Source organism: Rhodococcus jostii RHA1 (assembly GCF_000014565.1).
Lineage (GTDB): Bacteria > Actinomycetota > Actinomycetes > Mycobacteriales > Mycobacteriaceae > Rhodococcus_F > Rhodococcus_F jostii_A.
Window position 1 is genome coordinate 3948155 of sequence record NC_008268.1, and the last position, 112632, is coordinate 4060786.

The following is a 112632-nucleotide window of genomic DNA, read 5'->3' on the forward strand; positions in this document are numbered from 1 at the left end:
CCGGAGGCGGCGCCGCCGTGGGCGCCGCCGCGGGTGCGGGCCTTGGGCTTCTTGCGGACCGCCCCGGGTGCGGCACCGCCGCCGGTGCCGAGGGTGAACTGGCCGGGCAGGGACACCTCGACGCGGCGGCCGCCGACCTCGACGACGACGTTCTGCCGGGGCAGGGTGTCGTCCTCGTCGATCGGCTGGGTGCCGGTGAACGGTTCGATCTGGTTGTCCCATTCGGTTTCGATCCACTTGGTGTAGACGTCGAAGGAGGTGCCGTCGCCGATGAAGGCGGGGTCGGAGACGACGGCCCGGTGGAACGGGATGACGGTGGCCAGGCCTTCGACCTGGAATTCGGCGAGGGCGCGGCGGGCGCGGGCCAGGGCCTCGTCGCGGGTGGCGCCGGTGACGATGAGTTTGGCGAGCATGGAGTCGAACTGGCCGCCGATCACCGAGCCGGTTTCGACGCCGGAGTCCATCCGGACGCCGGGGCCGGTGGGGGGCACGAACTTGGTGACCGGGCCGGGGGCGGGCAGGAAGCCGCGGCCGGCGTCCTCGCCGTTGATGCGGAATTCGAAGGCGTGGCCGCGGGGGGTGGGGTCCTCGGTGAGGTCGAGGCGTTCACCGTTGGCGATCTTGAACTGTTGCAGGACCAGGTCGATGCCGGCGGTTTCCTCGGTGACGGGGTGTTCGACCTGCAGGCGGGTGTTGACCTCGAGGAAGGAGACGGTGTCGCCCTGGACGAGGTATTCGACGGTGCCGGCGCCGTAGTAGCCGGCCTCTTTGCAGATGGCCTTGGCGGAGGTGTGGATGCGGTGGCGTTGGTCGTCGGTGAGGAACGGGGCGGGGGCCTCCTCGACGAGTTTCTGGAAGCGGCGTTGCAGGGAGCAGTCGCGGGTGCCGGCGACGATGACGTTGCCGTGCTGGTCGGCGATGACCTGGGCTTCGACGTGGCGGGCCTTGTCCAGATACTGTTCGACGAAGCATTCGCCGCGGCCGAACGCGGCGACGGCCTCGCGGGTGGCGGAGTCGAACAGTTCGGGGATTTCCTCGATGGTGTGGGCGACCTTCATGCCGCGGCCGCCGCCGCCGAACGCGGCCTTGATGGCGACGGGGACCCCGTATTCCTGGGCGAAGGCGATGACCTCGTCGGCGTTCTTGACGGGGTCCTTGGTGCCGGCGGCCATCGGGGCCTTGGCTTTTTCGGCGATGTGCCGGGCGGTGACCTTGTCGCCGAGGTCGCGGATCGATTGCGGGGAGGGGCCGATCCAGATCAGGCCGGCGTCGATCACGGCCTGCGCGAAGTCGGCGTTCTCGGAGAGGAAACCGTAGCCGGGGTGGATGGCGTCGGCGCCGGACTTGGCGGCAGCGTCCAAGATTTTGTCGAACACCAGGTAGGACTCGGCGGAGGTCTGCCCGCCGAGGGCGAATGCTTCGTCGGCCAGGCGCACGAACGGGGCGTCGGCGTCGGGTTCGGCGTAGACGGCGACGCTGGCCAGGCCGGCATCGGCGGCGGCCCGGATCACCCGCACTGCAATCTCACCGCGGTTCGCGACGAGCACCTTGGAAATACGTGCACTACTCATCGAAATGTCTTCCCTTTTCTACAGTTTCAGTAGCCTGCGTTGACCAGGACGGCAGCGGCGGCTACTTGCCGACGCAGAATGAGGGCGGGAGTGCCCCACGAATCGTTATCGGACGCGGGCGCTTCCGCCGCGGAACCGGACGAGGCGATCGCAGCGAACACTGCGAGCACCGCGGCGATGTCGGTGTCGCTCGGGTTGCCCGTGAACGTCACGGCCGGCGCCGCCGGCGGCTCTTCAGCGATGTCGGCGTCCAGCGCGATCTCGTCGAGCACCTCGTCAACCGCCAATTCTGCGGTCAAGGTGCCAAACGATTCGCCGCCGCTCATAGGGGGATGTTCCCATGCTTCTTGGGCGGGAGGGTGACCATCTTGCGTTCGAGGAGGCGCAGGGCGGCCACGATCTGTCCGCGGGTGTGGGACGGGGGGATGACGGCGTCGACGTAGCCGCGTTCGGCGGCGACGTACGGGTTGACGAGGGTGTCCTCGTATTCCTGTTGCAGTTGCAGGCGCAGGGCGTCGACGTCGTCGCCGTTGCGGGCGGCCTCGAGGAGGCGTTTGCGGTAGACGAAGCCGACGGCGCCGGAGGCGCCCATGACGGCGATCTGGGCGGTGGGCCAGGCGAGGTTGACGTCGGCGCCCATGTGCTTGGAGCCCATCACGTCGTAGGCGCCGCCGTAGGCCTTGCGGGTGATGACGGTGATCTTCCCGACGGTGGCCTCGCCGTAGGCGTAGAGCAGTTTCGCGCCGCGGCGGATGATGCCGTTGTATTCCTGGTCGGTGCCGGGCAGGAAGCCGGGGACGTCGACGAGGGTGATGATGGGGACGTTGAACGCGTCGCAGGTGCGCACGAAGCGGGCGGCTTTTTCGGAGGCGTCGATGTCGAGGCAGCCGGCGAAGACGGTGGGCTGGTTGGCGACGATCCCGACGCTACGGCCGTCGACGCGGCCGAAGCCGACGACGATGTTGCCGGCGCGTTCGGCCTGGACCTCGAGGAATTCGTCGTCGTCGAGGATGCGGCGGATGACCTCGTGCATGTCGTAGGGCTGGTTCGCCGAGTCCGGGATGAGGGTGTCGAGTTCGAGGTCCTCGGCGGTCAGCGAGTCGTCGATGGAGCCGGTGATCGGGTCGGTGGGCAGCATCCGGGGGGCCGCGGCCTGATTGTTGGACGGCAGGTAGGACAGCAGGTCCTTGACGTAGTCGAGGGCGTCTTGTTCGCCGGAGGCGACGTAGTGGGCGACGCCGGACTTGACCATGTGGGTGTGCGCGCCGCCCAGATCTTCCATGGTGACGTCTTCGCCGGTGACGGTTTTGATGACGTCGGGGCCGGTGACGAACATCTGGGAGGTCTGGTCGACCATGACGACGAAGTCGGTCAGGGCGGGGGAGTAGACGTGGCCGCCGGCGGCGGGGCCCATGATCAGGGAGATCTGCGGGATGACCCCGGAGGCCTGGACGTTGCGGTGGAAGATTTCGCCGTAGAGGCCGAGGGAGACGACGCCTTCCTGGATGCGGGCGCCGGCGCCTTCGTTGATGCCGATCAGGGGGCGCCCGGTCTTGAGGGCCAGGTCCATGACCTTGACGATTTTTTCGCCGTAGATTTCGCCGAGGGAGCCGCCGAAGACGGTGGCGTCCTGGGAGAACACGCAGACGTCGCGGCCGTCGACGGTGCCGTAGCCGGTGACGACGCCATCGCCGACGGGGCGGTTGTCGGCGAGGCCGAAGTTCACCGAGCGGTGCCGGGCGAGGGCGTCGAGTTCGACGAAGCTGCCCTCGTCGAGCAGGGCGGTGATGCGTTCGCGGGCGGTGAGCTTGCCCTTGGCGTGGACCTTTTCGACCGCGGCTTCACCGCTCGGGTGCTGCGCCTCGGCCTGACGATTACGCAGGTCGGCGAGCTTTCCCGCCGTCGTGTGAATATCGGGCGTGACCGCCGAATCTGTGACTGTCATCTATGACTGCTCTTCCCGTCGAGGCTGTCGGAACCTGCGCTGCACCCTGTGGGGTACGCGGTTCGTGGGATTACCCACTCGGACGCCGCCACTTTAACGCATTACTTATCGATCGTTCACGTGCGCTGCGTCACTGTCGAGGTGAGAGTGTGATGCATCATGCTGCCGCTACTGGTCCTCGGTGCGGCCGTGGCGGCGCTCGTAGTCCTCGCGCGTGCGGTCGGCGCGGCGCTGCGCCTTCTCGCCCACGAGGTCCGGATCGAGGCCGTGGCTGAGCAGACGGTGGCGACGGTAGATGTTCATCAGCGCGACCGCAAAGTAGAGCAGGGGGAGCAGCAGGAGGGCCATCATCGCCAGCGGGATCCAGATGGGACCGGGGATGAGGAGGAACAACGCCAGCACCGCGGCGACGGGAAGCATGAAGCGGAGGACGTACCGCACCGAGGCTCCCGGCCCGACGAGGTCGTTGCGGACCCAGTCCTGCATCGAATCCGGCAGCGTGCGACCGAACAGATACCCGACGTACTGACGGGGGCTGGGACGCTGCGCATCGGACATGGGTCCCAGGATAGTGCTGAAAAACGGAGCGAACTCGACGACGGTGCGTCATCGAGTCCGCGCTGTTCCCGTTACCGCTGCTCGGCATTCGCGACGATGACGTCCCGGACGTACTGCGCGAGACCGGGGGCGACGTCGTCGTAGTGCCGGCGAAAGCGGTCGTCGGCGAGATACATCTCGGCGAGGTTCACCTGCATTGCGTAATCGCAGTCGTAGAACCGTTCGATGCCGGCGCGGTGTTCCTCGGCGAGTGCGTTGGCCCGATCGGAACCGGGTTCGACGCCGTCGGCCATCGCCTGCGCGAGCGACGCCTCGAATGCGTCTCCCTCGGCCTTGATTCGCTTCCAGTCCTCTTTGCTCATCTTCGCGGACCGCTGCTGGGACTGCTTCCACGCGTCGGTGTCGCCCCAGCGCTCTTCGGCCTCGGCGGCGTACTCCTCGCCCGGCCAGTTGTCGCCGAAGATTTCGTTCTGCTCTTCGGGGGTGAGCTGAATGCCCATGCTTCTCGCCTCCATCATCTTCTCCACGGCTGCAGCCATCTCGTGTAAGCGATCGATCCGTTCGCTCAGCAACGCGTGCTGTCGCCGTAGATGCGCGAGGGCATCGACGTCCGGGTCGTCGAGGAGGGCTGCGATCTCCTCGAGGGGGAAACCCAGTTCGCGGTACGTCAGCACGCGGTGCAGACGTTCCACGTCGGCGTCCGAATAGCTGCGGTACCCACCGGGTGTGCGGTCGGACGGTGTCACCAGACCGATCTCGTCGTAGTGGTGCAGGGTGCGCACACTCACTCCGACCAGCCTGGCGACCACGCCGACCGTGTGTTTCTCGCTCACGTCCTCTACCGTGCAGCCTGACGTCGCGTGAGGGTCAACTCAGTTGTAGAGATCGTGGAGTTCGTCGGAGAAGTTGGTCATCACGACCTTGCGTTTGAGCTTCATGCTCGGTGTGATCTCGCCGTTCTCGACGGTGAGTTCCCGGTCGAGGATGCGGAACTTCTTGATCTGCTCCCACCGGTTCAGTCCGGCGTTGAGTTCCTCGACGTATCCGCCGATCAGGTTCCGGGTCTCCTGGGCGTTGGCGATCTCGGCGAGAGACTTGCCGCCCAGGCCGTGATTCTGTGCCCATTCGCCGATCGATTCGGCGTCGAGGGAGATCAGGGCGACGCAGTACGACTTCCCTTCGCCGTCGACGATGAGTTCGCCGACGTACGGGCAGATGCCCTTGAACGTGGCTGCCACGGCGGACGGTGCGACGTATTTGCCGTTGGACGTCTTGAACATGTCCTTCTTGCGGTCGGTGATCCGCAGGTAGCCGTTGTCGTCCATTTCGCCGATGTCGCCGGTGTGGAACCAGCCGTCGTCGGTGAGCGCTTCGGCGGTGGCGTCGGGGTTCTCGTGGTATCCGCTCATGACGCCGGGGCCCTTGATGAGGATTTCACCGTCGTCGCCGATCCGGGTCTCGGTGCCCGGGATGGGCCAGCCGACGGTACCGAACCGGTACGCGGACGGCCGGTTGACGAATGATGCGGCACTGGTCTCGGACAGCCCGTACCCTTCGAGGACGACGATGCCGACGGCGTCGAACCATTGCGCGACATCACGATTGAGCGCCGCGGAACCGGAGATGAAGAACTTCAGGCGGCCGCCGAACCGTTCGCGAATCTTGCTGTACACCAGCCGATCCGCGACGGCGTGTTGAACCGAGTCGAGCAGCGACGGACTCTTGCCCGCCTGCTTGGCCTTCGACACCCGCAGCCCGACGCCGACGGCCCAGTCGAAGATCTTCTCCTTCAGCCCGCCCTCCTCGCGCACGGTGGAGACGATCCGCGCATACGCCTTCTCGAAGATGCGGGGGGCCGCGCCCATGAACGTGGGTTTGACGACCGCGAGATTCTCCACGATCTTGTCGACGCGACCGTCGACCGCCGTCGCGAAACCGATCTGCAGCGGCAGGGTGAGCAGGACCTTCCCGAACACATGGGACAGGGGGAGCCAGAGGTATTGCAGGTCGTCGGCGTCGAGGATGCCGGTGGCGTCGATCGCGGCCGCCTCGTACGTCCACGCCGAGTGCGACAGCCGCACACCTTTGGGTCTGCCGGTGGTGCCGGACGTGTAGATGAGGGTGGCGAGGTCGTCGGGGGCGATCGCCTCGATCCGGTCGTGCACGGCGTCGGGTGTCTCGGCGAGCAATTCTTCGCCGAGGTCGTTTAGCTGGTCGAACGTGATCACCCAGTCGTCGTCTCCGGGGTCGCCGTCGATCAGAACGACCTTTTCGACGTCGCCGAGTTCGCCGCGGTTCTCGCGCAGCTTGGCCAGCTGCGCGTCGTCCTCGGCGAAGACGACGCGGCTGCCGGAGTTGGCGACGATGTAGGCGACGTCGCCGGCCGTGGTGGTGGGATAGACCGTGGTGGTGGCGGCGCCCGCGCACATGACGGCGAGGTCTGCCAGCACCCACTCGTAGCGGGTGGCGGATGCGAGTGCCACCCGCTGCTCGGCCTGCACACCGAGGACGATGAGACCGGCCGCGAGGTTGCGTACACGGTCGCCCGCCTCGGACCAGGTGACGCTGGACCACTGCTTCGGGTCCGCCGCGTCGACGTATCGGAACGCCTCGCGGTTGGGTGAGTGGGCCACCCGATCCACGAACAATGCGGCTACCGACGGAGCCCGATTCTCGATCTTGGAGCGGTCAATGACCTCGTCCGACGCACGCTGAGCTGCCATGTATCGATCTTAGGAACCGGGGCCGCCCGGGGGAGTGGTTTCGGCGCAGGTCAACTCATCTCGGACGCCATCTTGCGGGGTTTCGCGACGATGGCCAGAGACATGACGGCGGCGATCGCGCACAGTCCGCCCGCGACGTAGAACGCGGAGTCGTAGCCGCCGAACTGGTCGCGCACCAGTCCCGCGAGGAACGCCACGATGCCGGCGCCGATCTGGTGCGACGCCAGCACCCAGCCGAACACGATGGGTGCGTCCCCACCGAAGTGCTTGCGGCACAGTGCAACCGTCGGGGGTACTGTCGCCACCCAGTCGAGTCCGTAGAAGATGACGAACGCGATCATCGGCGGGTGCACGGTGTTCGCGAACAGGATCGGCAGCAGCATCAGCGAGATCCCGCGCAGCAGGTAGTAGATGCCGAGGAGCTTGCGTGAATCGAATCGGTCGGTGAACCACCCCGACGCGATGGTGCCGATCACGTCGAAGATCCCGATCACCGCGAGCAGGCCCGCCGCCGCCGTCACCGGCATGCCGTGGTCGTGCGCGGCCGGGACGAAGTGGGTTCCGACGAGTCCGTTGGTGCTCGCCCCACAGATGGCGAACGTGCCGGCCAGCAGCCAGAACACCCGGGTCCGCGCCGCCGACACCAGCACGGTCACGGCCCGGCCCGCGGCACCGCCGCGACCGGTCGGGGCGGGTGGTTCCGCGACGTAGTCGGGTCCGGCGCCGTACGGCACCGTCCCGACGTCGGACGGCCGGTTGCGCAGGAACACGAGCACCAGCGGTACGACGGCGAGGGCCGCGAACGACACCGTCAGCGCCACGGCCTGCCAGTTGTAGTGCTCGGCGACCATCGCGAGGACCGGCAGGAACACCAGCTGTCCGGCGGCGCTGCCCGCGGTGAGGATGCCGGTGACGAGGCCGCGGCGGGCGACGAACCAGCGGTCGACGACGGTGGCCACGAAGGCGAGCGCCATCGAGCCGGTGCCCAGCCCGACGAGTACGCCCCACAGCAGTACGAGTTGCCAGGTGGCGGTCATGAAGACGGTCAGTCCGCTGCCGGCGGACACCAGGACCAGCGCCGCGGTGACCACCCGCCGCATGCCGAAGCGTTCCATGAGCGCCGCCGCGAACGGCGAGGTCAGCCCGTACAGCACCAGGTTGATCGACACCGCGGAGGAGATGCTCGCCCGCGACCAGCCGAAGTCCTCGTGGAGTGGGTCGATCAGGATGGAAGGCGCCGCCCGGAAGCTGGCGGCCCCCACGAGGGCGAGGAACGCGACGGCGGCGACCAGCCAGGCGTAGTGGAGGCGCGGCGGGGCGGTTCGGGCAGGAGGTGCCGGGGGCGCGATTTCGGACGTCACGACGGTAAGTCTGCGGGACGTCGTCTCGCCGGAACAGTTGCCGGAATGACAACATGTGAAAGAATCTGGCCATGGTCGAACGTCATCGTGTGGTTGTGCTCGCCCTGGACGGTGTGATCCCGTTCGAACTCGGCATTCCGTCGCGAGTTTTCGGACGGGCGCAGGACGCCGACGGGAATCCGCTGTACGAGGTGCAGACCTGCACGGCCGACGGACGGCCCGTGCGTTCGGACGCCGATTTCTCGGTGTCCGTCGATCACGGGCCCGAATTGCTGGCCGAGGCCGACACGGTGGTGATCCCGGCGTCCTACGAACTCGGCCCGGCCTACGACGACGGGCATCTGCCCCCGAACCTCGAGGCGGCTCTCGCCTTCGTCCGGCCCGGCACGCGCTACGTCTCCATCTGCACCGGCTCCTACATCCTCGCCGCGGCCGGGCTGCTCGACGGATTGCGCGCGACCACGCACTGGCGGAACGCCGAACACTTCCAACGCACCTATCCGCGGGTCCGGGTCGATCCCGACGTGCTGTTCGTGGACGAGGGGCACATCCTCACCTCGGCAGGTGTCGCGGCCGGACTCGACCTCTGCCTCCACATCGTGCGCCGCGACCACGGCTCCGACGTCGCCAATCAGGTGGCGCGCCGCTGCGTCGTCCCACCGTGGCGCGACGGCGGGCAGGCGCAGTACATCGAGCGGCCGATTCCGGAGACCACGGCGGAGTCCACCGCGACCACCCGGGACTGGGCGCTGGATCGGCTGGGTGAGTCGCTGACGCTGAGCCGGCTGGCCGCGCACGCGAACATGAGCGTCCGCACGTTCACGCGGCGGTTCGGTGAAGAGGTCGGCACCACCCCGAACCGCTGGCTGATCACCCACCGGGTCGACCGCGCGCGACAACTCCTCGAGACCACCGACCTGTCCGTCGACGTCATCGCCCGCGAGGTCGGTTTCGGGACTGCGGTGTCCCTGCGTCAGCACATGGGCTCCGTGCTCGGCGTCCCCCCGTCGGCGTATCGCAGAACGTTTCGGGGCCGGGCGCTCACGACGAAGGCATCGGCGTAGATCCCGAGTCCTGTTCGGTGGCTGTGCGGGCCGGGCGGATGAGCAGTTCGAGGGCCGCGAGCGCGAGTAGCGCGATGAAGACGATCCACAGCACGACCAGTCCGGTGGGGTAGCGCCAGAACACCAGAAGCAGAGCCGCTATACCGATGATGGTGCAGCGCAGTGGAACTCGAAGCTGGTTGGCCCACCGTTCCACTTCGTTCGGCGGTCGGCCCGCGCCGGATTTGCGGACGAAGTCCAGTGCCTGACCATAGCCGCGACGCACGGCGGTCGCGGACGACGAGCCGCCGGTGAGGAAGGCTCCGATCGCGATCACCAGACCGAGGACCGCGACCGCGCGCAGGCTCGTCCGCAACGGCACCAGGACGGTGTCGATGACCGCCGTCGCCGCGTCGGGCGACAGGATGTCCGGTGGGACACTGTCGAGGTAGATCGCGCGTCCGATGAGTATCCCGATTGCGAGGACGAGCATTCCCAGTGCGATCGCCAGGCCGGCGAGGGAGAGGGCGCGCAGCCGACGGCCTCTGGGGGCGACGGCGACCGCGGCGGCGGCGCACGCGATGCCCAGCCACGGCAGGATCGCCGAGGCCTTGTCGAGGGCGTTGACGGCTCGCTGCGCCTTCACCAGTTCGGGTGATTGGAACAGCACGAATTGTTTGTCCACGGAGGGGATCTTGTCGGCGAACGCGAAACCACGCTCGGTCAGCGCGGCCTTGACCCTGTCGATGACGGTGCCGAGGGAGATGCTGACGGTGCCGCTCTGGTCGACCTCCACCGAGCTGAGGCCGTAGTTGCCCGTCATCACCGCCACGAGTGCGTTGTGCGCCGAACGGTTCGCCTGGATCCACAGGTCCTCGAACTGCTGGGACTGCACGAGTGAGCTGACGGTGTCGTGGACGAAATTCTTTGCCTGGCTGGTGATGACCGGTGCGAGGCCGACGACGGCCGCGTCCAGCCGGGGCGCGTTCGCAGCGAGATTCGAGACGTCGGTCAGTGCCGTCAGTGCTTCCTTGGTGAGCCCTTCGACATCGACTCGGGCGAAGATCTCGTCGGTGATCTGGTTCGTGATGTCTGCCTGGAGGGCCGGATTCGAACCCAGGGGGGCCACCGTGCTCACGTAGCGGTCGGTGTCGAGGATCTGACTTCTCGTGAAGCGCGCGGTGACCGACGCGAGCGCGAGAACGGCGACCAGCACCAGAAGGATCGCCACCGCCGTCCAGCGCAATCCGTTCCGGGGTGGGCGGGAGACCGGTTCTGCCGGAACACCCGCGGCGGCGCCCGCGGCCTGTCCGCGCAGCGTCGCCACCTCGTCGCGCAACCGGAGGAGTTCGGCGCGTTCGTCCTTGTCGAGTGAGCCGGTGCTCGTGCCGTCTTCCATTGCGGATCAGATCACTTCGGGGTTCCAGGTGGCGACCGCCCAGATCACGACGGCGTTCAGCGCGATGATCGTGATCGCCCACAGGGGGTAGTAGGGCAGCCACAGGAAGTTGACGAAGATCGACAGGGCGCACAGCACCATCGCGCCGACACGCGCCCAGGTAGCCCCGGTGAACAGTGCCGCGCCGACGGCCGCGACGATCACGCCGAGCACGAGATGGATCCAACCCCAGGTAGTGACGTCGAATTGGTAGGTGTACTCGATGCCGACGACGATCACGTCGTCCTTGGCTACCGCGGAGATCCCCTGCAGGAATTCGAGCACGCCGACGGTGACGAGAAGAACCGCCCCGCCCATCGACGTTCCCTTTGCCACACCTTGCTTGACCAGCGATTCATCGGACATGACCATTCCTCTTTCGTCAACGTACGAAATGAACTGGCGAAAGTAAGTATCCTCCGCCGGATCACCCCTTGTCAGGAAGATGACCGGACGGGCGCGTATTGACCTTGCTCGACGCGGCGACGGAAAATATTTGCAGGCCAAGGTTTGTCCGGGAAGGGGATCGCCATGTCCGACGAGTCGTTGGTCAAGCAGGGGGTCGCGGCCGCGACGTCCATGGTGGCGGCGATAGTTTTGCTCACTATCGGAATTCTCCATGTGCTGTCGGGAATCTCGGCACTCATGCAGGACGACCTCGTCGTGGCGGGCCCCGAGTACATCTACCAGTTCGACACGACCGCGTGGGGTTGGATTCACCTGGTGCTCGGTGTGATCGTTGCGGCCGTCGGTGTCATGTTGTTCACCGGGGCGACGTGGGCCCGTGTCGGCGCCATGGTGATCTGTGCTCTCTCGCTCCTCGCCAATTTTCTGTGGCTGCCCCACTACCCGTGGTGGTCGGTGGTCATGATCGTGCTGGACGTGTTCGTGATCTGGGCTGTCGCGACATGGAAGCCGGGCTATGAGGAGCGGCTCTAGGTCGCGAACCCGTCGAGTACCGGTTGTCAGGGCGCCGCCGAGTCACGGGCGATCCCGGGCTTTCGCCGCCAGCGAACCGACGCGGTCAGCACCCGGATGCCCAACGAGATCAGGATCAGGTTGCCGATGAGTTGTGCCGACACCACCGCCCTCGCGGTCTCCGTGGAGGCCACGATGTCACCGAATCCGACTGTGGTGAATACCGTCAGGGTGAAATAGAGGGCGTCGAGGCGGGTCAATACTTCGCTGAAGTTGTCCGGCCCCGATTGCGAGAGCAGAAAGTACGTCGTCGCGTAGGCGACGAGGTAGACCCCCACGGTGACGGCCAACGCCTCGACCGCCTGCGCGACCGGGTACTCGGCACGCAGCACCCTGCGGATCTGCCAGACATACACCGCGCAGACCACAGCGAGACCCCCGACCACCAGGGACACGGTGCGCAGGTTGTCGACCGTGGTGAAGGGCAGCAGGAAGTATGCGCTCACCAGCACTGCCGTGGCGCACACCGGGCGCAGGATCGCCGGAACCAGCACACGCGCCCGCGCATGTCGGGAGAGACTTCGCACGCCGTCCTCGTCCATCGACACCGCCCGGATCACCACCTTCTCGGCGATGGTGCGACTTGAAATTGCCACCTCCAGTTTCCGCCGATCGAGGAGCCGACCAGAGCGCTTTGGCCGTCTTTGCGCCTCGGAGCGCACCCACGCGTCGATCGACACGGTTTCGGAGCAACCGGATTCACACCCCGAGTTCGCTACCCGGGTGCAACTCCACCGCAACGACACCCGCCCGCTCGGCGTGGTGGACGAACTCCCCGCCCGGGCCGAAGAACAACCGGGGTCGCACGGCGTCGAGGCCGATCGGCCACAGTGTGCCGTAGTGGATCGGCACCGCCAGGCCCGCCTCCACCAGGCGTGCGACGACCGCGGCGCGAGTCGGGTCGAGGTGACCCTTGCCGAGGGTCGGACCCCAGCCGCCGACGGGTAGCAGCGCGAGGTCGACAGGGCCGACGTGGTCGGCGAGGTCGGGGTACAGGTCGGTGTCGCCGGCAAAGTAGGTCCGCCGGTCACCCTCGACGACGTACCCGACCGCGGGCGCGATCTGCGGGCCGCGCGGCCAGCGCCTGCCGTCGTGTAGGGCGGGCACGGCGCGCACGGCGACGTTGCCGATCCTTGTCTCGTCGCCCGGCCTCAGCAGCACCAGGCGGTCGGCGAACTGGCGCAGCGCGGGCAGGCCGTCGACCGCCCGCCACGGGGCCACGATCGGGACGTCGGGATCGAGCAGCCGCAGCGACGGCAGGTGCGCATGGTCCGCGTGCAGGTGCGAGAGCAGGACGGCGTCCGGGTTGCGCACGTGCGGCCCGATCGGTGCGGGCCCTCGGCGGCGGCGTAGGTGCGCGACGTGGTCGGTCAGCACCGGATCGGTCAGGACGACCGTCCCGCGGTCCACGATCAGCGCGCTGGAATGTCCGAGCCAGCGCACACCGGGTGCGGCGGCAACTGGACCCGGCGTTGCGCTCACACCCTTACGATTCCAGATGACGAAAGGCGGTGCGATGCGCACGGTGGGCGGCGTGGTGCGGGTGCTCGTCGAGTTCTTCGTGCTCTGGGGGTCGTCGGCGCTCGCGCTCATCGTGCTCGACCGCATCCTCGGCGGCATCACCCTGGACCGGTCGAGCTTCACTCCGATCCCGACACTCCCGGCAGCGCTGGTGCTCGCGTTGGTGTTCGGCCTGCTCAACGCCGCGCTGTGGCCGGTGATCATGCGGTTCATGTCGTGGATCGGCCCGGTGCTGCTGTTCGTCGGGGTGTTCCTCGCCGGCGGCGTGATGATGCTGTTGACGCTGTACCTGGTGCCGGTCGCGTCGGTGGACCAGTTGAGCGACGCATTCGTTCTCGCGGCGCTGCTCTCGCTGTTCACCTCCGTGGTTTCGGGAGCGATCGCGTCCCGCTCCGATACCGCGTACCGACTGATGCAGGTGCGCCGACAGCGGTTCCGGTTGCGTCGCAACGCCGCGCTCGTGGACGCGTCACCGGGACTGTTGTGTATCCAGATCGACGGCCTCGGGTACGACGTGCTGCGTCGTGCGATCGCCGACGGCGTGACGCCCGGTCTGGCGAAGTTGGTGCGCGAGACCCACCGGCTGGTGCCGTGGCACACCGACTGGAGCAGTCAGACGGGTGCGACCCAGCTGGGCGTGCTGCACGGTTCCAACCACAACGTGCCGGCGTTTCGCTGGTACGACAAGACGACCGAGCGCATTTCGGTGTTCAGCAACCCGGCCGACAACGAGCAGCGCGAACTCGAGCGAACCGGCATCCCCGGCCTGCTGGCGCACGACGGTGCGAGCCGCGGCAATCTGTTCACCGGCGGCGCGCACGACAACGTGCTCGTCGTCAGCCGCATGCGCGGTGCCCGCCTCGGCGGCGGTGCCGGTTACAGCGACTATTTCGCGGACCCGGCGAGCGCGCTGCGCACGTCCATCCGGATGGTCGCGGAACTGCAACGGGAACTACGCCAGTCACTGCGGCAGAAGCGAAAGGACATCCAGCCGCGGGTGCCGCGGGGCGGGGTCTATCCGTTCGTGCGGGCGTTCGCGACCGTGCTCGCCACCGACGTCGCCGCCGCCGCGGTGGTCGGCGATCTGATCAAGGGGCGCAGCGTCGTCTACGTCGACCTGATCGGTTACGACGAGGTGTCGCACCATTCCGGCATCTCCCGTCCCGAGACCCTCGCGGTGCTGACCAAACTCGACGACGTCATCGAGATGCTGCTCGCCGTGGTGGCGCAGGCCGATCGGCCCTACCGCGTCGTCGTGCTGTCCGACCACGGGCAGAGTCAGGGCGCGACCTTCCTGCAACGCTACGGGGAAACTTTGGGGCAGTTGGTCATCCGGCTTGCCGCACAGCGCGAACCGGCCGCGGTGCAGCGCCACTGGTACGAGCGCGCATCCGAAGCCTCCCGACAGCCCGGGGCGGAGGGGCGCGGCTACGCGGCGGCCAGCGTGCACTCGCCGACGGCCGGCGAGGAGGCGCACGCCTCCACGGGTGAGCCGATCGTGCTCGGCTCGGGCAATCTCGGTCTGATCTACTTCCCGCACCTGCCCGGACGCGCCGATGCCGACGCCATCGAGGCTGCCCATCCCGGGCTGCTCACCGGGCTGCGCGAGCATCCCGGGGTCGGCTTCCTGCTCGTTGCCGCCCCGGGCGGATCCGTGGTGCTCGGGCCCCACGGCCAGGTCGACGTGACAACCGGCGAGGTCACCGGTGAGAACCCGCTCGCGGCGATGGGCCCCGACGCGCTGGCGAAGGTGCGACGCACCGACACCTTCGACAACGTCGCCGACATCATGGTCGGTGGCGCGTACTGGCCCGACACCGACGAGGTCGCGGCGTTCGAGGAGCAGGTCGGCTCGCACGGCGGTATGGGCGGACCGCAGAGCACCCCCTTTCTCATCTACCCCGCCGACCTGCCCGCACCGCCCGACCCGTTGCACGGCGCCGAGGCCGTGCACAGGGTGCTCGCCGGATGGCGCGACCTTTCGACGAAACCGCGCGCGGGCGACCTATCGGGAACTGGCGCTTGACCGCTCGCGGCTGAGTCCCGGACGTCGACGCGCCCGACCGGGCGGACCGCTGCCGCAGTCCGAGGCGTGCAATGTGCTGCGATCGCCTCCGCGTACGGCGGAAGATGGACATACGACGGGAAGTCGCACCGTCGCGAGGAAAATACACGCCGCCGGTGAGGGGCAGTCACGTGAACAGATCAGGCACCGCCGATACCAGCAACCGTGGCCGACGTTGGTGGGCGCGTGTGGCGTTCGTGTTCGCCGTCGGTGCGGCGGCGGTGCCCGTGCTGTTCGCCGGGGTGCTGGGCACCGTGGCGTTGCTCATCGTGGGGACCGGTGGCGTCGTGGTCACGGTGGCGGCGTTGTACTGGTTCCTCACCCGGCGCGGAGTGCTCAGGTGGATCTCCCTGGGAGTGGCGATCGTCGCGCCGATCATCGTGCTGACACTGTTCGTCCGCGCGCAGCTGCTGTGGGTGGTGCTGCTCGCGTACGCGCTGGCGCTGCTGGCCGTCGTCTGCGCCCGCGTCGCACTGCGTGGAAGACGGGCGGAGACGACCATGCCGGATAACCCTGCCCCGCCACCGGAGCACCCGTTCCTGATCATGAATCCGCATTCGGGCGGCGGGAAGGTCGCGAAATTCGACCTGAAGCGCAGAGCCGAAGAGCTCGGCGCCGACGTCGAGCTGCTCGAAGGGCCGACCACCATCGACGTCACCGCACTGGCCCGGCGGGCGGTCGCGCAAGGGGCCGATCTGCTGGGGGTGGCGGGCGGAGACGGGACTCAGGCGCTCGTCGCGGCGGTCGCGGCCGAACACCACCTGCCGTTCCTCGTGATCAGTGCCGGAACCCGCAACCATTTCGCGATGGATCTCGGACTCGACCGCACCGATCCGTCCCGATCGCTGGACGCACTCCGGGACGGTGTCGAGCTGCGTGTCGACCTCGGCACCATCAACGGCCGACCCTTCGTCAACAACGCGTCGTTCGGGGTCTACGCCGAAATCGTGCGCAGTCCCGCCTACCGCGACGACAAGGCCGGAACAGTGCTGACGCTGCTCCCCGATCTGCTCACCGGGCACGCCGGGCCACGATTGGTCGCGCGGATCGGTGACACGGCCGTGGAGGGACCGCAGGCGGTCCTGGTGAGCAACAATCCCTACGGCAACAGTGATCTGGCCGGTCTGAGCCGCCGGGACCGTCTCGATCGCGGCGTCCTCGGCGCGGTCACCGTGTCGGTGGCGAACACCCGGCAGGCGGTCGGTCTGCTGCGCCGCACCAACGTTCACGGCTTGACGCAGGAAACGGCGATCGAGGTGGTCGTGGACGCCGACACCCCGGAAATCCCGGTGGGAGTCGACGGTGAATCCCTCCTGCTCCGCACTCCGGTGCGGTGCACCATCGAACCGGACGCCCTGCGGGTGCGGGTGCCCAGGACGAGGCCAGGGGTGCGTCCGGCTGCGCCTGCGTTCGATTGGGTGCGACTGTGGCGGGCGGCGTACGGCACTCACACTGCGACCGGGGCGGCGCCCCGCAGTTGAGGGTTCAGCCGCCGGAAGGATCTCCGGTGTGGTCGGCTCGACTGTGGAATGCGGTGACAGCGGACTCGATGGTCGGATAGAAGTGCGACGAATCGAACCTGTCGCCCACCCCGAACCGGATGAGCCGATCCTTGATCGGACCCTTCATCTCCGCGAACACCAACCGGATCTCTTTCCCTTCGAGATACGTGTCGAGGTCGACGAGTTCGTCGACGGCGGTGGTGTCGAGACCGGTGATCGGCTCGGAGGCCACGACCACCCACTCGACCGGGGTCGGCGCGGCCGCCACCACCGAGCGCACGTATTCGTCGAAGATCTCGCCGTTGGCGAAGAAGAGGGGAGCGTCGAAGCGCACCAGCACCAGTCCGGGGATGCGGAGGCCGCCGGGGTGGCGTTGGACGTCGTGGAAGCCGGGGCGGTCGGGCGTCCGGACGAGTTCCGTGCGGTACGGCTGCCACGCCTGCGCGACCACCGCGACGAAGGACAACCCGATCGCGACGAGGATTCCCTGCAGCACGCCCACCAGGGCCACCCCGAGGAATGCCGCAACGGCGAGCCCGAACTCCACGGTGCTCATGCGCCACATCCGGACCATTCCACCGACATCGACCAGCGCGGTGGCGGCGACGATCACCACGGCCCCGAGTGTCGCGTCGGGGAGATAGGTGGTGACCCCGGGGGCGACGAGGACGAAGACCAGCACGGCGAGTGCTCCGACGACGCATGCCAGTTGGGTGCGGGCGCCGCTCTGTTCGGCCACCGGGGTCCGCGACCCGCTGGCGGAGACGGGGAACCCGCCGAACAGCCCGCCGGCGATGTTGGCCACGCCGACCGCCTTCATCTCCGTGCTGCCGTTCACGTCTTCGCCGTGCCGGGCGGCGAACGTGCGGGACAGCACCCCTGTGTCGGCGAACGCGATCAGCGCGATGCCGGCCGCGGGGCCGACGAGGTTCCCCACGTCTCCCCAGTCGACACCGCCGAACGACGGCAGCGGCAGGCCGGCGGGCAGGGCGCCGACCATCCCGATGTCGTCGGTGAGTCCGAGTGCGGCGGACAGGATTATCGCGCCGACCACGGCCACGAGTACGCCGGGGATGCGGGGCAACCAGATGCGGAACCCGACGATGACGGCGAGGGAACCGATCCCCATGGCGGCGGCGACGGGGTCGATGTTGCCCTGTATGACGGACTGTCCGATTTCCCCGATCTCTCCGATGAGGCCGGATGCGTCGACGGAGAACCCGAGCAGCTTGGGCAGTTGGCCGACGACGACGATGAGCGCGATCGCATTGAGGTAGCCGAGCCGGATGGGCTTCGACAGCAGTTCGGTCACGAAGCCGAGATGCAGGAATCCGCCGACGAGGAGAATGAGGCCGACGAGGACGCCGAGGACTCCGGCGAGGGCGAGCGCACTCTCCGGGTCGCCGGCCACGGCGAGAGGCAGAACCGCCGCGGCGATGAGCGGTGCCAGCGACGAGTCCGGGCCGAGCACGAGGATTTTCGACGGTCCCACCAGGGCATAGGCGAGGAGCGGGATGATCGTGGCGTAGAGGCCGGCGTAGGCGGGCAACCCGGCGGCCTCGGCGTACCCCATCCCGGCGGGAATGAGCAGGGCGGTGAGGACGAGTCCGGCGGTGATGTCGGGGCGCAGCCATTCGCGGCGGTACGCCCGGGCCGTCGCGATGCCGGGTAACTGCGCGAGGCTACCTGTCCAGGACATGGTCCGGGCCTCAGCGCGCGCGTTGCGGGTCGACCGCGGCGGCGGCGGTCATCGGTGCGGGCGGCGCCGAGCGGAGGTGGCGCCGGCGCCGGAACGCCTTCTCCGCTTCGACGACGATCGGGATGATCAGTGACCACCCGAGGCAGGCGAGCCACTGGCCGCCGGTCAGCGATGTGGTCATGAGGAGGTCTTGGAGGAACCCCGCCTCGACCGCGAACACCGTCACGATGATCGGGATGGACAGGATCTTCAGTGCGCCGAGGATCGGTGGGGTGAGCCCGGACTCCGGGTCGCGCCGCATGACGAGCCCGGCGAGGATGGAACCGAACGACAGCACCACGAACGCCGTCGTCATGGGAACGTTCGCCTCGGTCGTGCTCATCTCGCCCGGCGCGAGGAGCATCGCGGCGAGCGTGACGGCGAACTGCAGGACGCCGTATGCCAGCCACTGCACGAACGCCCTCCGGTTGGCTATCGGCATCTGCGGGTCGCGGGGCGGCTTGTTCATCAGATCCGGTGGCGGAGGGTCGAGCATGATGACGGCGACCGGGAACAGCGTGATGAAGAAGTGCTGGAACAGCACCATCAGCGGGGTGAGCGCGACCCCGTCGTTGATGTCGAAAATGCTCGCGACGAGAAACAGCAGCACCAGCGAGAACAGTTTCGACATCTGGTAGCGGATGTACGACACAATCTTTTCGTAGATGTTGCGGCCCAAGCGGATCGCGGTGATCAGGGTGCCGAAATTGTCGTCGGTGAGCACCATCTTGCCCGCCTGTTTGGTGACTTCGCTGCCCGAGCCCATGGCGACGCCGATGTCGGCCTTCTTCAGCGCGGCCGCGTCGTTGACGGCGTCCCCGGTCATCGCCACGACCGCACCGTTCTTCTGCATGATGTCGGCAAGGCGCAGTTTGTCCTGGGGGGTGACGCGGCCGAACACGTGCAGGTTCGGGAGCGCGGCCGACAGGTCGTCATCGGTCATGGCCTGGAGTTCCGCACCACCGATCGCGCCCGGTCCGAGCCCGAGTTCGGCGCCGATCGCGGATGCCGTGATCGCGTGGTCGCCGGTGATCATGCGGACGTCGATGCCGGCCTCGTGGGCGGTGCGCACCGATTCGATCGCCTCCGGCCGAAGCGGGTCGATGATGCCGACCATGCCGACGAATATGAGGTCCTCGACGAACGACATGGGGTCGGCCACCGCGGCCTCCTCCTGCCCGTCGAGGCGGCGGACCGCGAAGGCCAGCACGCGAAGCCCCTTCTCGGACATGGTCCGATTCGCTGCCGTCAGTTCCTCCCGGACCTCGTCGAGCGGCACCTCCTGCCTGCCCGGCCGGAAGGCGGTCGCGCACCGCGCCAGGACCACGTCGGGGCCGCCCTTGACCAGTTCCACGAATTGGGTTCTGCCATCGACCTGGAGATGGTGGAACGTCGCCATGAACTTGTACGCGGAGTCGAACGGCACGGCGGCGACGCGCGGATATGTTCGCCGGGTCAGTGGGGCGTCGACACCGATCTTCGCCGCGAGCACCACCAGCGCGGCTTCCGTCGGGTCGCCGACGACCTCTCCGGTGCCGGAGACCGTGGCGTCGCTGTCGAGGCACAATCCGTACGCGAGCAGCGTGAAATCCGGGACGGCCTCGCCCGCGACGTGGGTGATCTTCCCCGACTTGGCGTAACCCTCACCATCGACGGTGTACCACCGGCAGTGGAAGTACAGCGACCGCACAGTCATCTGGTTCATCGTCAGCGTGCCGGTCTTGTCCGAGTTGATCACGCTGGTGGCGCCGAGGGTCTCGACGTCCGTAAGGTTTTTCACGATGGCCTTGGCGTCGGCCAGCTGCCGCGCGCCGTAGGCCAGCATCGCCTGGACGAACGTCGGCAGACCGGTCGGGATCGCGGAGACCCCCATGGAAATGCCGAGCAGCAGAAGCGTCGTCACGTCCTGTCCGCGAATCACCCCGATGATGACGATGATCGCCACCGCCGTCCACGCGATGATGCCGAGCACTTTGGTGAGCGAGTCCAGTTCGCGCTGCAGCGGGGACTTGCTCGGTGCGACCGCAGACAGCATCGACGCGATCTGGCCCATCTGGGTGTGCATCCCCGTTTCGGTGACCACCATGGTGGCGGTGCCGCGGGTGACGGAGGTGTTCTGGAAGACCATGTTGCTGCGGTCGCCGAGAGAAATGTCGAGGTTGCCGAGCGTCTGGGGGTCCTTCGCGACGGGTGCACTCTCACCCGTCAGCGCCGCCTCCTGGGTCTCCAAGGTGGCCGTCGCGAGCAGGCGGCCGTCCGCGGGGACGATGTCACCCGCCTCGAGCTGCACGACGTCGCCCGGCACGAGTACGGTGGCGTCGAGCTGGATCAGTGTGCCGTCGCGGACCACCCGCGCCTGCGGTGTCTGCATCTTCGCCAGCGCGTCGACGCTGGCGCGCGCCTTCACTTCCTGCCGTGTGCCCAGCACGATGTTGAGCCCGACGAGAACCGCGACCACGATCGCCGTCGGGATTTCGCCGATGACGATGCTGACCACGGCCACCGCGACCAGCATCAGGTTCATAGGGTCCTTCAACTGCAGCAACGCGATCGACCACGTCGACGGCGCCGGCTCGGAGGCGATCTCGTTCGGACCGTGCCGTCGGCGACGTTCGTCTACTTCGCCGGCCGTCAGCCCCGCCTGCCGATTGGAGGCCAGTGCGGACACGACGGCGTCGGCGTCCTGGGCATGCCAGGCCGTCTGCGTTTGCGCGGGTTCCGTCGAGACCATGACCGCTCGTCCTTTCCGCTCGGATTCTCAGTAGGGGGTGGGAATCCAGTGCAGTGGTTGCCTCGGCGCCTCGTAGCCGTGCGGGCCCCGCCGCTCCGGCAAGGTGATGTCGGGGCGTTCGAGGGGTTCGTAGGGGATCTGGCTCAGCAGGTGGCTGATGATGTTGAGCCGACCGCGTTTCTTGTCGTCGTTGACCGCGACGTACCAGGGCGCCCAGCCGGTGTCGGTGAAGTGGAACATCTCGTCCCGCGCCCGTGAGTAGTCGTACCAATGGGTGTACGACTTCAGGTCCAGGTCCGACAGCTTCCAGACCTTCCGCGGGTCGTCGATCCTGCTCTGCAGTCGCAGCGTCTGTTGTTCCTCGCTCACCTCCAGCCAGTACTTCAGCAGGATGACGCCCGAGTCGACGATCGCGCGTTCGACCGTCGGGACGAGTTGGAGGAACTGCTGCGCTTCCTCCTCGGTGCAGAATCCCATCACCCGTTCGACGCCCGCCCGGTTGTACCAACTACGGTCGAAGATGACGACCTCTCCGCCGGCCGGGAGATGGGGCAGGTACCGCTGCACGTACATCTGCGACTTCTCGCGATCGGTCGGGGCCGGCAAGGCGACGACACGGAACACGCGCGGACTGACCCGCTCGGTGATCGCCTTGATCACGCCCCCTTTCCCGGCGGTGTCGCGGCCCTCGAAGACGATGCAGATCCGCGCATCCGACGATTTCACCCATTCCTGCAATGCGACGAGTTCGCCGTGGAGCGGACGGAGTAGGCGGCGGTACTCCTTGTTCTTCATCGGTGCGGCGGGCTCGGCACCGTCCGGCCGGGGCAGGTCGAGGCCGGATTTCTCGTGCTTCGACTTCTTTCCCACGGCTTCTACCCCGGCCGCCTGCTCAGACCCGATCCGGATTCCAGGTCGACACGGCCCAGATCACCACGACGTCGAGGGCGATGATGAGCACCGACCACCACGGGTAGTACGGAAGCCACAGGAAGTTGGCGAGTATGGAGACGGCCGCGATCACGATCGCGGACACCCGCGCCCATCCCGCGCCGGTGAACAGCGCGAGGCCGACGCCTGCGACGAGCACACCCAGCACGATGTGGATCCAGCCCCAAGTGGTCAGGTCGAACTTGTAGATGTAGTTCAGCCCCGCCACGAATACTTCGTTCTCGGCAACCGCGGCGATTCCTTGGAAGAGGTGGATGATGCCGACGGTCACCATGATGATGGCCGCCCCGATCGAAGTGCCTGCCGCGACGCCCTGCTTGACCGACGTTGTCTCGGACATGACCGTCCCTTTCCTTACCGCGAGCCGGGCGGCCCGGTATCTCCATTGTCCGCCGTTTCACCTGGTGGTAGTCGGGAAACTGTATTTCCGGGCATACTCCGGATATTTGATTCATCCCAGACTCAGGGTTTTTCACGGTCTGACACCGAACCGAGTTGTTCGAGAGGCCGTTTCGTGTCTTGACGGTGGTTCCGCGGCGGGACGACGATGAGTCGATGACCGGCGATGACGAACTGCTTCAGATCGAGCGGGTCATCGAACGCCTGACCACTCGGTATCCGGCCGCCTCACCCGTGGACGTCGAGCACATCGTGCGTACTGTCCACAAGCGCCTCGCGGAGTGCAGGATCCGTGATTTCGTACCCCTCCTCGTCGAGAAGGCGGCACGGCGTGAACTGTCGGACCGCGCAGCGGCCGAAGCGACTGGTGACCTTGTTCTCTAGTCGCCGCGCCCCCCAAGGGTGAATACTGATGAAGAAGCTGTGTGTGGCTGTCGCTGCTGTCTTCGGAAGAGAGGTCTCGCAGTGAACGACACCGATTTCGACGAACTCGGGCCCATCGACTATCTCGTCGTGGAGTTCCCCGCCGACCGGAGACCGGACGGATCGGCGTTGCCCCTTCTGATCGACCTGGTAGAACGAAACATCATCCGCGTGCTCGACCTGATCTTCGTCCGCAAGGAAGCCGACGGATCGCTCGCCGGTGTCGCCATCGAGGACCTCGGGCTCGACGGCGGTGTGGACGTGACGCTGTTCGCCGAGGCGGCAACGGGTCTGATCGACCGAACAGACCTCGAGGATGCGGCTGCCGTCCTGGCCCCCGGGTGCTCCGGAGCGATCCTCGTCTACGAGAACTGCTGGGCCGCACCGTTCGCCTCCGCCCTCCGGCGGGAGGGCGCGCAACTGGTGGCCTCCGGCCGAATCCCCGTCCAGGGCATCCTGGCGGCGCTCGACACGCTCGACACCACCAATTGAGATTCGAGGAGGCCGGAATCCTGGCCTGCTGACCGGAACACCGAGTGGACGGAGCGTCGAAAATGGAAGGTTTCTGGGAGTTCTTCTGGTTCATCTTCGTCTGTTTCGCCTTCGCGGCCTATTTGTCCGTGTTGTTCTCGATCATCACTGACCTGTTCCGGGACCGCGAGACGTCGGGGTGGGTCAAGGCGATCTGGATCATCTTATTGTTCGTCATTCCCTTCCTGTCTGCACTGGTGTACGTGATCGCCCGCGGCGACGGCATGGCGAAGCGGTCGATGGCCGCCGCTCATCAGGTCAAGCAGGCCCAGGACTCCTACATCCGCGACGTCGCCGGGAAGTCCCCGGCTCAGCAGATCACGGAAGCCAAGGCGCTGCTCGATTCCGGCGCGATCTCCGACGCGGAGTTTCAGGCGATCAAAACGAAGACACTGGCGTAGAAAGGATTTCGAGTTCGGCGACTTCTGTCCATGGCCGCGTTCGATGGGTGCTGCGCACCCGGTGGCCGGTGGCTCTCGGCTGACGTAGGACGATATCGATCTCCGGCTGCAGGACGGATCCGAACGACTTATGTAGTCGGACCGTGAATCCTTTTGCGTTTCAGAGTTGTCAGGATTTGAGGTGTCGGCCTCGGGATCTGATGGAGGCGGCGGCGGCACGCCATGCTGTCACTGGGGACGAAATCGAACTCGCACCCGGACCTCTACTCTGCCGGGGCGTATCTCTGTCCCGCAACAGGTTTGCTCGGCTCCGTAATGTTGACGTGGGCTCGGTCTCGGCCTGGCCTCAGCTGTCGGGAGCCGGGTCGTCGGCATTCTTCGCGGCGACGGTGTGCGCATCTGGTGGTGGTGCGCTCTGACGGTGCCATGCCAGTTCGCGGAGCCGGACCCAGTCGACTGCCGCTTTTGCGGGACGCACGCCGGGGCGATCGCGGGGGACCCGCACGCGCAGGGCGCCGGGCTCGATCGTGCAGCGCACCGGGGTGTCGAGGAGCAGCGATTCTCCGTCGACGCCGACGGGGGTCTGGCGTGTGTGGGCGTCGACGACCACCTCGCCCGTTGTGTGTTGGGTCAGGCCGTGGGCGTTGACCCGGCCGAGGAGGCCGACCGCTTGACGGGTGTTGGCCACCGACACGGTCACGGCGCCGAGGACGCCGCGGTCGAGCCGGTCGCGTCGGTTCAGGCCGGCGAGATCGCTGCTGCCGTAGGGGTTGTTGCTCACCAGCACCGCTTGCGGGTTCCGCACGGTGACGTCGCCGATCCGGGTGACGAGTGGGGCGGCGGCGTGCCCGGTGAGCAGGTCCGGGAGCATCTCGAGCACAGTCCCGGTCTTGTCGTTGCGGTAGGCGGGACTGCGGACCACCTCGGCGTAGACCCCGAAGGAGGCGTTGTTGACGAACGGACGGCCGTTGATCCGGCCGAGGTCGACGGCGAGCTCGACCCCGTCGCGCAGGGCGTCGAGACACCGGCTGGGATCGGCGCGGTCGAGTCCGAGGTCCATCGCGAAGTGGTTGCGGGTCCCGGCGCTGATCACCAGGAACGGCAGATCGTTCTCGGCTGCGACCCCGGCGACGAGGGCTTGGGTCCCGTCGCCGCCGGCCACACCGAGCAGGTCGGCGCCGCGGGCGACCGCCCGCCGGGCCAGTTCGGTGACGTCGACGGTGCCCGGGCCTTCGAGCAGGACCACCTCGGCGCCGAGTTCCTCGGCCTTGCGCTGGAGGTCGAATTTCGCGACCTTGCCACCACCGGAGTGCGGGTTCATGATCAGCACCGGATGCCGCGCCGGTGGGGCGGGCACCTCGCGCACGGCGGTGTCCGTGGTTCGTCCGCTCAGGGCGGCGCGGGCGCAGAGCACGGCGAGGATCGCGAGAATGGCGGCGGCGACGACCTCGGCGAGCAGGTGGGCGCGAATGAACAAGACCAGCACGACGATCGGTGACAGTATCGCGATGGTCAGCGAAATCCAGCGCAGGACACCGCGAGTGGCGAGGAACCAGTACAGTGCGGCGACCATGACGACGACGCCACCGACTCCGACGACGAGGACCCCGAGGGAGCTGAGCAGGCCGGCGGACACCAGCGGCACCGCCACTGCGAGGATCGCCAGTGCGAACGCCGCCCGCGCCCACCAGCGCCGGGATCGGGTCGCGGTGTCGGGGGAGCCGGATCGGTTGTCGCTCATCGCCCGGTCCCCGGGTGTGCGGTGATCCGGCCGTCGTCGATGGCCTGGCGCAGCGCGGCGTGGTCGCGGGCGTTCTGGTCGGCGTAGGCCTCGGCGAAGGAGGCCAGCGCTTTATCGAAGTCGTCGTCCGAGCCCAGGTACCCGGCGATGGCGAACCGGTCGCCGGCGCGGGCGTGCGCATACGCGAGCACGCGGGCGCACAGCCGGCCGTAGAGGGTCATCAGGTGGGCGGACATGGTCTCGATGACGGCCGAGCCCTTGCCGTCACGCAGCTGGCGGACGTAGTAGTCCCGGACCGTCCCGTCCGGGTCGGGTCCCTGTTGCCAGCCGAGGAGGATGTCGCTGGCGGCCTGGATGAGGCGTTGCCCGGTGACGACGCGTTCGCCCTGGTTGGTGACCGTGGGGCCGTCGAGGTATTCCGCGAGGACCGACGGCTGTGCCTCCTTGGCCTGTAGGAACAGGGGGTCACCGCCGGTGCCGCGGAGCAGGATGATCCAGGCCCGGGTGCCGACGCTGCCCACGCCGACGACTTTCCGTGCCGTCTGGACGTATTCGAATCGATCGAACAGGACACGTCGGGCGGGTTGCAGGGTGTCGCGGTATTCGCGCAGTCGCTGGATCAGCTCCCGGTTGATCTGTTCGGCTTCGGTGTCGGTGAAGATCTCCTCGATGGGAACGACCAGCGGCGGTGTGCTCACGATCCGCGGGGTGCCGTCCACGAGGGTGGTCAGTTTGGACAGCGCCTGCATGCTGTCGCGGCCCCAGGATTTGCGGATCGTCTTCTTCACGCGTTTGCGTGCCGAGGAGTCCAGGGCGTCGCGGAGCTCGTCCAACTCGGCGGCGGCGTCGATGTGGGAGTACCAGACCGCGAGCTCGCCGCACTCGGCCTGGCGGGTCATCGTTTCGCGGTATTCGGCCGCGCAGGCGCGGGCGATGCGCTTACGTTCTTTGCCACGGAACCCGTTGCCGCGGCCGGCGACGGCGAGGCTCGCGACGAGTCGTTTGACGTCCCATTCGAAGGGGCCGGGATAGGTTTCGTCGAAGTCGTTGACATCGAAGGCGAGGTCGCGTTCCGGTGTGGCGAAGAGCCCGAAGTTGCTCAGGTGGGCGTCCCCGCACAGCTGGGTGTGCAGACCGGTGGTCGGGGCGTGCGCGAGGTCGTCAGCCATCACCAGGGCGGCGCCGCGATAGAACGCGAACGGTGACTCGGCCATCCGCCCGTACCGGATGGGGACGAGGTCGGGGACCCGGGTGGTCGCCTGGGACTCGAGCAGGCCGACGGGGTCACGATCACGGGTTCGATCGTGTTCGGCGATGGCGCCGAACGGGATTCGGTGCCGAACCGTTTCGCCGTGCTCGGTGCGAGCGGCCCGGGTCGGATGGTCGGTGGGTCGCGGTGCGGGGGGAGCGTCTGGTGTTGTCATGGCGTAGTCCCTGGCTTCGCGGCGACGGTGTCGTCCGGTTCGTCTTCTTCCGGTGTGCCGTCATCGGGTGTCACCGTGCTGGCGAGCATGACCTGCACCCATCGCGTCGACGGATCGATGTCCACCAGCATTGCCTCGGCGAACGGTGTCAACGGGATCGCCAGGATCGCCCCGAGAGGTCCGAGCACCCACGACCATAACACGAGCGAGAGGAACGTGAACGTCACCGTCAGGCCGACCGCGTCGCCGACGAACTTGGGTTGAATCACCGACTGGATGAGCACGTTGAGCGCGCTGTATACGACGATCACCCACAGCATCAGCACCGGGCCACCGTCGAGCAGGGCCAGCAGCGCCGGTGGGATGAGGCCGATGATGAAGCCTATGTTCGGAATGTAGTTGGTGATGAACGAGAGCAGCCCCCACAGGATCGGCAGCGGGATGCCCATCAGCCACAGTGCGCGCGCGTCGAGCACCGCGACGATCAGACCGAAGAAGGTCGAGACGAAAAGGTAGATGAGCGTGCCGGCGGCGAAGTTGGTGAACGCCGAAGCGAGGTCGGGGCGCAGCCGATTCAGTGTGTTCAGCCGCCACGTGTAGGTGGCGGCGTCGGCGGACATGAACAACAGCAGGGCGAACACGAACAGCAGGTTCGAGAACACCGCGAGCGTGCCCGCGAGAATATCGCCGACCAGGTCGGTCACCTTGGACATGTCGATGCCCGCGATCATCTGCTGCACCTGGTCCGAGCCGATACCGTGCGATTGCAGCCCGGACTGCACGTTGCCGACCATTTCGTCGAACTTGTCGGAGTATTCCGGGAGCAGGGTGGACAGTTGCGCAATCGAGAACACCAGGGCCAGGACGAGGAACAGCAGAATCCCCCACACGGCCAGGATCGCCACGATCATCACGAGCCACCCCGGCCAACCCCTGCGCCGCAACGCGTTGGGGATCGGTTGCACCGCAACGGTGAGTATCAGCGCGAGAAACACCGGTCCGACGATGTCGGCGAACGCCTTCAACGCCCCGAGGGCGACGACCAGGCTCGCCCCGCCGACCAGGACGATGACTCCGCGGGGCATTGCCCAATTCGGCACGGTCGCCGGTGACGCAGATGCTGGGCGCATCGCTACTTCTCTCGTCGAAGAGTGTCGCGTGTGACGATCGATTCACTGTCGATCTCGGCGATCAGGTGATCCGTGGTCTTGGTCATGCGTGAACGGTCTCGCCCACTCGGTGTTGGCGCGCCGATGTAGGTTGTCGCCGGTAGCGCGATGAGGCCGCGGGGAATCGTCCACGGCGCTGGGGGCACCGCCGGGTGCGGGGCGGATTCGTCGGAGTGCATCTCTTGCGCCTCCTTCCCTCTGGTTGGGATCGCGTGCGGTGGGCTCGGGCCGAGCTGGGGGTTCCGCCGCGAGGAGGGCCACCAGGTCACGAGGTCGGGCACCCTCACATGTGGTCTGGTTCCCAGCTTTCGCAGCCCGGCCGCTGGTCGCATCCCCCGAAACGGGTGACGACCTGGGAAGCATCGGAGTTCAATGGAGGGGTCGAGCGGATCACGCAGAATCGCTTCGGACGGACGCCGGTGCCCCCATGCAGAACCCTGCAGTGCCCGATCCCGCAGTACCCGATCCCGCGGTTCCCGATCGCGCGGGTCCCGGGTCAATCGACCCGCTGCTCGCGGCCCGGTTCGCGGTCCCGGCGGCCCCCAAGATCCTCGTCCGCCGGCCGGGGCTGCTCGACCGGCTGACCGCCGGAACGCGCGGTCCGGCGACCCTCGTCGCCGGACCGGCCGGCGCCGGCAAGACGGTGCTCGCCGCCCAGTGGGCCCGGGAGCACACGGCACTCCCACCCCCGGTATGGCTGACCGTGGAACCCGGCGACGCCCCGGGACTGTTCTGGGCCTATGTGCTCGAGGCGTTGCACCGGGGCGGGGTACTGCCGGTCGGGGTCGGGCGGCCGGAGCGGGCAGAGGAGGTCGACCACCCACTGCTGGTGCGGCTCGCCGACGCGTTGGCCGCCTCCCGGCAGCCGGCGATCCTGGTACTCGACCAGTTCGACGCGGCGTCCGCACCCGAGATCGCCGCCAGCCTGCACTTCGTCGTCACGCACGCCGCCGGCGGGCTGCGGCTCGTGCTCACTACCCGGACCGAGCCTCTGCTGCCGCTGCACCGCTACCGGGCGCACGGCGATATCACCGAGATCCGCAACGCCGACCTGATGTTCACCCCTGCGGAAGGCGAACTGCTGCTGCACTCGCACGGGCTGGAGATCTCGCGGGCGGGTGTTGCACTGCTGGCCGAACGCACCGCCGGCTGGGCTGCCGGGCTGCGACTGTCCGCGTTGGCGATGCAGCGCAGCACCGACCCGGAGGCGTTCATCGGCGCATTCGCCGCCGACCGCACCACGATCGCCGACTACCTCCTCTCGGAGGTGTTCGCCGCACAGCCGCCCGCGGCGCAGGAGCTGCTGCTGTGTGCCTGCATCACCGACCGGATCCATCCCGAACTGGCGGACCTTCTCACCGGCCGCCGCGACGCCGACTGGACCCTGGCCCGCCTCGCCCGCGCCCACGCCTTCCTCGAACGCGTCGAGGGATCGGCCTGGTACCGGCTGCATCCGCTGTTCGCCGAGGTGCTCCGCGCGCACCTCTCGCAGCGATACCCCGGCCTCGAACCCCGGCTGCGAGCCCAAGCGGCGCGCTGGTTCGCCGACACCGGGCGCGTCACCGATGCCGTCGCACAGGCCGCCGCCGCCGATGACTGGCAGTTCGCGGCCGGGCAGCTGGTCGACAACCTTGCCGTCGGCCGGCTCCTCACCGGACTCGACACCGCACGACTCGCTCAGGCGTTCGCCGCCATGCCGGCGGACCTGCCCGGCGCGGCCCCGGCGCTGGTGGACGCCGCTCTCCGACTCGCCGATGGTGACCTGACCGGTTGCACGGCCGCGCTGACCCGGGCCGACGAGTTCCTGCGCGCCGGGCCCGTTGCCCCGGAACCCCAGCTGGTCCGTTCGATGGTCGGGGTGCTCGCGGGACGGGCCGCCGGCGATCTGGCCGCCACCCGGCAGGCGGCGACCACCGCCGACCGGCTGCTCCACACGGTGCCGCAGCCCCTGCGCGGGCAACACCCCGAGATCCCCGCGATGGTGCTGGGTGGGCTCGGCTCGGCCGAACTCGGCGCCGGCCATCTCGACCGCGCCGAACAGATACTCACCGACGCGGTCACCGCGAGCGAGCGACCCGGAACCCAACAGCCGCTGCGGGATTCGCTGGGCTCCCTCGCCCTGGTCGAGCTGCTGCAGGGACGTCTGAGACAAGCCCTGGCACACTCGCGCCGAGCGCTCGCCGTCGCCGAGCGCTCCGCGGTGCCACCGGACGACCTGGTCGGGCTCAGTCACCTCGTCCTGGCCGGAGTCGCGGCCGAACACGACGACCGGGCGGCCGCCCACACCCATCTCGACCTGGCAATCGAGCCCGCCGGACCCCGGCCCGCCCCCATGACGACGGCAACGGCCGCCGTCATCTGCTCCCGGCTCGCCACCGCCGACGGTGATTGGCGCGGCGCCCTCGAGATCCTGCGCACCGCGGAAACAGCCCTGGTTCACCCCCCGCCTCAGTGGGCGGCGGATGAATTGGTCATCGCCGCATCCTGCGCCCACCTCGCGCACGCCGACACCCGGGCGGCCCTCGAAGTCCTCGACGCCGCACCCTCCGGCCGTCCGGAGCACGCCGTGGACCGCAACGCTTCCCCCGCTCCGGCAGCCAGAGCTACCCCACCCCGGCCGCGGAGGCCGATGCCGACGGGTCGACCACAATCCACTTCGCCCCCGAAAAGCCGGACGGGGTTGCTGACGGCAACTGGATCCAGAGCGATCCGGGCAAGGGCTGGTTTGTCATCCTGCGCTTCTTCAGCCCGCTGCAATCGTTCTTCGACAAGACCTGGAGACCCAGCGAGGTCGACCGGGTGCGGTGAGGCGGTGACATCGTGACGTGGGCATTGCCCGCAATCGCCGGAGTGTTGCTCGTCTTCGCCGCGATCTCCGGCCGCATCGAGGGCACACCGATCACCGCCCCGATCGTCTTCACCGGCAGTGGCCTCCTACTCGGGGGCATATCGGTGGGGCTGATCGACATCGAGTCCACTGCCGAGATCATCAAGCTCCTCGCCGAGGTGACGCTGGCGCTGGTGCTGTTCTCCGATGCCTCCCACGTGGACCTGCCCGCGCTGCGCGCCGAGATCTCCTTGCCGGCACGTCTGCTCGGCATCGGGCTGCCGTTGACGATCGCGGTGGGTTTCGGCGCCGCGGTGGTGATGCTCGGTGACTTCGCCTGGCCCGAGGCGCTGCTCCTCGCGGTGATCCTCGCCCCCACCGATGCCGCGCTCGGGCAGGCCGTGGTCACGCTCCCGCTTCTCCCGTCCCGGGTGCGGCAGGGCTTGAACGTCGAAAGCGGTCTCAACGACGGAATCTGCGTGCCACTGTTTCTGATCGTGCTGGCGATTGCCCAGGCCGAGTCGGGGGCGATCGGGCACGGCGCCGCCGTCCGGTTGGTCGCCGAACAGATCGGGTACGGCATCGTGGCCGGCCTCGCCGCCGGGGTGATCGCGGCCGCGATCCTGATCACCGCCCAACGGCGCGGAACGATCGACCCGTTGTGGGCGCAGATCGTTCCCGTCGCCGCTGCTGTCCTCGCCTACACCGTCGCCGTGCCGCTGGGCGGGTCGGGCTTCATCGCCGCGTTCGTCGGTGGACTGACCTACGGGACGATCCGCCGCCGCAAGGCGGCCGGCAGTGACGGTGCGGGCCTCCTCGACGAGTCCGGGGACCTGTTCAATGCCGTGACCTTCATCGTCTTCGGCGCCATCCTGCTCGGCCCCGCCCTCGGCCACCTGTCCTGGGCGGTGCTCGGCTACGCGGTGGTGAGCCTGACCGTCGTCCGCATGATCCCGGTGGCGTTGTCGATGATCGGGATGCACGCTCGCGCCCCTACCGTCGGCTTCATCGGCTGGTTCGGCCCCCGCGGGCTCGCCACCATCGTCTTCGCGATTCTCATCCTCGAAGAGCCCGGCGAACTACCCCACGAGGAACTGCTCCTGACCACCGCGATCATCACGATCGGCCTCTCGGTCCTCGCTCACGGGCTCAGCGCCGCCCCGCTGGCCAACCGCTACGCCACCTGGTTCCGCAACAACCCCCGCGGCGAGGAACAACCCGCCCAGGAAGCGACACCCTCGACCTGACCGCCGGGCACCGAACAATCGAAGTCCGCACCGACGAACCCAGATTGGCGCGCGGTGCGCGCAACCGTGGTCGCGTGTCGCCGGCGTCAAGACTGGAAGGAACCTCTCAGATGACTGTCGACCGAGAAACCCTGGAACTGTTCTCCGCGCCGGACCGGATGGAAATCCGCCTCGGCACTGTGGAGTTCACCGACGGTGCACTGGCCAGGGACACCGTGGAGAAGACGTACGACCATATGGACTTCCGGCACGGAGTGAACGTCTTCCTCAACGCCTTCCAAGGGGCGGTCGTTGATGTTCGACGCATCCTTCGGTTGTACAGCCCGCTGCGATCCTTCTTCGACAAGACTTGGCGACCGAGCGAAATCGAGCGGGTGCAGTAACGCGGGAGGGAAGTCTTCCGCGAGTGTCCCAGGGAGGCGACCTGATGCCCGACCACTCACCGGCGCCGACACGCACGAGTCGGCGTGCACAGCTGCGCGGAGCGATTGCGCGTCCGACACTGACAAAGCGCCGAGAGCCCACGGACCCCGTCTAGAAGAATCGGGCTCGCCCTCGACGTCGTGCGACCGGAGGCGCGAGGCGTCGGACCGTCATGTCGGTGCCGTTCTCAGGATTTGGAGGCCTCGTCGATCTCCTTGCTGACCTGCTCGGTGTCCGCCTCGAGTTGCTTCTTGGTCACCTTGGATGCGCGTTCGAGTGCCTTCTCGACGCGCGCCTCGAGGTCCGTCGCCGCAACGACGATCAGTCCGCTGTCACCGTCGTCGAGCAGCTCGCCCACTTCCTTCAGGTCGGAGCGGCTCATCCCGGCGGCGACGTGCCCGCCGAGGGCCCCGAGACCGGCTCCGCCGGCGCCGCCCAACAACAGCCCGGCCCCGAGCCCGACGGCGGGGAACAGGGCAACGAGCGCACCCCCGACCAGGCCGATGCCGAGTCCGCCCCAGGCGCCCTGCCGGGTCGGCTGCTCATGCTTCTTGACGATCTTGATCTTGCCATTGTCCGTTCTGGTGATGACGGCGGCATCGTAGGTATCGACGAGGCCCGTCTCGACGTAGAGATCGTGCACGGCGTCGTAGTCGGCGATCGCGGCGTCCTGCGAGTCGTAGGTCGCCGCCAGGAGAGCGAATGTATCGAGGGCCATGGTTTCCTCCATGTGATGTGGATTCGGTGGGTCAGTGAAAGCTCGGGCTAGGTCGGCCACCCGGCCGGTAGGGTCGACCGGCTCGGCCGGCAGTTGGCCTTCGTGCGGCATGGCTCCAACCGATCGCGGATATCGATTGACGACACCTCGATCCGGTTGGGCATGCCGTAGCGCCTCGCATTGTGTCCGGCTTCCAGCCTCGACACCCGCAGCGCCGGTCACATCCCCCGAAACGGGTGACTACCCGCGTAGTGGGTGCGTGCGCATGAGGATTACGGGCATAGTGCTGCCACATCGCGCCGGTGGCCTATTGGCCGGCGGGTGCGAGCAGTAACGCCCTCTCCGCGATGTCGGAGGCTGCGGAAATGTCTGGGGGAGAAAGGAAGTCGTCGGCACCGTAGGCAGGATCGGGATAGTTGTAGTATCCGTGTGCTGTCTGCAATCCCAGCAGACCCTGATCGAGGAAGTTCTTCTCGATGTAGTGGGCATTCCGGAGCATCTGCTCGTCGTTGTTCACATGTCCCCAGTGGTCGAGCACATTGAACACGGTGGTCATGCCGATGACGTCCATCAACCCCAATGGGCCCATGGAGCAGCCACGATTGACGATCATGTACGTTCGGTCGACGTCCTCGGCTGTTGCGACATCGTTTGTCACGAGAGTCTGTGCGGCATTCAGCAGGGGAACGAGCCAGGTATTGATGGCGTACCCATTCTGCTGCTTCTGTATCGGGACGGGGACCATGCCGATTTCGATGCCGAACTCGGTGGCCGCGATCAACGTATCTCGCGCGGTTTCCGGGTGCGCCATGATCTCGACGGCATTCAGTTTCCAGATGAGATTGGCGAAGTGCAGCGCGCAGTATTTTTCCGGACGTCCGGTCGCTGCCGCAAAGTCCTGCGGCAACAATGTCGACGAGTTCGTCGCGATCATCGTGTGTTCGGGGAGGTGCGGTGCCATGGTCTCGTAGACGCTGGTCTTCACGTCGGGCCTCTCCGATACCGCTTCGATGACCAAGTCTGCATGCTGAACGGCCTCGGAAATGTCGGTGCTGTAGGTCAACCGTTTCCGGGTCTTCGCGATGTCCTCGTCGCGGCGACGTCCACGCGGTAGATGTCGGCGTACATTTCGTGCGCAGCACGGCAATTGTCGATGGCCTTCTGGTGTAGGTCGTAGACGACAACGTCCTTTCCCTTGAACGCGCTGTGCCATGCAATCTGCCCGCCGAGGACACCTGCGCCCAATACGGTGACCCGATTCAGGTCGGACATAACTTCTCCGTTCGTGTTCGGTGATGCACATTTCTGATGTGCGATAGGTGCCGTCTCACATCGTCAGTGACGGCGTGCTGCGGACGGGGTCGAGGACTTGGTGGAGAAAGGCGAGCTGGTCGGCCAGTGCCTGCTGCTGCCACGGCCCCTGGTAGACGTCGAAGTGATCGACGGGGTACTCGCGTAGTTGCGCGAGCGGACCGGCCTTCGCGGCGGTCCGGCGCGCGGCGTCAGGCGGCGCGATGCGGTCGCGTGAGCCGACTTGCACCAGGATCGGGCAGGTGAGACGACGGGCGAACGTAGTGGGCCGGTTCAACCCGACCTCCAGTGCTGTGCGTGCACACACTTCGTTGCGCCAGGTGGCGCCGGCCATGGAGGTGTAGGCCTCCTCGGCGCCGGGCGTGCTGATGATCGCCGCCGACCCGGGCTGCCCGACCACCGGAACGTGGTGCGGTGCGCGCTTGGTCAGCGCACGGGCGACGTCCCGCAACCCGTGTCCGGTGGCGCGAACCAGCTGGCCGGGTCCGGCATAGCGGGCGATCTGCACCAGGGCGGCCGACCCGTCGGTGGCCGGTGTCATGGAAACGACCGCCGAGATGCGCCGATCCTCCGCCGCGACCGCGATGACGTGACCACCGGAGTACGACGTCCCCCACAGTGCGATCCGGTCCGGGTCGACGCCCGGCAGGCGGCGGGCCGCATCGATCGCGGCACGGTAGTCCTGTCGCTGACGCCGGAACGAAACATCCTGGCGTGGACTGCCGTCCGAGTCACCGAAGCCGCGGTAGTCGAAGACGAACGCATCGATGCCTGCCTCAGCGAATGCCTCGGCGTAGCTCAGCAGGCCGGTGTCCCGGGTGCCGCCGAAGCCGTGTGCCATGACCACGCACGGCCGGCCGGGTTCCCGGTCCGCCGCGTCGGTGGTGGCCGGAACGTGCCAGGCCGCACAGGTGACGCCGTGGCTGGTGAAGGTGATCTCGTTCTTCATCGTGCTCGCTCCGATCACGAGGCCAGCAGAGCCGGCTGGTTGGCGGTGAATCGCAGGTCGGCGTCCTCGATCGGCCCCTCACGCAGCCGCTCGACGTCCTTCTCGTAGGCCATCGCGGCCGTCCACGGGCCGCTGGTGCCTGCACGGGGGAACGCGGCGACCGCACGCTGGACGTATCCGGAGGTGAGGTCGAGCAACGGGACCCGTTCCATGCCCGGATCGGTGAGGACCGGTTCGACTGTGGTGTAGCCGCGCTCGTCCATGTGGTCGAGCAGTCGGCAGAAGTGCTCGCTGATGAGGTCGACCTTGAGCGTCCAGGAGATGTTCGTGTAGCCGAGTGCGAACACGAAGTTCGGTAGGCCGCTGAGCATCATCGACTTGTAGACGGTCGTGTCGGGCGGATTCACCGGCTCTCCGTCGACACTGAGCTGGATCGCACCGAACGCGAGCATGTTCAGACCGGTGGCGGTGACGACGATGTCGGCCTCGAGTTCCTGGCCGGACTCGAGCCGGATCCCGGTTGCGGTGAAACGCTCGATCCGGTCCGTCACGACCGAGGCGTGGCCTGTCGAGATCGCCTTGAACAGGTCGCCGTTGGGCACCATGCACAGGCGCTGATCCCAGGGGTTGTAGCGGGGGGTGAAGTGGGTGTCGACGTCGAAGTTCTTGGGCAGTTGGCGGCGGGCGTTGGCGATCAACAGCTTGCGCATGAGCTTCGGGGAGCGGCGGCAGGCCTTGAAGATCCCGCGGTGCATCATGATGTTCTTGCGCCGGATGATCGGGTAGGCACGCTTCGGGCCGATCAGCTTGTTGAGCGTGTTCGCGATCGCGTCCTCGGCCGGCAGCGAGAGCACGTAGCTCGGCGAGCGCTGCAACATCGTGATGTGCGCGGCGGTGCCGGCCATCGCGGGGATCAGCGTTGCCGCGGTCGCGCCGCTGCCGATGACAACCACCTTCTTGCCGGAGTAGTCGAGCTCTTCGGGCCAGTGCTGGGGATGAACCACTTGGCCGGTGAAGTCCTCGATGCCGTCGAACTCGGGCGTGAAGCCGGCCTCGTGGTTGTAGTAGCCGGTGCCGGAGAACAGGAATCGCGCGGTGATCTGCACGGTCTCGTCGCTGCCGGAACGTTGCGCGGTCACGGTCCAGCGCCCCGCCGACGAGGAGAACTCCGCCGACGACACCCGGTATCCGAATCGGATGTGCTCGTCGATGTGGTTCTCGGTGACGGTCTCCTGCAGGTAGTCCAGGATGATGTGCGCGTCGGCGATCGCCTTCTTGTGCGTCCACGGCTTGAATCCGAAGCCGAAGGTCGGCATGTCGGAGTCCGAGCGGATCCCCGGGTAGCGGAACTGGGTCCACGTCCCGCCGATCGCGTCCTTACCCTCCAGGATCGCGAACGTCGTGTCGGGCCGGCGGGTCTTCAGGTGGTAGGCCGCACCGATTCCGGAGATGCCGGCGCCGATGATCAACACATCGAAGTCCATGGTCTCCACCTCGGGGATTGTCGTGATCGTCACTGGGGTCTCCTGGTCGCTGTCGTGCGAGGTTGTGATGTGTTTCACAGTAGGTCTGCACCCGCGCCCAGCGACATGTCCGCTCGCCTAATCCTTGCCCCCAACTATGTGCGGTAGCACACTCGTTTCATGACCAGCGGAACGACCCCGACTGTGATCGTGGGTCTCATGGGTGATGTCGCCGAGTCGATGCTCGCCGAACTCGATCAGTTCGTCGAAGACATGGACGCCGAGGAGGTCAAGCTGGCCCCAGCGCTGGGCGCCGATGCAGCAATCGCGGCGGAGATGTCGGCAAGCAACCGCGCGAACGTCGCGCGCCTACTCACTACACTCGCACGCCGCGACGGCCGCGCCGCACCGATCGACGTCCCACCGGAGGCGCTGGATGTAGTCCGCACCGTCGTTCGCCGCGGCAGCGACCTCGACGTGATCTTCCACGCCTACCGCCGAGGGCAGAACCTGGTGTGGCAGAGCTTCATCGCGCATGCCGCACGGATCGTCCCACCGGGCCCGCAGCTCGTCGAGTTGTTGGAGGCGTTTTCGCAGCACCTGTTCGAGTACGTCGACCACGTGATCGGCCGTGTCATTGCCGACGCGCAGCGCGAGCGCGAGGAGGTGCTCGGTGGTGCGCTCGCACGCCGTGTCGAGACCATTCGTCTGATCCTCGACGGTGCCCCGATCGACAGTCGCCGAGCCGGCGAACGCTTGGGGTACGAGCTGGCCCGGCGCCATACCGCACTCGTGTTGTGGGCCCAACCGCCCGGCGAGGTGCAGGGCGCGCTGGAGTCCGCCGCCACCAGCCTCGCCCGCGCCGCCGGTGCGCGCCCTCCGCTGACCCTCCCCGCCGGGACCTCGACGCTGTGGGCATGGTTCGGCACCGACTCCGACCCCGCGCTCGACACACTGCGCGACGCGCTCACCCGAGCGCAACCCAATGTCCGCGTCGCGGTCGGCCCCACCCAGCCCGGCATCACCGGGTTCCGCCGCTCACATGATGCGGCGCTGACCATCCAGCGGCTGCTCAGCGGGCATCCGAGCGGCGCGCGCCTAGCGCTCTACCGCGACCTCGAAGTCACGGCGCTGGCAGCGCAGAACCCAGACCGCGCGGCCGATTTCGTCGCAACGACGCTGGGCCCGCTCGCCGCGGACACACCCAGTGCAGCTCGGCTCCGCGAGACCTTGCGGGTGTTTCTCGACGAAGCGGACAACGCACCCCGCGCCGCCGTCCGCCTGCACACCCACCGCAACACCGTCCTGCAACGCGTCGCGCGTGCAACCGAACTCCTCGGTCACCCTCCCGGCGAACGCCGGCTGGCGCTCGAACTCGCGCTCGAGCTCGCCCACCAGATCGGGCCACGGGTCCTCACCCGGACCTGACGAACGATTCAGGATCCCGGGGTCGCGTGCGGACACCGGTCTCACAGGTCGCCGATGACGCCGGGGTGAGCGGACTCGGCCGAAATGCGAACATCCCACGTGGGCTTCGATGTTCACGGGACGCGGTGTGATTGCGGATTGCCGTCGAACGCGACTCTGTGACGGCTACGCTTGGTAGGTGCCGAACGAAGTGATCGACGGTGCACCCGAGCGCGAAGCCGGTCCCGTCCGGCCACCCGGGTATCGCCGCTGGCTTCCGGACCGCTATGCCTTCGGGGGGCTGGTGGTCGCGGTGCTGTTCGTGTGGCTGTCGTTGACGCCGACACTGCTGCCGCGTGGTCCCTTCTTCCAGGGATTGGTCACCGGCGTTTCGGCGGCAATCGGCTACGCCATCGGATTCCTCGGTTCCAAGTTGATCCGCTACCTCGTGCACCGGGAGGCGCCTGCCCGGGTGAAGACAGTGGTGCGCCGGGTGGCGTCGGTGATCGGGATCGTCGGAACCGCGGCGATGCTGGTGTGGTTCTGGGATTGGCAGTCGCAGTTGCGGGCGATCATGAGTGCCGCACCGTTCCCGTGGTTCGGCTATCTCGTCATGGTGATCGTGGCGGTGCTGATCTACGTCGGGTTGGTGGCGCTGGCCCGCGTGCTGCTGCGGGCGGTGTGGTGGGTCGAACGCAAGATCAGCCGGGTGGTGCCGCGGCGGATCTCGGCGACGGTCATCGGTGTACTGGTGGTCGCGCTGCTGTTCGCACTCGTCAACGGCGCGGCGGTGCGGGTGATCATGTCGGGGTTGAACAATTCGTTCGCCGCCGTCAACCAGGAGACCAAGGCCGGTGACGAGCCGCCGACGTCGTCGCTGCGTTCGGGCGGGCCGGACTCACTCGTCACGTGGGATTCGCTGGGTCGGCAGGGCCGTTCCTTCATGTCGCGTGGTCCGACCGTCGACGAATTGTCCACGTTCAATGGCGGGCGGCCCGCGGTGGAGCCGATCCGGACGTACGCCGGGCTCGCCAGCGGCGGCGATTCGATCCGCGAGAACGCCCAACTGGCAGCGGACGAACTCGAACGCGCAGGCGGGTTCGATCGTGCGGTCGTCGGTGTGGCCACGACCACCGGTACCGGGTGGATCAACGAGAGCCTCGCCTCCTCGCTGGAGTACATGTACAACGGCGACACTGCGATGGTCGGGTTGCAGTACTCCTATCTGCCGAGTTGGCTGTCCTTCCTGGTGGACAAGGAGCGGGCCCACCAGGCCGGGGAGGCCTTGTTCGACGCGGTGTACGACAAATGGAAGGTGTTGCCGCCGGGGTCCCGCCCGAAGCTCGTCGTGATGGGGGAGAGCCTCGGCTCGTTCGGGGGCGAAAGTGCATTCGGCAGTGTCGACGACGTCGAGGCGCGCACCGACGGTGTGTTGTTCACGGGACCGCCGAACGCGAACGAGATCTGGACCGACGTCACCACGAACCGCGATCCGGGCTCGCCCGAATGGCTTCCGATCTACGAGCAGGGCGAGACCGTTCGATTCGGTGCGCGGGCGCCGGAGGACCTGCCGCGCCCCGACGCCCCGTGGGGACGGCCACGGATGGTTTATCTGCAGCACCCGTCGGACCCGATCGTCTGGTGGTCGCCGGAATTGCTGCTGAGCGAGCCGGATTGGCTGAAGGAGGACCGTGGATACGACGTTCTCGACAGCACCCAGTGGTTCCCGTTCGTGACGTTCCTTCAGGTGGCGGCCGACATGGCGGTGTCGACGGGCGTTCCCGACGGGCACGGACACACGTACGTCGTCGACATCGCCGACGCGTGGAGCGCAATCCTGTCGCCCGAGGGCTGGACCCCGGCGGATACCGAGCGTCTGCGGACGACGCTTGCGGCGATCGGGGAGGACGGCTGACCTGTTGTGTGGGCCGACGGCTACGGAGCCGCGAGAAAGGTCGTGACAGCAGGGGCGAGATCGGCTGCATTGGTGACGATGTCGAGGTGCCCGCCGGGGTGGAGGTGCAGGGTCGCGTGCGGCAGGAGCGCGTTCATGACATGGGCGTTGGCGACGGGAATGATCGGGTCGTCGGTGCCCGCGACGATCAGCGTGGGCTGCCGGATGAGTGGTAGTACCGGCAGGCTCGTCCACACCGCCCCCGCGAGGAGTTGGTGGAGATAACCGATGCGCGAGCCCGTGTGCGTCTGCTTCCGAAAGATGCGCGCAACGCCCTCGCCGCCGTCGCGGGCCGTGCCGCCGTACAGGTCGCCGGCGATGGCCGCGGCGTAGCCGGTGTCGGTGAACCGTCTCGGAGTCAGCATCTTCGCGAGCACACGCGGGTGGCCGGGAATCATCACGGCACCGGTTCCGGTGGCGACGAGGACGAGTCGGCGGCAGCGCCGCGGGTTCTGCAGGGCGAACTGCTGGGCCAGCGCTCCGCCCCAGGACAATCCGAGGACGTCGACGGCACCGACCCCGATCTCGTCGAGGAGGCGGCTCAGGCCGCACGCGAGCGCGGGAATGGCGTACGGGACCGGTGATGCCGGCGAACCCCCGGTGCCGGGAACGTCGAAGCGGATGATCGGCGCCGCCGGGTCCATCGCGGCGACCAGCGGGTCCAGCACTTCCAGGCCCGCTCCGATGCCGTTGCACAGAACCAGGGGCACACCGGTCCCGCGGCGGATCCGCACCCGGATCCGCCGACCCCCGACCGGAACGACCCTGTCCTCGAACCGGTCGCTCCTGCCGAACAATTCGGTCACGCTCACGTGTAGAGCACCACGACGTCGGCGACGCACACCGGACGCGTTCCGCCGTCGATCTCGTAGGTCAAGCGGAAGACGGCCTCGATGCCGGCCGGTTTCTGCCCGGCCGAGATGACGGACACGGTGACGCGGAGCGCGGAACCGACGGGCACGGGAGCGGGGAACCGCACCTTGTTCAGGCCGTAATTGAGGGCGGCGTGGACGCCGTCGACGGTGAGAACCTCGGCGAGGACGCTCGGCGCCAGCGACAGCGTGAGGTAGCCGTGCGCGATCGTGCTGCCGAAGGGGCCGCGGGCCGCGCGTTCGGGATCGGTGTGGATCCACTGGTGGTCCCCGGTCGCGTCGGCGAACAGATTCACCTGATCCTGCGCGATTTTCAGCGTGCCGGTGGTTCCGATGGTCTGTCCGACGAGATCGAGGAGATCGGTGGGTTGTGTGAGATGCATGGGCATGGATTACCTCTGTGGTGTCGAGCGGGTCAGCTGTGGTGGACGTAGGTGCCCGGGGCGGGACCGAGCGGGGGGAACTGCCGGGCGCCGAGGCCGCCGGGGGCGTCGATGCCGGGTCCGCTGCGCTCGGCGAGCCAGCGGGCGTAGTCGGGCCACCACGAGTCCGGTGCGGTCTCCGCCGCGGTCAGCCACTCGTCCGGGGTCTCCGGGGCGGGCTGCCCGAATCGGAAGGACGCTCGCGGATTGCCCGGCGGGTTCACGAGTGAGGCGATGTGACCGTTCGACGACAGCACGAACCGGGAGTCCTTGCTGCCGAGCAGGCGAGCGCTCCGGTAGGTGGACTGCCACGGGCAGAGGTGGTCGGCGGAGCCGCCGACGACGTATGCGTCGGCGGTCACGGTGGCCAGGTCGACGGGTGTGCCGAGCATGGTCGCAGCGCCCGGCGCCGTCAGCGCGTTGCGCAGTCCGAGCAGGACGAGATCGCGGTGCAGTGCCGCCGCCATGCGGGTTGTGTCCGAGTTCCAGAACAGCACGTCGAAGGCTGCGGGAGCCCGGCCCTGCACGTAGTTGTTCACCCAGTACCGCCAGATCAGGTCGGTCGGACGCAGCCAGGCGAACATCTCGGCGAGGGTGCGGCCGTCGAGATATCCCTTGGCGGCCGAGGCGCGGATGGCGGCTGCGGCGGCGCGCTCGCTCATGACGGCCGCCGCGGTACCGGCCTGGGTCTGGTCGAGGACGGTGACGGCCAGGGTGAGGCCGGCGACGCGGTCGCCCTCGCCGACCTGGGTGAGATGCGCGGCGACCATCGCCGCGAGAATCCCGCCCGAGCAGGTGCCCAGGAGGTGGGCGCTGTCGGTCCCGGCGATGCACTGCACCGCGTCGAGCGCCTCCACGATCGCGGCACCGTACGTGTCGGCACCCCAGTCCCGGTGGCGGGCGTGCGGGTTGCGCCAGGAGATCGCGAAGACCTGCTGACCCTGCTGCAGGAGGTACTCGACGAGACTGCGGCCCGGTGCGATGTCGAGTATGTAGTACTTGTTGATGACGGGTGGGACGATCAACAGCGGTGTGGCGTGGACCTTTTCCGTCTGCGGCGTGTAGTGGATCAGTTCGAAGGTGCGGGTCTGCAGGACCACGGCACCCTTCGTTGCAGCCACGTCCTCCCCGACGGCGAACGCGTCGGGTTCGACCATGGCAGGCACGCGAGGGCTCGACAGTATGTCGCGCACGAACGCCCGGACGCCGCGTGCCGCACTGAGACCGCCGGTATCCACCATTGCCTTCCAGCCCAGCGGGCTGAGAAGTGGATTGTTGGTGGGGGACAGACCTTCGACGAGGTTGTCGAGAACGAACCGCATCCGCTCGTGGTCACGCCAGTCGAGTTCGGCGTCGTCGAGCAGGGCGGCGGCGGTGTGCGATGTCGCGAGATACGCCTGCATCGCCCGGCGCAGGGCCGGATTCTGCTGCCACGCGGCGTCGCCGAAGCGCTTGTCGGCCTTCGCGGGAGATCGGTCCGAGGTGCCGGCGGCAATTGCGCCGAGTTCGCGGGCGAGGGCGCCGCCGAGCCGGGCGAGGGTCCCCGGACGGCCGGCGAGGCTGACCCCGAGGCGGCCCCACGAGCTGTCGGGCAGCATGCGGGCGGCGACGCCGCGGGTTCCGCTGGTGAGGAGGAGGTCGAGGGGAGCGGTGAGCTCGTCGGGGATGGTGGGGAGGGGAGTGTCGCTCACGCTTGTGCTTTCGGTATCAGAGTGCGGCCGGGGCGCGGCCGAGTTCGCGTTTGAGGATCTTGCCGGTGGCGGTCATCGGAAGGGTGGTGACGAATTCGACGGTGCGGGGGTACTTGTAGCTCGCCATCTGCTGCTTGGCCCAGGCGATCACCTCGTCCGCGGTGACCTTTGCGCCCGGCTCGAGGATGACGTACGCCTTGATCTCCTCGCCGTGGCTGTCGTCGGGGACGCCGACGACGGCGGCGAGAGAGATGGCGTCGTGGCCGAGGAGGACCTCTTCGATCTCACGGGGGTACACATTGAATCCGCCGCGCACGATCAGGTCCTTGGCCCGGTCGACGATGTAGTAGAAGCCGTCGTCGTCGATACGGGCGAGGTCGCCGGTCCGGAACCAGCCGTCCCGCAGCACTTCTGCCGTGGCGTCCGGGCGGTTGTAGTAGCCCTTCATGATGTTGTGGCCGCGCAACGCGATCTCGCCGATGTCACCGGCTCCGGTGACGGTGTTCCAGTTCCTGTCGACGAGCCGGGCCTCGATTCCCCACACCGGGACACCGATCGAGCCGGGCCGTGGATCGCCGCCGGGGTCGCTGAACGTCGCGAGCGGTGACGTCTCGGACAGTCCGTATCCCTCGAGGATCTGGACACCGAAGCGGTCGGCGAACCGGGTGAGGATCTCCACCGGCAGCGCGGCGCCGCCGGAGATCGCGAGTCGCATGTTGCCGGCGATGCGGTCGATGTCGGCGGGGTGTTCGTCGAGGGCGCCGAGCAGACCCCAGTACATGGTGGGCACCCCGGCGAATACGGTGATGTTCTCCCGTTCGATGAGGTCGAGTGCGGCGGCGGCCTCGAACCGGGGCAGCAGAACGAGGGTCGCCCCGACCGAGATTCCGGCATTGAGGGTGACGGTCTGGCCGAACGAGTGGAACAGCGGGAGGGTCACCAGGTACCGGTCGTGGATGGCTGGAGTGATGTCGAAGAGCCGGTTGGCGGTCAGCGCGTTGAGCACCATGTTGGCGTGGGTGAGCTCGGCGCCCTTGGGTTTTCCGGTGGTCCCGCTCGTGTAGAGGATGACAGCGGTGTCCCCGGGTTCGCGGACCACGGTCTCGACCTCGGTGTCGCGACCCGCGACGGCCTCCGCGAGCGTTCCACTGCCGTCGATCGTGGCGGGAGCGTCCGGGTCGGCGGTGATGCGGAACATGGTGCGGCAGTGGGGACTCTGTGTGAACGCGGACCGCCCGTACTCGCCCATCGGCAGGTCGGGGGTGCCGTCGTAGCACAAGTACGCCTTGGCGTCCGAATCGGCAAGGTGGTACGCGATCTCGCGGTCCTTGAGCAACACGTTGAGCGGTACGACCACGGCGCCGGCCTTGAGGATGCCGTAGTAGACGACGGGGAACTGGGGGATGTTGGGACAGGAGAGCGCGACCTTGTCACCGGGTTCGATGCCGCACGACATCAGCAGGTTCGCGACCTGGTTCGACCGGGCGTCGAGGTCGGCGTACGTCATCCGTGTGTCGCCGAGAATCAGGGCGTCGCGGTCGGGGAATCGGCGGGCGGAGTCTTCGAGAAGGACGGAAAGGTTGAGCACGGGAAACTTTCTCGTGGTGGGCGGGTGGGAGAAGCGCTACGACAGCGCCGCTGCGGTGGCGGCGCGCACCAGGTCTGCGGTGACCCCGGGCGCGCACTCGCGCAACACGAGACCGGAGTCGGTGACGTCGACGACGGCCAGGTTGGTAATGATCCGGTGCACGACACCGCGTCCGGTGAGAGGCAGGGTGCAGCGTTCGACGATCTTCGGGGCACCGGACTTGTCGCAGTGCTCCATGACCACGATGACTGTGCGGGCGCCGTGCACGAGGTCCATCGCACCGCCCATGCCCTTGACCATCTTTCCCGGAACCATCCAGTTCGCGAGGTCGCCTGCCGCGGAGACCTGCATTCCGCCGAGGACGGCGGTGTCGATGTGGGCGCCGCGGATCATCCCGAAGCTGAGCGCCGAATCGAAGAACGATGCGCCCGCGTTGACGGTGACCGTTTCCTTGCCTGCGTTGATCAGATCCGCGTCGACCGCGTCCTCGTCCGGATACGGGCCGGTCCCGAGGATGCCGTTCTCGCTGTGCAGCGTCACGTCGACCCCCGGCGGCAGGAAGTTGGGGATCAGCGTGGGCAGCCCGATACCGAGGTTGACGTACTCGCCCGGCGACAGTTCTCGGGCGGCACGGGCTGCCATGTCCTCGCGCGTCCAGCCGATCGTCTCGACGATGGTCGTCATGTCAGTCCTTCCTCGCGGCGACGGTGCGTTTCTCGATCTGCTTGTCCTGAGTCCCGGTGTGGACGATCCGGTCGACGAAGATCCCCGGCAGGTGCACCCGCGCCGGGTCGAGGACACCGGGCTCGACGAGTTGCTCGACCTGCGCGATGCAGACACGGCTGGCCATCGCGGCGAGCGGGTTGAAGTTGCCTGCGGCCTTGGCGAAGACGAGGTTGCCTTCGGCGTCGCCGATGCGGGCGTGGACGAGTGCGAAGTCGGCGGTGATCGACTCCTCGAGCACATACTGGCGGCCGGCGAACTCGCGGATCTCTTTCGGCGGAGACGCGACGGCCACCGATCCGTCGGCGGCGTACCGCCACGGCAGCCCGCCGTCGGACACGGGCGTTCCGACCCCGGCGGGGGTGAAGAACGCGGGGATCCCCGCACCGCCGGCACGCAGCTTCTCGGCCAGAGTGCCCTGCGGCGTCAGTTCGACCTCGAGCTCACCCGTCAGGTATTGGCGCGCAAATTCCTTGTTCTCCCCGACATACGACGCGGTGACGCGGCGAATCCGACTGTGGGCGAGCAGGATACCGAGTCCGTGGCCGTCGACGCCGCAGTTGTTGGAAAACACCTCCAGATCGGTGGCGTCACCGGCGGCGATCGCGGCGATCAGCTCGTCCGGGATTCCGCACAACCCGAACCCGCCGACCGCCAGCGACGCACCGGAGGTGATGTCTGCGACCGCTTCGGCTGCCGAACCGAAGACCTTGCGCGTCATCGGCCACCTGCGTTCGCGAGCCCGGGAACGACCGTGCTCTCGATCAGTTCCCGGAGCAGTTCCTCGGCGTACGGCCAGTACCCGTAACCGGCGGCAGGGTTGAGGTGTCCGACCGCACCGAGGTCGACGAGCCGGCTCCCCCAGGCCTCGGCCATTCCGGCGACCCGACGGAATCGGGCCAGCGGATCGTTCGTGCTGGCGGCGACGACGCTGGGGAACGGCAGCCGGCGGCGGGGGACGGGATCCCAACCACCCTGCTCGAGTTCCTCGGGGGTGGGATACCCCGCGGGCAGTGGTTCCTCGAGGTCCGGTGGGGTGGCGAGCAGGGCGCCCTGGATCGGGCGGGTCGACTGCTGCGCCCAGTGGACGGTAATCGCGACTCCCGCACTGTGAGCGACCAGCACGACCGGGCCGTCGATGTCGGCGAGGACGGTGTCGAGGGCGGCGACCCGGGCCGCGAGGCTGAGCTTGTCCCGTTCGAGCGGCGGCACCGTCCGCGCGGTGTCGAGTCTCTCGGCGAGCAAGGTCTGCCAGTGGTCGGCGACGTGGTCCCGCAGTCCGGGCACGATCACCACGGTCGGTGAGGTGGAGGTGGAGGTGGTCACGGTCGGCTCCAATTCTTCGGAGGTGGATCAGGCGGGTGCGGCGGCGAGGGCGGCGAGCTTGCGGCGTCCGGCCGGGTAGGCGCGCTTGCCGAGGATCAGGGCCACGATCGCGACGATGTAGATCAGGGGAGCGATCTGCAGGGCTGTGACCAGGCCGAAGCGGTCGGCCAGCACCCCGACGGCGAAGGGTCCCAGTGCCAGTCCGAGGAGGTTGTTGGCCAGGGTGAGGGTGCCGAAGGCTGAGGCGCGCACCGACGAGTGGGTGAGGTTCGCGACCATCGCGGCGATGGGGCCGGACGAGCCGGCGGAGAAGAAGGCACCGATGCCGATCAGGACCAGTTGGGGCGTGCCGGTCGGCAACTGGAACCCGGCGCCGAGGAAGACGAGGGAGATCACTCCGAAGACCACCGCGGTGGTCCATTTCCGCGCCGGGTCGTTGCGGCTCACGCGGTCGGTGATGATGCCGCACACCACCATGCCGCTGCCGACGAGGAGGACGAAGATCGAGGCCATCGCACCGGCCTTGTCGAGAGCGAGACCGTAGGATCGGTTGAAGAAACTCGGCAGCCACGCCAGAAGCACACCGGCAGTAAACATCTGGAGACCACCACCGATGTAGGCGAACACGACGGCGGGGGTGGTGAACAGGCTCGAGATCGGCGCCCGGAATCCGGCGGGGCCGGGTGCGTCGGCAGGGTCGTCGTCGGCCGCATGCTGAGCAAGTTTGCGTTCGGAGACCAGAGCCCGGAACAGGGCGACGAGCATGAGCCCGAAGACGGCCATCGCGGCGAACGACCAGCGCCAGCCGAGGTTTACGGCGATCACGCCGCCGAGGGCGACGCCGATCACGGACCCGAACGATCCGCCGCCCATGAAGGCGCCGCTGAGCGTGGAGTGCACTCGCGGGGCGAACACGCTGAGAACCACCGCGATGCCGACGCTGCCGTAGGCGGCTTCACCCACGCCGACCAGGAAGCGGGCCCCGAGCATCTGCTCGTAGCTGCTCGCCACGGCGCAGAGCAGTGTGGCGATGCTCCAGAGCACGGCCATCAGGACGAGGCTCTTCACACGACCCCACCGGTCGGCGAGCAGCGACAGCGGAAGGGTGAGCAGTCCGACCATCAGCGCGACGACGCTGCTGAGCGACGCCAGCTGTGAATCGGTCAGTGTCCATTCGGTTTTGAGGAGCGGGAAGACGGCACTGAGGACCTGCCGGGACATGTAGTCCGACAGCAGCAGGCCGAAGGTGAGTGCGAAGACGATCCAGGGGTAGAACCGCGACCGGGAGGCCGGAGCGGTGCTCCCGGTGGTGGTATTCGGGGTGGTGGTGTTCAGGGCGGTGGTGGCAGGCAGTCCCATGAGGCCTCCTATGGCCGTCAGGAGTGATAAAGGGGTGGGGGAGAGAGCCGGCCGTGCTCGTGTGAGCGGCGGTCTGTCCGGCTCTCTCCCCGGCGTGATGCAAATCCCCCGGCGCCGAAAATCAGGCGTGGTGGGTGAAGCCGACCTGTCCGGGACGGCGGTTGGGCGCGTAGCCGAGCTTGGCGAGGGTCTCGTCGGCATCGGCGTAGGTCTGACCGATCCGGTAGATGTCGCGGGCCTCCTTGCCGGTGGCCACCTCGCGGCCCAGTTCACCCGCGACGCGGACCAACTGCTCGACCTGCTGGACGGAGGTCATCTTCTCGCCCTTGCGTCCCCAGATGGTGTCTTCGTTACCGCAACGGGGGTGCAGGCCCATCGCGATCGCCATCGCGTTGACCGGCAGCACGCTGCGCATCAGGGTCTCGAGGGTCAGGCAGGCACCGTCCGGGACTCGCTGGATGAAGTTCATGATGTTGTACGGGTTGGGGCCGTCGAAGCCGCCGCCGATGCCGACCCAGGTCAGGTTGAGCGGACCGGTGTAGATCCCGCGCCGGATGAGCCGCTCGACGGTCTCGAGCTGGGGGATGCTCGAGAGCTGGAAGTGCGGCTGAATTCCTGCCGCCTGCAGGCGACGCAGATGCTCCTCGACCCACGCCGGGCCTGCCGGTACCGTCATCTCCCGGTACGCCTCGGCGAGCTCGGGCCGCTCCATCGAGGTGCCGGCGATGTCGTCGGCGGTCATGAGTTCCATGATGTTCATCTGAGAGGTGTTGATCGCGATCGTCACCTGGTCGGGTGCGGGATCGAGGTCGGCCAGCATGTGCCGCGTGTCGTCCGAGAGCCACTTCGCATCCGCGCCTTCGCCTTCGGGTGCGAAGGAGATCGATCCGCCGACCTGCAGGATCATGTCCGGCACCGCCTGGCGCAGTCCGGCGAGCAACTCGTTGAACTTCGAGAGCCGCTTGGAGCCCTTGCCGTCGAGCTCACGGACGTGGATGTGCAGAACGGTGGCGCCGGCCTCGTAGCAGTCCACTGCCTTCTGGACGTGCTCGTCCATCGTCAGCGGCAGGTCTTCGCGGAAGTCGTCCGGCTCCCACTCGGGACCGTACGGGGCACACGTGATGACCAGCTTCTCCTGGGTCTCGGGGAAGAGGGCGTCGTCGTGGAAGTGCATGGGTGTTCTCCGTTCGAAATCGGATCTGATGAATAGGGGCTGTGAGAATTCAGAAGGGCCGGTCGCCGACGATTCCGGCGCGTTCCATCTTGCGGACGGCCGGCCAGTAGTCCTGGACCGCGTAGTGCTGGGTGGACCGGTTGTCCCAGATCGCCACACTGTTCGGGGTCCACCGCCACCGCACCTGGTACTCGGGGATCGCGGCCTGGCTGATCAAGTAGTTCAGCAGGTTGCTGCTACCGGGTGCGTAGTCGATGCCGTACCGGATGTTCTCGGGGGTGTGGTAGTTGACGAAGTGGGTCGCGAAAGCGTTGACGAACAGGATCTTTTCACCGGTCTCGGGATGCGTGCGCACCACGGGGTGCTCGGCGTCCGGGAACCGCTGGTGCAATGCGTGCCGCTGCTCCGTCGGCTGGGCCGCGCCGAACGACGCCTCGATGCTGTGCCGGGCACGGAGTCCGTCGATCTGCTTCTTCACCGCGTCGGGGAGTTTCGCGTAGGCCTCGGCCATGTTCACCCAGATGGTGTCGCCGCCGACCGGGGGCGTCGCCACACAGCGGAGCACACAACCCATGGGCGGGTTCTCCCGCCAGGTGGCGTCGCAGTGAAAAGCGTTCTCGTAGTGCTCGGCCGGGCTGTCGAGGTCCTTGTAGATCTGCACGAGCCCGGGATGATCCGGGTCGCTGCCCGCGACGGGGTGATCCTCGAGCGGACCGAACCGTTCGGCGAGCGCCACGTGCTCGGCGCGGGAGATGTCCTGGTCGCGCAGGAACAGGACCTTGTATTCGAGCAGCAGTTCCCGGAGTTCGGCGAACAGGGCGTCGTCGCGGGAGGCGTCGCCGAGGTTCACGTCGAACAGTTCGGCGCCGAGGGAACACGTCATCGGTGCCAGCCGGAAGGAACCGGACGGGGAGAGGATCGTGTGCCGTTCGGGTGAATGCGTCAGTTGCGCAGTGTCGTTCATGGTGGTGTCTCCGTCGTGGTGAGAGGTGTCGCGCCGTCAGAGGCGGAACACGGAGGAGCCGATGCTGCGGCCGGACTCGAGATCCCGGTGTGCCTGGACCGCGTCCTCGAGCCCGTAGCTCTGGTTGATCTCGATCCGGATTCGTCCCGCCTCGACGTGGTCGAACAGTTCACCGGCGAGTTCGGCGCGTTCGGCCGGGTCGGCGATGTAGTCGGCGAGCGCGGGGCGGGTGACGAACAGCGACCCCTTGACGGCCAGCTGCATCGCGTTGATCGGAGGAATCGGTCCGGAGGCCGTTCCGAAGCACACCAGCAGACCGCGCCGGGCGAGGCAGTCGAGCGAGGTCTGGAAGGTGGACTCGCCGATGCTGTCGTACACGACGGGGACGCCGGCACCGTTCGTGATCTCCCGAACCCGCTCGGCGACGTTCTCCCGGGTGTAGACGATCACGTGCTCACACCCGTGGGCGCGGGCGATCGCGGCCTTCTCGTCGGTGGACACGGTGCCGATCACGTTGATGCCCAGCAACTTTGCCCACTGCGTGAAGATCAGGCCGACGCCGCCGGCCGCCGCGTGCAGGAGCACGGTGTCGCCCGCCTTCAGCGGGTGGATGCGGCGCAGCAGGTAGGCGGTGGTCAGACCGCGCATCGTCATCGCGGCCGCGGTGTCGAAGCGGATCGCTTCCGGCAGCGGGATCAGCGGTGCGGCCGGCATCACGCGTTCGGTGCTGTAGGCGCCGAGGGGGCTGCCCGTGTAGGTGACGCGGTCACCGACCTGCACGTGGGTCACGCCGGAGCCGACTTCCTCGACGACACCGGCCGCCTCGACGCCCATGCCCGCGGGCAACTCGGCCGGATACAGGCCGGTGCGGAAGTAGGTGTCGGCGAAGTTCAGTCCGACGGCCTCGTGCCGGATCCGGACCCCGTGGGGGCCGGGCTCCCCGACCTCGACGTTCTCCCACCGCATGACCTCGGGTGCGCCGTGCTCGTAGAACCGAACAGCCTGTGCCACTGTACTTCTCCTCGTCGATGTGAAGGCCGCCGCTTCGGCCTCGTGCTGTGATGCACCTAACAGTAGGGTCGCGATGAGGCGCATGCTTATCCCTGCGAGACAGGCGGCGTATCATTTCGGGACATGCTGGAGGCGGTATGAAACCCCTTGCGCGGTACGCGTCACTGAACGGGTACGTAGAGCTGTGCCGGTCGCTCGGACTCGAGCCGGCACCGCTGCTGCGCTCCGCCGGTCTGGACCCCTCCGGGCTCGGCCTCCAGGACCGCTGGATCCCGGCCGCGGCGATCGCGTGGTTGCTCGAGGCGTCGGTAAGCGCATCCGGGTACGACGACTTCGGGCTGCGCCTCGCCGAGCGCAGGCAGTTCTCCAACCTCGGCCCTCTCAGCCTCGTCGTGCGCGAGGAGCCCGACGTCCGCAGTGCCCTGCGCGTCCTGACCAGGTACGAGCACACCTACAACGAGGCGCTGCGGACACGGATGTCGGAGCGCGGCGGTCTGGTGACCTTGCGCGTCGAATTGGACGTGGGCGAGACGACCGAGATTCGGCAGTCGGTGGAACTGGCCGTCGGGGTGCTGCACCGGCTGCTGCGCGGCTTCCTCGGGGGCGGCTGGAAACCGCTCGCCGTCTGCTTCCCCCATCCGGCTCCGCCGGACACGGCGACCCACCGACGCCTGTTCGGGCCGGTGGTGAACTTCGACCACGAGTTCGCGGGCATCGTCATCGAGGCCGGCGACCTGGCTGCGCCGAACAAGATGTCCGATCCACTGCTCCGTCCCTACACCCAGCAACTCCTCGAGTCCTGGGAGCCGTCGGACGACGTGACCATCGTGAGCCGGGTCCGCGAGCTGATCGAACTACTGCTGCCGACGGGCCGCTGTTCCGTCGAGCAGGTGGCTCGCAGCCTGGGTGTGGACCGGCGGACGGTGCATCGCCGCCTCGCCGAGAGCGGCGAGACGTTCTCGACCGTCCTGGACGCGACCCGCGTCGAACTCGCCGAACGGATGGTCGCGAATCCCCGCCTGAGTCTCACCGAGATCGCGGACATGCTGGCGTTCTCGGCGCCGAGCAACTTCTCCCGCTGGTTCAGTGGGCGGTTCGGATGCAGCCCGAGCCGCTGGCGAACTCAGCGGTCGGGCGACACCGGCTGAACCGGCCGGCACCCGTCCAGATCGAGCCTGCTGATGTAGTGGGCGCCGTCGTCGATGGGATTGTCCGGTGGGAGGTAGCCCTCGCCGACGCGGCGGAAGCCGGCCTTCTCGAGCGCGCGCCACGACGCCCGGTTGGGGACGACGACGGGGACGACGATCGCGGTGGCGTCGGGTAGGTCGGCGCGGCACTTGGCGACGAACGCGCTGATCATCGCGGTTCCCAGCCCCCGGCCGGTGTGTTGCGGGTCGCCGACGTAGTAGTCGATGGAGATGCTTCCCGGTGGGATCTCGACGAGGGCTGCGAGGAGCGCGAGGTCCTCGGGGTAGTCGGCGATCCGGTACCGCTGGATGAATCCGAACGGCAGGCCGCCGCGCAGGACGAGGAAGTCCTCGCACGGCTCGGTGCCGTCGATGCTGCCGCCGAAATCGCGCTCGATGTCGGCGTCCGCGGTGTCGTGGTTCCAGAACCGCGCGACGTGCGGTTCGCGGAGCCATCGTTGCAGTTGAGGGAAGAATTCGCGGGTCGTGCGGACGAATTCGAAGGTGACTGCGTCGGCGCTCACGACAGGAAAACTAGCAGGAATCCCGTCGATTCAACTTCGGCATCGATAACGAGAATCTTTGACTTGGACATGTATCGACCATGCCTCTAGCGTGACTCCTATGACTCAGGTCACGCCTGGTAGCCGGGCGTGATCGGAGTCCTCCAACGTTCCCCGCACCGCCAGCGCCAGCACACAGAGAGGAGTCACCGATGACCCTCCCCCTCGCCGTTTCCCCGGCAGTCGACAGCGCGGTCTCCAAGATCTTCCGTCGCGTCGTCCCGCTGTTCATCGTCATGCTCATCTGCAACCAGCTCAACAGATCGAACATCGGTTACGCGCAGACGCATCTCGAGGCGGACGTGGGAATCGGCGCCGCGGCGTACGGCTTCGGTGCGGGTGTCTTCTTCATCGCCTATGCGATCTTCGAACTGCCGTCGAACGTGCTCATGGAGAAGTTCGGCGCCAAGGTGTGGCTCACCCGCATCATGATCTCGTGGGGCCTGGTGTCCGCGGCGATGGTGTTCGTCAACGGCCCGGAGATGTTCTACGTCCTGCGGTTCCTCCTCGGTGTCGCCGAGGCCGGCTTCTTCCCGGCCATCATCTTCTACTTCACCCGCTGGCTGCCGAACAACCACCGCAGCCGCGCCACGGCACTGTTCATCGCCGGGTCCTCCATCGCGGCCGCCATCTCGGGGCCGCTGTCCGGACCGCTGCTGTCCCTCGACGGACTCGGTGGGCATCACGGCTGGCAGTGGATGTTCGGGCTGGAAGGCCTGCTGTCCGTCGTCGTCGGATGCATCGCCTACCGTCTGCTCGACTCGAAGATCGACGACGCGAAGTGGCTCACCGCCCCGGAAAAGGCCGACCTGCAGGCCGTCATCGCCGAGGAGGACGTGCTGCGCAGCGAGGCGTCCGCGAAGCGTGGCGAGTCGGGCTCGCGCTGGAAGCTGCTCCTGCAGCCGCGGATCCTGGTGTGCTGCGGCATCTTCTTCGCGATCACCATGGCGATCTACGCCAACACGTTCTGGCTCCCGTCGATCATCCGCCGCATCCCGGGCACCAACGACGTCACCGTCGGGTTGCTCTCCTCGCTGCCGTGGATCTGCGCGATCTTCGCGATGTACTTCTCCAACCGCTCCGCCGACCGCACCGGACGGCACAAGCCCTACCTCGTCGCCGCGCTGCTCATCGGCGGTGTCGGCACGATGGCCGCCGCGTTCGTCACGCCCTGGCTGGCGCTTCCGCTGCTGTGCATCGCGACGATGGGATTCAAGAGCGCGAGCCCGCTGTTCTGGTCCATTCCGCAGCGCACCCTCCACCCGATGGTGCTGGCACCGGCGATCGCGATCATCAACTCGCTCGGCAACCTGGGCGGCTTCGTGGCCCCGTTCGGCTTCGGAGTGATCAAGGAGCAGACCGGCACGGTGACGATGGGCCTCGTCGTGTTGTCGCTCTTCGCCCTGGCCGCCGCCGCGGCGGTGACGTACTTCCGGCGCGACAAGGAAGACATCGACGAAGTCGCGGACCTGGCAGAGGTGGGCTCCGACGAGCCCACCGTGGCAGCCAAGTGACCTCTCACCGGCACATACGAAACGCAGACGAGAACTCGAGGACCCAATCATGACAGCAACGGTGAACCGGACCGACGTGACCGGACAGATGATCATCGCAGGGAAGCCCGTCCAGGGTTCCGGCACGACGATCCACGGCATCGACCCCACCACCGACGGCCGGCTGGAACCGGGCTTCGCGCACGGTGACGAACGAGACGTCGACGCCGCCTGCGCCGCCGCCGCTGAGGCGTTCGCGCCGTTCCGCGCCACGAGCAGCGAGAAGCGGGCCCAGTTCCTCGAGGCGATCGCCGACAACATCGAGGCCCTCGGCGAGACGCTCATTGCACGGGCGTGCGCCGAATCCGGTCTTCCCCAGGGCCGCATCACCGGTGAGGTGGGCCGCACGTCCGGACAGCTGCGGCTGTTCGCCGGCGTGCTGCGTGACGGCGGCTGGAACGGTGCCCGCATCGATCCCGCGATGCCCGACAGGACGCCCCTGCCCCGTGCCGACATCCGGCAGCGGAAGGTGCCGCTCGGACCCGTCGCGGTGTTCGGTGCGAGCAACTTCCCCCTCGCCTTCTCCGTTGCCGGCGGCGACACCGCGTCCGCGCTGGCTGCTGGCTGCCCCGTCGTCGTGAAGGCCCACGACGCGCACCCCGGCACCTCCGAACTCGTCGGCCGCGCCATCGCCGACGCCGTCACGAGCACCGGCATGCCCGCGGGCACGTTCTCCCTGCTGTTCGGCTCGGGCCGCGGGCTCGGCACCGCACTGGTCACCGACCCGCGCATCAAGGCCGTCGGATTCACCGGATCCCGTTCCGGTGGAACCGCTCTGGTCGCCGCTGCCGCCGGACGTCCGGAACCCATCCCGGTGTACGCCGAGATGAGTTCGATCAACCCGGTGTTCGTGCTCGAGAACGCACTCGCCACCCGCGGCGCCGACCTCGGCCGCGCGTTCGTCGGGTCCCTGACGCTCGGATCCGGCCAGTTCTGCACCAACCCCGGTCTCGTCATCGCCGTCGACGGTCCCGGCCTCGCCGAGTTCGTCGCGGCCGCGAATGCCGCGGTCGCCGAGGCGGTGCCGACGCCGATGCTCACCCCGGTCATCGCCGGCTCCTACGCCGACGGGGTTGCCGCCCTCGAGGGCGCGGCCACCGTGGAGGCCCGCGGCGTCGAGTCCGACGCCCCCAATTCGTGCCGGGCTGCCCTGTTCAGCAGCGACGCCGACACGTTCCTGGGATCGGAGGTGTTGCAGCAGGAGGTGTTCGGCTCGTCCAGTCTGATCGTCAAGTGCCGCGACGCCGAGCAGGTGCGTGCCGTGGCGGCGCAGTTGGAAGGACAGCTGACCGCGACCGTCCACGTCGACGACGCCGATCTCGACGAGGCCGGACGGCTGCTGCCCGTCCTCGAGCTCAAGGCCGGCCGGATCCTGTTCAACGGCTGGCCCACCGGGGTCGAGGTCGGCCACGCGATGGTGCACGGTGGCCCGCACCCCGCGACCTCCGACTCGCGCACCACGTCCGTCGGCTCGCTGGCGATCGAACGGTTCCTGCGTCCCGTTGCCTACCAGGATGTTCCGAGCTCGCTGCTCCCCGCCGCCATCGCCGACGGCAACCCCGACCAGTTGTGGCGTCGCATCGACGGCCGACTCACCCAAGCCTGATTTTCCCTTCGTGAAGGAGTTCCCCATGCTCGACGGCGTCTTGTTCTTTCCCGTCACCCCGTTCACCGCATCCGGCGACGTCGACTACGACCGGCTCGCCGAGCACGTCGCCAAGGGTGTCGACGCCGGCCCCGGAGGCGTCTTCATCGCCTGCGGCACCGGTGAATTCCACGCCCTCGGGCTGGAGGAGTTCGGCAAGATCGTCGCCAAGGCCACCGAGGTCGTCGCCGGACGCGTCCCCGTGTTCGCCGGCGCCGGCGGCTCGGTGCAGCAGGCCAAGGAGTTCGCCGCCAGCGCGAAGGCCAATGGCGCCGACGGCATCCTGCTGCTCCCGCCGTACCTGGTGACGATGCCGCAGGCCGGACTGGTGGAGTACACCCGCGCGGTCGCAGACACCACCGATCTCCCGCTCGTCGTCTACAACCGCGGCAACGCCCGGTTCGACGAGGCGGCCGCCGTGGAGGTCGCGCAGTTCCCGACCGTGGTCGGGTTCAAGGACGGCACCGGTGATCTCGACAAGGTGGGCCGCATCGTCCGTGCGGTGAAGGACGCGCTCGCCCCGTCCGGCAAGCCGTTCCTGTTCTTCAACGGCATGCCCACCGCCGAGGTCACCCAGCAGGCGTACCGAGCGATCGGCGTCACGCTGTACTCGTCCGCGACGTTCGCGTTCGCGCCCGAACTCGCTCTCGGGTTCTACGAGGCGCTCGAATCCGGCAACGAGGAACTCACCGACGCGTTGCTCCGCGACTTCTTCCATCCCCTGGTGCGTCTGCGTGATCAGGTGCCCGGATACGCGGTGTCGCTGATCAAGTCGGGGGTCGCGATGGAAGGTATCGACGCCGGGTCCGTGCGGCCGCCGCTCGTCCCGACGAGCGAGGCCCACCTGCTCGAACTCGCGCAGATCACCGCAGCCGGTCGCGCCGTTCTCGCCGACGCGCTGGCCGTGCAGGCGGCGGTCTGATGACTGCCGCACCCATCCGGATCACCGGCGCACGGATCACGCCCGTCGCGTTCGTCGACCCGCCGCTCCTCAACACCGTCGGCGTGCACCAGCCCTACGCGCTGCGTGCGATCATTCAACTCGACACGGACGGCGGGCTCGTCGGCCTCGGTGAAACGTACGCCGACACAGCCCACCTCATCCGGCTCGAGGCGGCCGCCGACGCGATCGTCGGGCTGGACGTGTTCGCGCTCAACGCGATCCGCGCGGCGATCGACGAGAAGATCGCCACCCTGACCGTCACGGGCGGTGACGGCGTCGCGGGCATGATCACCACGGCCAGCACCACCGACCGCGTGTTCTCCCCGTTCGAGGTGGCGTGCCTCGACGTGCAGGGCAAGACGCTCGGACGGCCGGTGTCCGATCTGCTCGGCGGCAAGGTGCGCGACGCCGTCCCGTTCAGCGCCTACCTGTTCTACAAGTGGGCCGGGCACCCCGGCGCCGAGCCCGACGAATGGGGCGAGGCGATCGACCCCGACGGTCTGGTCCGTCAGGCACAGAAGATGATCGGCGAGTACGGCTTCGAGGCCATCAAGGTCAAGGGCGGCGTGTTCTCGCCGGACGAGGAGATCGCCGGCATCAAGGCGCTGCGTGCCGCATTCCCCGACCTGCCGCTGCGCCTCGACCCCAACGCCGCGTGGACCGTCGACACGTCGATCAGGGTCGCGTCGGAACTCGACGGCATCGTCGAATACCTCGAGGACCCGACGCCGGGCCTCGACGGCATGGCCGAGGTTGCGCGGGAGGCGAAGATGCCGCTGGCCACGAACATGTGCGTCGTCGCGTTCGATCAGCTGAAGCCTGCGGTGCTGAAGGATTCGGTCCAGGTCGTGCTGTCGGATCACCACTACTGGGGTGGCCTGCAGCGGTCGCGGTTGCTCGCCGGTATCTGCGACAACTTCGGTCTGGGCCTGTCGATGCACTCCAACTCGCACCTCGGCATCAGCCTGGCCGCGATGGTGCACCTCGCCGGCGCCACACCGAACCTCACGTACGCGTGCGACACGCACTGGCCGTGGAAGACCGAGGACGTCGTCAAACCCGGTGTGCTGAAGTTCGTCGACGGCGCGGTCCCGGTGCCGACGACGCCGGGTCTCGGTGTGGAGATCGACGAGGACGCCCTCGCCGCCCTGCACCAGCAGTACCTCGACTGCGGGGTGCGCGACCGCGACGACACCGGATACATGAAGTCGGTGGATCCGACGTTCGAGAACACCTGCCCTCGCTGGTAACTGTCTCACCGAAGGCGCCGACCGCGGTCTCGGTCGGCGCCTTCGGGGTGGGATACATTGAGTCCACCCCGAGGCAAAGGAGTGGATCGAATGTTCTCCCTCGCGCGGCTGTCGTGTTTCATCGCCGTCGCGGAGGAACTGCATTTCGGTCGCGCCGCCGAGCGCCTGCACATGACGCAGCCGCCGCTGAGCCGTCAGATCCAGCAACTCGAAAGCGAACTCGGCGTGCAGTTGATCGACCGCACCAGCCGATCCGTCACCCTCACCGCCGCCGGTGCGGCGTTCCTGCCCGACGCCCGACGCATCCTGAGCCTGTCGGAGAGTGCCGCGCTGACGGTGCGGCGCGTCCCGGCCGGTGACCTCGGCACCGTCGTCGTCGGATTCACCGGCGCGTCCGCGCACGCGGTGCTGCCGAGGTTGCTCGAGGCCGCGCGGGACAGACTCCCGGACGTGAAAGTCGTTCTGCGGGAAATGGTCACCTCCGTGCAGATCGAATCGTTGATCAGCGGTGAACTGGACCTCGGTCTGATCCGCCCGATCCTCACCCGCCCCGGCATCGACACGCGCCCCATCCACCACGAACGGCTCGTCGCCGCGCTGCCCGCCGGTCACCCCCTCGCCGACGCCGAGCAGCTGGCTGTGGAGGACTTCGACGATCAGCCCGTCGTCATGTATTCGCCCGTCGATGCGCGGTACTTCCACGAACTGCTCATCAGCACGTTCACGATCGTCGGCGCCTCTCCCCGCTACGTGCAGTACGTCACGCAGGTGCACACGATGCTCGTGCTCGTCCGGTCCGGGCTCGGCATGGCCCTCGTCCCCGAATCCGCGCAGACGATGCACCCGGAGGGGGTCGTGTTCCGTCCCGTCTCCGCCGTCCGCGACCGGCCCGTCCAGATGAACGCCGCCTGGCGTTCGGACAACCGGAACCCCGCGCTGCGCAGGTTCATGGAGGACGTCCTGCCGCAGCGGGAGTGGGAATGAGAACCGGAGTGCTCAGAGTGTGAGCTTGCACGTCTGACCGATGTCGAGCACCCGCAGCACCCGGCCCGTCCCCAGCCACAACGCGCACGACAACGCCAGGTCGGTCAGGATCTCGTCGGTGAAATGCTCGTGACACCGCGCCCAGAAGTCCTCGTCGTCGCGGAGCGCCGTGTGATCGGTGGCGAACCGGTGGGCGAACTCCGCCGCCGTCCGCTCCTCGGCGCTGTACCCGGGCCACGACTCCCACTCGAGAACGTGATCGTAGAAGTGCTCGTCGATCCCCGCATCGGCGCCACTCCTGTCGCGGGTGCCGAGGCACACGGCGCACTCATTGGCCTCCGCGACCGCCATCCGGGCGATCTCCCGAACCCGTAACGGTAACCGGTTCCGGTTGTACACGGCGTCCGTGAAAGCGCCGAGCGCACCACCAAGCTCGGGTGAGATCGACAGCCAACCTGCCACGTCATCGTCACTGTAGCTACCTACTCGACTCATCCCCGAATGCTACAGCTGGAGGTGTCGCGGGCGGAAGATCTGACACGTGTTCTATCTTTTGAACGTCACGCTCGCAGTGTGCGGACGATGTCGTCGCGGGCGGCACGTGCCTGGCGGATCAGGGGGAAGAGTGCGTAGTCGTGCTGCATCCCGATCTCCTCGATGTAGTCGACTGTCGTGCCTGCCTCGCGTGCTCGCTGAGTGAGCGCGCGGGAGTCGGTGACGAGAATGTCGTGGGTGCCGGTGTACACGCTCATGGGCGCGAGGCCGGTGAGGTCGCCGAAGAGGGGGCTGACGCGCCAGTCGGTGACCTCGAGGTCGCCCGCGTAGAGTCGGCCGGCTTCTTCCAGTCCTCCGCGCGCAAGGAGGATGTCGCGCTTCTCGATGGTGGCTTGGGTGGGGTCGCTCATGGTGGCGTCCAGCCACGGGGCGACAAGGATCAGCCGCGACGGCTGTGGTGCGCCCCTACGTTTGAGTTCCTGCGCTGCGGCGAGCGCGAGCCCGCCACCGGCGGAATCGCCGATCACCGCCACGTTGTCGGCGCCTCGGGTGGAGATTGCCGATTCGACGAGGTCGGCCGCATCGGCGACGGTGCGGGCGGCCGTCCGGTGCGGGGCGAGGGGGTAGATCGGAAGCAGAAGCCGGACCGATGCCGCCGCGGTGATGGTGCGCGCGAACAGCCAGTGGACGGACATTATTTCGCGGACATAGGCACCGCCGTGGAAGTCGACCACAGTCTTCCCGTATCGCCCGTTGTCCGGTTCGACGGTGAAGACGGGAAACCCGCCGGTGCGGTCGGCGGAGAGCCGCACCCCGCGCAGGAGTGGAGATGGTGGCGGGTTGAACGAGGCCGGCCGCAGCGTCGTCGCGTGGACGTCGCGCCGCGTGTCCTCGGCCGTGCGGAGTTTGCTGCGTCCGAGCAGTATCCGAACCCCTGTGTGAACGATTGCGGGGCGAATGTCGGGAAGGTTCACGCCCCTCATTGTGACGTGTTCGCGGACTCGGCGCGGCTGCTCCGGCGAGTTGCACGGCAATTCGATCCTCAGTTGGCCAGCCGCTGGAGGATCGCGTCCAATGCCGCATCAGCGTTCTCGCTGTTGAAGATGTTCTGCCCGTGTGCGGAGCCCGGCAGAAGGATCACTTTGTTGTCGGCGCCCGGTGATCCGTCGGCGAGTTGCTCCGACACGCCGGCGACGGGCTCGTCCTCGCTGGCGATGAACAACTTGGGCTCACTGCCGAGGCCGTCGACCACCCGGTTGGGGGAGAGCAGCACCAGCTGGTCGGGTAGGTCGGGCTGTTGCGAGGCCAGTTGCAGGATTGCGTCGGCGCCCGCGCTTCCGCCGACCAGCGCGACGTCGGGGTGCCCACTGTCCTGGAGGCTGGCGACGGTGGCCGCTATCGACTCCGGCGTGATGTCCTCGACGGCGATGACGGACGGTCATTGCCCGCCGACGGTGTGCTGTCATCGCCGGAGCAGCCCAACACGACGGCGAGCAGCAGAGACAGAAGGGCGAGTATGGCCTTCATGTCTCGAACATACTGCCGAGGGCACGTTCGACGCGGCGAAAAGGTCCCGGTCTAGGTGACTTTCACGCTGCCCGAGAAGAAGAACGGGGCCATGTTGCCGAAGCAGAACGCGGTCACATTCGATCCCGTCGCGAATCCGTCGAGCGTGCCGGCACCAGCCGCGAAGGCACCCGTCTTGAACGTGAAGTTCGAGTCGAATGCGAAGCACGTCCAGCTTTCACCGGTCGGAACCCTGACCTCTACCTGGCCGGTTCCGCCCGCGCTCAGTGTTGGTGCCGCCGTGGCGGGAGTGCCGCCCGCGAAAACCAGGGTGGGAGCGATGACGGCGGCCACGACTGCCGATCGCACAGCGAATGTGTTTTTCATAATACTCACCTCATTCGATAATCCCCGACTCCTGCAGCGGGATTGTTACTTTCTCTCCCGAGTTCGCGCCACCGGTCTGTCAAATGGTCCGACGCCACTGGCGCAGGCATATTACCCCTGTTCAGGGTGTGGATTCTCGGCTGCCGGTGGGAGCCGAGAATCCCTGTCCTGGATCACTCGATCGTCAGCCGAGTCCGAGAAATTCTCTTCCCTGTTGTTTATGTGAAACACGGGATCGTCGATCTCCGCTTACTTTGCCTATCGCACACGGGTCTGCAGAACGTTTCGATTAATGACGCTCTTTCTCACATTCTGATATTGAACAACTGTCCACCATGATTTCGTCACGTCGGTAGGAATTGAATTCCTACGTGTCGGCAGCTACCCCGTTCAGTCGAGAGTGAGCTGTTGTCGGTGGAAGTCGAAGTGCTTTCCCGGGTAACGAAAGACCTGCTCGACGGTCATCGTCTCGGTGAAGAACGGATCCCAACGCACCGGAAAGGACATGCTGCGCTGTAGGTCTGCATCGGTCTGCCGGGCGAGGGAGCCTTGCAGCGAAGCGATGACGCGGTCGAAGTGGCGGCCCATCCGGCGTCGGTTGTAGACGCGCGCCGCCAGGGCCGAGCCCCGAAAGTTGACCTCGTCGAAGACTGGGGTGGCGGCGTCGAGCACGTGCGCGAACCGTCGGCTCGCCCCCTCCGGCAACCGGGAGAACATCCGGATCAGCAGGAGCAGCCGGCGAACGACCATGTAGCCGAAGACCATGTGGAACAGCAATTGCTCGTTGGTCCATCGGGTTCCGGACGAACGCCTCGCGAGATCCGGGGCGCTCGCACCGTCGAGTAATTCGTGCAGCACGCTCCGGGCGCGTTCGAGGTCCGCGGCGATCGCGGCACGATCGACAGGTTGCTGCTCGGACATCGTGTGCCCCAGTCGATTCGGAGGATTATCCGACGACGGGGGAGCGGCGCTCGAGAAACACGGTGTCGCGCCATATGTCGTCGAGTCGGGCGATGCGTTCGCGCACACCGAGGGTGCGGAATCCGGCGGAGTGGTGCAGGGCGATACTGGCCCGGTTCTCGGGGAAGATCGAGGTCTGCAAGGTCCACAGTCCGGCCTCGTCGGCGGCGATGACCTGGGAGCGCAGCAAGGCCTTGCCGACGCCGCGCCCGCGCATCCCGTCGGCGACGTAGATCGAGTTCTCGGCCACCCCGGCGTAGCAGGCTCGCCCGGACACCGGGGACAGGGCGGCCCAGCCGACCACGACGTCGTCGATCTCGGCGACCCACCGATGCCCGGGCAGCCACAGTCCATCGAGCGTCGCCTGGGTGGGGACCTCGGTGGTGAAGGTGGCGTTGCGGGTGGCGATGCCTTCGCCGTAGATCCGGCGCACGTCATCCCAGTCCTGATCGGTCATGGTGCGCACGGTGACGTCGTCGGGCAGGTCGTCCGGGCAGCAGGGACGCGGCGTCAGTACACCCATCACTGCGTCGGCGGCGTGCGGCAGTCCGGTGCAGCAGGCCGGATTGACCATGACGACGGTGCTGGTGCCGCTCTTGCGGACCGAGACGAACCCGACATCGGCAAGCTTGCGCACGTGGTGCGAGACGGTGGGCTGGCCGATACCCAGAGCCTCGGCCAGCTCGCCCACGTTGATCCCGGTCTGGTGGGAGGCGACGTGGTGCAGCAGCCGCACCCGGGTCGGGTCGGCCAGGCACGCGAACCACCCGGCGTAGGTGGCCGCATCCTGCGGCGCCAACGCATCCACCTTGTCCGCGGGGTGGGCGACCGGAATGTCGGGGGAAGCCATGCCCTCACTATATCGATATCCATCGATGGTTGCCTTCATCGACGCGCATCGATACTCTCTGGAAAGGATCGATGAACATCGATGAAAGGACTCCGAAATGATCGCCTTGCCTGTTGTTGTCGTGGGGGCCGGACCGATCGGCCTCGCTGCCGCGGCCCAGTTGCGCGAGCGTGGCCTGACCCCGCTGGTCCTCGAACGCGGTCCGGTAGCCGGTGCCGCGATCACGCAGTGGAATCACGTGCGGTTGTTCTCCCGTTGGGGTGAGCTGATCGACCCGTCGGCCCGCCGCCTGCTCGACGCCACCGGCTGGGCGGCGCCGGACGACGACGCGTACCCGTCCGGCCAGGACTGGACCGAGAACTACCTGCAACCCCTCGCGACCGCACTCGGCGACATCGTGCAGCTGTCCACCGAGGTGGTCGGGGTGGCCCGGCGCGGCCGGGACCGTGTCGTCGACGCCGGCCGCGACACCGAACCCCTCTCGGTACACATCCGCCGCGCCGACGGCACCGAGGATCGGATCACCGCGCAGGCCCTGATCGATGCCTCCGGCACCTGGGCCACCCCCAATCCCCTCGGCGGGGAAGGCCTGCCCGCGCTCGGCGAGCGCGCCGCCGCCGACGTTCTCGAATACCGGGTTCCGCATGTCGACGATCCCGAGGTGCGCGCCCGGTACGCGGGTAAGCACATCGTGATCGCCGGCAGCGGGCACTCGGCGCTGACCGCCATCGTGGCGCTGGCGGGCCTGGAGAAGCAGACGCCGGGCACCCGGATCAGTTGGGTGCTACGCCGCGGAGATGTCGGGTCCACCTTCGGCGGCGGCGAGGACGACCAGCTGCCCGCCCGCGGCGCCCTGGGCCTGCGTGCCAAGGCGGCGCTCGACGACGGGCTGCTGACGGTGGTTCCCGGGTTCCGCACCGCCACCATCGAACCCAACGGCGACGTCGGCCGGGTGGCGTTGATCTCCGACACCGGCGCCCGCATCGAGGACGTCGATCGGGTGGTGGTGCTCACCGGATTCCGGCCCGATCTGTCCTGGCTGTCGGAGATCCGCCTCGGCCTGGACCCGGTGCTGCAGGCGCCGGTGGAGTTGGCGCCGTTGATCGACCCGAACGTGCACTCCTGCGGCACCGTCTACCCGCACGGGATAGCCGAACTGTCGCATCCGGAGCCGAATGTGTTCCTGGTCGGGATGAAGAGCTACGGGCGGGCGCCGACGTTCCTGGCGATGACCGGGTACGAGCAGGTCCGCAGCATCGCCGCCGCCCTTGCCGGCGACCACGCCGCCGCCGCCCGCGTCGAACTCACGTTGCCGGAGACGGGGGTATGCGGCGGCGCCGGGGTCTTCGACGAACCCGAACCCGCCGCCGATGGCGCCACCATCTCCTGACCTGCCTGATTCTGCTTCGGGTGCGTCCAACTCGAGGTTCGTTCGTCTGAGGAAGCGGACTCCCACTCACCACCGGGTGGGTGCACACCTTCCGAGAGGAACCTCCGATGACCATCCACCCGACTGCCCGCCCCGCCCCTTACCGGTTCGGGGGTGTGCGATGAACGCGCCGACCGTCGTGGTCGAGGATCTGCACGTCGCCTACAACAAGACGTGGGCTCTCGACGGTGTCGATCTGGAGGCTGCCGCCGGGACCACGCTCGGTGTGCTCGGCCACAACGGTGCCGGCAAGACCACCTTGATCCGCACCCTCACCACCTTGGTGCGGCCCACCATCGGCCGCGTGCAGATTGAGGGCCTCGACGTGGTCGTCCACGCCACCGAGGTGCGTCGCCGGATCGGTGTGACCGGCCAATACGCCGGTCTCGACGAATTCCTCACCGCCCGAGAGAATCTGGAGCTGATCGGCCGACTGACCGGGCTGCGCCGCACCGCCCGCGAACGGGCCGACGCGCTGATCGACCGGCTCGGGTTGCAGGAATACGCGTCCCGGCGGGTGGGGGAACTCTCCGGGGGCTCGCGCCGGCGGGTCGATCTGGCCGCCAGCCTCGTCGGCTCCCCGTCGGTACTGTTCCTCGACGAGCCGACCACCGGTCTCGATCCCCTCGCCCGCGCCGGATTGTGGGACGTCGTCGACGAGCTCACCGACGCGGGCACTACGGTCGTGCTCACCACCCAGTACCTCGAGGAGGCCGACCGGCTCGCCGACCACATCGTGGTCCTGCGCCGGGGCAGGGTCGCCGCCCGCGGCACCCCCGCCGAGCTCAAACGGATTGTCGGCGGCAAGGTCCTCAGCGCCACCATCCCCGCCGGTCAGCTCGCCGCGCTGCCCTTCGTCCCGGACACCGATCCGCGGGTCGACGGCGACCGCCTGCGGGTGTCGGTCACCGTCGGCGACGCCCCCGCCGCGACCGCGCTGGTCGCCGACCTGCACCGCGGCGGCATCGAGGTCACCGACCTGGACGTGACCTCACCGAGCCTCGACGACGTCTTCACCCACCTCGCCCACACAGGAGCCCACAAATGACCACCACCACTGCGATCGGGCGGCCCTCGGCCTTCGACCAGCTCGCCGCACTCACCGTCCGGAACCTGCGCACCAGTGCCCGCGTTCCGCAGCTGTTGATGTTCTCGCTGACCATGCCGATGGCGATGCTGGTGCTGTTCAGTCAGGTGTTCCGCAGCGTCGCCGCCGGACCGGGTTTCCCTGCCGGGGTCAGCTACATCGTCTTCCTCACCCCGGCGATGCTCGCCGTCTCCACGGTGATGGCCGGCACCAACGCCGGAGTGTCCGCCGCGATCGATCACACCAACGGCCTGCACGACCGCTTCGCGGCCCTGCCGATGCGGGCGGCGCTGCCGGGGGTGGCTCGCACCATCAACGAGGCCGTCTTCACCCTCGCCCGGGCTGCGTTGCTCGGGATCGCCGCCGTCGCTTTGGGTTTCGAGTTCCACGGCACCGCAGGGGATGCCGTCGCCGCGGTCCTGGTGCTGGTGGTGTTGGCCGGGGCGATGAGCGCCCTGTTCGGGCTGATCGGGGATCGGCTCCGCCGGCCGGACGTGGTCCAGTTCGCCGGGATGATGGTGATGATGCCGCTGATGTTCGTCTCGAGTGCGTTCGCGCCGATCGAGACCATGCCCGGCTGGATGCAGGCGATGGCGACAGTGAATCCGGTCGCGCACGCCACCGATGCCCTGCGCGGCCACGTGCTCGGCACCGCCACCGCCGGCGACACTCTTACCGCCCTGGTCGCGGCGATCGGTTTGTGGGCGGTGGTGACCGCCGTTCCCGTCCTCACCCGCATGATTCGGTCGGCACGCACCCGCTGAACAACGAACCCGCCCTGCCCATCCCACAACGGGAGGGGCAGGGCGGTTTGGTGTGTGCCCTCCTGGTCCGGAGCCGGGCACTCTGATGGCCCCTACCCGGTGCAGGGGGAGGGGCTAGGAGAGCGCTGTGGTCAGCGGGTGCGCCCGGCGCGGGCGTCGACGGCGCTCATGCGGCGGCGTCGAGCAGATGCAGCTCCTCCGCCACGATCAGGTCGACCTCTTCGCTGGTCAGACCCGACAACAGATGTGTGGTCAGCATTGCTCTCACCTCCTCACCGTGCTTCTACTGGTACGTCGAACCGGAGAATCCGGAATCGACATCGACACCCATACAGACGAGGAACTTCGGATTCGGACGCAGGTGCGTCCGACCGCGGTCACCGTCGTCCGTACCTGAGAGAGGACGCCCTCAGGGGGTCGCGACCGCGCCGCCAGGCGGGGATGCTGGAGACGGAAAGGAACCACAGATCATGAACGAGGACACGGCCACCACCGCGACGACACCCCAGCAGGCACCAGCTGATCTCGACCAGCTCTGGCGCCGCTTCTCGAGCGACTTGCGGGCCTTCATCGCCCGCCGGGTCTCGCGTCCCGAGGACGCCGACGACATTCTGTCGATCGTGTTCCTGCGGATGGCCAAGAGCCTCGACAACCTGCGGGAGCAGGACCGCCTCCTTGGCTGGATGTATGCCATCACCCGCAACGCGATCACCGACTACTACCGGTCCGCATCTCACCGCCGCGAGCTGGCTGTCGACACCGTCCCCGACAACCCACCCGACGGAGAACCTGACGCCGACGAGACGGCGGAGAAGGAACTCGCCTCCTGCCTGGTTCCGATGCTCTCCGGGCTGCCCGCCGAGCAGGCCGCGGCGGTGAAGATGGTCGACCTCGACAACCGAACCAACGCCGCCGCCGCCAACGAGGTGGGAATCTCGGTGTCCGGGATGAAATCCCGGGTCCAACGCGGCCGCGCCGCCCTCCAGGCCCAACTGCACACCTGCTGTCAGATCAGCCAGGACCGCACGGGCCACGTCCACGACTACCAGCCCCGCAGCGGATCCTGCGCCTGCGGAGCCACGCCATCGGACGACGAGTAGACCGGCGAATCATCTCTGGTGACGGCGACGGGGCGACCGGGCGAGGTCACGCTGACAAGACTGCGGTGCGGCGCGAGCCATCTTCGCTCGCACCGCACCGTTGTCACCTGAGGGCTACTGGCAGCCGCATCCCTCGCCGCCGGCCGTCGCCGCCGGACCGCAGCACGTCGACTTCTCGCTGAGGTCGCAGCAGGTGGCTTGTCGTTCGGTGCTGCAACACGTGGGTGCCGCAGCCTGTGGGGTGGCGTCCGTCCGCTCCGTCGCCGAGGTCTCGAACTCGTTGGGGTTGGTCATGGTGGCTCCTTGATCCGTGGGGATGGGTACCAGATCAGACGGAGGAGACCGGAAATGGACGCACTTGCCCGTCGCGAAAGATGAGGTGCGCCCGTGCCTGGCCGCGCCCCACTGAGATAAGTCGCGTGTCGAAACTTGTGTGCGAAACCGTCGGCGACCAGCACGGGTGAATCCTGCGGAGGACAATGGGACGATGCGATCCGAGCCGAAGCCTGACGACGCCGGAACGGCGGCCGCGGGTGAGGAGCCCAGGTATGAGCTGGCGGCCGCTCTGCTGGGCCAGTTCGCTGGATTTGTCCTGGGAGTCGCACTGGGCTGGTATGCGATTACCTGGGGGGTGGATACGTTGAGGGACGTCATGAATGTCCCGGAATTGTCGCCGGTGCCCATCGCGATGTTCGCACCGCTGTGGATCTCGATCGATGTCGGCGGGTTCTCCCCGAGCTAGATCGCGCTCGTCGGCGCACCGCATGCAACATCTTCAACCTGAGAGTCGAAGGGGCCTTGCACATACAACCAATCGGTTGTATGTTCTGGGTGTGTCAGAAACAGATGAGGACCGGGCCGATGCCCTGTTCCACGCGCTGTCCGACCGAACGAGGCGCGACATCATGCGTCGCGTGCTGGCCGGCGAGCATTCCGTCTCGGCACTGGCAGCGAAGTACGACATGAGTTTCGCTGCGGTACAGAAGCACGTCGCCGTTCTCCAGAAGTCCGGCCTACTCGTCAAAAGACGCAGCGGCCGTGAACAACTCGCCACGGGCGATGTGGAAGCAGTACGCGCGGTGTCGTCCATGCTCGCGGAGCTGGAACAGGTCTGGCGTGGACGTATCGCGCGCATCGACGAACTGATCGCAACGCAACCCCAACGGAAGGAATGAACGATGCCTGTCACCAAGGTCAGCCACGACATCGACGCACTGACCCTGACCATCACCGCCGAGTTCGCCGCGCCCCGAGCGCGGATCTGGCAGATCTATGCCGATCCTCGCCAGCTCGAGAAGATCTGGGGTCCGCCGACGTACCCGGCGACGGTGGTCGACCACGAGTTCACCCCCGGCGGGCGGGTCAACTACTACATGACCGGCCCCGAGGGCGACAAGCATGCGGGCTACTGGAACATCGTCTCCGTCGATGAGCCGACCGGCTTCACCTTCACCGACGGATTCGCCGATGCGGATTTCACGCCGATCGAATCGATGCCGGTGTCCACCAACGAGTACTCCTTCGAGGAGAAGGACGGCAGCACCATCGCCACCTACGTCAGCACCTACGCAACCGCCGAAGGTCTCCAGCAGGTGCTCGACATGGGTGTGGTCGAGGGTGCCTCGCAGGCGATCGGCCAGATCGACGACCTCATCAAGGGTTGAGCCTGCCGGTTCACCGCGCAACCGATCTCGCCGCCTCGCTCTCCACGCGCGAGGCGGCGAGCCGGAACGGAGGACGCGACACTCGTGTTGCGACCACACGTCGTCCAGTACGACGGCGATGAGTTTCGCAGTGGTTCCCAGTCTGTACCTACACCGACCACAACCGCATTCGAGGAGAACGACATGACCGCGACCTACACCTTCGACGTCTTTTCCAGTCTCGACGGCTTCGGCGGCATCAGCGGCGGCGACTGGGGCGGCTACTGGGGTAAGCAAGGCCCCGAGTTGCTCGACCACCGCCTTGGCTTGTACGACGCGGAGCAGCGGATGATTTTCGGGGCCAACACCTATCGGGCGTTCGCACAGATGCTGGCCTCGAGCACCGAGGAGTCCGAAGTGCGTGACCCCTGGGTCACCAGGATGAGGAGCCTGCCGGCGACGGTGGTGTCGACGACGCTGGAAGGACCTCTCGACTGGCCGGACGCGACCGTCGTGAGCGGTGACGCTGTCGACGTCGTCGCCCGGCTCAAGGAGGAGTCCGAGGTGCCGTTGCGCTCGCACGGCAGCCTGGCGATGAATCGGGCGCTGATGGCCGCCGGCCTCGTCGACCGCCTGCAGGTGACGATCTTCCCTGTGATCACCGGTCAGACCGGTGATGACCCGATCTTCCAGGGTGGGGCCGACTTCGACCTGGAACTGCTCGAGAACCGGACGCTGGACGGTCACATCCAAGAGCTCATCTACCGACCCACCCTCCATTCGACCTGAAGGAATTCCGGGCGCGGCCCATCAGCGATCGGCCCTCGCGTGCTGGAAATAGGTTGGACGGGATTCGGCTCAGGTTGATAGCGTGCGCCAGACCGTGACATCACGCGAGGAGGTGAGACCCATGAACGCAGTAACCATGTGGGTGCTCCCACTCGTGTTCACGGTTCGGCGATTGACATAGGTGTCGCCGGGAGCGCCTCGACAACAAGGCAATCCCGAAAGGCAACACCATGCATTTCACCTCCGAGACATCGTCGAACGGTGTCATCGAACGTACATTCACACTGGATGAGATCACCGGCGTGCTCTGGTCGCCCACATCCGGAACCGTCCGCGCACCTCTGCTGCTGTCGGGGCACTCCGGCGGCATGCACAAGAAGGCGCCGGGGCTGGTAGCCGGTGCACTCCACTGCGTGACCACCTATGGGTACACCGTCGCCGCCATCGACGCGCCCGGACATGGCGACCGGCCGCGAAACCCTCAGGATCAACGGTGGGCAGAGGCGATCCATCGGGCCCGGGCGGCGGGCGAACCGATCGCCCCGATCGTGATCGACTACAACATGTCGCTGGCGGAGCGTGCGGTGCCGGAATGGCAGGCGGCACTGGACGACCTTCAGGCGCTGCCCGAGATCGGCGTCGAAACGCCGATCGGCTACGGCGGCATGACGTTGGGTGTCGTGACCGGGCTGATGTTGACGGCGGTCGAATCCCGGATCGCTGCCGTGAGTTTCGGTGGGGTCTTCGTGCACGACGCTCTGATCGAGGCGGCGAGAAAGATCACCGTCCCGGTCGAGTACCGGATTCCGTGGAACGACGAGGAATTCGACCGCACCTCCGGGGTCGCGTTGTTCGACGCCTTCGCGTCGAAGGAGAAGACGTTGCACGCCTACTCGGGCAGGCACTACCCGGTGCCCGAATACGAGAGCGACAGCTCCGCTCGGTTCTTCGCCCGCCACCTCGGCCGGGCCGCCGACACGGTTTCGGACTGACGTGAACGGTATCGGCGTCCGGATCCGCGCCGGACGCCGATACCGCCGTTGCCGTGCTCCAGCCGGCCTGGATCAGGACAGGTATTCGGCGCCGGTGCCCTCGGGAGCGGTGTCCTCGCAGAGGTGCGGGCCGGCATCGAACCTCATCGCTTTTCTGGCGTCGTCGTAGGTGGGCCAGCCGGGATCTCCGTGGGTTGCGAAGTCGAGCCAGGCTTGGTGCATCGCCTGGGTGAGGGCGCCGGGTGCGTCGTCGCCGATGAGCCCGCGGCATGCCTGTGTGGTGTCGAAGACGAAGGGGACGTCGAGGCCGTGTGCGGCGCCGTGCAGTGGTGATCGCCATGCGAATTCGTAGACGTAGGTGGGGCCTGGGTGGCGGCGGGCGGCGCGTCGGCTCGGTGATCGGAACATCAGGTCCGTGTACGCGGCTGTGAGTGCATGCGCGGGGGTGACGGCCGGGTCGTGGAGACCGTGTCGTTCGAGGAGCGCTTCGGCATCGGGGTAGGTGGCGGCCAGCTCGGCTACGGCGTCAAGCGCGTCGAAGGCGGCGAACTCGTCGGCACCGAAACCGAGGTTGGCCTCCTCGAGTGTTGTGCCGATCAACAGGTCGACGCCGCGCGAATGTGTGCTCGGGACCCCGACCGGGTCGGGGAGGACGTCGTCACCCGTGGTGGGGAGGAACAGCGCACGACGGTGGCCCGGGTCGACACCGTTGCCGTCGCGCAGGTCTGGGTGGGGTTCGTTTCTGAGCAGAGCTGCCTGTGCGCGCAGCAGGTCGGAGGCAGAGAATGCTCGGAATGCTTCTGTGGTCGGGGAGGTTCCGAGCCGGGCGGCGAGTGCCTTCGTGAGTTCTTCGGTGAGCTCGAGCCGGCGGGCCATCTCGTCGTGTCCGCTCTGGACGATCGCGCGCCGGAACAGTCCGGCGGCCGGCGGGGAGTGCAGCAGGAACGCGACGGAGGTGCCGCCGGCCGATTCGCCGAAGACGGTGACGTTGTCCGGGTTCCCGCCGAACCCGGCGATGTTGTCGCGAACCCAGCGCAGTGCTGCGATCTGATCACGCAATCCGATGTTCGTGTTCGCGACCTCACCGGACAGAGCGAGGAAGCCCTCCGCCCCGAGTCGGTAATTGACGGTGACCAGGACGACGCCGTCGCGCGCGAACGAGGTGCCGTCGAAGGCGGGGGCGGCGCCCGAGCCGATCATGAACCCGCCACCGTGGACGTAGACCATCACCGGAAGCCCACTCGTGCCGGGGTCGGGTGTCCAGACGTTGAGATTGAGGTAGTCGCCGTCTCCGGTGACCCATCCGGGCCCGATCAGCGGCGCGAGATTCGCGTGAGCGGGGTGCAATGACGGCTGCGGTGCGGTAGCGCCGTAACCGGGGGCGTTCCTGGTCCCTGCCCACCGCTCGGCAGGGCCAGGGGGTGCGAATCGGCGTTCGCCCGCTGGAGCTGCCGCGTAGGGGATTCCCAGGAATCGGGCGACCCCGTCGGTGTGGTCACCGGAGAGTCGCCCTGCCTCAGTGTTCACGGTACGGACGGTCATCGGCGACGTCCCCTTTCGGATGTGCACACCACGCTGGAGGTCTTCGGTGACCGGCGGTAGGAACGGCGTGCCGCCACCGACGACGATCGGATTGCGGAACACGCGCAGCTCGTCGACGCGGCCGAGCTCGATCGCTGCCACGGCCAGGCCGGCGCCGCCGATCGAGACATCCTCGTCGGTCGCGTCGAGATGAGGTACGCCCTCAGGCTCGACATCGGGCTCTCCTCCGTGCTGCGGTGCTTCGCCGTTGGTGACCGATCGCGAGACGAGAACGCATCGTCGCGGCTCCACGATCGTACGACCATTGCCGGTCTCCGCGAGACGAGTGCCTGTGGGCGTTCGTCCAGCCTGCGGCCCCGGGTCAGTCGACGACAGCGCCCCCGGTGAGGTTGATCTCGGTCGCGGTCATCGTCGGGGCCCAGTCGGACGCGGCGAAGACGGCCGCGTTCGCGACCTCGGCGTAACTCGGGCGCCGTGGCAGCAGACGTCGATGCCTCCGCTCTGGTCCCCCACCGCCGCGGCATGTCGTTCAACCGCGTCCCGGTCCACCGCATCGAGTACAGCGACGTGCGCAATCCCGCCCTCGTCCCTGATGCGGTGGGCGACATCCTCGAGCGTGGCTCGCGTGCGTCAGGTGAGGTGCACCTCGGCGTCTTCCCGCGCGTACGCCCGCGCGACCGCGGAGCCGACGGCGCCACTGCCCCCGTGGACGATCGTGGTGCGGTTCTGCAGCAGCATTATTCATCCGCCCTTCGCCTCTCGTGATCATGGTAAGACCGCGTGATGTAAGACCGCGCGAGATTCCGGACTTCCTCGGTACGAGCTCGAGTGGCGTCGAGCTGCAGCCAGGGCGTCATGCCACGGATCGAGGTCCAGGCACCGCACGTAGCACCCGCTGACAAGTCCCGCCGCTTGCTCCGGCGCCTACCTCAGACAGGCTCAGCGATCATTCCGGCACGCCATACTTCTCGATGAGCGGGGCAAGTAGCTCCGCGGCGCGTGGGGCCGTGATGACATTCTCGTCGCGTACTTTCGTGACTGCCTTTGAGTGGACGTCCTCGTAGACATTTTCGCCGATCATCTTCCCCTTCTCGTTGTAGGGCCACACGAAGGCGAGGGTGCGGCGGACGAGATAGTAGGAGTCGGCGTCGTATTGCGACTCTGGTGCAATGTCCTTGTCGGAAAATTGAAAAACGTTGTCGCCCAGCGATGATCCCGGAACGAACTGATTGAATTCAGCTTCGCCGGCGAAGCCCCAATCGTTTACCGCCATCTTCTGCTTTCCGGTCCACATTACGAGCATGTCCATGTCGGCGAGGGACTTGTAGAAGTTGCGAACCGCGTCCATGCCGTCGAGGATCACACCTTGCCCACCTTCGAAGATCCGGTAGTGCGGTTCGGCGACCGTCATGGTCGGGGCGAGAAGTTCTTCGTAGCGTCCGGAGACTTCGAGAAGTGCGTGCCGGCGATAGTTGATCAGGATTTTACGGTGCAGGGGGTTGGTGAGGGAGTCGATCAGTGCATCGACATCGTCCATCATGTGGACGAATTCCTTTTCGTACGGGGTATGCGCTGCGGCGGTGCGTGTTTCATGTGCAGTGCTCATTGTGGTTCTCCTCAGAGTTGGTTGCCGAGATCGGGGAGTTGGCGATTGCATATCCCGCCGGAGACGACGAGGACGGCGGCCGATGATGTAGCCGGCGTTACGGCTTGCGAGGAATACTTCGGGCCGGCTCGGAAGGCTCGGCCTCTGGCTGGGAGAGCGCGCTCACCGACCCGTCCGCCTCCCCGTGGCGGTGAAAGCGTCCTCACTGAAGTACAGGACGCAGTGCGACAACAGTGCCCGCCTACTGGTGGGGCATCTTGAATGGTGCGGTCGCGCCGGCGTCGATCGGTAGGGCGACACCGGTGACGTAGCGGGCTTCCTCGGAGGCGAGCCATAGCGCCGCGTTGCTGACATCGACGTCCTCGATCCACGGCACGGGCAACGCATTCAGGTTCTTCATCAGCTCCGCCGCTACCTCGCGGTTCGGACTCTCCACTCCCGGGAGGAACAGCTCGCGTGTCTCGGCGTTGTCGACCATGGGGGTGTCCACGGTCGTGGGGTGAATCGAATTGACGCGGATGCGGTGGGGGGCAAGTTCGGCCGCCAGAGCGCGCATGAGCCCGACCACCCCGTGTTTGGCCGCGGTGTAGTGGGCCAAATTGAGGAAGGCGACGAGACCGGCAACCGAACTCGTCAAGATCACCGAACCGCCCTCGCCTCGCTCCACCATCGCCGGGGCCACCGCGCGCACGGTCTTCCAGACACCGGTCAGGTCGATGTCGATGACGTCCTGCCATTGCTGCTCGCTGATCTCCAGAGCGGGACCGAAACTTCCGACACCGGCATTGGCGACGAGCACGTCGATCTTGCCGAACTCGTCGATCGCCAGTCGGTGCGCATGCTCGAGTGAGGCGAGGTCGCGAACATCCGCCTGAACACTCAGGACAGACACTCCGCGGTCTTTCACGAGACGCACGGTCTCATCCAGATCATCGGTGGTCGCCAAGGCGTAGGGAACGGAATCGATGTCCGCGCAATGATCGACGACCACGATGTCGGCGCCTTCCTCGGCGAAACGCACCGCATGCGCCCGCCCCTGCCCGCGGGCACCGCCGGTGATGAACGCGACCTTTCCCGCGAGGCGGCCCATCAGCTGTCGGCTCTGTCATGCATGTTCACCGACGGATCGGTGGCGTAGTCGACAATCTGTGCGTGTGCGATCGCGTCGTTGTCGCGGGCCATGTAGTAATGCAGGCGGGCATCGGCCACCACGCAGAGGTTCCCGTCGGGCAGGTATCCGGCGATCGGTCCCTCGACGAACGCCAGCATCGTCGTACCGTTCGGCGCGATCGGCTCGTGAACCGCACCTGCAACTTCACAGGTGTAGGTGCCGGCGACACCGGGATCGTCTTCGTGGTAATGGAATCCGCCGTCGAGGATGTATGCCTGCACATTGCCCATGTGCCAGTGCGGAGTCGCTTGCACACCTGGATCCACCTGCAGAATGACCGTGAAACTCCCGGTCGCCAGATTCGCGTAGAGCAGCCGGAAGCGAGTCCCCGGCATGAGCCAATCCGTCCACGGGATCTTGTTCGGGTCGATGAACTCCTTGCGCGAACCCTTGGGGGTCGTACCGGGATCGGTCATCCAGAACAATGGACCGGCAGCTGTAGTACGCATTGCTTGTACCTTCAATCTTTGAAGAGATGATTCTGACTCGCCTCGCCATGACACGCCCGACGAGTCCCATCTGGCCGGCGGCTGTACCGGCGATAGTGATGGCCCAACCAATGTGACCCAGCGCGTCATGTGACGTCCATTACATTCCCGGCGGCGGGTGTTAACCTTTTACTTAACGTCGCAGCAGGGCGGTGCTGTTCAGCTCGCGCGAAGACGCAATTGACTGTCCGAGGAGATCGTGTGAGCGCGGTGGATCTCAACCTGCGGCAGGTGTCCTATCTCATCAGCGTCATCGACGAAGGACACTTCGGTCGCGCAGCCGACAAGCTCTTCATCAGCCCCCCGGCATTGACACAGCAGATCCGCAGTCTCGAACGCAAACTCGGTGTCGAACTTGTCGATCGCTCCGCCCATCCACTCAAACCGACTCTCGCGGGAGAACGATTCCTGCTCGAGGCCCGCGCGGCCGTCGCGGCGGCCGAACGAGCACTCGACGCAGTCCGGCAGGAGGAGACTCACCTCCGCATCGGATTCATGACCGCCGCGATCGGTATACACACCCAGGCGTTGTTCGAGCATCTCCGCCGACAGCACCGCCAGTGGTCGATCGATCTCGTCGAGCTCGCCTGGTCCGAGCAGGCATCAGCGGTGCGGCGTGGTGCCGTCGACGCCGCGGTCGTGCGCCCGCCCATGGCAGACGACCGCGGACTGCGCTTCGACGAGCTCTACAGGGAAAGCCGGGTTGTCGCACTCCCGGCGACGCACCGCCTCGCACACCGCCAGTCAGTGTCCGTCAGCGAACTCGACGACGATCCACACGTCACCGACCTGGACGCAGACCAAGAATGGGTTCGGTGGTGGGCATGCGATCCGCGTCCGAGCGGGAAACAAGTGGCCTATGGCCCCTCCGTACGCACAATCGGCGAACTGCTGGAAGTTGTCGCGTCCGGAGAAGCCATAGCAATCACAAGCGCTCTCGTGCCGAACACTCACCGCCATCCGCAGGTCACCTTCGTCCCCGTGCACGACGTGCCACCATCGCCCGTATGCCTGTGCACCAGAGAAGAAGACACCTCCATCAAGACCGAAACAGTCAGGCAGGCAGTGCGGTACGCATTGACAGTCTCCGGGTCATAGCCCCAGCGCATGCCCCGTCGATCGAGCGCCGCATCGCTGAACGTGTTCACAGCGTCTCGGCCGAAACTGTGTCCTCGACTCGCCGGACGGAAGCGGCAGTACTGCCATCGGTTGTCGGCATGCTCAGTGTCGCAACAACTTTCGAACACCGTCCGATGTCTTCTCGCTGCCCCTCAATCTCGATAGGTCGCCGGGGGTGGGCCTGCGATCGGCCCGAGGGGGGCGGCGAGCCACCGGTCGTACAGGCGCATCCAGGTTCCGTCGGCGCGTATGCGTTCGAGGGTGCCGTTGACGAACCGCACCAGGTCGTCCCTGCCCTTGTTGACACCGATTCCCCAGTGCTCCGCCTCCAGCTGTGGCCCCACGATCCGAAAATTCCGGTCCTGGGAGGCGAGCCCGGCGAGGAGCGAGTCGGAGGTGCTGACCGCGTCGGCCTGCTTTTTCTGCATGGTGACGAGGCAGTCGTCCCAGTCGGGGACCGCGAGGATCGTGGCGTCCGGCGCGACCCGTTGGACGGTGGCGAGCGACGTGGTGTCGACGAAGGTGCAGACCCGTTTTCCTGCCAGGTCCGCCGGGCCGGTGATGTCGGAACCCTGCGGGACCAGAATGCGTTGAAAGGCGCGGAAGTACTCGGTGGAGAAGCCGACGCGTCGTGCGCGTTCACACGTGATCGAGGTGGCATGGACGACGACGTCGACCTCGTTGTTCTCGAGTGCGGAGAACCGGCCGGCGGAGGTGAGCAGCCGGAACTCGACCCTGGTCGGATCGCCGAAGATGTCCCGGGCGACCTCCTTCGCCAGGTCGACGTCGAACCCCTGCAGGGTGCCCGTGGTCGGGTCTCGGAAGCTGAACAGGTTGGTGTTCTGGTCGACACCCACGATCAACCGGCCGCGTGCGGCGATCGCGGCGAGGGACCCACCGGGCGGCATCTGCCCGGGCGGGGGCTGCGGGCCGGGACGCAGGCTCGCGAGCGCCCCGCACGACTCGGGGAGCGGCGGTTCCGGCGGCGGACTGTTCGTGGGCGGGATGATCTGGGCGCCGTCCGTCATCGGTCGTGCGGTGTACGTGGCCGCGACGGTCGGGGTGAGAGGGTCGGGTGCGGCGCAGCCGGCGAGGACGGCGACCGCGACGGCGAGTAGGCCGGCGAGGCGCCGGGCACACGGTCTCGCCGCCGGTCTCGATAGCCTCACCTGTGTCATCAGTGGTACTCGTTCAGTCGCGGCCAGATACCCCCGCCGACGGCGAATCCGCAGGACACGCCGATAATCATGCTACCGACTGCCAGCGACGACATCGATCGGTAGACGTCCGTCACGGCGTTGGCCTCGTCGTCGCGCAGTCGGTCGATCGCGTTCCGGAGGGACTCGTCCAGGGCGGCGAACTGCGCCGACGACGTGCCCGAGCCGGATCCGGCGGCGATCGCCGCGGCCGTCGGGTAGTCACCGCGCTCGAGGGCGATCTCGATGTCCCGGTGCGCGGCCAGCCAGCCGTCGCGGGCCGTCACGGCCTCGCGGAGTTGTTGCTCGGCGGCGCGACCGTGCGAGCTCTCCAGCTGTCGGGTGAGCTCGTCGGACAGCGCCTGGGAGTGCCGCGCGTAGTCGATTTCCGACTGGGTGTCGGACCCGCGTTGCAGAATGGCGAGCGTTTCGTCGGCGCGGGCCTGCTGCGCCAGGATGCGAGCGCGCGCAACTGCGTTGATGGGTTGCGTACCTTCGGTTCTCGCGTGTTCGCTTGCCGACGTCGACACCAGGCTCCCGGCGATCAGCCACAGCAGGAGTCCGGCCAGGAGCAGGGTGGCGACAGCGAGGCCGGGGTTGAATCGGCGCTTGCTCTTCCGGATGAGGTACAGCTGGGCGAGGGCGAGGGCGAAAAGTGCGGCCGCGGTCACCGTGAAGGCGGCCGCGGGCAGCTGGGCCGTGTGCGTCTGGGTGTCGGCGACCGCCTCGGCCTGGCGGACGTAGAGTCGCTCCGCCAACGGGAGGATGGTGTCCTGCATGAGCGCGGACCCATCGGCCAGATACGCCACCCCGACCGGGTTCCCGGCCCGGTCGTTGGCCTGAGCCGTGGCGACGAGATTGAAGTACTCGGCGAGGTTGCGCACGACGTCCGACAACAGCGCCAGCGATCCGGCGTCTTGCGACGACACCCCATTGGTCGCCGTGACCAGCGCGTTCGAGGCGTCTCCGATCGCCTGGGTGAACTGCTCCGCGCCGGTCGTCGACTCGGCACCACCGCCACCGGAGACGAAGGACGTGGTCGCGGCGGCGTCGGCGATCGACAGCGAGCTGTAGAGGGCCTGGGCTGCGTTTGCCAGGGGCTCGGTGTGGGTGCGCAGTGTCTCGACCCGCTGTTGCCGCGCGCCGACCGCCGCCGAGGTGATCGCGCCCGCGGCGATGACCGCGGCGATGAGCGCGATCCCCAGCACGGTCAGCCGTCCGGGCGTGGATGCGAAGAATTCGACCCACGGGCGGCGGCGGGCCACGGGCTCGACGAGCAGGTCCTCGTCGAGCGTGGGGGCTTCGGTGACGGCGTGCTCGCCGCGGTGGAACATCCGGTCCTCCTGCACCGCCTCCGCGGTTCCGGTAAGAGAACCGATCCGGGCCGCGTGGCTGAGTTCAGTGTGCACCGACGGTGCCGACCGGCGCACCGACTCGGGAGACAGACACCGCAGGAACCGGATATCCGGTGATCGGGGCGGCTGAGCCGGGTGGAACCGGGTACTCGCACGGTATGAAGAGGTGGGTGTGCCGCGCCGCGCTGTCGCTGTTGGTCGCGGGCCTCGTCGCGTCCGCGTCCGGAGTGACGGCCCACTCGGCCCCGACGCCCGACAGGATCGACGACGTGCCGGGGCGGACGGCGCTGTCGTTCATGCACACCCCGAGCGGAACCCGCGTCGGGACGGCGAATCAGAGGGAGGCCCGGCCGGGTTTGTCGATCGTGAAGCTGTATGTAGCCGACTACATGCTCCGGCACGGCGACGGCTCTCCCGAGGACCTCGCGCTCGGACAGCGGATGATCCGCGACAGCGACGACTCCGCCGCCTCGCAGGCGTACGCCAAGTACCCGCAGTCGATCGATGCGATCGCCGCCGAGTATCGGCTGACCGGTACGCGCGGCTCCGGATTCTGGGGCGATGCGGTTACCAGCACCGCGGACACCGTGACGTTCCTCGAGGCGAAGAAGACCACCGATCCGGCCAGCCGCATTCTGGAGTGGATGGCCACCGCGGCCCCCGTCGCGGCCGACGGAACCCATCAGAACTGGGGTACCGGGCGGCTGCCGTCGGTGACCGGAACCAAGTGGGGGTGGTCGGACCTCGGGCCCAGTGTTGTCGCGTCCGCGTCGTTCGGGCCCGATTTCTCGGTAGCGGCCAACACGTACGGCACTGCCGACCAGCACACTGGTGACGTTCTCGGTGCCTTCGCGGAGGATCCGGCGTCACCACCACCGCCGGTGGCGCAGGATCCCATCCAGGAGTTGATCGACCGGTTCGTGCCCCTGTTGATCACGCCACGATGATCGACATCCCGACGTGCCGGAGGAACAGCCCTGACCCGGTTGGTGGGGTGACGGCCTGGGTAATCGGGTCCCATGTTGCCCCCAACGGACGAAACACCGAACGCCGGACCGCACCTGCCGGCAGGACAGACGCCGGGCGGTGGGGTGCCTTCTTCCGACCCGCATGCCCATGACGCGGGTTCCGGGATACCGCCGGATGTGGCGAGGGGTAAGGGGATCAAGCACACCCGTACCGGGGCGACGTGGACTGGTCTGGTCATCGGCATTCTCGTTCTGATCCTGCTTCTCGTGTTCATCCTGCAGAACCTCGACAGCGTCGTCCTGGAACTGTTCGTCTGGGAGTTCACGGTCCCGCTCGGTGTCACTCTGCTGTTCGCCGCCATCGCAGGTGCGGTGGTCATGGCGCTCGTCGGTGGTGTCCGGATCCTTCAGATCCGGCGGGCAGCGAACCGGCAACGGAAACTGAACCCCTGACCGTTGCTCGTTTCCGTGTTCGCTCGACCGATGCGTTGACCGGTCAGGCCCTCGGCCAACAGATTCGAGTAGTCCACTACTCGGTTCAACTGGCGAGGGTCCTCGTACGGTCGGTCCTGTATCGCATTCGTGATTCGACGAAAGGACACCGAAATGGCTTGGTCGACAACCCCTCAGGGGCTTTTTCTCGCCGCTGGACAGGCGAATCAATTCTCCTTCTCGTTTGGAGACATCTGGAAGGGCCCGCAGTTGGCGACTGCGAGACTCGACGCCAGCCAGGGCGGTGGTGGCACGAAGATCCTGATGACGCAGTGGCAGGGCACCGCCAACGCGCCGGTATTCGGCGGCCCCAGCAAGCAGTACTACGTGCTCGGCATTCACAACAGTTCCACTTCGGGCGTGTGGTTCCATCTGGAAGGAGGCGTGCTCGCATGACGACACAGGAAACACCACGGCTTTCTCGGATGCAGGTCCTGACGGACGAACAGGGCGGCATTCTCGCGGCCGTCCTGCGGACTGCGGACGTGGCATCGGGCGTGGCATCGGGTGAGGACGTTCCGCCTCAGGTTTCGCTGGTTCCTTCGGAAGGTCAAGCGTTGCATGAACTCTCTGTACCCGGTGGAGCATCGGGGGACGAGATGTTCGAGTCGCTGGATCAGTGGGTGGTTCGGGTCGACGCCGGCGTACCGGCATTGGCGCGACGCGCGGGCGCGTAGTCGCTGATGGAGGCGCGCCGGGTTGACACCTGTTGCGCGGAAGGGGAACGCCGCTGGTCCGGCGATCAGCGGTCCCCTCCGCGCGATGGCGGCGTGAGGCCCGGAAAAGCCATCAAAATCACCTCGAGAGCCACTTTGTCAGCACAAACGATTGACTTCGCTCGTGGTGGGCAGCACTGTCGTAGAGACACACCCCGCACCGATCAGTCCCGGAGTCGACCTTGACCAACGTCAATCCCACCGAAATCGCAGTAGCCGTCGCCGGATTCGGCTGGATGGGCCGAGTGCACACGAACGCGTATCTGCGTCAGCGCCACCACTTCCCGGAAGCGCCGTCCATCCGCCTGGGGGCCGTCGCCGACGAGGTACCCGGCCGCGCCGAGGAAGCTGCCGCCCAGTTCGGGTTCGGCGCAGCCCTGACCGACTGGCGCGACATCGCCGCCGACGAGAACATCGACGCGGTCAGCATCACCGCACCCAACTTCCTGCACCGCGAGATCGGCGTCGCGATGGCGGAGGCGGGCAAGCACATCTGGATCGAGAAGCCGGTCGGGCTGTCGTCCGAGGACGCGAAGGCAGTCGCCGCCGCTGTCGAGAAGGCAGGCGTCCAGTCGACCGTCGGATTCAACTACCGAAACGCACCGGCCGTTGCGATGGCGCACGACCTCATCACGGCGGGCGAATTGGGCACCATCACGCACTCGCGGTTCCGCTTCCTCAGCGACTACGCCGCGCATCCGGACGGCGCGCTGAGCTGGCGCTACGAGAACGCGCGTGGTGGGTCGGGCGTTCTGGGCGACCTTGCTTCGCACGGTGTCGATCTGGTCCGGTACCTGCTCGGCGACATCGACGCAGTCGTGGCCGACACCGCGATCTTCATCCCGCAGCGCGCCATCCCGTCGGGTGCCACCAGCGGGCACGCGCGCGCGACGGGTGGCAAGTTGGGGCCGGTGGAGAACGACGACTTCGTCAGCGCCCTGGTTCGCCTGTCGTCCGGCGGACGGGTAACGCTGGACGCGAGTCGCGTGGCCGTCGGCGAGCAGAACAACTACGGGTTCGAAATCCACGGCACGAAGGGTGCGGTGTATTGGGACTTCCGCCGGATGAACGAACTCGGAACGAGCCTCGGGAGCGAGTACCAGGACCAGTCGATCACCACGGTGTGGGTGGGCCCCGACGCCGGAGCGTATGCCCGCTTCCAGCCGGGTTCCGCGTCCTCGATGAGCTACGACGACCTCAAGGTCATCGAGGGGAACAACTTCATCGCCTCGATCGTCGACGGAAAGCCCCGGGGCGCAACGATCGCCGACGCTGTGGCCGCGGCCGAAACTCTCGACGCCATCACGGCCTCGGTCGCATCTCGTGCGTGGGTCGACGTGCGCTGATCCGATCCGCAGAGCCAGGTCCCGGAGTTACGCTTTATCGGTTGGCGGGTCAATTCCCGTAGGCGCCTTTCTCCGCGGAGGTTGGTATGAATACCAAACCGTTCGGCTTGGGCTTTGCGATTCTCGCGTTGGCAATTTCGGCGGTCGCCTGTTCCTCGGGCAGTTCCTCTGACTCCGAAGACAATTGCGTGCGCGCGACAGACAGTGAACTGGATGCGCTCTTCACGAGTTGGAATGACGCACTGGAAAGCGGTGACGCGAGCAGGGTCGCCGCGTTGTACCGGCCGGATGCGGTGCTGCTGCCGACCCTGTCGGTGCCTATCGCCGACACTCCCGAGGAGATAACGGAGTATTTCGTCAACCTGATCAAGGCCGATCCCACTGCCCGCATGGAAGAAAGTTTCAAGTATTCGGATTGCAACCTCGCCTACAACGTGGGCCGCTGGGTCATCAACGCCAACGGCCAGGATGTGGCGGCCAGGGTGACATGGGTCTATCGCTACGAAGACGGAAAGTGGCTGATCGCCAACCACCATTCGTCGGTGAACCCCTAGAGCGGTGACCGCCGGTCGACCGTGATGTCGTCCGGCGGTCACGAGGAACCACCCGTCTAGGACGCCTTGGCTCGTCGGCCTGCGACGTAGACCTCGGAGATGGACGTGTCGCGTATCCCCATCAGCAGCGCGAACAGGGTCTGATCGCGGGCCAGGTCGGGATCGGCGGCGCGAACGGCGTTGCGCAGCAGCCCGTCGAGCGCCGGCGTGCCGGACGGGTCGACAACAACGAAGTCGGCTTCCTTCCCGACGTCGAAGTTGCCGAACCGGTTCTCCATGTCCAAAGCCCGGGCACCGCCGAGGGTACCGACGAACAGCATCTCGGCCGGATGCATCGACACCCCGTCGTCACCGGCCTCGCTGATGTGCACCTTGAACGCGTCGCCGAGCACCCGGGGAATCAGCCATTCGTCGCCGCCGCCGAAATCGGTTCCCACCGAGATGTTGACGCCCGACGCGACGGTGCGCTTCCACGGCATCGTTCCGGATCCCAGGAACAGCTGCGAGATCGGGCAGTGCGAGACGGACGTACCGGTCTCGGCCATCCGCTCGAGCTCGACATCCTGACAGTGCACGCAGTGGGCGAGGATGGTGCGTCGGCCCAGCAGGCTCTTCCCGCCCACTTCCGAACCGGGTAGGAACTTCCCGTCGTAGGTGTCCAGGTATGAATTCACCTGATAGGTCTCTTTGGTCGAGTCGACCTCGCCGGTGCCGGGGCGATTGTTCTCGTTGAGGTGTGAGTGCACGTACACACCGCGGTCCCGGACCTCTTCGTAGAGGTCCCCGAGATTTTTCAGGGTCTCGGGGGTCACCGACAGCGAGAACCGCGGGATGATCGCCACGTGCAGCAACGCGGTGTCGACATCGCCGGTGTCGGCGCCGTGCCATTTCTCGATCTCCTCGCGGGTGAGCCGGATCGCGTCCTCTTCGGAGGTCATCAGCGGCTGAGCGGTCTCGCCGCCGACGGTCTGAATTCCGCGGCCGCTGACGATGCGCAGACCTGCCTTCTGCGTCTCGGTGAACAACGCATCCTGCGCATGTGGGAACGCCGACCCGAACACCATGGCGGCCGTGGTGCCCGCCGAGATCCGCCGGTTGGTGAACTCGACGGCCGCCTGTTGCGCGAACTCCGGGTCGGCGAACTTCGTCTCCGACGGGAACATGCACAGGGTCAGCCATTCCAGCAGCTGGCCGCCGCCGTAGGAGTCGCCGGCGTAGGTCTGCGGGAAGTGGATGTGGGTGTCGACGAACCCCGGCAGCAGAAAGCCGGGCCTGTGGTCGTGCACGGTGCCGGACTCGTAGTCCGACGGGATCTCGGCTCTGTCACCGCAGAACACGATTCGCCCGCCATCGTCCAGCACCAGGGCGCCGTCGGGAATCGATACCAGGGCGGCCGCGGCTTCGGTCACTTTCGGTGTGCCGGCGATGTGGAAGATGTGTCCGAGATGGGTATGCGTGGCCATGCGATGAACTCCCGTCGAGTGGTAACGGATCATGCCTTCTGCAATGAACTTCGGCGGCTGGACGAAAGCCCAGCCGAGTAGCACCTGTGCGGCCGTGCCGCACCCACGATGAGATAACAGCCCGTATTAACAATGCCACCGATCAGACCCGGGTCGCGGCCGAACAGGCCAAGCGCCCGCGGCAATCACCACCGGCTCGGTGCTACTGCGGGGGTGTGCGGTCGTCGACGAATCGACGGATGACCTTGTCCCAGCCCAAGGACTCGAGGAGTTCCGCGGCGGCGGCCCGCGACGTGAGCGGGCGAAGCACGTCGATGTCGAGGTCGCCGCTGGTGCCCAGGACGTCGTCGAGGCGCAGGCAATCGACGTATCCGTAGTCCGTCCAGGGTTCGACGTGGCTGTCCCAATCCGCGGTGTCGGCGTACGGCCCACCGAGACGCAGCTTTCCGCTGCGGTGGATCATCACGTACCGAGGCACCACCTGCATCGTCTCGTTGGCAGTCGCCCGAGTCACCTCGGGGTCGGCGGCGGGGTCTGCGCCCGCGAGCCGGCGGTCGTAGGACGCCGTCTTGACCGATGCGACCTCGACCAGTGCCCGCACGTAGACCCACCGCGCCCGCTCGATCGAGCCCGCCCACGCCGATTCCTCGTCCGCGCAGGAGAAGACGTTCTCGGCCGGGGTCCGTATCAGCAGTCGCGTCCCCACCCGTTCGTGATCGACAACCAGGTCTCCGTCGACGACGAGTTCGCCGTCGTGCTCGCGGACCCCGGTGATCGTCGCGACCGCGAGCACCTCGTCGTCCGGGGCGGTGACGAACAGTTCACGCTCGGAGCGGACGCTGTCGGCATCACCGGGGAACGGGCCACGACCTCTGGCGAACGCTTCGTGCTGGGTCAAGTCGGCCCGAAACCCGGTCTCGGTCATCCCCAACGGATGATCGCGCACCTCTCGCACGTTGCCGAGCCGAACCCTCGACGCCACAGGTCGATCCTCCCCGGTTTCATCTCCGGCGCACTGCCGGGTGATCCTATGATCATAGCTGTTGACCTGCGGTGATGCCTCATCAGCGTAACCACGGCTTCCCCAGTAGGGTCGCACTGTCGATACAACCGACCGAGGGGGACCGGTGACGGGTTCTGCGTCCGAAAAAATCATCTCGCCCGCATCACGCGCGTTCTGGGACCGCAGCTTCGCGGGCCGTCGCGCGATGTTCGAGGAGCTTCGTCAGCGATCGCCGATCGAGTTCCATGCGGAAACTGCCGGTCCGGGCTTCTGGTCGGTCGTCGGATACGACGACGTGGTGGCGGTGAGCCGGAACCCGGAGGTCTTCTCCTCGGCCAAGGGCTTCACCATCGACGACGTCCCGGCCGAGATCCTCGAGTTCGCCATGTCGATGATCGCCATGGACGATCCCCGGCACCGGCGTCTGCGGGGCATCGTGCAATCGGCGTTCACCGCGGCCTCGGTGCGGGGCATCGCCGAGCGGGTGCGTGGCACCGCTGCGCAGATCGCCGCGGACCTGCCCCGAGATGCCGAGTTCGACTTCGTCCCCGACGTCGCGACCCGATTGCCGGTGCAGGTGATCTGCGAGTTGATCGGGATCCCGGAGAACGACCGGCCGATGATCCTGGCCGCGGCGGCCGATGTCGTTGCCGGAGGCGGTGATCAGGAGTTCGTCACCGCACCCGGCGGCGCGGCCGGCCTGGGCCAGATTTATGGATACGCCCTCGAGCTGGGCGAGAGACGCAAGGCGGATCCCGGCGAGGATCTGACGTCCCGGCTGGTGTCGACGATGGTCGACGGCGAGGCCCTCGCACCGACCGAGTTCGGTTCGTTCGTCATCCTTCTGATCACGGCGGGTTTCGAGACCACCCGGCAAGCGTTGGCCTGGGCGCTGCTTCTGCTCAGCGAGCACCCCGACCAGAAAGAACTGCTGCTCGCCGATTTCGCCGGCCACATCGACAACACGATCGACGAGGTGATCCGCTTCGCCTCCCCGGTGCCCTACATGCGGCGCACCGCGACCGTCGACACCGAGCTCGGCGGCGCCCACATCGCGGCGGGGGACAAGGTCGTCATGTGGTATCTGTCCGCGAACCACGACGAACGCGTCTTCGACGGTCCGGGCCGGTTCGACATCACCCGGGCGAACGCCGGCAAGCATCTCGGGTTCGGCGCGAAAGACATCCACCACTGCCTGGGCGTCAACCTCGCACGGCTGGAGCTGCGCGTCATGCTCGAAGAACTTTTCACCGCCCACCCCACACTTCACGCGGTGGGCGAACCGGAACTGCTGCTCTCCGCGTTCATCAGCGGCGTCGCCGCACTGCCGGCCCGGACACGTGACGGACGGTGAGGTTCACGCAGGCCGGCGCCCGGAAATCATGACCAGCGGCATCTCGCTGATGCGGGAAACGTGCTCGTCGACGAGATCGAGTCGGCTCGCGAGGTCACGCGCCTCGTCGAGACTGATGGAGCGGCCGGCGATCCAGGTGTGGAAGATCGCGAGATTGATGCTGCGGAGAACGCGCGGCGCCTTGTAGTTCTCGACGAACTTTTCGGCGTCCTCGAAACTCGTGCTGCGGTCCGCATCGGTGATCAGCAGCGGGCCACCCGGTTTGAGGACGCGCGCGCACTCGGCGAGCCCGGCCTCACGCGACGACCAGTGCTTGATGGAGCCGTAGCTGATCACGCCGTCGAAGGTCTGGTCGGCGAAATCGAGCCGCGTGGCGTCGCCGACGTCGAACCGGACCCGGTCGCCGTAGTTGCGCATGCGTTTGGTGGCGCGCTTGATCTGGGCTTCCGACAGATCGAGGCCGAGAATATGCACGTCGGGGCGCTGGTCGGCGATGTAGTTCGTGAACAGCGCCCCGCCCGATCCGACGTCCAGAATGCGGGCGTTCGGTGGGAGATGGGGCAGAAAGTACTCGTCGATGACGTGGCGTGAGCGGTAGACGGCCGGTGCCACGATGGTCTCGTACATCCAGGCGTGCGCCGGTGTGTAGATCGCGGTGATGGGGCCGAACGGTGCCATCGGCATGGTCGCGCTCCTCGTTGACATCCCGGTTCCCACGGCGCCCGAACCCGTGCGGGTCGACGTCCTTCGCCGGTGTCGCTTCGAGATTAACGGGTGCGCGGTCGGTTTTGCAGCATCGCCGCGTGCCTGACAGGGCTGTGAACAGGGGTGATGAGGTGTCGTCCCCGGTGTAGTCGATCTCCCCCGAGTGCAAATCCGGAAAATGCGCCAGTATTCTGGTCCCCACCTACAAGAGGGTGTTACCGGACCCCGGCACCGAATGGTTCCGTGCCACCGTGCGAAGAGCCCTGGGCGCCGAGGCGAATCGGAATGTAGCTACCGCGCGGTGAGCCGGATGACGGGGTATTCCCGGTCGGATTTGCTCTGGTACTTCGCGATGCGGGGCTGGGCGGCGGCGATGCGCTGCCATGCCTGCTCACGCTCGGCGCCGTCGAGCTGGTGCGGGATCACCGGCGCGGCGGCGTGGCCGGGCAATTCGATCGACGCCTTGTCGGGGTGCGCCATCAGATTGGCGTGCCAGTCCGGGTTCTGACTGCCGCCACCCGACGCGACCACCAGCCGGGCATCGTCACCGTCGTCGAACCACGCCACCGGCGATTGCCGCGGCTGTCCGCTGCGACGACCCACGGTGTTCAGGATCAGCACGTCCATACCCATGAACTGGCCGTGGCCGCGTCGGATCTTGCGGTTCATGCGGGCGTTCATCTTTCGCTGCATCCACCGCGAGAACGCGCCGGGGGTTCCGGGTTTACGCTTGCCTTGGTTGTTCGTCATGAGCTCTCTCCCATCGGTCACTTCGCCTCGCGACACCCACGACTGAGCCGCCGGCTCTACGGCTCTCGGCAATGACGTTAGTGCGGCCCGGTGGTCGGCGCTTCTCGATTCCTGATCGGTTCGGTCACCGGTGACAACGGCCTGGAAGGGCACTCTGTCGAGTGCCCTTCCGAGGCATGACTTCTGGACCATCATGGGAGAGCGTCAGCCACTACGACTGGATGACGTTCCAGATGATCGGAACCTGATCGGTGGGCATGTTCTCGGCCCGGCGTTCCTGCCGCTGTTCGCGCTGCCGATCGCGGGTCCGATCGTCGTTGCCGCCGGGGATGTCGCGGCCGGTGTCAGGGGCGGCCACTGCGGCGACCGAGTGTTGCGCGGCCGGGGCGACCGCGCCCGCGACGCCGACGGGAAGCACGCCGAATGCGGCTGCGGCCACCACCACGGTCACGATCCGCTTCCGCAGCGAGCCGCGGTGGGTGCGTCGATCGTCCTGGTGCGAATGTGTGGCGTTCATGGTCTGAATTCCTGTCCGAGTGCCGCGAACCCAACGTTCACGGCTACTCGAACGGTGTCTGCGAGGGCGCGAAACGTTACACCCTGCCGGACATTATTTTGCGGCGAGTTTCGCGCCGCTAACGCCACTCGCGGAACGCGGCGAGCAGGCGGTCCCGCAACGCCGGATCGAGCTCGTCCGGGGGGAGCGCGCCGAGGGTGTGCACCGTCTGCTCGATCTGTTCGAGATAGGTGGCGCATCCCTGGCATTCGCCCAGATGGGTTTCGAATCGGACCCGGGCATCGGGATCCATGTCGTTCTCGAGGTAGGCCGTGACGAGTTCGACGAGGTCCTGGCAGTCCATGTCTTCCATGTCTCACGCTCCCGTTCCAAGATAATCCTCGAGGGCCTGGCGCACATGCGCGCGACCCCGGTGCAGCAGCACCCGCTGGTTCGCCGGGGTGATCGAGAGCATCGCGGACACTTCTTCGGCGTCGTAGCCGAGGACGTCACGCAGAACGACCACGATCCGCTGGCGGTCGGGTAGGTGCTCGAGTTCGCGGCCGGCGACGTCGAGCACCTCCGCACCGAGGACCGACCCCTCGGGGGTCACCGGCCAGCTGGTCGGCGGAGTCGCCCAGTGGTGTGGATCCTCCGGGGAGGATGCGGGCAGGAACCGGGCCGGATCCACGGCGGCGCTGCCCGCGTAGGCGGCCAGCGCGGCGTCGACATCGTGCCGGTCCCGCACTCCCCGTTTCTTGGCGATGTTGACGAGTATCCGGAACAGCCAGGTACGGAGGGTGGAGCGGCCTTCGAATCCGTCGATGCCCTGGAGCACGGCGATCCAGGTTTCCTGGACGACGTCTTCCGCGACCTCGGCGCTGGCCACGTATCCCCGCGCCACGCGCAGCATCATCGGCGTGTGCTGGTCGACGAGTTCGGCGAACGCCGACTCGTCGCGTGCCCGTAGAGAGTCGACGAGGCACTGCTCGTGCGAGGTATCGATCTCGGTCATCCGCTCCTCCTCGGTGATCGAGGCGCTCCGGAAGCGTGGCCGCGTGAGACGGCCGGACGCCATCCAACATTACTGATCTCAGGGGCAGCCGTCGATGACGCTGCCCGATCTCGTGGTGGTAGGGCCGAACGGCCCTGTCTTGGCTTCGCGGTGCGGGGAAGACTCGGTGCGGAGGGGTGGCGGGCCGCGGCGATGCGGTGACGGTCGCGGCGGCCCGGGTGCCCCAGGCAACGATTGGACCTGGCAATCCAGGGAGGGCGACGCATGGACTTTCGGCGGACTCCGCTGGCGCGGTCGGAGAATTACTGGGAGCAGCTGGGTTCAGTGGAAGCTCGCCACCTCGACGGTGCCGAGCGGGACCGGCTGCCGGCCCCGGACGAACAGGTCTCGCTCGTCGACCACTGCCGAGGCGCAACACCCGACCCGGCGTGAGGAGCGTGCGCGCGGGCGAGTGACGCTAGGCAACTCCGGTGCGACGTGGCACGATCTCGTGTGTGACGAGCAGTACCGCTGAGAACCAGCGCTTACGCGATCTCGCGCTGCTGCGCCGCGTCCGTGACCGGATCGATCGGGAGCACGCGCAGCCGCTGGACGTCGAGTCGCTCGCCCGCGGCGTGAACATGTCGGCAGGGCACCTCAGCCGTCAGTTCCGGCTCGCGTACGGCGAGTCTCCGTACTCGTACCTGATGACGCGGCGCATCGAGCGGGCGATGGCATTGCTGCGTCGTGGTGACCTCAGCGTCACCGAGGTGTGTTTCGCGGTCGGCTGCTCGTCGCTGGGCACCTTCAGCACGCGTTTCGCCGAGCTGACCGGGGTCCCGCCCAGCACCTACCGGCGCCAGGAGGCGGACGCGACGGCGGGCATTCCGTCGTGCGTGGCGAAACAGGTCACCAGACCGATCAGGAATCGAGAAGCGCAGGTCGCTGATTCGTAATTATCGTGATCCCATGGACATCACAATTCACCAGACCTACCTCCCGCAGGACGACCCGGACGCCGCGTTGGCTTTCTATCGCGACACTCTCGGCTTCGAGGTCCGCAACGACGTCGGATACAACGGGCTGCGCTGGATCACGGTGGGCCCGGCCGACCAGCCCGGCACGTCCATCGTTCTGCATCCGCCGGCCGCCGACCCCGGAATCACCGACGACGAGCGTCGCACCATCGCCGAGATGATGGCCAAGGGCACGTACGCAGCCATCAACCTGGCCACCAGGAACCTCGACGGCGTCTTCGAGAAGCTGCAGGCCAGCGAATCCGCGGAGGTCGTTCAGGAGCCGACCGAGCAGCCGTACGGAGTCCGTGACTGCGCCTTCCGCGATCCCGCGGGCAACATGGTTCGTATCCAGGAACTGCGCTGATCGACGCCGACGGAGACCGCGAAGGCGGCTCCGCCCAACAGAGGGAGACACGATGAGCATGGCCACGAAGGCGGGCACGACGGGCCGAGCGAAGCGACGGGAAAACTCGGAGTCGCCAGATCTGCACCTTGCCGACAGTCACGATCTCATCCGCGTGCACGGCGCGCGCGAGAACAACCTCAAGGACATCAGTGTCGAGCTCCCGAAGCGCCGGCTGACGGTGTTCACCGGTGTCTCCGGCTCGGGCAAGAGTTCGCTGGTGTTCGCCACGATCGCCGCGGAGTCGCAGCGGATGATCAACGAGACCTACAGCGCCTTCGTGCAGGGCTTCATGCCGTCACTGGCGCGACCCGACGTCGACGTACTCGACGGGCTGACGACGGCGATCATCGTCGACCAGGAGCGGATGGGCTCGAACCCCCGCTCCACCGTCGGCACCGCCACCGACGCCAACGCGATGCTGCGCATCCTGTTCAGCCGGCTCGGGAAGCCGCACATCGGCTCACCCCAGGCGTTCTCCTTCAACGTCGCGTCGATCTCCGGTGCGGGCGCGGTCACCATCGAGCGCGGTGGCCAGCAGACGAAGGAGCGGCGGAGCTTCAGCATCACCGGCGGCATGTGTCCGCGATGCGAGGGCCGGGGGGCGGTCACCGACTTCGACCTGACGGCGCTCTACGACGACAGCAAGTCGCTCAACGAGGGCGCGCTGACGATCCCCGGCTACAGCATGGAGGGCTGGTACGGCCGCATCTTCCGGGGCTGCGGCTACTTCGATCCGGACAAGCCGATCGCGAAGTTCACCAAGAAGCAGTTGCAGGACCTGCTCTACAAGGAGCCGACCAAGATCAAGGTCGAGGGCGTCAACGTGACCTATGAGGGTCTGATCCCGAAGATCCAGAAGTCGTTCCTGGCCAAGGACGTCGACGCCATGCAGCCGCACATCCGCGCGTTCGTGGAGCGGGCGATCACGTTCGCCACCTGCCCCGACTGCGACGGCACCCGACTCAGCGAGGGGGCGCGATCGTCGAAGATCAAGGGCAAGAACATCGCCGACGTCTGCTCGATGCAGATCAGCGACCTCGCCGACTGGGTCCGCGGCCTGAAGGAACCGTCGGTGGCCCCGCTGCTCACCGGGCTGCAGCATCTGCTCGACTCGTTCACGGAGATCGGGTTGGGGTACCTCTCCCTCGACCGGCCGTCGGGCACCCTGTCCGGTGGAGAGGCGCAGCGCACGAAGATGATCCGGCACCTCGGTTCGTCGCTCACCGACGTCACGTACGTCTTCGACGAGCCGACCATCGGCCTGCACCCGCACGACATCCAGAGGATGAACGGCCTGCTGCTGCAGTTGCGCGACAAGGGCAACACGGTGCTGGTCGTGGAGCACAAGCCGGAGGCGATCGCGATCGCCGACCACGTCGTCGACCTCGGACCGCGCGCCGGCACCGAGGGTGGCCAGGTGGTGTTCGAGGGCACCGTCGAGGGGCTGCGGTCCAGTGACACGCTCACCGGGCGGCACCTGGACGACCGGGCGTCGCTGAAACAGTCGGTGCGCACACCGTCGGGGGCGCTCGAGGTGCGTGGCGCAGACAGCCACAACCTGTGCGGCGTCGACGTCGACATTCCACTCGGCATGCTGGTGGTCGTGACCGGTGTGGCGGGGTCGGGCAAGAGTTCGCTGATCCACGGTTCGGTGTCCGGGCGGGACGGCGTGGTGTCGATCGACCAGGGCGCGATCAAGGGTTCCCGGCGAAGCAACCCGGCGACCTACACCGGGCTGCTCGAGCCGATCCGCAAGGCGTTCGCGAAGGCCAACGGCGTGAAGCCGGCGCTCTTCAGTTCCAATTCCGAGGGCGCGTGCCCCACGTGCAACGGCGCCGGTGTCATCTACACCGACCTGGGTGTGATGGCCACCGTCGAATCCCCCTGCGAGGAGTGCGAGGGGAAGCGGTTCCAGGCCGAGGTGCTCGAGTACACGCTGGGCGGCCGGAATATCGCCGAAGTGCTCGCGATGCCGGTGGCCGAGGCCGAGGAGTTCTTCGGTTCCGGCGAGGCGCGGATCCCGGCGGCGCACAAGATTCTGCAGAGGCTCGCCGACGTCGGGCTCGGCTACCTCAGCCTCGGGCAGCCGCTCACCACGCTGTCCGGCGGCGAACGGCAGCGGCTCAAGCTGGCCACCGCCATGGCCGACAAGGGCGACACCTACGTCCTCGACGAACCGACCACCGGCCTTCACCTCGCCGACGTCGAACAGTTGCTCGGACTGCTCGACCGGCTCGTCGACTCCGGTAAGTCGGTCATCGTCATCGAGCATCACCAGGCGGTCATGGCGCACGCCGACTGGATCATCGACCTCGGTCCGGGCGCCGGCCACGACGGTGGCCGGATCGTGTTCGAGGGCAGGCCGGAGGATCTGGTGTCCGCCCGCTCCACCCTCACCGGCGAGCACCTCGCGGCCTACGTCGGCACCTGATCGAGGCGCTCGTCGAGATGTGCCCCCGGTTGCCACGGCCGCCGGGGGCTTTCGCGTTCGGTGGCCGGCATTGGGCCGCAGTGCAACTGTGACGCCCGCCACGCGGATTCTGCCGAACCTAGACGTGCGGTGCCGAACTGAGACGTCGCCACCCTCCGCCCGGTCATAGCGTCACGTTCCATCAGTGACCACAGACACGACAGGAGAGTGGAATGTCCGATCTCAACGCCGCGCTCGGCAAGGTTCTCGACAGCGTGACCGAGGAAGGTGCGCCGAGGGTGCCCGGAGTGGTGGCGATGGTGACCGATCGCGACCGCACGGTGTTCGAGGGCGCCGCCGGGGTGCGGTCCCTGGCCGACGGCGAGCCGATGACCGCCGACACCGTGTTCGCGATCTTCTCCACCACCAAGGCGATCACCGGGACCACCGTGCTGCAGTGCGTCGAAGAGGGTCTGCTCGACCTCGACGCGCCCGCCCGCGAATACGTTACGGAACTCGGTGACATTCAGGTCATCGAGGGATTCGACGCCCACGGCGATCCGGTGCTGAGGGCACCGAAGCGGGACATCACCACGCGGATGCTGTTGTTGCACACCGCCGGATTCGGATACGACTTCTTCGACGAGACCTACAACCGGTTGGGGGTGGAGCACGACCAGCCCGGCGTGATCACCGCGACCCGGGCGTCGCTGACCACGCCGTTGCTCTTCGATCCGGGCGAGAAGTGGCAGTACGGGACGAACATCGACTGGGCCGGCCAGGTGGTCGAGGCGATCCGCGGCAAGCGGCTCGGCGAGGTGATGGCCGAGCGGGTGTTCGCGCCCCTCGGCATGCACGACACAGCTTTCACCCTGACCGGATCGATGGCGGCCCGGCGCGCGACCATTCACCAGCGGGAGGAGGACGGCCGGCTCACTCCCTTGGATCTGGTGCTGCCGCAGGCTCCCGAGATCGACATGGGCGGGCACGGCCTCTACTCCACGGTGGGCGACTACCTGAAGTTCCTGCGGATGTGGCTGAACGACGGAGACGCCCCCGGTGGCCGAGTGCTGCGGGCCGACACCGTGCAGGCCGCCGTGTGCAACGGCCTCGAGGGACAAGAGGTCGGGATGCTGCCTGCCGTGATACCCGCCCTCACCAACGACGCCGAATTCTTTCCCGGACAGCGTAAGTCGTGGGCGTACACGTTCATGGTGAACGAAGAGGACGCACCCACCGGCCGGCCCCGGGGGTCGCTCGGGTGGGCCGGGCTCGCCAACTCGTACTACTGGATCGATCGTCGCAACGGAATCGCCGGGTACTGGGCCACCCAGGTCCTGCCGTTCGCCGATCCCGTGTCGTTCGGCGGCTACCTGGACTTCGAGACGGCGGCGTACCGTCACGCCACTCTGGGCTCACCCGTCTAGGTCGGTCTCGAAGCCGGTTTTCCACTGGATGGCCGGTGGCCCTGCCCGGTACGATCGCGGGATTGTCTTCACCGCTGGGAGCCCATGAGGTTCGTGTGTGGGCTCCCGGCAGTTCCCGGGCTGAGAGCAGGTTTCGTCATGGCATGTCGTATCAGTGAGCTCGTGCTCGGTTGCCGCGACCCTGAGCTGCTTTCGCGGTTCTGGTGCGAGGTCCTGGACTTCGTCGTGCTCGATCACGAGGACGACGGGTCGGTGGAGATCGGGCCGCGCGAAGGGTTCGGCGGTCCGCAGCCGACGATCATCCTCAGCCGCAGGGATGAGCCGGAGAAGGGGAAATCCCGGCTGCACATCGACGTCAACGCCACCGACCGCGATCAGGACGCCGAGCTCGAACGCCTACTGAAGCTCGGTGCGCGCCCGGCCGACATCGGCCAGACAGGGCAGGAGCAGTGGCATGTCCTGGCCGACCCCGAAGGCAATGAGTTCTGCCTGCTGAAGGCTCGCCTGGACCCACTCTGATGCTCACCGGTCGGGGTCAGCGCAGGTCGGCGAGCTTACGCCCCAGCACCGTCCGCTCGCGCTCGTTGCCGCACAACCGCACGGCCGCCTCGAATTCGGTGCGTGCCTCGTCGGTGCGTCCCAGGCGGGTGAGCAGTTCGCCGCGAACGCTCGGCAGCAGGTGCGAATTCGACAGCGCCTGGGCGGCCACCAGCTCGTCCACGATCGGCAGCGCCGCGGCCGGTCCCTGGGCCATGGAGACCGCCACCGCCCGGTTGAGGTCGATCACCGGTGACGGCGCGAGCCGACCGAGTGCCTCGTAGATGAGGACGATCCGCTCCCAGTTCGTCGCGTCGACGGACGGCGCGACGGCATGACATTCGGCGATCGCCGCCTGCAGGCCGTAGGCGCCCAGCCCGCGGCCGACCTGCTCCGCGCGGGCGAGGGCGGCGCGTCCCCGGCGGATCGCGGTGCGGTCCCAGCGGCGGCGGTCCTGGTCCTCGAGCAGCACCGGCTCGCCGTCCGCCCCGGTGCGCGCCGGGAACCGCGCCGCGGTCAGTTCGAGCAGCGCCAGCAGACCGTGCACCTCCGGCTCGTCGGGCACCAGCCGAGCCAGCACCCGAGCGAGGCGCTGCGCCTCGCTCGCGAGGTCGAGGCGGATCAGATCGTCACCGGAGCTGGCCGAGGACCCTTCGGTGAAGATCAGGTAGATCACGCTGAGCACCGAGCCGAGTCGCCCGGTCCGCTCAGCGGCGGGCGGCACTTCGAACGGCACCCGGGCCGCCCCGAGGGTCTTCTTCGCCCGGGTGATCCGGGCCTGCACGGTCGCGGTCGGCACGAGGAACACCTTCGCGATCTCGTCGCTCGTCAGACCGCCGACCACCCGCAGGGTGAGCGCGACCCTCGCCTCCCGCGACAGCACGGGGTGGCAGGAGATGAACATCAACGCCAGCATGTCGTCGTCGATCTGGTCCGGATCCCACAGCACGTCCCCGGTGCCCCGGGCCGGATCGGCGGGCCCGCTGCCCGAGACGGCGCCGCCCTCGCTCAGGTCGTGAGCGAGGACGGCGTACCTCTCGTCGAGGGCGGAGCGCCGACGGAACGCGTCGATCGCGCGGCGCCGGCCGACGGTGAGCAACCATCCCGCGGGGTTGTGGGGGATACCGTCGCGTGGCCAGCTCACGAGTGCCTCGGCCAGCGCCTCCTGGGCGAGGTCCTCGGCCAGCGCGAAATCGCCGGTGTACCGCGCGAGCGCACCGACGATCCGTGCCGACTCGATCCGCCAGACGGCGGCGACGGCCTCACGGTTGGTGTGGCCGTCACCCGTCGATCCGCTCAGAGCTGACCGGTCGCTTCGCGCCACGCCCGCTCCTTCTGGATCCACACGTTGTCCTGCGGGAACTCGTCGATCGTCGCGACCCGGCGGATCTCTGCTTTGGAACCGGGACCAGCCATCGGGGCACGCTTGGCCCACTCGACAGCCTCCTCCTTCGACGCGACATTGAGCATCCAGAAGCCGCCGAACAACTCCTTCGTCTCGCCGTAGGGGCCGTCGGTCACGACAGGTGTTTCCGAGGAGTAGTCGACCACCACACCCGATTCGGGGTCGGGGTCCAGACCCTCGGCCGCGAGCAGCACGCCGGCGCGGATCATCTCGTCGTTGAACTTGCCCATCGCTTCCATGATCTCGGTGAAATCAACGTCCTGGGACGCCGCGAAGGTCTCGTCGGTGGCGCGCATGATCAGCATGTACTTCATGGTTCCGTCTCCTTGGATGTCGGGGTCCCTCTTGGACCTTCTCATCCTCAGGTCGAACGGGGAGTGACATGGATCGACACACTCGCCGAAATCTTTTTCGAACCTATCGCGCCCGGCCGGCTCGGCGCCGGTCGGTTTCGGTGGTGCCGCCCCATATTCCGTGGGTTTCGCGGTGTTCGGTTGCGTGTGCTCGGCATTGCCGGGCGACGACGCACCCGTTGCAGATCTGTTTGGCGCGTCGTTCACGCCGGATCCGGGCGCCGCGTCGTTCGCCGTCCGGAGCGAAGAAGGCGGCGGGCTCGGTGGTGCGGCAGTGGGCGCGGTACCGCCATCCCCAGCGTTCGGCTGCGGTGGTGGGTAGGTCGTGAATTGTCGTGTGGTCGATCATCGGGTGTCCCGGGGATTCGGGCGGTGGACGGTGGGTACCGTCCACCGCGGTGGCTGCACCGACTCAGTGCAGGTGGCTGCCGCCGTTGATGTCGACGGTGGTGCCGGTGAGGTACGCGGCGTCCTGCGAGGACAGGAAGGTGATGACGGCGGCGACCTCGGTGGTGGTCGCGACCCGGCCGAGGGGGATGTCGCGGCAGAGTGCGGCTTCCTGTTCGGCGGTGCTGCCCACGCGGATGCTGGTGTCGACCGCACCGGGGGTGACGGCGTTGACGGTGACTCCGCTGTCACCGAGTTCCCGTGCGAGTGACTTGGTGAAACCGAGAACCGCGGCTTTGGCGGACGAGTAGGGCACCTTGCCGAAGACGCCGCCACCCCGCTGGGCGGAAACGGACGACATGTTCACCACACGCCCCCAGCCGTTGTCGATCATGGCCGGCAGGAACGCGCGGGTGACGAGGTAGGTGCCGGTGGCGTTGACCGCCATCACCTTGTTCCACAGTTCCAGCGTGGTCTCGAGGAACGGCACCGGCGAGGTGATGCCGGCGATGTTCGCGAGCGCACCCACAGCGGGGAGGTTGCCGCCGGCGACTTCGGCGGCGACACCGTCGTGCGCCCGCTGGACCGAGTTCTCGTCGGCGACGTCGATGTCGTGACCGAAGGCCGGTACCCCGAACTCGTTGCCGATCTCGGCGGCGACCTTCGCGGACTTCTCCCCGTCGAGGTCGAGAACGACGATCGCCCAGCCCTCTTCGGCGTAGCGGCGGGCGGTGGCGAGACCGATCCCGCGCTCGGAGGTGGCGCCGGTGATGACGGCGGTGCGCTGAATGGACGACATGATCGCTCCTCGTGTTGCTGGAATCGCGCGTCCCGTCCGATGCGGTGGAGAACAGGGAGGTCGACGGCGCGGTAGGTGACTGCCACCACAGTAAGCCGATCAACTGTTAACAGTCAACCGTCGGCGGGTAACGGTTGACATATCGACGTGGCTCGGATCACACTGTTGGAACCGCACTGTTGACAGTCAACAAATCGGCGGCAATCGTAGAAACCGGCAGCTCGAAGAGGAGTCCCCATGAGTACCGAAACACTCAGGATGCGAGGTCCTGTCCATGGCACCAAGGACGCGAAGCGCGTAGCAATCGGCTCCTCGGTGGGTGCCGTCATCGAAACGTACGACTTCATCGGCTTCGGCACGGCCGCCGCGCTGTACTTCGGTACCGCCTTCTTCCCGGGCGCCGACCCGGTCACCGGAACACTCGCCGCGTTCGCGACGCTGGGTGTCGGCTTTGCGGCGCGCCCGCTCGGCGGGGTGCTCGGCGGACATCTCGGAGACAAGCTGGGCCGCAAGCCCGTGCTGGTGGCGTCGCTGATCGCGATGGGTCTCGCGACCTTCGCGATCGGCCTGCTGCCCACCTATTCGCAGGTGGGGCTCATCGCGCCGGTGCTGCTGGTCCTCGTCCGCGTCGTCCAGGGCCTCGCGTTCGGCGCCGAGTGGGGCGGTGCGATCCTGATGAGCTACGAGCACGCCCCCTGGAAGTCCAAGGGCAAGTTCACCGGCATCGTGCAGGCCGGCTTCCCCGTCGGACTGCTGCTGGCGAATCTGGTGTTCCTGTTCAGCGTGCACCTCGGCGGCGACTGGGCCTGGCGGGTGCCGTTCCTCGCCAGCATCGTCCTGGTGATGGTCGGCCTGGTCATCAGGTCGAAGGTGCCCGAGTCCCCAGTCTTCGAGGACGTCAAGAACGAGGGCGACATCGTCAAGTCCCCGGTACTCGAATCCATCAAATACGACTGGCGAAACATTCTGCGCGGCATCGGCCTTCGAGTCGCCGAGACGGCCGGTTACGCGGTGTCGATCACCTACATGATCTCCTACCTGCACAACCAGGGTCTCGCCGGGAAGTCCGAAACCCTTGTCGCCCTCTGCATCGCGTCCGCAATCGGCATCTTCGCCACCGTCGCCTGGGCCCGACTCACCGACCGTATCGGACGACGCCCCCTCTACATCGCGTCCTGCGCCTTCGCGGCACTGTTCGGAATCCCGATGTTCCTTCTGGTCAACACCGGCCTGTTCATCCTGGTCATCGCCACCATCGTGATCGCCTACGCGGTCTGCCAGAATTCGATGGCGGGAGCGCAGGGTGCGTGGTTCCCCGAACTCTTCGACGCCTCACGCCGCGCCTCGGGAGCGTCCCTCGCCTATCAGATCTCGGCGATGGTCTCCGGCTTCACGCCCTTCGTCACCACATTGCTGTTCGTCTCCTTCGGCTGGTGGGGGCCGGCGCTGCTGTTCAGCACGTACGCCCTGATCGGACTGTGGGCGGCGTTGATCACCAGGGAGACCTGGGGACCCACCGAACGGCGCCTCGCCGCCGAGGCTGCGGCGCGCGCCGATTCCAAAAGCGTCGACGCGCCGACGTCCACCGGCACCACGCCCACGATCCGCAAGGAAAAGGAACTCCTGTGACCACCACAACCGCCACCACCGCGGCCGAAGACACGACCAGTGACGCGTCGCGCATCGCGAACGTCGAACAGTTCGCCTACCGCATGCGGCACAACGTCCTCGACATGGGTGAGGAACAGGGCCAGGGATACGTCGGGCAGGCGCTCGGAGCCGCCGACATCTTCGCCACCGTCTACGCCGACCAACTACGTTACCGCGCAGACGATCCCGCATGGGAGGGCCGAGACCGGTTCCTTCTGTCCACCGGCCACTACGCCATCGGCCACTACGCCGCGCTCGCCGAGGCCGGAATCATCCCCCGCAGCGAACTGGAAACCTACGGCTCCGACGACTCCCGGCTCCCGATGTCGGCGATGTCCACGTACACCCCCGGCATGGAAATTTCCGGCGGCTCCCTCGGCCACGGTCTCACCATCGCGGTCGGGATGGCACTCGGGCTGCGTCACCAGCATTCCACCGCCCGTGTCTTCAACTTCCTCTCCGACGGCGAACTCGACGAGGGTTCGACGTGGGAGGCGGCCATGGGCGCCCATCACCACCGGCTCGGCAATCTCACCGCGATGGTCGACATCAACGCCCTCCAAGCCGACGGTGCGACCTCGACGGTGCTGAGCACCGAACCCGTGCACGACAAGTGGGCGGCCTGCGGGTGGCACGTCGAACGCGTCGACGGCAACGACGTCACCGCACTGGTGCGCGCGTTCGACAGCGCCGCCGCCGAATCCGACGGCAAGCCGTCGATCATCCTCTGCGACACCCGCGTCGGGAAGGGCGTGCCCCTGCTCGAGACCCGGGAGAAGGCGCACTTCATGCGCATCGACGAACACGAGTGGCAGATCTGCCGCGACCAGCTCACCGCCGGCTTCGACCACAAGGACGCCTGACATGACCACCGCCAGCAAGCCCAAGCTCAAGACGTCGGCCATGATCGCGTCGTTCGTCGACGAGGGGCAGAAGACGACGTCCGCACCGTTCGGACACGCCCTGGTGAAGGCCGCCCGGGAGAACGACAAGATCGTCGGCCTGTCCGCCGACCTCGCCAAGTACACCGACATGCACATCTTCGCGCAGGAGTTCCCCGACCGGTTCTTCCAGATGGGGATGGCCGAACAGCTGCTGCTCGGAGCCGCCGCCGGGATGGCCGAGACCGGCCTGGTGCCGTTCGCGTCCACGTATTCGGTGTTCGCTGCGCGCCGCGCCTACGACTTCCTGTGCCTCGACATCGCCGAACCGAACCTCAACGTCAACATCATCGGTGGGCTCCCCGGACTGACCACCGGCTACGGGCCCAGCCATCAGGCCACCGAGGACATGGCCATCTTCCGGGGCATCCCCAACCTCACCATCGTCGACCCGTGCGACTCGATCGACATCGAACAGGCCGTCCCGCAGCTCGCCGCCTCCGACGGTCCCACCTACCTGCGGCTGCTGCGGGGGAAGGTCGCGACCGTGCTCGACGAGTACGACTACACGTTCGAACTGGGCAAGGCCAAGGTGCTCCGTGGCGGCAACGACGTCGTGTTCGTCACCAGTGGCCTGATGACGATGCGCGCGCTGCAGGCCGCCGACCGACTCGCCGCGCACAACGTCGACGTCGCGGTCGTCCACACGCCGACGATCAAACCGTTCGACGCCGAGACCGTCCTCGCGGAGGTGAACACCGACCGACTGGTGGTCACCCTGGAGAACCACACCGTGATCGGCGGTCTCTTCGAGACGGTGGCCGCCGCCGTCGTCACGGCCGGGCTCGGCAAGCGGATCGTGCCGATCGCTCTCCCCGACCAGTTCCTCGACGCCGGTGCCCTGCCCACCCTGCACGAGCGGTACGGCCTGAGCACGGACCGGATCGTCGCCAAGGTTCTGGGCGAACTGGCATGACCAGCGCGTACGGCCCACGCCGCAGCCCGGGCGGCGCGGGCCGTACGATGGCTGTCAACAGATTGCTGTCAACAGACCGCTGTCGACTGTTGATCGCTGACCCCACGGAGGCACCCATGGCCGGACAACCCGCCGCACTGCTCGGGCTGGAGAAGACCAGCCTCCGTCAGCAAGCCGTCGCCGCCCTGCGGGTCGCGATCACCAGCGGGGAGCTGGCGCCGAGCAGCCCGCTCGTGGAGACCGAACTGTCCGAGATGCTGCAGATCAGCCGCGGCACGCTCCGCGAGGCGATGCGGCAACTCCAGCAGGAGGGGTTGATCTCCGCCGGCGCGCGGGGCCGGCTGTACGTCCGGCACCTCGATTCCAAGGAGATCCGCGACATCTTCGCCGTCCGCGCCGCACTCGAGGCGCTGGCCGTCCGGGAACTCGCCGGCCTGGCCGACCGCACCACCGTCATCGCGGAACTGCGCGCCGCCCTCGACGTCATGGACACCGCCGTCCTCGAAGCCCGCATCGAGGCCGACCTGAACTTTCACCGCACCATGTGCTCCCTGACCGGTAACGACACACTCCTGCACTCGTGGATCTCCCTCGAAGGATCGATCCGGATGTCGATCATGTTCGCCGGCCTCGACCGCGCCGTCGGCAACATGGACGTCGGCCGCCACAGCGCCATCGTCGACGCCATCGAAACCGGCGACGCCGACGAAGCGGCCAAAGCGATTCAGACGCACATGGACTGGGCCTCAGCGAATCTGGTGTCCTGACCCAGGTGAGTGGGAAAGAGTGCGGGCACACGCTTTGCCGGTCACGTACCCGGGACAGGCCGCCGTGTCACCCGCCGACGACACACGCGGGCTCGGTGGCGTCGAGTGTGGTCCATGCCCGTCGGCGGGCGTCGATCGGTGTGCCGGCGAGGATGCGGGCGCGGCGGTGCCCGGGTTCGAGCAGCACTGTCGCGAGGGTGGCCCAGCGCTGACCGAAGACGGCGTCCGGGGCGGGGACGCAGCACAGCTGGGGCTGCCCCGGATCGGAATACAGGTACTCGACGAGGTGATCGGCGACGGCCGGCTCGGCGTACCGCTGCTGCCGTGAGGCGATCAGACCGTAGCGGTCCTGCGAGTCCGGCTCGTACAGACCGGTCTTCTCGCGGGCGGCGTTGGCCGGGTCGAGGAAGTGGTTGGTGTGCGTCAGGAATCCGCGGCTCGGGCGGAGCGTCGCGACGCCGACGGGGCTGACCTCGGCACAAGCGACGGTGTCCGGGTCGAGCAGGGTCAATGCGCCCGAGGTGGCGATCGGTGCCGAGCGCAGCAGTTCGAGGGCTTCGTCGACGGTTCCGGCTTCACCGAGGACCGCCGCCGACAGGACGTGCACGGGCACCCCGGCCGGTGCGTCGTCGCGGTGGCCGAGGATGTTGAAGAAGATTCCGAGACCCGCGCTGTTCATGCCGATCTTGCCGAGGATGCCGTGCTCGGTCAGCCCCACGTAACTGTGGCGGGTTCCGCGCACCTGATGGGTGTGCCAGTACGGGTCCAATTCCTCGTGCCAGTCCCAGGTCTGGACGCCGAACGGCGCCGACGGACGATCCGCGGGTGCGTAGGCGATGGTGGAGCACTCGCCGGGACGGGCCGCGGTTGCCTGCGACAGGATCTCCGTCCGGCCGCTGAGCGCCATCACGTGCCAGGGCTCGAGCCCGGCGCCGGCCGCGATGCCTTCGATCTCCTCGAGGTACCGGGGGCTCCACGCCGCCAGGACATCCGCGAGGCGGTGCGCGCTGTCGCGGGTGCGGGACTCGGTGACGCCGACCGTGTCGAACAGGCGCAGATACAGTTCCACGGACGCAGGCAGGTCGGTGCGCAGCTGCGTGCCGCGGGCGATGCCGCGTTCGTGCGGCCGGGTGTCGTCGACGCAGACGTGAGGGCGGGCAGTGGTGGATTCGGTCATGATCGTCCTCGTTATCCAGATTGTGTGAATAAAGCTGTGGAGCAATTGATCCGTGAGTCTCTCGGCGCAAACCCTGTCCTTCAGGTCCGGGATAGCCGATCTGGTTTTGTCGGACCGTGTGGCTAGTGTCTGGGTTATGGCGGGGAGGGTGGTGAAGCGGGCGTTCAAGTTTCGCTTCTATCCGTCTGCGGTGCAGGCGGAACAGCTTGCTCGGACGTTCGGGTGCACCCGGTATGTCTACAACCGGGCGTTGGCGGAGCGGTCGCGTGCCTGGTCGCAGGAGCGGCGGCGGGTGACCTATGCGGATACCTCGAAGATGCTCACCGGATGGAAGCGGGATGCCGAGACGGAGTGGTTGGCGGAGCCGTCGAAGGGGCCGTTGCAGGAATCGCTGCGGCAGTTGCAGGGCGCGTTCGAGAGGTTCTGGCGCAAGCAGACCGGCTACCCGCAATTCAAGAAGAAGGGGCGGTCGAAGGATTCGGCGACCTACTACTCGAACTGCTTCATTTTCAGGGATGGGCAGCTCCGGTTGGCCAAGCAGTCCGAACCCCTGGATATTCGGTGGTCGAGGCCGCTGCCGGAGGGGGCCGTGCCGTCGCAGGTGACGGTGTCGCGCAATGCTCGTGGCCAGTACCATGTTTCGATCCTCGTCGAGGACACGATCACCGAACTCGAGCCGGTCGATCGGGTGGTCGGGCTCGATGCCGGGATCACGAGCCTCTACACGCTCTCGACGGGGGAGAAGATCACCAACCCGCGCCACGAGCGCACGGGATCGTGCGCGGTTGGCGAAGGCGCAACGAGCACTCGCCAGGAAGCAGAAGGGATCCCGGAACCGGGCCAAGGCCCGACTGAAGGTCGCGAAGATTCATGGTCGGATCGCCGATCGGGTCGCGATTATCTGCACAAGCTCTCCACTCGACTGGTGCGCGAAAATCAAGTGATCGCCATCGAGGATCTGAGTGTGCGGAACATGGTCAAGAATCGGTCGTTGTCTCGGGTGATCTCGGATGCGGGGTGGTCCGAGTTCCGGTCGATGCTCGAGTACAAGGCCGACTGGTGCGGGCGGCGGGTGGTGGTGATCGATCGGTTCTGTCCGTCGTCGAAGACCTGCTCGGTGTGTGGGGAGGTCGCCTCGGCGATGCCGCTGAACGTGCGGGAGTGGACGTGCCGATGCGGCGTCGTCCACGACCGCGACGTGAACGCGGCAAGGAACATTTTGGCCGTCGGACTGACGGTGGCATCCTGCGGAGACGGTGTGAGACCACCTCGCACATAACGTGCGGGGTGGCGACTGTCGGTGAAACAGGAACCTCGGGACGCGAGTCTCGAGGGGATTCTCGGTCGTTCACGGCCGAGAGGACGTCAACCCACCGCTGTACCAGTAGGGGCTGCTGCTGGTTTCGTCGCCGAGCCCGAGGCCGTCGTAGCGGTTGCGGCGCCACAGGACGTCGGCGACGTAGACGGCCTTCACGGGACCCATCACGGTCACGACGAGCTGCATCATGTTGCTGACGGTGTCGAGGAAGTTGGAGACGAGCAGGGCGTACAGCGTCATGGCGACGCCCATCGAGCCGTCGAGGAGGACGCTGCGCGAGCGGCGCAGGCGCAGGCCGACCGATTGCAGGGCGAGCCCGGAGCTGTAGGCGGTCATCGCGTTGTTGGCGATGGTGCCGACGATGACGGCGAGCAGGAAGATCGGCGTGAACCATGCCGGGAGGATGGTTTCGAGCGCGATCTGCGGGTCGGCCATGTCGAGTCCGGTGCCGGCGAGTGCGCCGAGCGCGGTGAACAGCACGCTGGGGACGAATGCGCCGAGCGCCGTCCACACGGTGACCGAGACCGGTGAGGCGGGCGAAGTCCGCGCTGTTGGTGTAGGACAGCGGGGCCGACGCCACGATCGACACACCCGCGGCCACCGTCGCCCACAGTCCGATTCCGTGGAGTGCCTCCGTCGGCTGGTAGCCCCAGTCGGCGTTGCCGAGGACGTATCCGGCCATCACCACGAAGATCGACGTCAGCACCAGGGCCAGCGGCTGGTAGAGCCGCACGATCGTGGCGTGCCCGTACACGCCGATGGCCAGCGTGACGGTGGCGATCGCCAGGATGACGACGACCTTGACGGGGGTGGTCGCGTCGATCCCGAACCGTTCGACGAGCCGGAAGGCCGTGTACGACGCGGCCGCCCCAGTTCAGCGCCAGGTAGCAGACGCTGATGAACCAGCTGGTCACGAGAATGTTCACCCGGTTGCCGCGGATGCCGAAGATCGCCCGCGTGATCACCTCGCTGGGCGTGCCCGACGCGGGTCCGCTGGCGGCGACGATTCCGGTGAGGATCGAGAACAGGTTGCCGGCCACGATCACCGCCAGCGCCTGCCAGAAGGACAGGCCCATCAGGATCAGTGCGCCGCCGACGACCAGGGCCAGGTAGCTCACGTTGGGCGCCGCCCACACCGCGAACAGGTCCCGGGCGCGGCCGTGCCGTTCGCTGTCGGGGATGAAGTCGATGCCGTGTGTCTCCACCCGCCCGGCGCGATCGGCCCGCGGTGTTTCGCCGGGCGTCACCGCGCGCGGATCTGCTTTTGTCGATGCCATGGGGTCCTCCGGATAGATGAGCACGGATGTGCGGCTGGTGGGCGCAATCGCCGATCTGGCGTGACCTCGGTCACCGTACGGAACCAAATCGATTTGGACAAGAAGCGTGACAGCGAATTTACAAATCGATTTGGTGCAGGTCGGGCTGTTGGTAGCCTGACTGCGTGACGGAGAAGCGATCGCGGCCCACCATCGCCGACGTGGCACGGCACGCGGGGGTGTCGACCACGACGGTGTCGCACACGTTCAGCGGCAAGGGCGTCGTCGCCACCGCGACGCGCGAGCGTGTCCGCTCGGTCGCAAAATCCCTCGGCTACCGACCGGACGTGGTGGCGAGGAGCCTGCGCAGCAACCGTCTCGGCGTGCTCGCCCTCGTGCTCCGGCCACTCGAGACACTGGATTCGTCTCTCCCCGAGGGCGTCGACTACTTCCTGCGGTTCGCGGGTTCGGCGGCCCTGGCCGCGATGGATTTCGGATACGGGCTCATGCTGGTATCCGATCCGACGCGCGACGAGTCCCCGGCCGCCGCCCTCGCCTGCGACGGGTTCCTGATCACGGAACCCGTCACGAACGACCCCCTCATCGAGATGCTCCTCGGGGAGGGTGTGCCGTTCCTGTCCGTCGGCAAGGATCCGGCGAGGGCCGCGTACGACGCCTGGCTCGACACCGACACCGAACTCATGACCGACCGAGTGCTGCAGCACCTCGAGGACGCGGGGGCGACGCGAGTGGCTCTCGTTGCCGGAACCGATCCCAATTCGTGGAACCTGGGCGCCGAGGCCGCCTACCGAGCGTGGGCAGCGACACGCGGTCAGGACGCTCAGGTCGCCATCCGGCCCGAGACCACGGGTGAGGCCGGCGGACGCGACGCCGCGGACGAACTGTTCGACCGGAGCGATCCACCCGACGCGGTGTACTGCCTCACCGGCCGGCACGCGGCGGGGGTGCTCGCGCGGGTCCGGGAACGAGGATTCGACGTCCCCGGCGACGTGCAGATCGTCGGCGGCTCCGACTCGGAGCACACCCGATCCGCCGTTCCCCCCATCACCTCGGTGGACCTGAAGCCCGAACACCTTGCCCGCGTAGCCGTCACACTGCTGGTCAACCGCCTCGACAACTCTGACCGGCCGGTCCCCCCGGGACACCTCCACGGACGCCTCGTCGTGCGGGGCTCCACCCGGTAGTCATGCCGAGGACGGCGAAATGCACGTGCTCGCCGGCGCACCGGTCGGTGATGCGCCGGCGAGCACGTTCGGCCGGATCAGAACAACCAGGGAACCTCGTCGTGACCGAAGTCGTGGAAGTCGCCGAACCGCCCCGAGTAGAACACCAGGCCGGTGCCCTCCCGACAGCGCATGTCGGTGACCTCGCCGTAGAAGACGCGGTGGTCGCCGATGTCGTGGGCGCTGTGGACCCTGCATTCGAGCTGGGCCAGAGCATCTTTGATCAGCGGCAGACCCGAGCGGCTGCGATCGCAGGGCAGGTCGTCGAATCGGGCGCCGCCCCGTGTGGCGAAGCGGCGGGCGAGAGCTTCCTGACGGGAGCCGAGGACGGACACAGCGAACGAGCCCGCGGCTTCCACGGCCTCGGTGGTGCGGGAGCCGTGGGTGAGCGAGACGAGCAGGATCGCCGGGTCCAGGCTGATCGAGGTCAGGGAGCTGATCGTCATGGCACTGGGGCTGCCGTCGCCGTCGTCGGCGCTGACGACGGCGACGCCGGTGGTGAACCGGCCCATGCTTCGTCGCATGTCCGTCGGGGTGGGGGCGTGGAATGCCGGAAGGGTCATCGTGGGCCTACTTACTGTGGTACCGGACTTCGAAGGTGACGACGCCCTCGTCCGTGCTCCAGGGGCCGTGCGGCATGCCGGGCGGCCGGCAGGCGTACATTCCCGCGGTGAACGTCTCGCCGAGGGGCAGGTCGGTGAACGACCCCTCGAGGATGTAGACCTCCTCCCAGAAGTCGTGTTTCTGCACGCCCAATGGTGTCGAGTCGGCGCCGGGTTCGTAGCGCAGGATCCGGGTGGCGACGTTGCCTTCCGGGTCCTTGGCGAGGATGCGTTCGGTGATCTTCGGATCGTCACCCGGACATACCGTCCACTCGACGTCGGTGACCGGGAAGAATTCGAATTCGGGCTTGGCCATGAGGGTTTACTCGCTTTCCGCTTTGTAGCCGTCGGTGAACTGCTGCACTGCCGCGACGGCGCTGTCGTAGTCGTAGTTGCGGTACGTGTATGCGCCCTTCACCACGAAAGGGGCACCGGCGTAGAACATCTCGTACTGCTGGTGTCGTCCGGCGAATTCGGATCCGATGATGTCCCAGGCCAGCTTGAAGAGCTTGACGCGCTCCTCGGACGGCACACCGGGGGACTGGACGTAGTGCTCGATGTCCCGGGACGTCAGCGGACTGGTGAGATCCTTGACGCTCGACGGGAGTTGCAGCACACCGCCGCCGACGAGGTCGCGCAGGATCGCGATCACCCGCGGGTAGATCTCCGACTGCAGGCCCATCGACCCGTACAGCGCCTGCCTGCCCGGCAGCCACATCCCGGCCGAATCCGGCTCGGCGGTGTACTCGGCGGCCAGCACCGCGGAACGGACTCCGCTGACGAGTGCGGCGAGTTCGCCGAGCTTCTCCTGAACGCTGGGGATCTTGTCCACCCCGTTGACCTGCGTGACCCGGCGCGCCACGCCGGCAATGAATTCCAGCTTCGTCGCGAAGCGGATCTGAGCCTGCCAGTTGCCGAGAACGTGGGCCCCGGTCTCGAAGAACTGCCGGCGGACGCCGGTGGTGTCGCGGTCGACGAATACTCGATCCCACGGCACGAGGACGTCGTCGAAGACGAGGAGCGAGTCGGGCTCGTCGTAGCGGCAGGTCAGGGGGTAGTCGAACGAGCTCGTCGCGGCCGGGATGTACGGGCGGCGGACGTACTGCTTGAGACCGGGGGCGTTGGTCGGGACCACGAACCCGACGGCGAAGTCCTTGTCGTCCGGGCCGAGCGGCTTGATGCACGAGACGAAGATTTCGTCCGCGATCGCCCCGCCGGTGGCGAGCATCTGCGAACCACGGATGACCAGACCCTCGGTGGTTTCCTCGACCACGCCGGCCTGCAGGTACTCACCCTCCCAGCCCGACGCCGTCGTCGCGCGTGAGACCTGTGGCGGGATGATCGCGTACGAGACGTAGAGGTTCTCGTCGAGCAACCGCCGGTACAACTCGGACACGTTCGCCCCGAAGTCGTGCCCACCCTCGGCCGCGAACACCTCGGGATGCGCCGCGAACGCGGCGAGGAACGTCCCCACATGGTCGGGGCTACGGCCGATCCAGCCGTGCGTGTGCTTCGCCCACCGCTCGATCGCCTCCCGCCGCTGCGCGAGCTCCTCCCGCGACCGGGGAATCGAGAACACCCGATTGGCCGCGTTCCCGGTTTCGGGTGCGACGTACTGCATGCCGTTGGCCTCGTCCGCGGCCAGATCGAACATCTCGGCAATCGTCCGGGTCACTGGCGCGAAAGCCGGATGGGTGGTGACGTCGTCGATCTTCTCCCCGTCGACGAGCACTACGCGCCCGTCGTTCAGGGAGGCCAGGTAGTCGGCTCCGGTGCGCATGTCAGTGTCCTTCGGTGGTGTAGGAGTGGGTCAGGGTTCGGCCGTCGGGCAGGGTGAGTTCGAGGTCCCACCGGTGACCGGGGGTGAACTTGCCGTCGAGCAGCGGCAGGGTGCCTGCGAAGCAGAGCAGGTCCTCGCCGGTGTCGCCGATCCGGTCGGCGAAGATCTGCAGAAGGGTTTGCGGTGTACGGAGATTGGCCAGGGTTCCGTCCTGATACAGGACCCCGTCGACCCACGAGCGGGCCCGGCACGCGTCCCAGTCGAACGACGACCAGTCCGCGATCTCGACGACGGCCGGGCCTACCGGCTTCGGGCACGCCCGCTTCGAGTCACCGATGTCGACGGTCTCGAGTTGGCGGTCGGTGTGATCGGAGCCGACACCGAGGTAGTACCGCCCGCGGTGCCGCAGGATCACCGGCTCGACCTCGCCGGAGGTGTGCGCGCCGGTGACGGGGGCCTGCGACGCGGTCGTGATCGTCGCGATCTCGACGGGGTAGAACATCGGCACCTGTGCCGGCGGTGCGACTCCGATGGCGGCGAGCTCGTCGATGTGATGTTGCACCGCTGCTTCGTCGCGGCCGGTGTACCCGGCGACCAGGGTTCGGCCGTCGCCGAATTGCAGGATCTCGGAGGAATCGAGGGTTTCGAAGGTGAGCACCTCCGTGGTGGCGCCGGTCATGAAAGGACCCTTCTGCGGTTGAGGAAGCTGTAGTCGTCGAGCCGGTCCCTCAGGACGGGGAACTCGGCGCGGGTGCGGTCGACCACGGCGGGGTCGATCTCGGCGATGGTGATGCCCTCGGACGAATCCGCCTCGGCGATCACCGTCCCCCACGGGTCGACGATCCGGCTGTGCCCGCCGAGTTCGACGGAGTTGTGGGTGCCGGTGGCGTTGCACGCGATCACGAAGACCTGGTTGTCGACGGCGCGGGCCGAGGTCAGCAGCCGCCAGTGCTCCTTGCGGGCCTTCGGCCACGCGGCGGGCACGATGACGAGTTGCGCTCCGGCGGCGACCAATTCGGTCCACAATCCGGGGAACCGCAGGTCGTAGCAGGTGGTGGCGGCGATCGGGCCGAAGGGCGTGTCGGTGGTGTGGATCTGCGTCCCCGGCTGCAGGAGCTGCGCTTCGAGGGAGTCGTATCCGAACACGTGAA

The 112632-nt window shown here is 67.3% G+C and carries 113 protein-coding genes and 2 pseudogenes (2 of these 115 only partly in view); 47 read left to right on the forward strand and 68 right to left on the reverse strand.

Annotated features, from left to right (window positions below):
* From RHA1_RS18145 to RHA1_RS18175, 7 genes are all read right to left on the reverse strand, one after another.
* Positions 1–1571, reverse strand: the 5' portion of a protein-coding gene (locus RHA1_RS18145) for an acetyl/propionyl/methylcrotonyl-CoA carboxylase subunit alpha (RefSeq protein ID WP_011596310.1). It extends 211 nt beyond the left edge of the window; only the first 1571 of its 1782 coding nucleotides appear in the window; its start codon is at positions 1569–1571; its stop codon lies off the left edge, out of view.
* A gap of 26 nt (positions 1572–1597) precedes the next feature.
* The gene (locus RHA1_RS18150) at positions 1598–1870 is read right to left on the reverse strand and encodes an acyl-CoA carboxylase epsilon subunit (protein ID WP_237726922.1); all 273 of its coding nucleotides are present in this window, start codon (positions 1868–1870) and stop codon (positions 1598–1600) included.
* 23 nt (positions 1871–1893) lie between these two features.
* Positions 1894–3516, reverse strand: a complete 1623-nt coding sequence (locus RHA1_RS18155) for an acyl-CoA carboxylase subunit beta (RefSeq protein ID WP_011596312.1) — start codon at positions 3514–3516, stop codon at positions 1894–1896.
* 168 nt (positions 3517–3684) lie between these two features.
* Positions 3685–4074 (reverse strand): DUF5313 family protein, encoded by a 390-nt coding sequence (locus tag RHA1_RS18160; RefSeq protein ID WP_009476812.1) that lies wholly within the window; start codon positions 4072–4074, stop codon positions 3685–3687.
* A gap of 71 nt (positions 4075–4145) precedes the next feature.
* Complete coding sequence (locus RHA1_RS18165) at positions 4146–4907, reverse strand: MerR family transcriptional regulator (protein ID WP_009476813.1); 762 nt, start codon at positions 4905–4907, stop codon at positions 4146–4148.
* 39 nt (positions 4908–4946) lie between these two features.
* Positions 4947–6797, reverse strand: coding sequence for an AMP-dependent synthetase/ligase (locus RHA1_RS18170; RefSeq protein WP_011596313.1), 1851 nt, complete (start codon positions 6795–6797; stop codon positions 4947–4949).
* 50 nt (positions 6798–6847) lie between these two features.
* Positions 6848–8158 carry an MFS transporter gene (locus RHA1_RS18175; RefSeq protein ID WP_011596314.1) on the reverse strand — a complete coding sequence of 437 codons (1311 nt, stop codon included), beginning with the start codon at positions 8156–8158 and terminating at the stop codon, positions 6848–6850.
* Between the two features lie 71 nt (positions 8159–8229).
* On the opposite strand from RHA1_RS18175, the gene RHA1_RS18180 reads away from it, so the two are divergent.
* Positions 8230–9222: a GlxA family transcriptional regulator gene (locus tag RHA1_RS18180; RefSeq protein ID WP_011596315.1), complete on the forward strand. Its 993-nt coding sequence runs from the start codon at positions 8230–8232 to the stop codon at positions 9220–9222.
* Here RHA1_RS18180 and RHA1_RS18185 read toward each other — a convergent pair.
* The gene (locus RHA1_RS18185) at positions 9200–10600 is read right to left on the reverse strand and encodes a hypothetical protein (RefSeq protein ID WP_009476817.1); all 1401 of its coding nucleotides are present in this window, start codon (positions 10598–10600) and stop codon (positions 9200–9202) included. The two genes, RHA1_RS18180 and RHA1_RS18185, sit on opposite strands and share 23 nt — an antisense overlap.
* Before the next feature lie 6 nt (positions 10601–10606).
* Positions 10607–11005, reverse strand: a complete 399-nt coding sequence (locus RHA1_RS18190; protein ID WP_009476818.1) for a DUF7144 family membrane protein — start codon at positions 11003–11005, stop codon at positions 10607–10609.
* A gap of 165 nt (positions 11006–11170) precedes the next feature.
* Here RHA1_RS18190 and RHA1_RS18195 point away from each other — a divergent pair, with 165 nt between their 5' ends.
* Complete coding sequence (locus RHA1_RS18195; protein WP_011596316.1) at positions 11171–11578, forward strand: DUF7144 family membrane protein; 408 nt, start codon at positions 11171–11173, stop codon at positions 11576–11578.
* 26 nt (positions 11579–11604) lie between these two features.
* Here the strand turns inward: RHA1_RS18195 and RHA1_RS18200 are convergent, their stop codons facing one another.
* Positions 11605–12213: a potassium channel family protein gene (locus RHA1_RS18200; protein WP_016884676.1), complete on the reverse strand. Its 609-nt coding sequence runs from the start codon at positions 12211–12213 to the stop codon at positions 11605–11607.
* Positions 12214–12316: 103 nt separating this feature from the next.
* Entirely contained in the window at positions 12317–13099 is a 783-nt protein-coding gene (locus RHA1_RS18205; RefSeq protein WP_050787501.1) for an MBL fold metallo-hydrolase, read from the reverse strand.
* Positions 13100–13133: 34 nt separating this feature from the next.
* Here RHA1_RS18205 and RHA1_RS18210 point away from each other — a divergent pair, with 34 nt between their 5' ends.
* A complete protein-coding gene (locus RHA1_RS18210) occupies positions 13134–15164 on the forward strand; it encodes a phage holin family protein (protein WP_050787502.1) in 2031 nt (676 codons plus the stop codon).
* 170 nt (positions 15165–15334) lie between these two features.
* The gene (locus tag RHA1_RS18215) at positions 15335–16684 is read left to right on the forward strand and encodes a diacylglycerol/lipid kinase family protein (RefSeq protein ID WP_050787325.1); all 1350 of its coding nucleotides are present in this window, start codon (positions 15335–15337) and stop codon (positions 16682–16684) included.
* Between the two features lie 4 nt (positions 16685–16688).
* Here RHA1_RS18215 and RHA1_RS18220 read toward each other — a convergent pair whose 3' ends face one another.
* Genes RHA1_RS18220 through RHA1_RS18235 form a run of 4 tightly spaced genes read right to left on the reverse strand, consistent with a single transcriptional unit; the run spans position 16689 to position 22465 of the window.
* Positions 16689–18404 carry a SulP family inorganic anion transporter gene (locus RHA1_RS18220; RefSeq protein WP_011596321.1) on the reverse strand — a complete coding sequence of 572 codons (1716 nt, stop codon included), beginning with the start codon at positions 18402–18404 and terminating at the stop codon, positions 16689–16691.
* Between the two features lie 10 nt (positions 18405–18414).
* Positions 18415–21174, reverse strand: coding sequence for a cation-translocating P-type ATPase (locus tag RHA1_RS18225; RefSeq protein ID WP_011596322.1), 2760 nt, complete (start codon positions 21172–21174; stop codon positions 18415–18417).
* A 27-nt stretch (positions 21175–21201) separates the two neighbouring features.
* Positions 21202–22044 carry a polyphosphate kinase 2 gene (ppk2, locus tag RHA1_RS18230; protein ID WP_011596323.1) on the reverse strand — a complete coding sequence of 281 codons (843 nt, stop codon included), beginning with the start codon at positions 22042–22044 and terminating at the stop codon, positions 21202–21204.
* A 22-nt stretch (positions 22045–22066) separates the two neighbouring features.
* On the reverse strand, positions 22067–22465 hold the full coding sequence (locus tag RHA1_RS18235) for a DUF7144 family membrane protein (protein ID WP_009476827.1): 399 nt from the start codon (positions 22463–22465) through the stop codon (positions 22067–22069).
* 215 nt (positions 22466–22680) lie between these two features.
* Here RHA1_RS18235 and RHA1_RS18240 point away from each other — a divergent pair, with 215 nt between their 5' ends.
* From RHA1_RS18240 to RHA1_RS18250, 3 genes are all read left to right on the forward strand, one after another.
* Entirely contained in the window at positions 22681–22908 is a 228-nt protein-coding gene (locus RHA1_RS18240) for a three-helix bundle dimerization domain-containing protein (RefSeq protein ID WP_009476828.1), read from the forward strand.
* A gap of 81 nt (positions 22909–22989) precedes the next feature.
* Complete coding sequence (locus RHA1_RS18245) at positions 22990–23439, forward strand: DUF6325 family protein (RefSeq protein ID WP_011596324.1); 450 nt, start codon at positions 22990–22992, stop codon at positions 23437–23439.
* 62 nt (positions 23440–23501) lie between these two features.
* Complete coding sequence (locus RHA1_RS18250) at positions 23502–23879, forward strand: SHOCT domain-containing protein (protein WP_011596325.1); 378 nt, start codon at positions 23502–23504, stop codon at positions 23877–23879.
* Between the two features lie 346 nt (positions 23880–24225).
* Here the strand turns inward: RHA1_RS18250 and RHA1_RS18255 are convergent, their stop codons facing one another.
* Genes RHA1_RS18255 through RHA1_RS49480 form a run of 4 tightly spaced genes read right to left on the reverse strand, consistent with a single transcriptional unit; the run spans position 24226 to position 28392 of the window.
* A complete protein-coding gene (locus RHA1_RS18255) occupies positions 24226–25620 on the reverse strand; it encodes a diacylglycerol/lipid kinase family protein (RefSeq protein ID WP_011596326.1) in 1395 nt (464 codons plus the stop codon).
* A complete protein-coding gene (locus RHA1_RS18260; RefSeq protein ID WP_011596327.1) occupies positions 25617–27044 on the reverse strand; it encodes a DUF2252 domain-containing protein in 1428 nt (475 codons plus the stop codon). Before RHA1_RS18260 ends, RHA1_RS18255 begins: the two co-directional genes overlap by 4 nt.
* Positions 27041–28129, reverse strand: coding sequence for an AI-2E family transporter (locus RHA1_RS18265; protein ID WP_041811670.1), 1089 nt, complete (start codon positions 28127–28129; stop codon positions 27041–27043). The genes RHA1_RS18260 and RHA1_RS18265 overlap by 4 nt, the downstream gene beginning before the upstream one ends.
* Before the next feature lie 47 nt (positions 28130–28176).
* On the reverse strand, positions 28177–28392 hold the full coding sequence (locus tag RHA1_RS49480) for a hypothetical protein (RefSeq protein ID WP_148228405.1): 216 nt from the start codon (positions 28390–28392) through the stop codon (positions 28177–28179).
* A gap of 248 nt (positions 28393–28640) precedes the next feature.
* Here RHA1_RS49480 and RHA1_RS53615 point away from each other — a divergent pair, with 248 nt between their 5' ends.
* The 3 genes from RHA1_RS53615 to RHA1_RS18280 all read left to right on the forward strand — a co-directional run bounded on the left by RHA1_RS53615 (position 28641) and on the right by RHA1_RS18280 (position 32670).
* Positions 28641–31037, forward strand: coding sequence for a winged helix-turn-helix domain-containing protein (locus tag RHA1_RS53615; protein WP_011596329.1), 2397 nt, complete (start codon positions 28641–28643; stop codon positions 31035–31037).
* Positions 31034–32287 carry a cation:proton antiporter gene (locus tag RHA1_RS18275; RefSeq protein ID WP_011596330.1) on the forward strand — a complete coding sequence of 418 codons (1254 nt, stop codon included), beginning with the start codon at positions 31034–31036 and terminating at the stop codon, positions 32285–32287. Before RHA1_RS53615 ends, RHA1_RS18275 begins: the two co-directional genes overlap by 4 nt.
* Before the next feature lie 110 nt (positions 32288–32397).
* Positions 32398–32670 carry a hypothetical protein gene (locus tag RHA1_RS18280; RefSeq protein WP_011596331.1) on the forward strand — a complete coding sequence of 91 codons (273 nt, stop codon included), beginning with the start codon at positions 32398–32400 and terminating at the stop codon, positions 32668–32670.
* Between the two features lie 227 nt (positions 32671–32897).
* Here the strand turns inward: RHA1_RS18280 and RHA1_RS18285 are convergent, their stop codons facing one another.
* From RHA1_RS18285 to RHA1_RS18300, 5 genes and pseudogenes are all read right to left on the reverse strand, one after another.
* Complete coding sequence (locus RHA1_RS18285; protein WP_011596332.1) at positions 32898–33428, reverse strand: DUF1269 domain-containing protein; 531 nt, start codon at positions 33426–33428, stop codon at positions 32898–32900.
* A 307-nt stretch (positions 33429–33735) separates the two neighbouring features.
* Positions 33736–34239, reverse strand: coding sequence for a 3-hydroxyacyl-CoA dehydrogenase family protein (locus RHA1_RS53620; RefSeq protein ID WP_423816275.1), 504 nt, complete (start codon positions 34237–34239; stop codon positions 33736–33738).
* Positions 34213–34700, reverse strand: a pseudogene (locus RHA1_RS53625) (3-hydroxyacyl-CoA dehydrogenase NAD-binding domain-containing protein); the annotation flags it as partial. The gene RHA1_RS53620 and the pseudogene RHA1_RS53625, both read right to left, overlap by 27 nt.
* A gap of 55 nt (positions 34701–34755) precedes the next feature.
* Positions 34756–35688 (reverse strand): alpha/beta hydrolase, encoded by a 933-nt coding sequence (locus tag RHA1_RS18295; RefSeq protein ID WP_011596334.1) that lies wholly within the window; start codon positions 35686–35688, stop codon positions 34756–34758.
* A 14-nt stretch (positions 35689–35702) separates the two neighbouring features.
* Entirely contained in the window at positions 35703–37172 is a 1470-nt protein-coding gene (locus RHA1_RS18300; RefSeq protein ID WP_167540972.1) for a flavin-containing monooxygenase, read from the reverse strand.
* A 159-nt stretch (positions 37173–37331) separates the two neighbouring features.
* Between RHA1_RS18300 and RHA1_RS18305 the strand changes: the two genes are divergently transcribed.
* Both RHA1_RS18305 and RHA1_RS18310 read left to right on the forward strand, forming a co-directional pair.
* Positions 37332–38579 carry a PucR family transcriptional regulator gene (locus RHA1_RS18305; RefSeq protein WP_193384935.1) on the forward strand — a complete coding sequence of 416 codons (1248 nt, stop codon included), beginning with the start codon at positions 37332–37334 and terminating at the stop codon, positions 38577–38579.
* A gap of 178 nt (positions 38580–38757) precedes the next feature.
* Entirely contained in the window at positions 38758–40473 is a 1716-nt protein-coding gene (locus RHA1_RS18310) for an alpha/beta hydrolase (RefSeq protein ID WP_050787326.1), read from the forward strand.
* Positions 40474–40493: 20 nt separating this feature from the next.
* On the opposite strand, the gene RHA1_RS18315 is transcribed toward RHA1_RS18310, so the two are convergent.
* The 11 genes from RHA1_RS18315 to RHA1_RS18365 form a co-directional block, all read right to left on the reverse strand.
* Positions 40494–41324 (reverse strand): alpha/beta fold hydrolase, encoded by an 831-nt coding sequence (locus RHA1_RS18315; RefSeq protein ID WP_016884660.1) that lies wholly within the window; start codon positions 41322–41324, stop codon positions 40494–40496.
* Positions 41321–41773 (reverse strand): MaoC family dehydratase, encoded by a 453-nt coding sequence (locus RHA1_RS18320; protein ID WP_011596339.1) that lies wholly within the window; start codon positions 41771–41773, stop codon positions 41321–41323. The genes RHA1_RS18315 and RHA1_RS18320 overlap by 4 nt, the downstream gene beginning before the upstream one ends.
* 26 nt (positions 41774–41799) lie before the next feature.
* The gene (locus tag RHA1_RS18325; protein WP_011596340.1) at positions 41800–43497 is read right to left on the reverse strand and encodes a PHA/PHB synthase family protein; all 1698 of its coding nucleotides are present in this window, start codon (positions 43495–43497) and stop codon (positions 41800–41802) included.
* 16 nt (positions 43498–43513) lie between these two features.
* Positions 43514–45085, reverse strand: a complete 1572-nt coding sequence (locus RHA1_RS18330) for a long-chain-fatty-acid--CoA ligase (protein WP_011596341.1) — start codon at positions 45083–45085, stop codon at positions 43514–43516.
* Positions 45086–45121: 36 nt separating this feature from the next.
* The gene (locus RHA1_RS18335) at positions 45122–45769 is read right to left on the reverse strand and encodes a CoA transferase subunit B (protein WP_011596342.1); all 648 of its coding nucleotides are present in this window, start codon (positions 45767–45769) and stop codon (positions 45122–45124) included.
* Position 45770: 1 nt separating this feature from the next.
* A complete protein-coding gene (locus tag RHA1_RS18340) occupies positions 45771–46529 on the reverse strand; it encodes a CoA transferase subunit A (RefSeq protein WP_011596343.1) in 759 nt (252 codons plus the stop codon).
* Entirely contained in the window at positions 46526–47134 is a 609-nt protein-coding gene (locus RHA1_RS18345) for an RBBP9/YdeN family alpha/beta hydrolase (RefSeq protein WP_011596344.1), read from the reverse strand. The genes RHA1_RS18340 and RHA1_RS18345 overlap by 4 nt, the downstream gene beginning before the upstream one ends.
* A 27-nt stretch (positions 47135–47161) precedes the next feature.
* Entirely contained in the window at positions 47162–48493 is a 1332-nt protein-coding gene (locus RHA1_RS18350) for an MFS transporter (protein ID WP_011596345.1), read from the reverse strand.
* 121 nt (positions 48494–48614) lie between these two features.
* A complete protein-coding gene (locus RHA1_RS18355) occupies positions 48615–49667 on the reverse strand; it encodes a beta-keto acid cleavage family enzyme (RefSeq protein WP_009476856.1) in 1053 nt (350 codons plus the stop codon).
* A gap of 49 nt (positions 49668–49716) precedes the next feature.
* A complete protein-coding gene (locus RHA1_RS18360) occupies positions 49717–50631 on the reverse strand; it encodes a TauD/TfdA dioxygenase family protein (RefSeq protein ID WP_011596346.1) in 915 nt (304 codons plus the stop codon).
* A gap of 36 nt (positions 50632–50667) precedes the next feature.
* Positions 50668–51642: a quinone oxidoreductase family protein gene (locus RHA1_RS18365; RefSeq protein ID WP_009476858.1), complete on the reverse strand. Its 975-nt coding sequence runs from the start codon at positions 51640–51642 to the stop codon at positions 50668–50670.
* A gap of 137 nt (positions 51643–51779) precedes the next feature.
* On the opposite strand from RHA1_RS18365, the gene RHA1_RS18370 reads away from it, so the two are divergent.
* Positions 51780–52790: an AraC family transcriptional regulator gene (locus RHA1_RS18370; RefSeq protein WP_011596348.1), complete on the forward strand. Its 1011-nt coding sequence runs from the start codon at positions 51780–51782 to the stop codon at positions 52788–52790.
* Here the strand turns inward: RHA1_RS18370 and RHA1_RS18375 are convergent.
* Positions 52766–53353 (reverse strand): GNAT family N-acetyltransferase, encoded by a 588-nt coding sequence (locus tag RHA1_RS18375; RefSeq protein WP_011596349.1) that lies wholly within the window; start codon positions 53351–53353, stop codon positions 52766–52768. The genes RHA1_RS18370 and RHA1_RS18375 overlap by 25 nt on opposite strands.
* 191 nt (positions 53354–53544) lie before the next feature.
* Between RHA1_RS18375 and RHA1_RS18380 the strand changes: the two genes are divergently transcribed.
* From RHA1_RS18380 to RHA1_RS18400, 5 genes are all read left to right on the forward strand, one after another.
* The gene (locus tag RHA1_RS18380) at positions 53545–54906 is read left to right on the forward strand and encodes an MFS transporter (RefSeq protein ID WP_011596350.1); all 1362 of its coding nucleotides are present in this window, start codon (positions 53545–53547) and stop codon (positions 54904–54906) included.
* Between the two features lie 49 nt (positions 54907–54955).
* On the forward strand, positions 54956–56551 hold the full coding sequence (locus tag RHA1_RS18385; protein WP_011596351.1) for an aldehyde dehydrogenase (NADP(+)): 1596 nt from the start codon (positions 54956–54958) through the stop codon (positions 56549–56551).
* Positions 56552–56576: 25 nt separating this feature from the next.
* Positions 56577–57512: a 5-dehydro-4-deoxyglucarate dehydratase gene (locus RHA1_RS18390; protein ID WP_009476863.1), complete on the forward strand. Its 936-nt coding sequence runs from the start codon at positions 56577–56579 to the stop codon at positions 57510–57512.
* The gene (locus RHA1_RS18395) at positions 57512–58783 is read left to right on the forward strand and encodes a glucarate dehydratase family protein (protein WP_011596352.1); all 1272 of its coding nucleotides are present in this window, start codon (positions 57512–57514) and stop codon (positions 58781–58783) included. Before RHA1_RS18390 ends, RHA1_RS18395 begins: the two co-directional genes overlap by 1 nt.
* Positions 58784–58873: 90 nt before the next feature.
* Positions 58874–59767 (forward strand): LysR family transcriptional regulator, encoded by an 894-nt coding sequence (locus RHA1_RS18400; RefSeq protein ID WP_005237937.1) that lies wholly within the window; start codon positions 58874–58876, stop codon positions 59765–59767.
* Positions 59768–59779: 12 nt separating this feature from the next.
* Here the strand turns inward: RHA1_RS18400 and RHA1_RS18405 are convergent, their stop codons facing one another.
* The 6 genes from RHA1_RS18405 to RHA1_RS18430 form a co-directional block, all read right to left on the reverse strand.
* Positions 59780–60262: a carboxymuconolactone decarboxylase family protein gene (locus RHA1_RS18405; RefSeq protein ID WP_029539728.1), complete on the reverse strand. Its 483-nt coding sequence runs from the start codon at positions 60260–60262 to the stop codon at positions 59780–59782.
* Positions 60263–60327: 65 nt separating this feature from the next.
* A complete protein-coding gene (locus tag RHA1_RS18410) occupies positions 60328–61236 on the reverse strand; it encodes an alpha/beta hydrolase fold domain-containing protein (RefSeq protein WP_016884648.1) in 909 nt (302 codons plus the stop codon).
* 68 nt (positions 61237–61304) lie between these two features.
* Positions 61305–61535, reverse strand: coding sequence for a hypothetical protein (locus RHA1_RS18415; protein WP_011596354.1), 231 nt, complete (start codon positions 61533–61535; stop codon positions 61305–61307).
* A gap of 305 nt (positions 61536–61840) precedes the next feature.
* Entirely contained in the window at positions 61841–62155 is a 315-nt protein-coding gene (locus RHA1_RS18420; protein WP_011596356.1) for a hypothetical protein, read from the reverse strand.
* Positions 62156–62545: 390 nt separating this feature from the next.
* Entirely contained in the window at positions 62546–63076 is a 531-nt protein-coding gene (locus RHA1_RS18425) for a DinB family protein (RefSeq protein WP_011596357.1), read from the reverse strand.
* 25 nt (positions 63077–63101) lie between these two features.
* Positions 63102–63965 (reverse strand): helix-turn-helix domain-containing GNAT family N-acetyltransferase, encoded by an 864-nt coding sequence (locus RHA1_RS18430; protein ID WP_041811676.1) that lies wholly within the window; start codon positions 63963–63965, stop codon positions 63102–63104.
* 97 nt (positions 63966–64062) lie between these two features.
* Here RHA1_RS18430 and RHA1_RS18435 point away from each other — a divergent pair, with 97 nt between their 5' ends.
* The 4 genes from RHA1_RS18435 (at position 64063) to RHA1_RS18450 (ending at position 68345) form a co-directional block, all read left to right on the forward strand.
* Positions 64063–65355, forward strand: a complete 1293-nt coding sequence (locus tag RHA1_RS18435; protein ID WP_011596359.1) for an NAD(P)-binding domain-containing protein — start codon at positions 64063–64065, stop codon at positions 65353–65355.
* A 160-nt stretch (positions 65356–65515) separates the two neighbouring features.
* On the forward strand, positions 65516–66442 hold the full coding sequence (locus RHA1_RS18440; RefSeq protein WP_011596360.1) for an ATP-binding cassette domain-containing protein: 927 nt from the start codon (positions 65516–65518) through the stop codon (positions 66440–66442).
* Positions 66439–67245 (forward strand): ABC transporter permease, encoded by an 807-nt coding sequence (locus RHA1_RS18445; protein WP_009476873.1) that lies wholly within the window; start codon positions 66439–66441, stop codon positions 67243–67245. Before RHA1_RS18440 ends, RHA1_RS18445 begins: the two co-directional genes overlap by 4 nt.
* 470 nt (positions 67246–67715) lie before the next feature.
* Positions 67716–68345, forward strand: coding sequence for a sigma-70 family RNA polymerase sigma factor (locus tag RHA1_RS18450; RefSeq protein ID WP_009476875.1), 630 nt, complete (start codon positions 67716–67718; stop codon positions 68343–68345).
* 114 nt (positions 68346–68459) lie between these two features.
* On the opposite strand, the gene RHA1_RS49490 is transcribed toward RHA1_RS18450, so the two are convergent.
* On the reverse strand, positions 68460–68639 hold the full coding sequence (locus RHA1_RS49490) for a hypothetical protein (RefSeq protein WP_148228406.1): 180 nt from the start codon (positions 68637–68639) through the stop codon (positions 68460–68462).
* A gap of 193 nt (positions 68640–68832) precedes the next feature.
* Here RHA1_RS49490 and RHA1_RS18455 point away from each other — a divergent pair, with 193 nt between their 5' ends.
* From RHA1_RS18455 to RHA1_RS18475, 5 genes are all read left to right on the forward strand, one after another.
* Complete coding sequence (locus tag RHA1_RS18455) at positions 68833–69087, forward strand: hypothetical protein (protein ID WP_041812448.1); 255 nt, start codon at positions 68833–68835, stop codon at positions 69085–69087.
* A gap of 91 nt (positions 69088–69178) precedes the next feature.
* Positions 69179–69520 carry an ArsR/SmtB family transcription factor gene (locus RHA1_RS18460; RefSeq protein WP_011596363.1) on the forward strand — a complete coding sequence of 114 codons (342 nt, stop codon included), beginning with the start codon at positions 69179–69181 and terminating at the stop codon, positions 69518–69520.
* Between the two features lie 3 nt (positions 69521–69523).
* Complete coding sequence (locus tag RHA1_RS18465) at positions 69524–70009, forward strand: SRPBCC family protein (protein WP_011596364.1); 486 nt, start codon at positions 69524–69526, stop codon at positions 70007–70009.
* Positions 70010–70192: 183 nt separating this feature from the next.
* The gene (locus RHA1_RS18470) at positions 70193–70777 is read left to right on the forward strand and encodes a dihydrofolate reductase family protein (protein ID WP_041811678.1); all 585 of its coding nucleotides are present in this window, start codon (positions 70193–70195) and stop codon (positions 70775–70777) included.
* Positions 70778–71007: 230 nt separating this feature from the next.
* Positions 71008–71769 (forward strand): alpha/beta hydrolase, encoded by a 762-nt coding sequence (locus RHA1_RS18475; protein WP_011596366.1) that lies wholly within the window; start codon positions 71008–71010, stop codon positions 71767–71769.
* A 72-nt stretch (positions 71770–71841) separates the two neighbouring features.
* On the opposite strand, the gene RHA1_RS18480 is transcribed toward RHA1_RS18475, so the two are convergent.
* The 4 genes from RHA1_RS18480 to RHA1_RS18500 form a co-directional block, all read right to left on the reverse strand.
* Entirely contained in the window at positions 71842–73602 is a 1761-nt protein-coding gene (locus RHA1_RS18480) for a carboxylesterase family protein (RefSeq protein ID WP_237726925.1), read from the reverse strand.
* Between the two features lie 655 nt (positions 73603–74257).
* A complete protein-coding gene (locus RHA1_RS18490; protein ID WP_011596369.1) occupies positions 74258–74917 on the reverse strand; it encodes a hypothetical protein in 660 nt (219 codons plus the stop codon).
* Between the two features lie 241 nt (positions 74918–75158).
* Entirely contained in the window at positions 75159–76007 is an 849-nt protein-coding gene (locus tag RHA1_RS18495; RefSeq protein WP_011596370.1) for a mycofactocin-coupled SDR family oxidoreductase, read from the reverse strand.
* Positions 76007–76537, reverse strand: coding sequence for a 2,4'-dihydroxyacetophenone dioxygenase family protein (locus RHA1_RS18500; RefSeq protein ID WP_011596371.1), 531 nt, complete (start codon positions 76535–76537; stop codon positions 76007–76009). Before RHA1_RS18500 ends, RHA1_RS18495 begins: the two co-directional genes overlap by 1 nt.
* Positions 76538–76777: 240 nt before the next feature.
* On the opposite strand from RHA1_RS18500, the gene RHA1_RS18505 reads away from it, so the two are divergent.
* Positions 76778–77674 (forward strand): LysR family transcriptional regulator, encoded by an 897-nt coding sequence (locus RHA1_RS18505; RefSeq protein ID WP_011596372.1) that lies wholly within the window; start codon positions 76778–76780, stop codon positions 77672–77674.
* A gap of 173 nt (positions 77675–77847) precedes the next feature.
* Here RHA1_RS18505 and RHA1_RS18510 read toward each other — a convergent pair whose 3' ends face one another.
* A complete protein-coding gene (locus RHA1_RS18510) occupies positions 77848–78873 on the reverse strand; it encodes a glutamate ABC transporter substrate-binding protein (RefSeq protein WP_011596373.1) in 1026 nt (341 codons plus the stop codon).
* Complete coding sequence (locus RHA1_RS18515) at positions 78873–80321, reverse strand: GlnX family signal transduction membrane protein (RefSeq protein WP_011596374.1); 1449 nt, start codon at positions 80319–80321, stop codon at positions 78873–78875. Before RHA1_RS18515 ends, RHA1_RS18510 begins: the two co-directional genes overlap by 1 nt.
* A gap of 83 nt (positions 80322–80404) precedes the next feature.
* Here RHA1_RS18515 and RHA1_RS18520 point away from each other — a divergent pair, with 83 nt between their 5' ends.
* The 6 genes from RHA1_RS18520 (at position 80405) to RHA1_RS18545 (ending at position 84322) form a co-directional block, all read left to right on the forward strand.
* The gene (locus RHA1_RS18520) at positions 80405–81193 is read left to right on the forward strand and encodes a hypothetical protein (protein ID WP_011596375.1); all 789 of its coding nucleotides are present in this window, start codon (positions 80405–80407) and stop codon (positions 81191–81193) included.
* A gap of 72 nt (positions 81194–81265) precedes the next feature.
* Positions 81266–81667, forward strand: coding sequence for a LapA family protein (locus RHA1_RS18525; protein ID WP_011596376.1), 402 nt, complete (start codon positions 81266–81268; stop codon positions 81665–81667).
* Positions 81668–81820: 153 nt separating this feature from the next.
* Positions 81821–82102, forward strand: a complete 282-nt coding sequence (locus RHA1_RS18530; RefSeq protein ID WP_009476898.1) for a hypothetical protein — start codon at positions 81821–81823, stop codon at positions 82100–82102.
* Positions 82099–82383: a hypothetical protein gene (locus RHA1_RS18535; RefSeq protein ID WP_029539726.1), complete on the forward strand. Its 285-nt coding sequence runs from the start codon at positions 82099–82101 to the stop codon at positions 82381–82383. The genes RHA1_RS18530 and RHA1_RS18535 overlap by 4 nt, the downstream gene beginning before the upstream one ends.
* Before the next feature lie 221 nt (positions 82384–82604).
* A complete protein-coding gene (locus RHA1_RS18540; protein WP_011596377.1) occupies positions 82605–83768 on the forward strand; it encodes a Gfo/Idh/MocA family protein in 1164 nt (387 codons plus the stop codon).
* An 86-nt stretch (positions 83769–83854) separates the two neighbouring features.
* Entirely contained in the window at positions 83855–84322 is a 468-nt protein-coding gene (locus RHA1_RS18545) for a DUF4440 domain-containing protein (RefSeq protein ID WP_011596378.1), read from the forward strand.
* A gap of 56 nt (positions 84323–84378) precedes the next feature.
* Here the strand turns inward: RHA1_RS18545 and RHA1_RS18550 are convergent, their stop codons facing one another.
* Both RHA1_RS18550 and RHA1_RS18555 read right to left on the reverse strand, forming a co-directional pair.
* The gene (locus RHA1_RS18550; RefSeq protein WP_011596379.1) at positions 84379–85785 is read right to left on the reverse strand and encodes a guanine deaminase; all 1407 of its coding nucleotides are present in this window, start codon (positions 85783–85785) and stop codon (positions 84379–84381) included.
* Positions 85786–85987: 202 nt separating this feature from the next.
* Entirely contained in the window at positions 85988–86767 is a 780-nt protein-coding gene (locus tag RHA1_RS18555; protein ID WP_041811683.1) for a hypothetical protein, read from the reverse strand.
* A gap of 145 nt (positions 86768–86912) precedes the next feature.
* Here RHA1_RS18555 and RHA1_RS18560 point away from each other — a divergent pair, with 145 nt between their 5' ends.
* Positions 86913–88142: a cytochrome P450 gene (locus tag RHA1_RS18560; RefSeq protein ID WP_011596381.1), complete on the forward strand. Its 1230-nt coding sequence runs from the start codon at positions 86913–86915 to the stop codon at positions 88140–88142.
* A gap of 3 nt (positions 88143–88145) precedes the next feature.
* On the opposite strand, the gene RHA1_RS18565 is transcribed toward RHA1_RS18560, so the two are convergent.
* The 5 genes from RHA1_RS18565 to RHA1_RS18585 form a co-directional block, all read right to left on the reverse strand.
* Positions 88146–88826 (reverse strand): class I SAM-dependent methyltransferase, encoded by a 681-nt coding sequence (locus RHA1_RS18565; protein ID WP_029539725.1) that lies wholly within the window; start codon positions 88824–88826, stop codon positions 88146–88148.
* A gap of 312 nt (positions 88827–89138) precedes the next feature.
* A complete protein-coding gene (locus RHA1_RS18570; RefSeq protein ID WP_011596383.1) occupies positions 89139–89597 on the reverse strand; it encodes a nitroreductase family deazaflavin-dependent oxidoreductase in 459 nt (152 codons plus the stop codon).
* Between the two features lie 211 nt (positions 89598–89808).
* Entirely contained in the window at positions 89809–90114 is a 306-nt protein-coding gene (locus RHA1_RS18575; protein WP_011596384.1) for a hypothetical protein, read from the reverse strand.
* A gap of 118 nt (positions 90115–90232) precedes the next feature.
* On the reverse strand, positions 90233–90457 hold the full coding sequence (locus tag RHA1_RS18580; RefSeq protein WP_009476921.1) for an anti-sigma factor family protein: 225 nt from the start codon (positions 90455–90457) through the stop codon (positions 90233–90235).
* Between the two features lie 12 nt (positions 90458–90469).
* Positions 90470–91171 carry an RNA polymerase sigma factor gene (locus RHA1_RS18585; protein ID WP_009476922.1) on the reverse strand — a complete coding sequence of 234 codons (702 nt, stop codon included), beginning with the start codon at positions 91169–91171 and terminating at the stop codon, positions 90470–90472.
* Between the two features lie 201 nt (positions 91172–91372).
* On the opposite strand from RHA1_RS18585, the gene RHA1_RS50555 reads away from it, so the two are divergent.
* The 6 genes from RHA1_RS50555 to RHA1_RS18610 all read left to right on the forward strand — a co-directional run bounded on the left by RHA1_RS50555 (position 91373) and on the right by RHA1_RS18610 (position 96868).
* Positions 91373–91540: a hypothetical protein gene (locus RHA1_RS50555; RefSeq protein ID WP_009476923.1), complete on the forward strand. Its 168-nt coding sequence runs from the start codon at positions 91373–91375 to the stop codon at positions 91538–91540.
* 62 nt (positions 91541–91602) lie between these two features.
* The gene (locus tag RHA1_RS18590; protein ID WP_009476924.1) at positions 91603–92043 is read left to right on the forward strand and encodes a helix-turn-helix transcriptional regulator; all 441 of its coding nucleotides are present in this window, start codon (positions 91603–91605) and stop codon (positions 92041–92043) included.
* A 13-nt stretch (positions 92044–92056) separates the two neighbouring features.
* Entirely contained in the window at positions 92057–92470 is a 414-nt protein-coding gene (locus tag RHA1_RS18595) for a VOC family protein (RefSeq protein WP_011596387.1), read from the forward strand.
* Between the two features lie 52 nt (positions 92471–92522).
* Positions 92523–94943 carry an ATP-binding cassette domain-containing protein gene (locus RHA1_RS18600; RefSeq protein WP_011596388.1) on the forward strand — a complete coding sequence of 807 codons (2421 nt, stop codon included), beginning with the start codon at positions 92523–92525 and terminating at the stop codon, positions 94941–94943.
* A gap of 212 nt (positions 94944–95155) precedes the next feature.
* Positions 95156–96349: a methyl acetate hydrolase AcmB gene (gene acmB, locus RHA1_RS18605; RefSeq protein ID WP_011596389.1), complete on the forward strand. Its 1194-nt coding sequence runs from the start codon at positions 95156–95158 to the stop codon at positions 96347–96349.
* Positions 96350–96487: 138 nt separating this feature from the next.
* The gene (locus tag RHA1_RS18610; protein WP_029539722.1) at positions 96488–96868 is read left to right on the forward strand and encodes a VOC family protein; all 381 of its coding nucleotides are present in this window, start codon (positions 96488–96490) and stop codon (positions 96866–96868) included.
* 16 nt (positions 96869–96884) lie between these two features.
* Here the strand turns inward: RHA1_RS18610 and RHA1_RS18615 are convergent, their stop codons facing one another.
* From RHA1_RS18615 to RHA1_RS18630, 4 genes are all read right to left on the reverse strand, one after another.
* The gene (locus RHA1_RS18615; RefSeq protein WP_007296237.1) at positions 96885–98210 is read right to left on the reverse strand and encodes an RNA polymerase sigma factor; all 1326 of its coding nucleotides are present in this window, start codon (positions 98208–98210) and stop codon (positions 96885–96887) included.
* Positions 98183–98605 carry a YciI family protein gene (locus tag RHA1_RS18620; RefSeq protein WP_007296236.1) on the reverse strand — a complete coding sequence of 141 codons (423 nt, stop codon included), beginning with the start codon at positions 98603–98605 and terminating at the stop codon, positions 98183–98185. The genes RHA1_RS18615 and RHA1_RS18620 overlap by 28 nt, the downstream gene beginning before the upstream one ends.
* Before the next feature lie 103 nt (positions 98606–98708).
* Positions 98709–99038, reverse strand: a complete 330-nt coding sequence (locus RHA1_RS18625; protein ID WP_007296235.1) for a WhiB family transcriptional regulator — start codon at positions 99036–99038, stop codon at positions 98709–98711.
* Positions 99039–99056: 18 nt separating this feature from the next.
* Positions 99057–99830 carry an SDR family NAD(P)-dependent oxidoreductase gene (locus RHA1_RS18630; RefSeq protein ID WP_009476932.1) on the reverse strand — a complete coding sequence of 258 codons (774 nt, stop codon included), beginning with the start codon at positions 99828–99830 and terminating at the stop codon, positions 99057–99059.
* A 237-nt stretch (positions 99831–100067) separates the two neighbouring features.
* Between RHA1_RS18630 and RHA1_RS18635 the strand changes: the two genes are divergently transcribed.
* The 4 genes from RHA1_RS18635 to RHA1_RS18650 all read left to right on the forward strand — a co-directional run bounded on the left by RHA1_RS18635 (position 100068) and on the right by RHA1_RS18650 (position 104104).
* Positions 100068–101459: an MFS transporter gene (locus RHA1_RS18635; protein WP_007296233.1), complete on the forward strand. Its 1392-nt coding sequence runs from the start codon at positions 100068–100070 to the stop codon at positions 101457–101459.
* The gene (locus tag RHA1_RS18640; protein ID WP_041811688.1) at positions 101456–102343 is read left to right on the forward strand and encodes a transketolase; all 888 of its coding nucleotides are present in this window, start codon (positions 101456–101458) and stop codon (positions 102341–102343) included. The genes RHA1_RS18635 and RHA1_RS18640 overlap by 4 nt, the downstream gene beginning before the upstream one ends.
* 1 nt (position 102344) lies before the next feature.
* Positions 102345–103337 (forward strand): transketolase family protein, encoded by a 993-nt coding sequence (locus RHA1_RS18645; RefSeq protein ID WP_007296231.1) that lies wholly within the window; start codon positions 102345–102347, stop codon positions 103335–103337.
* A 116-nt stretch (positions 103338–103453) separates the two neighbouring features.
* Complete coding sequence (locus tag RHA1_RS18650; protein WP_005237856.1) at positions 103454–104104, forward strand: GntR family transcriptional regulator; 651 nt, start codon at positions 103454–103456, stop codon at positions 104102–104104.
* 67 nt (positions 104105–104171) lie between these two features.
* On the opposite strand, the gene RHA1_RS18655 is transcribed toward RHA1_RS18650, so the two are convergent.
* Positions 104172–105281, reverse strand: coding sequence for a C45 family autoproteolytic acyltransferase/hydrolase (locus RHA1_RS18655; RefSeq protein ID WP_011596393.1), 1110 nt, complete (start codon positions 105279–105281; stop codon positions 104172–104174).
* A gap of 136 nt (positions 105282–105417) precedes the next feature.
* Here RHA1_RS18655 and RHA1_RS18660 point away from each other — a divergent pair, with 136 nt between their 5' ends.
* The gene (locus tag RHA1_RS18660; protein WP_237726926.1) at positions 105418–106560 is read left to right on the forward strand and encodes an RNA-guided endonuclease InsQ/TnpB family protein; all 1143 of its coding nucleotides are present in this window, start codon (positions 105418–105420) and stop codon (positions 106558–106560) included.
* Positions 106561–106629: 69 nt separating this feature from the next.
* Here the strand turns inward: RHA1_RS18660 and RHA1_RS51935 are convergent, their stop codons facing one another.
* Together RHA1_RS51935 and RHA1_RS51940 are read right to left on the reverse strand one after the other, a co-directional pair.
* A complete protein-coding gene (locus RHA1_RS51935) occupies positions 106630–107112 on the reverse strand; it encodes a cytosine permease (RefSeq protein WP_237726927.1) in 483 nt (160 codons plus the stop codon).
* 419 nt (positions 107113–107531) lie between these two features.
* Positions 107532–107876 (reverse strand): annotated as a pseudogene (locus RHA1_RS51940) (cytosine permease); the annotation flags it as partial.
* 164 nt (positions 107877–108040) lie between these two features.
* Here RHA1_RS51940 and RHA1_RS18675 point away from each other — a divergent pair.
* Entirely contained in the window at positions 108041–109060 is a 1020-nt protein-coding gene (locus RHA1_RS18675) for a LacI family DNA-binding transcriptional regulator (protein WP_011596397.1), read from the forward strand.
* A 77-nt stretch (positions 109061–109137) separates the two neighbouring features.
* Here the strand turns inward: RHA1_RS18675 and RHA1_RS18680 are convergent, their stop codons facing one another.
* The 5 genes in view from RHA1_RS18680 to RHA1_RS18700 are tightly spaced (at most 7 nt apart) and all read right to left on the reverse strand, a layout consistent with a single transcriptional unit that may run on beyond the window.
* Positions 109138–109662 carry a flavin reductase family protein gene (locus RHA1_RS18680; RefSeq protein WP_011596398.1) on the reverse strand — a complete coding sequence of 175 codons (525 nt, stop codon included), beginning with the start codon at positions 109660–109662 and terminating at the stop codon, positions 109138–109140.
* A gap of 7 nt (positions 109663–109669) precedes the next feature.
* Positions 109670–110017, reverse strand: a complete 348-nt coding sequence (locus RHA1_RS18685) for a cupin domain-containing protein (protein WP_011596399.1) — start codon at positions 110015–110017, stop codon at positions 109670–109672.
* A 6-nt stretch (positions 110018–110023) separates the two neighbouring features.
* A complete protein-coding gene (locus RHA1_RS18690) occupies positions 110024–111481 on the reverse strand; it encodes a pyrrole-2-carboxylate monooxygenase subunit (RefSeq protein WP_011596400.1) in 1458 nt (485 codons plus the stop codon).
* Between the two features lies 1 nt (position 111482).
* The gene (locus tag RHA1_RS18695; protein WP_011596401.1) at positions 111483–112160 is read right to left on the reverse strand and encodes a DUF2848 domain-containing protein; all 678 of its coding nucleotides are present in this window, start codon (positions 112158–112160) and stop codon (positions 111483–111485) included.
* A protein-coding gene (locus RHA1_RS18700) for a carbon-nitrogen family hydrolase (protein ID WP_007296223.1) crosses the window boundary here: on the reverse strand, positions 112157–112632 show its 3' portion. 337 nt of this gene lie beyond the right edge of the window; 476 of the gene's 813 nt are visible here — the last part of the coding sequence; the start codon falls outside the window, past its right edge; it ends in the stop codon at positions 112157–112159. The genes RHA1_RS18695 and RHA1_RS18700 overlap by 4 nt, the downstream gene beginning before the upstream one ends.

What these genes read in the sequence shown, in the direction of transcription:
- RHA1_RS18155 (WP_011596312.1), bottom strand. Translation starts at nt 3,516, where the DNA reads ATGACAGTCACAGATTCGGCGGTCACGCCCGATATTCACACGACGGCG.
- RHA1_RS18160 (WP_009476812.1), bottom strand. Translation starts at nt 4,074, where the DNA reads ATGTCCGATGCGCAGCGTCCCAGCCCCCGTCAGTACGTCGGGTATCTG.
- RHA1_RS18170 (WP_011596313.1), bottom strand. Translation starts at nt 6,797, where the DNA reads ATGGCAGCTCAGCGTGCGTCGGACGAGGTCATTGACCGCTCCAAGATC.
- RHA1_RS18180 (WP_011596315.1), top strand. Translation starts at nt 8,230, where the DNA reads ATGGTCGAACGTCATCGTGTGGTTGTGCTCGCCCTGGACGGTGTGATC.
- RHA1_RS18185 (WP_009476817.1), bottom strand. Translation starts at nt 10,600, where the DNA reads ATGGAAGACGGCACGAGCACCGGCTCACTCGACAAGGACGAACGCGCC.
- RHA1_RS18190 (WP_009476818.1), bottom strand. Translation starts at nt 11,005, where the DNA reads ATGTCCGATGAATCGCTGGTCAAGCAAGGTGTGGCAAAGGGAACGTCG.
- RHA1_RS18195 (WP_011596316.1), top strand. Translation starts at nt 11,171, where the DNA reads ATGTCCGACGAGTCGTTGGTCAAGCAGGGGGTCGCGGCCGCGACGTCC.
- RHA1_RS18210 (WP_050787502.1), top strand. Translation starts at nt 13,134, where the DNA reads ATGCGCACGGTGGGCGGCGTGGTGCGGGTGCTCGTCGAGTTCTTCGTG.
- RHA1_RS18220 (WP_011596321.1), bottom strand. Translation starts at nt 18,404, where the DNA reads ATGTCCTGGACAGGTAGCCTCGCGCAGTTACCCGGCATCGCGACGGCC.
- RHA1_RS18225 (WP_011596322.1), bottom strand. Translation starts at nt 21,174, where the DNA reads ATGGTCTCGACGGAACCCGCGCAAACGCAGACGGCCTGGCATGCCCAG.
- RHA1_RS18235 (WP_009476827.1), bottom strand. Translation starts at nt 22,465, where the DNA reads ATGTCCGAGACAACGTCGGTCAAGCAGGGCGTCGCGGCAGGCACTTCG.
- RHA1_RS18240 (WP_009476828.1), top strand. Translation starts at nt 22,681, where the DNA reads ATGACCGGCGATGACGAACTGCTTCAGATCGAGCGGGTCATCGAACGC.
- RHA1_RS18250 (WP_011596325.1), top strand. Translation starts at nt 23,502, where the DNA reads ATGGAAGGTTTCTGGGAGTTCTTCTGGTTCATCTTCGTCTGTTTCGCC.
- RHA1_RS18255 (WP_011596326.1), bottom strand. Translation starts at nt 25,620, where the DNA reads ATGAGCGACAACCGATCCGGCTCCCCCGACACCGCGACCCGATCCCGG.
- RHA1_RS18260 (WP_011596327.1), bottom strand. Translation starts at nt 27,044, where the DNA reads ATGACAACACCAGACGCTCCCCCCGCACCGCGACCCACCGACCATCCG.
- RHA1_RS18265 (WP_041811670.1), bottom strand. Translation starts at nt 28,129, where the DNA reads ATGCCCCGCGGAGTCATCGTCCTGGTCGGCGGGGCGAGCCTGGTCGTC.
- RHA1_RS49480 (WP_148228405.1), bottom strand. Translation starts at nt 28,392, where the DNA reads ATGCACTCCGACGAATCCGCCCCGCACCCGGCGGTGCCCCCAGCGCCG.
- RHA1_RS53615 (WP_011596329.1), top strand. Translation starts at nt 28,641, where the DNA reads ATGCAGAACCCTGCAGTGCCCGATCCCGCAGTACCCGATCCCGCGGTT.
- RHA1_RS18280 (WP_011596331.1), top strand. Translation starts at nt 32,398, where the DNA reads ATGACTGTCGACCGAGAAACCCTGGAACTGTTCTCCGCGCCGGACCGG.
- RHA1_RS18285 (WP_011596332.1), bottom strand. Translation starts at nt 33,428, where the DNA reads ATGGCCCTCGATACATTCGCTCTCCTGGCGGCGACCTACGACTCGCAG.
- RHA1_RS53620 (WP_423816275.1), bottom strand. Translation starts at nt 34,239, where the DNA reads ATGGCGCACCCGGAAACCGCGCGAGATACGTTGATCGCGGCCACCGAG.
- RHA1_RS18295 (WP_011596334.1), bottom strand. Translation starts at nt 35,688, where the DNA reads ATGAAGAACGAGATCACCTTCACCAGCCACGGCGTCACCTGTGCGGCC.
- RHA1_RS18300 (WP_167540972.1), bottom strand. Translation starts at nt 37,172, where the DNA reads ATGGACTTCGATGTGTTGATCATCGGCGCCGGCATCTCCGGAATCGGT.
- RHA1_RS18305 (WP_193384935.1), top strand. Translation starts at nt 37,332, where the DNA reads ATGACCAGCGGAACGACCCCGACTGTGATCGTGGGTCTCATGGGTGAT.
- RHA1_RS18320 (WP_011596339.1), bottom strand. Translation starts at nt 41,773, where the DNA reads ATGCCCATGCATCTCACACAACCCACCGATCTCCTCGATCTCGTCGGA.
- RHA1_RS18335 (WP_011596342.1), bottom strand. Translation starts at nt 45,769, where the DNA reads ATGACGACCATCGTCGAGACGATCGGCTGGACGCGCGAGGACATGGCA.
- RHA1_RS18340 (WP_011596343.1), bottom strand. Translation starts at nt 46,529, where the DNA reads ATGACGCGCAAGGTCTTCGGTTCGGCAGCCGAAGCGGTCGCAGACATC.
- RHA1_RS18350 (WP_011596345.1), bottom strand. Translation starts at nt 48,493, where the DNA reads ATGGGACTGCCTGCCACCACCGCCCTGAACACCACCACCCCGAATACC.
- RHA1_RS18355 (WP_009476856.1), bottom strand. Translation starts at nt 49,667, where the DNA reads ATGCACTTCCACGACGACGCCCTCTTCCCCGAGACCCAGGAGAAGCTG.
- RHA1_RS18360 (WP_011596346.1), bottom strand. Translation starts at nt 50,631, where the DNA reads ATGAACGACACTGCGCAACTGACGCATTCACCCGAACGGCACACGATC.
- RHA1_RS18370 (WP_011596348.1), top strand. Translation starts at nt 51,780, where the DNA reads ATGAAACCCCTTGCGCGGTACGCGTCACTGAACGGGTACGTAGAGCTG.
- RHA1_RS18380 (WP_011596350.1), top strand. Translation starts at nt 53,545, where the DNA reads ATGACCCTCCCCCTCGCCGTTTCCCCGGCAGTCGACAGCGCGGTCTCC.
- RHA1_RS18385 (WP_011596351.1), top strand. Translation starts at nt 54,956, where the DNA reads ATGACAGCAACGGTGAACCGGACCGACGTGACCGGACAGATGATCATC.
- RHA1_RS18390 (WP_009476863.1), top strand. Translation starts at nt 56,577, where the DNA reads ATGCTCGACGGCGTCTTGTTCTTTCCCGTCACCCCGTTCACCGCATCC.
- RHA1_RS18395 (WP_011596352.1), top strand. Translation starts at nt 57,512, where the DNA reads ATGACTGCCGCACCCATCCGGATCACCGGCGCACGGATCACGCCCGTC.
- RHA1_RS18400 (WP_005237937.1), top strand. Translation starts at nt 58,874, where the DNA reads ATGTTCTCCCTCGCGCGGCTGTCGTGTTTCATCGCCGTCGCGGAGGAA.
- RHA1_RS18405 (WP_029539728.1), bottom strand. Translation starts at nt 60,262, where the DNA reads ATGAGTCGAGTAGGTAGCTACAGTGACGATGACGTGGCAGGTTGGCTG.
- RHA1_RS18420 (WP_011596356.1), bottom strand. Translation starts at nt 62,155, where the DNA reads ATGAAAAACACATTCGCTGTGCGATCGGCAGTCGTGGCCGCCGTCATC.
- RHA1_RS18425 (WP_011596357.1), bottom strand. Translation starts at nt 63,076, where the DNA reads ATGTCCGAGCAGCAACCTGTCGATCGTGCCGCGATCGCCGCGGACCTC.
- RHA1_RS18430 (WP_041811676.1), bottom strand. Translation starts at nt 63,965, where the DNA reads ATGGCTTCCCCCGACATTCCGGTCGCCCACCCCGCGGACAAGGTGGAT.
- RHA1_RS18435 (WP_011596359.1), top strand. Translation starts at nt 64,063, where the DNA reads ATGATCGCCTTGCCTGTTGTTGTCGTGGGGGCCGGACCGATCGGCCTC.
- RHA1_RS18440 (WP_011596360.1), top strand. Translation starts at nt 65,516, where the DNA reads ATGAACGCGCCGACCGTCGTGGTCGAGGATCTGCACGTCGCCTACAAC.
- RHA1_RS18445 (WP_009476873.1), top strand. Translation starts at nt 66,439, where the DNA reads ATGACCACCACCACTGCGATCGGGCGGCCCTCGGCCTTCGACCAGCTC.
- RHA1_RS18450 (WP_009476875.1), top strand. Translation starts at nt 67,716, where the DNA reads ATGAACGAGGACACGGCCACCACCGCGACGACACCCCAGCAGGCACCA.
- RHA1_RS49490 (WP_148228406.1), bottom strand. Translation starts at nt 68,639, where the DNA reads ATGACCAACCCCAACGAGTTCGAGACCTCGGCGACGGAGCGGACGGAC.
- RHA1_RS18455 (WP_041812448.1), top strand. Translation starts at nt 68,833, where the DNA reads ATGCGATCCGAGCCGAAGCCTGACGACGCCGGAACGGCGGCCGCGGGT.
- RHA1_RS18465 (WP_011596364.1), top strand. Translation starts at nt 69,524, where the DNA reads ATGCCTGTCACCAAGGTCAGCCACGACATCGACGCACTGACCCTGACC.
- RHA1_RS18470 (WP_041811678.1), top strand. Translation starts at nt 70,193, where the DNA reads ATGACCGCGACCTACACCTTCGACGTCTTTTCCAGTCTCGACGGCTTC.
- RHA1_RS18475 (WP_011596366.1), top strand. Translation starts at nt 71,008, where the DNA reads ATGCATTTCACCTCCGAGACATCGTCGAACGGTGTCATCGAACGTACA.
- RHA1_RS18490 (WP_011596369.1), bottom strand. Translation starts at nt 74,917, where the DNA reads ATGAGCACTGCACATGAAACACGCACCGCCGCAGCGCATACCCCGTAC.
- RHA1_RS18495 (WP_011596370.1), bottom strand. Translation starts at nt 76,007, where the DNA reads ATGGGCCGCCTCGCGGGAAAGGTCGCGTTCATCACCGGCGGTGCCCGC.
- RHA1_RS18500 (WP_011596371.1), bottom strand. Translation starts at nt 76,537, where the DNA reads ATGCGTACTACAGCTGCCGGTCCATTGTTCTGGATGACCGATCCCGGT.
- RHA1_RS18510 (WP_011596373.1), bottom strand. Translation starts at nt 78,873, where the DNA reads ATGACACAGGTGAGGCTATCGAGACCGGCGGCGAGACCGTGTGCCCGG.
- RHA1_RS18520 (WP_011596375.1), top strand. Translation starts at nt 80,405, where the DNA reads ATGAAGAGGTGGGTGTGCCGCGCCGCGCTGTCGCTGTTGGTCGCGGGC.
- RHA1_RS18525 (WP_011596376.1), top strand. Translation starts at nt 81,266, where the DNA reads ATGTTGCCCCCAACGGACGAAACACCGAACGCCGGACCGCACCTGCCG.
- RHA1_RS18530 (WP_009476898.1), top strand. Translation starts at nt 81,821, where the DNA reads ATGGCTTGGTCGACAACCCCTCAGGGGCTTTTTCTCGCCGCTGGACAG.
- RHA1_RS18535 (WP_029539726.1), top strand. Translation starts at nt 82,099, where the DNA reads ATGACGACACAGGAAACACCACGGCTTTCTCGGATGCAGGTCCTGACG.
- RHA1_RS18545 (WP_011596378.1), top strand. Translation starts at nt 83,855, where the DNA reads ATGAATACCAAACCGTTCGGCTTGGGCTTTGCGATTCTCGCGTTGGCA.
- RHA1_RS18550 (WP_011596379.1), bottom strand. Translation starts at nt 85,785, where the DNA reads ATGGCCACGCATACCCATCTCGGACACATCTTCCACATCGCCGGCACA.
- RHA1_RS18565 (WP_029539725.1), bottom strand. Translation starts at nt 88,826, where the DNA reads ATGCCGATGGCACCGTTCGGCCCCATCACCGCGATCTACACACCGGCG.
- RHA1_RS18570 (WP_011596383.1), bottom strand. Translation starts at nt 89,597, where the DNA reads ATGACGAACAACCAAGGCAAGCGTAAACCCGGAACCCCCGGCGCGTTC.
- RHA1_RS18575 (WP_011596384.1), bottom strand. Translation starts at nt 90,114, where the DNA reads ATGAACGCCACACATTCGCACCAGGACGATCGACGCACCCACCGCGGC.
- RHA1_RS18580 (WP_009476921.1), bottom strand. Translation starts at nt 90,457, where the DNA reads ATGGACTGCCAGGACCTCGTCGAACTCGTCACGGCCTACCTCGAGAAC.
- RHA1_RS18585 (WP_009476922.1), bottom strand. Translation starts at nt 91,171, where the DNA reads ATGGCGTCCGGCCGTCTCACGCGGCCACGCTTCCGGAGCGCCTCGATC.
- RHA1_RS50555 (WP_009476923.1), top strand. Translation starts at nt 91,373, where the DNA reads ATGGACTTTCGGCGGACTCCGCTGGCGCGGTCGGAGAATTACTGGGAG.
- RHA1_RS18595 (WP_011596387.1), top strand. Translation starts at nt 92,057, where the DNA reads ATGGACATCACAATTCACCAGACCTACCTCCCGCAGGACGACCCGGAC.
- RHA1_RS18600 (WP_011596388.1), top strand. Translation starts at nt 92,523, where the DNA reads ATGAGCATGGCCACGAAGGCGGGCACGACGGGCCGAGCGAAGCGACGG.
- acmB (WP_011596389.1), top strand. Translation starts at nt 95,156, where the DNA reads ATGTCCGATCTCAACGCCGCGCTCGGCAAGGTTCTCGACAGCGTGACC.
- RHA1_RS18610 (WP_029539722.1), top strand. Translation starts at nt 96,488, where the DNA reads ATGGCATGTCGTATCAGTGAGCTCGTGCTCGGTTGCCGCGACCCTGAG.
- RHA1_RS18620 (WP_007296236.1), bottom strand. Translation starts at nt 98,605, where the DNA reads ATGAAGTACATGCTGATCATGCGCGCCACCGACGAGACCTTCGCGGCG.
- RHA1_RS18630 (WP_009476932.1), bottom strand. Translation starts at nt 99,830, where the DNA reads ATGTCGTCCATTCAGCGCACCGCCGTCATCACCGGCGCCACCTCCGAG.
- RHA1_RS18635 (WP_007296233.1), top strand. Translation starts at nt 100,068, where the DNA reads ATGAGTACCGAAACACTCAGGATGCGAGGTCCTGTCCATGGCACCAAG.
- RHA1_RS18645 (WP_007296231.1), top strand. Translation starts at nt 102,345, where the DNA reads ATGACCACCGCCAGCAAGCCCAAGCTCAAGACGTCGGCCATGATCGCG.
- RHA1_RS18650 (WP_005237856.1), top strand. Translation starts at nt 103,454, where the DNA reads ATGGCCGGACAACCCGCCGCACTGCTCGGGCTGGAGAAGACCAGCCTC.
- RHA1_RS18655 (WP_011596393.1), bottom strand. Translation starts at nt 105,281, where the DNA reads ATGACCGAATCCACCACTGCCCGCCCTCACGTCTGCGTCGACGACACC.
- RHA1_RS18660 (WP_237726926.1), top strand. Translation starts at nt 105,418, where the DNA reads ATGGCGGGGAGGGTGGTGAAGCGGGCGTTCAAGTTTCGCTTCTATCCG.
- RHA1_RS18680 (WP_011596398.1), bottom strand. Translation starts at nt 109,662, where the DNA reads ATGACCCTTCCGGCATTCCACGCCCCCACCCCGACGGACATGCGACGA.
- RHA1_RS18685 (WP_011596399.1), bottom strand. Translation starts at nt 110,017, where the DNA reads ATGGCCAAGCCCGAATTCGAATTCTTCCCGGTCACCGACGTCGAGTGG.
- RHA1_RS18690 (WP_011596400.1), bottom strand. Translation starts at nt 111,481, where the DNA reads ATGCGCACCGGAGCCGACTACCTGGCCTCCCTGAACGACGGGCGCGTA.
- RHA1_RS18695 (WP_011596401.1), bottom strand. Translation starts at nt 112,160, where the DNA reads ATGACCGGCGCCACCACGGAGGTGCTCACCTTCGAAACCCTCGATTCC.